78 protein-coding genes and 1 tRNA gene are annotated in these 96,991 nt (G+C 43.4%); 47 read left to right on the forward strand and 32 right to left on the reverse strand.

Going from position 1 to position 96,991, the window contains the following annotated elements; all coding sequences use genetic code 11:
* Positions 1 to 632, forward strand: a 632-nt coding sequence (locus WHS63_RS03570; protein WP_445203925.1) for a hypothetical protein, incomplete at its 5' end; no start/stop codon positions are given.
* Positions 633 to 833: 201 nt separating this feature from the next.
* Here WHS63_RS03570 and wecB read toward each other — a convergent pair.
* The 9 genes from wecB to panC form a co-directional block, all read right to left on the reverse strand.
* Positions 834 to 1,970, reverse strand: a complete 1,137-nt coding sequence (gene wecB / locus WHS63_RS03575) for a non-hydrolyzing UDP-N-acetylglucosamine 2-epimerase (RefSeq protein WP_445203926.1) — start codon at positions 1,968 to 1,970, stop codon at positions 834 to 836.
* 84 nt (positions 1,971 to 2,054) lie between these two features.
* Complete coding sequence (locus WHS63_RS03580; protein ID WP_445203927.1) at positions 2,055 to 3,203, reverse strand: polysaccharide biosynthesis C-terminal domain-containing protein; 1,149 nt, start codon at positions 3,201 to 3,203, stop codon at positions 2,055 to 2,057.
* Between the two features lie 36 nt (positions 3,204 to 3,239).
* Positions 3,240 to 3,611, reverse strand: a complete 372-nt coding sequence (locus WHS63_RS03585; RefSeq protein ID WP_445203928.1) for a GxxExxY protein — start codon at positions 3,609 to 3,611, stop codon at positions 3,240 to 3,242.
* 64 nt (positions 3,612 to 3,675) lie between these two features.
* Entirely contained in the window at positions 3,676 to 4,725 is a 1,050-nt protein-coding gene (locus WHS63_RS03590; protein ID WP_445203929.1) for a polysaccharide biosynthesis protein, read from the reverse strand.
* A gap of 269 nt (positions 4,726 to 4,994) precedes the next feature.
* The gene (lgt, locus tag WHS63_RS03595; RefSeq protein ID WP_445203930.1) at positions 4,995 to 5,825 is read right to left on the reverse strand and encodes a prolipoprotein diacylglyceryl transferase; all 831 of its coding nucleotides are present in this window, start codon (positions 5,823 to 5,825) and stop codon (positions 4,995 to 4,997) included.
* A gap of 1,288 nt (positions 5,826 to 7,113) precedes the next feature.
* Positions 7,114 to 8,382 (reverse strand): methionine adenosyltransferase, encoded by a 1,269-nt coding sequence (gene metK / locus WHS63_RS03600; RefSeq protein ID WP_445203931.1) that lies wholly within the window; start codon positions 8,380 to 8,382, stop codon positions 7,114 to 7,116.
* 180 nt (positions 8,383 to 8,562) lie between these two features.
* The gene (locus WHS63_RS03605) at positions 8,563 to 9,567 is read right to left on the reverse strand and encodes a lysylphosphatidylglycerol synthase transmembrane domain-containing protein (RefSeq protein WP_445203932.1); all 1,005 of its coding nucleotides are present in this window, start codon (positions 9,565 to 9,567) and stop codon (positions 8,563 to 8,565) included.
* Between the two features lie 17 nt (positions 9,568 to 9,584).
* The gene (panD, locus tag WHS63_RS03610; RefSeq protein ID WP_369489059.1) at positions 9,585 to 9,935 is read right to left on the reverse strand and encodes an aspartate 1-decarboxylase; all 351 of its coding nucleotides are present in this window, start codon (positions 9,933 to 9,935) and stop codon (positions 9,585 to 9,587) included.
* Between the two features lie 21 nt (positions 9,936 to 9,956).
* Entirely contained in the window at positions 9,957 to 10,802 is an 846-nt protein-coding gene (panC, locus tag WHS63_RS03615) for a pantoate--beta-alanine ligase (RefSeq protein WP_445203933.1), read from the reverse strand.
* A 296-nt stretch (positions 10,803 to 11,098) separates the two neighbouring features.
* Here panC and WHS63_RS03620 point away from each other — a divergent pair, with 296 nt between their 5' ends.
* Genes WHS63_RS03620 through glmS form a run of 3 tightly spaced genes read left to right on the forward strand, consistent with a single transcriptional unit; the run spans position 11,099 to position 15,060 of the window.
* A complete protein-coding gene (locus WHS63_RS03620) occupies positions 11,099 to 11,938 on the forward strand; it encodes a glycogen/starch synthase (protein WP_445203934.1) in 840 nt (279 codons plus the stop codon).
* Entirely contained in the window at positions 11,919 to 13,223 is a 1,305-nt protein-coding gene (locus WHS63_RS03625; protein ID WP_445203935.1) for a DUF4270 family protein, read from the forward strand. The genes WHS63_RS03620 and WHS63_RS03625 overlap by 20 nt, the downstream gene beginning before the upstream one ends.
* A gap of 1 nt (position 13,224) precedes the next feature.
* Positions 13,225 to 15,060 (forward strand): glutamine--fructose-6-phosphate transaminase (isomerizing), encoded by a 1,836-nt coding sequence (gene glmS / locus WHS63_RS03630; protein WP_445203936.1) that lies wholly within the window; start codon positions 13,225 to 13,227, stop codon positions 15,058 to 15,060.
* A gap of 52 nt (positions 15,061 to 15,112) precedes the next feature.
* Here the strand turns inward: glmS and WHS63_RS03635 are convergent, their stop codons facing one another.
* Entirely contained in the window at positions 15,113 to 15,991 is an 879-nt protein-coding gene (locus tag WHS63_RS03635) for a tetratricopeptide repeat protein (protein ID WP_445203937.1), read from the reverse strand.
* A 143-nt stretch (positions 15,992 to 16,134) separates the two neighbouring features.
* On the opposite strand from WHS63_RS03635, the gene WHS63_RS03640 reads away from it, so the two are divergent.
* Positions 16,135 to 17,721, forward strand: coding sequence for a hypothetical protein (locus WHS63_RS03640; RefSeq protein WP_445203938.1), 1,587 nt, complete (start codon positions 16,135 to 16,137; stop codon positions 17,719 to 17,721).
* Here WHS63_RS03640 and WHS63_RS03645 read toward each other — a convergent pair.
* A complete protein-coding gene (locus tag WHS63_RS03645; protein ID WP_445203939.1) occupies positions 17,718 to 19,235 on the reverse strand; it encodes a sugar transferase in 1,518 nt (505 codons plus the stop codon). The genes WHS63_RS03640 and WHS63_RS03645 overlap by 4 nt on opposite strands.
* A 146-nt stretch (positions 19,236 to 19,381) precedes the next feature.
* Here WHS63_RS03645 and WHS63_RS03650 point away from each other — a divergent pair, with 146 nt between their 5' ends.
* Positions 19,382 to 20,587 carry an L-serine ammonia-lyase gene (locus WHS63_RS03650; protein WP_445203940.1) on the forward strand — a complete coding sequence of 402 codons (1,206 nt, stop codon included), beginning with the start codon at positions 19,382 to 19,384 and terminating at the stop codon, positions 20,585 to 20,587.
* Here the strand turns inward: WHS63_RS03650 and WHS63_RS03655 are convergent.
* From WHS63_RS03655 to WHS63_RS03665, 3 genes are read right to left on the reverse strand one after another with little or no spacing between them, the layout of a single operon-like run.
* Complete coding sequence (locus tag WHS63_RS03655) at positions 20,584 to 21,552, reverse strand: ROK family protein (RefSeq protein ID WP_445198589.1); 969 nt, start codon at positions 21,550 to 21,552, stop codon at positions 20,584 to 20,586. The two genes, WHS63_RS03650 and WHS63_RS03655, sit on opposite strands and share 4 nt — an antisense overlap.
* 24 nt (positions 21,553 to 21,576) lie before the next feature.
* Complete coding sequence (locus WHS63_RS03660) at positions 21,577 to 21,810, reverse strand: DUF4834 family protein (protein WP_445203941.1); 234 nt, start codon at positions 21,808 to 21,810, stop codon at positions 21,577 to 21,579.
* 33 nt (positions 21,811 to 21,843) lie between these two features.
* Complete coding sequence (locus WHS63_RS03665; RefSeq protein ID WP_445203942.1) at positions 21,844 to 24,531, reverse strand: DUF3352 domain-containing protein; 2,688 nt, start codon at positions 24,529 to 24,531, stop codon at positions 21,844 to 21,846.
* 271 nt (positions 24,532 to 24,802) lie between these two features.
* On the opposite strand from WHS63_RS03665, the gene ileS reads away from it, so the two are divergent.
* The 5 genes from ileS to WHS63_RS03690 all read left to right on the forward strand — a co-directional run bounded on the left by ileS (position 24,803) and on the right by WHS63_RS03690 (position 30,863).
* Positions 24,803 to 28,246: an isoleucine--tRNA ligase gene (gene ileS, locus WHS63_RS03670; protein ID WP_445203943.1), complete on the forward strand. Its 3,444-nt coding sequence runs from the start codon at positions 24,803 to 24,805 to the stop codon at positions 28,244 to 28,246.
* 55 nt (positions 28,247 to 28,301) lie between these two features.
* Positions 28,302 to 28,679: a TraR/DksA family transcriptional regulator gene (locus WHS63_RS03675; protein WP_369489046.1), complete on the forward strand. Its 378-nt coding sequence runs from the start codon at positions 28,302 to 28,304 to the stop codon at positions 28,677 to 28,679.
* Positions 28,680 to 28,768: 89 nt separating this feature from the next.
* Entirely contained in the window at positions 28,769 to 29,425 is a 657-nt protein-coding gene (locus tag WHS63_RS03680) for a lipoprotein signal peptidase (protein ID WP_369489045.1), read from the forward strand.
* Between the two features lie 10 nt (positions 29,426 to 29,435).
* Positions 29,436 to 29,906 (forward strand): AIR carboxylase family protein, encoded by a 471-nt coding sequence (locus tag WHS63_RS03685; protein WP_445203944.1) that lies wholly within the window; start codon positions 29,436 to 29,438, stop codon positions 29,904 to 29,906.
* A gap of 9 nt (positions 29,907 to 29,915) precedes the next feature.
* On the forward strand, positions 29,916 to 30,863 hold the full coding sequence (locus WHS63_RS03690) for an L-threonylcarbamoyladenylate synthase (RefSeq protein WP_445203945.1): 948 nt from the start codon (positions 29,916 to 29,918) through the stop codon (positions 30,861 to 30,863).
* 214 nt (positions 30,864 to 31,077) lie between these two features.
* Here WHS63_RS03690 and WHS63_RS03695 read toward each other — a convergent pair whose 3' ends face one another.
* From WHS63_RS03695 to WHS63_RS03720, 6 genes are all read right to left on the reverse strand, one after another.
* Positions 31,078 to 32,001, reverse strand: a complete 924-nt coding sequence (locus WHS63_RS03695; protein WP_445203992.1) for an IS256 family transposase, variant Zn-binding type — start codon at positions 31,999 to 32,001, stop codon at positions 31,078 to 31,080.
* A gap of 208 nt (positions 32,002 to 32,209) precedes the next feature.
* Positions 32,210 to 32,800 (reverse strand): ComF family protein, encoded by a 591-nt coding sequence (locus tag WHS63_RS03700; RefSeq protein WP_445203946.1) that lies wholly within the window; start codon positions 32,798 to 32,800, stop codon positions 32,210 to 32,212.
* A 114-nt stretch (positions 32,801 to 32,914) separates the two neighbouring features.
* The gene (locus WHS63_RS03705) at positions 32,915 to 33,352 is read right to left on the reverse strand and encodes a DUF2147 domain-containing protein (RefSeq protein WP_445203947.1); all 438 of its coding nucleotides are present in this window, start codon (positions 33,350 to 33,352) and stop codon (positions 32,915 to 32,917) included.
* A 48-nt stretch (positions 33,353 to 33,400) separates the two neighbouring features.
* On the reverse strand, positions 33,401 to 34,153 hold the full coding sequence (locus WHS63_RS03710) for a septal ring lytic transglycosylase RlpA family protein (protein ID WP_445203948.1): 753 nt from the start codon (positions 34,151 to 34,153) through the stop codon (positions 33,401 to 33,403).
* A gap of 1 nt (position 34,154) precedes the next feature.
* Positions 34,155 to 34,817 (reverse strand): DUF2461 domain-containing protein, encoded by a 663-nt coding sequence (locus tag WHS63_RS03715; RefSeq protein WP_445203949.1) that lies wholly within the window; start codon positions 34,815 to 34,817, stop codon positions 34,155 to 34,157.
* Between the two features lie 81 nt (positions 34,818 to 34,898).
* Positions 34,899 to 34,971 (reverse strand) — tRNA-Lys (locus tag WHS63_RS03720).
* Positions 34,972 to 35,086: 115 nt separating this feature from the next.
* On the opposite strand from WHS63_RS03720, the gene rfbB reads away from it, so the two are divergent.
* The 7 genes from rfbB (at position 35,087) to WHS63_RS03755 (ending at position 42,903) form a co-directional block, all read left to right on the forward strand.
* Positions 35,087 to 36,145, forward strand: a complete 1,059-nt coding sequence (rfbB, locus tag WHS63_RS03725; RefSeq protein ID WP_445203950.1) for a dTDP-glucose 4,6-dehydratase — start codon at positions 35,087 to 35,089, stop codon at positions 36,143 to 36,145.
* A 191-nt stretch (positions 36,146 to 36,336) separates the two neighbouring features.
* Positions 36,337 to 36,783 carry a pyridoxamine 5'-phosphate oxidase family protein gene (locus WHS63_RS03730; RefSeq protein WP_369489037.1) on the forward strand — a complete coding sequence of 149 codons (447 nt, stop codon included), beginning with the start codon at positions 36,337 to 36,339 and terminating at the stop codon, positions 36,781 to 36,783.
* A 14-nt stretch (positions 36,784 to 36,797) separates the two neighbouring features.
* Positions 36,798 to 37,784 (forward strand): NAD-dependent epimerase/dehydratase family protein, encoded by a 987-nt coding sequence (locus WHS63_RS03735; RefSeq protein ID WP_445203951.1) that lies wholly within the window; start codon positions 36,798 to 36,800, stop codon positions 37,782 to 37,784.
* Positions 37,785 to 38,171: 387 nt separating this feature from the next.
* Positions 38,172 to 38,651, forward strand: a complete 480-nt coding sequence (locus WHS63_RS03740) for an adenylyltransferase/cytidyltransferase family protein (protein WP_445203952.1) — start codon at positions 38,172 to 38,174, stop codon at positions 38,649 to 38,651.
* The gene (gene radA, locus WHS63_RS03745; RefSeq protein ID WP_369489034.1) at positions 38,652 to 40,031 is read left to right on the forward strand and encodes a DNA repair protein RadA; all 1,380 of its coding nucleotides are present in this window, start codon (positions 38,652 to 38,654) and stop codon (positions 40,029 to 40,031) included. It begins immediately after the preceding gene.
* Between the two features lie 11 nt (positions 40,032 to 40,042).
* Complete coding sequence (locus WHS63_RS03750; RefSeq protein WP_445203953.1) at positions 40,043 to 41,311, forward strand: NAD(P)/FAD-dependent oxidoreductase; 1,269 nt, start codon at positions 40,043 to 40,045, stop codon at positions 41,309 to 41,311.
* The gene (locus WHS63_RS03755) at positions 41,311 to 42,903 is read left to right on the forward strand and encodes an ABC transporter ATP-binding protein (RefSeq protein WP_445203954.1); all 1,593 of its coding nucleotides are present in this window, start codon (positions 41,311 to 41,313) and stop codon (positions 42,901 to 42,903) included. Before WHS63_RS03750 ends, WHS63_RS03755 begins: the two co-directional genes overlap by 1 nt.
* Here WHS63_RS03755 and WHS63_RS03760 read toward each other — a convergent pair.
* Positions 42,900 to 45,242 carry a penicillin-binding protein 1A gene (locus WHS63_RS03760; RefSeq protein WP_445203955.1) on the reverse strand — a complete coding sequence of 781 codons (2,343 nt, stop codon included), beginning with the start codon at positions 45,240 to 45,242 and terminating at the stop codon, positions 42,900 to 42,902. The two genes, WHS63_RS03755 and WHS63_RS03760, sit on opposite strands and share 4 nt — an antisense overlap.
* A 304-nt stretch (positions 45,243 to 45,546) precedes the next feature.
* Here WHS63_RS03760 and topA point away from each other — a divergent pair, with 304 nt between their 5' ends.
* The 7 genes from topA (at position 45,547) to porN (ending at position 55,432) form a co-directional block, all read left to right on the forward strand.
* Positions 45,547 to 47,874, forward strand: a complete 2,328-nt coding sequence (gene topA, locus WHS63_RS03765) for a type I DNA topoisomerase (RefSeq protein ID WP_445203956.1) — start codon at positions 45,547 to 45,549, stop codon at positions 47,872 to 47,874.
* Positions 47,875 to 47,882: 8 nt separating this feature from the next.
* Positions 47,883 to 49,040: an arginase family protein gene (locus tag WHS63_RS03770; RefSeq protein WP_445203957.1), complete on the forward strand. Its 1,158-nt coding sequence runs from the start codon at positions 47,883 to 47,885 to the stop codon at positions 49,038 to 49,040.
* A 225-nt stretch (positions 49,041 to 49,265) separates the two neighbouring features.
* Complete coding sequence (locus tag WHS63_RS03775; protein ID WP_445203958.1) at positions 49,266 to 50,213, forward strand: PorP/SprF family type IX secretion system membrane protein; 948 nt, start codon at positions 49,266 to 49,268, stop codon at positions 50,211 to 50,213.
* Between the two features lie 57 nt (positions 50,214 to 50,270).
* Entirely contained in the window at positions 50,271 to 51,599 is a 1,329-nt protein-coding gene (gene porK, locus WHS63_RS03780; protein ID WP_445203959.1) for a type IX secretion system lipoprotein PorK/GldK, read from the forward strand.
* Between the two features lie 36 nt (positions 51,600 to 51,635).
* Entirely contained in the window at positions 51,636 to 52,877 is a 1,242-nt protein-coding gene (porL, locus tag WHS63_RS03785; RefSeq protein WP_445202633.1) for a type IX secretion system motor protein PorL/GldL, read from the forward strand.
* Positions 52,878 to 52,909: 32 nt separating this feature from the next.
* Positions 52,910 to 54,550 carry a type IX secretion system motor protein PorM/GldM gene (gene porM, locus WHS63_RS03790; RefSeq protein WP_445203960.1) on the forward strand — a complete coding sequence of 547 codons (1,641 nt, stop codon included), beginning with the start codon at positions 52,910 to 52,912 and terminating at the stop codon, positions 54,548 to 54,550.
* A gap of 9 nt (positions 54,551 to 54,559) precedes the next feature.
* A complete protein-coding gene (gene porN / locus WHS63_RS03795) occupies positions 54,560 to 55,432 on the forward strand; it encodes a type IX secretion system ring protein PorN/GldN (RefSeq protein ID WP_445203961.1) in 873 nt (290 codons plus the stop codon).
* Between the two features lie 71 nt (positions 55,433 to 55,503).
* Here the strand turns inward: porN and WHS63_RS03800 are convergent, their stop codons facing one another.
* Complete coding sequence (locus WHS63_RS03800; RefSeq protein WP_445203962.1) at positions 55,504 to 56,592, reverse strand: mannose-1-phosphate guanylyltransferase; 1,089 nt, start codon at positions 56,590 to 56,592, stop codon at positions 55,504 to 55,506.
* Positions 56,593 to 56,877: 285 nt separating this feature from the next.
* Between WHS63_RS03800 and WHS63_RS03805 the strand changes: the two genes are divergently transcribed.
* Positions 56,878 to 57,627, forward strand: a complete 750-nt coding sequence (locus WHS63_RS03805; RefSeq protein ID WP_445203963.1) for an MlaE family ABC transporter permease — start codon at positions 56,878 to 56,880, stop codon at positions 57,625 to 57,627.
* Positions 57,624 to 58,373, forward strand: a complete 750-nt coding sequence (locus WHS63_RS03810; protein ID WP_445199007.1) for an ABC transporter ATP-binding protein — start codon at positions 57,624 to 57,626, stop codon at positions 58,371 to 58,373. Before WHS63_RS03805 ends, WHS63_RS03810 begins: the two co-directional genes overlap by 4 nt.
* A 1-nt stretch (position 58,374) precedes the next feature.
* Here the strand turns inward: WHS63_RS03810 and WHS63_RS03815 are convergent, their stop codons facing one another.
* On the reverse strand, positions 58,375 to 59,073 hold the full coding sequence (locus WHS63_RS03815; RefSeq protein WP_445203964.1) for a Crp/Fnr family transcriptional regulator: 699 nt from the start codon (positions 59,071 to 59,073) through the stop codon (positions 58,375 to 58,377).
* A 128-nt stretch (positions 59,074 to 59,201) separates the two neighbouring features.
* Between WHS63_RS03815 and sqr the strand changes: the two genes are divergently transcribed.
* From sqr to WHS63_RS03835, 4 genes are read left to right on the forward strand one after another with little or no spacing between them, the layout of a single operon-like run.
* A complete protein-coding gene (sqr, locus tag WHS63_RS03820) occupies positions 59,202 to 60,431 on the forward strand; it encodes a type III sulfide quinone reductase, selenoprotein subtype (protein ID WP_445203965.1) in 1,230 nt (409 codons plus the stop codon).
* Positions 60,432 to 60,443: 12 nt separating this feature from the next.
* Positions 60,444 to 61,112, forward strand: a complete 669-nt coding sequence (locus WHS63_RS03825) for a hypothetical protein (protein WP_445203966.1) — start codon at positions 60,444 to 60,446, stop codon at positions 61,110 to 61,112.
* A 25-nt stretch (positions 61,113 to 61,137) separates the two neighbouring features.
* The gene (locus tag WHS63_RS03830; RefSeq protein ID WP_445203967.1) at positions 61,138 to 61,449 is read left to right on the forward strand and encodes a TusE/DsrC/DsvC family sulfur relay protein; all 312 of its coding nucleotides are present in this window, start codon (positions 61,138 to 61,140) and stop codon (positions 61,447 to 61,449) included.
* An 18-nt stretch (positions 61,450 to 61,467) separates the two neighbouring features.
* Complete coding sequence (locus tag WHS63_RS03835) at positions 61,468 to 61,971, forward strand: DsrE/DsrF/DrsH-like family protein (protein ID WP_445203968.1); 504 nt, start codon at positions 61,468 to 61,470, stop codon at positions 61,969 to 61,971.
* Between the two features lie 52 nt (positions 61,972 to 62,023).
* Here WHS63_RS03835 and WHS63_RS03840 read toward each other — a convergent pair whose 3' ends face one another.
* The 3 genes from WHS63_RS03840 to WHS63_RS03850 are packed head-to-tail and all read right to left on the reverse strand — an operon-like array spanning position 62,024 to position 67,789.
* Complete coding sequence (locus WHS63_RS03840) at positions 62,024 to 66,259, reverse strand: two-component regulator propeller domain-containing protein (RefSeq protein ID WP_445203969.1); 4,236 nt, start codon at positions 66,257 to 66,259, stop codon at positions 62,024 to 62,026.
* Between the two features lie 4 nt (positions 66,260 to 66,263).
* Complete coding sequence (locus tag WHS63_RS03845; RefSeq protein WP_445203970.1) at positions 66,264 to 67,424, reverse strand: M20 metallopeptidase family protein; 1,161 nt, start codon at positions 67,422 to 67,424, stop codon at positions 66,264 to 66,266.
* Positions 67,421 to 67,789 carry a sulfite exporter TauE/SafE family protein gene (locus tag WHS63_RS03850; RefSeq protein ID WP_445203971.1) on the reverse strand — a complete coding sequence of 123 codons (369 nt, stop codon included), beginning with the start codon at positions 67,787 to 67,789 and terminating at the stop codon, positions 67,421 to 67,423. Before WHS63_RS03850 ends, WHS63_RS03845 begins: the two co-directional genes overlap by 4 nt.
* A 138-nt stretch (positions 67,790 to 67,927) precedes the next feature.
* Between WHS63_RS03850 and WHS63_RS03855 the strand changes: the two genes are divergently transcribed.
* The 8 genes from WHS63_RS03855 to WHS63_RS03890 all read left to right on the forward strand — a co-directional run bounded on the left by WHS63_RS03855 (position 67,928) and on the right by WHS63_RS03890 (position 77,646).
* On the forward strand, positions 67,928 to 69,019 hold the full coding sequence (locus WHS63_RS03855) for a DUF1573 domain-containing protein (protein WP_445203972.1): 1,092 nt from the start codon (positions 67,928 to 67,930) through the stop codon (positions 69,017 to 69,019).
* A gap of 509 nt (positions 69,020 to 69,528) precedes the next feature.
* Positions 69,529 to 69,918: a hypothetical protein gene (locus tag WHS63_RS03860; protein WP_445203973.1), complete on the forward strand. Its 390-nt coding sequence runs from the start codon at positions 69,529 to 69,531 to the stop codon at positions 69,916 to 69,918.
* A 268-nt stretch (positions 69,919 to 70,186) separates the two neighbouring features.
* Positions 70,187 to 71,164, forward strand: coding sequence for a hypothetical protein (locus WHS63_RS03865; RefSeq protein ID WP_445203974.1), 978 nt, complete (start codon positions 70,187 to 70,189; stop codon positions 71,162 to 71,164).
* A gap of 106 nt (positions 71,165 to 71,270) precedes the next feature.
* On the forward strand, positions 71,271 to 72,356 hold the full coding sequence (locus WHS63_RS03870) for a T9SS type B sorting domain-containing protein (RefSeq protein ID WP_445203975.1): 1,086 nt from the start codon (positions 71,271 to 71,273) through the stop codon (positions 72,354 to 72,356).
* Between the two features lie 175 nt (positions 72,357 to 72,531).
* Positions 72,532 to 73,527 (forward strand): PorP/SprF family type IX secretion system membrane protein, encoded by a 996-nt coding sequence (locus WHS63_RS03875; RefSeq protein WP_445203976.1) that lies wholly within the window; start codon positions 72,532 to 72,534, stop codon positions 73,525 to 73,527.
* 1,016 nt (positions 73,528 to 74,543) lie between these two features.
* Complete coding sequence (locus WHS63_RS03880) at positions 74,544 to 75,692, forward strand: hypothetical protein (protein WP_445203977.1); 1,149 nt, start codon at positions 74,544 to 74,546, stop codon at positions 75,690 to 75,692.
* Positions 75,693 to 75,734: 42 nt separating this feature from the next.
* Complete coding sequence (locus WHS63_RS03885; RefSeq protein ID WP_369489000.1) at positions 75,735 to 76,154, forward strand: hypothetical protein; 420 nt, start codon at positions 75,735 to 75,737, stop codon at positions 76,152 to 76,154.
* A gap of 4 nt (positions 76,155 to 76,158) precedes the next feature.
* Positions 76,159 to 77,646, forward strand: a complete 1,488-nt coding sequence (locus WHS63_RS03890) for a methyl-accepting chemotaxis protein (RefSeq protein ID WP_445203978.1) — start codon at positions 76,159 to 76,161, stop codon at positions 77,644 to 77,646.
* A 125-nt stretch (positions 77,647 to 77,771) separates the two neighbouring features.
* On the opposite strand, the gene WHS63_RS03895 is transcribed toward WHS63_RS03890, so the two are convergent.
* Positions 77,772 to 77,984 carry a hypothetical protein gene (locus WHS63_RS03895; RefSeq protein WP_445203979.1) on the reverse strand — a complete coding sequence of 71 codons (213 nt, stop codon included), beginning with the start codon at positions 77,982 to 77,984 and terminating at the stop codon, positions 77,772 to 77,774.
* A gap of 609 nt (positions 77,985 to 78,593) precedes the next feature.
* Between WHS63_RS03895 and WHS63_RS03900 the strand changes: the two genes are divergently transcribed.
* From WHS63_RS03900 to WHS63_RS03920, 5 genes are read left to right on the forward strand one after another with little or no spacing between them, the layout of a single operon-like run.
* Positions 78,594 to 79,139 carry a TlpA family protein disulfide reductase gene (locus WHS63_RS03900; protein ID WP_445203980.1) on the forward strand — a complete coding sequence of 182 codons (546 nt, stop codon included), beginning with the start codon at positions 78,594 to 78,596 and terminating at the stop codon, positions 79,137 to 79,139.
* 18 nt (positions 79,140 to 79,157) lie between these two features.
* Positions 79,158 to 82,229 (forward strand): AsmA family protein, encoded by a 3,072-nt coding sequence (locus WHS63_RS03905; protein ID WP_445203981.1) that lies wholly within the window; start codon positions 79,158 to 79,160, stop codon positions 82,227 to 82,229.
* Positions 82,204 to 82,845 carry a DsbA family protein gene (locus WHS63_RS03910; protein WP_445203982.1) on the forward strand — a complete coding sequence of 214 codons (642 nt, stop codon included), beginning with the start codon at positions 82,204 to 82,206 and terminating at the stop codon, positions 82,843 to 82,845. The genes WHS63_RS03905 and WHS63_RS03910 overlap by 26 nt, the downstream gene beginning before the upstream one ends.
* Before the next feature lie 4 nt (positions 82,846 to 82,849).
* On the forward strand, positions 82,850 to 83,218 hold the full coding sequence (locus WHS63_RS03915; RefSeq protein ID WP_445203983.1) for a hypothetical protein: 369 nt from the start codon (positions 82,850 to 82,852) through the stop codon (positions 83,216 to 83,218).
* A gap of 46 nt (positions 83,219 to 83,264) precedes the next feature.
* A complete protein-coding gene (locus WHS63_RS03920) occupies positions 83,265 to 84,803 on the forward strand; it encodes a YifB family Mg chelatase-like AAA ATPase (protein ID WP_445203984.1) in 1,539 nt (512 codons plus the stop codon).
* Here WHS63_RS03920 and WHS63_RS03925 read toward each other — a convergent pair.
* The 3 genes from WHS63_RS03925 to leuS form a co-directional block, all read right to left on the reverse strand.
* Entirely contained in the window at positions 84,800 to 85,678 is an 879-nt protein-coding gene (locus WHS63_RS03925) for a YitT family protein (protein ID WP_445203985.1), read from the reverse strand. The genes WHS63_RS03920 and WHS63_RS03925 overlap by 4 nt on opposite strands.
* Positions 85,679 to 85,695: 17 nt before the next feature.
* The gene (locus WHS63_RS03930; protein ID WP_445200075.1) at positions 85,696 to 86,115 is read right to left on the reverse strand and encodes a four helix bundle protein; all 420 of its coding nucleotides are present in this window, start codon (positions 86,113 to 86,115) and stop codon (positions 85,696 to 85,698) included.
* A 100-nt stretch (positions 86,116 to 86,215) separates the two neighbouring features.
* Positions 86,216 to 88,999: a leucine--tRNA ligase gene (gene leuS / locus WHS63_RS03935; protein WP_445203986.1), complete on the reverse strand. Its 2,784-nt coding sequence runs from the start codon at positions 88,997 to 88,999 to the stop codon at positions 86,216 to 86,218.
* Positions 89,000 to 89,583: 584 nt separating this feature from the next.
* On the opposite strand from leuS, the gene WHS63_RS03940 reads away from it, so the two are divergent.
* Complete coding sequence (locus WHS63_RS03940; RefSeq protein WP_445203987.1) at positions 89,584 to 90,282, forward strand: hypothetical protein; 699 nt, start codon at positions 89,584 to 89,586, stop codon at positions 90,280 to 90,282.
* Between the two features lie 1,127 nt (positions 90,283 to 91,409).
* On the opposite strand, the gene WHS63_RS03945 is transcribed toward WHS63_RS03940, so the two are convergent.
* Together WHS63_RS03945 and rnr are read right to left on the reverse strand one after the other, a co-directional pair.
* Positions 91,410 to 92,636, reverse strand: coding sequence for a peroxiredoxin family protein (locus WHS63_RS03945; RefSeq protein ID WP_445203988.1), 1,227 nt, complete (start codon positions 92,634 to 92,636; stop codon positions 91,410 to 91,412).
* Between the two features lie 12 nt (positions 92,637 to 92,648).
* A complete protein-coding gene (gene rnr, locus WHS63_RS03950) occupies positions 92,649 to 94,931 on the reverse strand; it encodes a ribonuclease R (RefSeq protein ID WP_445203989.1) in 2,283 nt (760 codons plus the stop codon).
* Positions 94,932 to 95,210: 279 nt separating this feature from the next.
* Here rnr and WHS63_RS03955 point away from each other — a divergent pair, with 279 nt between their 5' ends.
* Both WHS63_RS03955 and WHS63_RS03960 read left to right on the forward strand, forming a co-directional pair.
* Entirely contained in the window at positions 95,211 to 95,777 is a 567-nt protein-coding gene (locus WHS63_RS03955) for a UbiX family flavin prenyltransferase (protein WP_445203990.1), read from the forward strand.
* 32 nt (positions 95,778 to 95,809) lie between these two features.
* Entirely contained in the window at positions 95,810 to 96,445 is a 636-nt protein-coding gene (locus tag WHS63_RS03960) for an RNA-binding domain-containing protein (RefSeq protein ID WP_445203991.1), read from the forward strand.
* Positions 96,446 to 96,991 lie beyond the last annotated feature (546 nt).

Here is a 96,991-nt window from a genome sequence, read left to right on the forward strand (position 1 = left end):
CATACTACTTCAGAATGGTTCCTGAAAGTTTTGATATTGATATTATTAACAAGATAGCCGATTTAGGCCATGAGATTGGGTATCACTACGAGACGATGGACACGGCAAGTGTAAAGTTAAAAGTTAAAAGTGAAAAGTTAAGCGAAAGAAAAAGAGAAGAATTAATAGATGTTGCATATAATGAGTTTTGTGAGAATTTGGAAGAGTTTCGGAAAATATATCCCGTTAAAACTATTTGTATGCATGGTAGTCCACGCTCGCCGTGGGATAATAAAGAAATCTGGTATAAATACGATTACCGTAAACTGGGTATTATTGGTGAACCATATTTTGACATTGATTTTAACGAGGTGTTTTACCTTACCGATACCGGCAGGCGTTGGGATGGGTTTAAATACTCGGTTCGCGATAGGGTGCCGCAGCAACAGAAATGGATTGAACAGGGCTTAGTTTATAGAACAACTAACGATATCATTAAGGCAGTTAACGAGAATCGGTTTCCCAGTAAAGCCATGATAACCATTCATCCCCAGCGCTGGACCGATAACTATATTGAATGGACTAAGGAACTAGTTACTCAAAGAGCAAAAAATATAGTTAAGTGGGGGTTAATGCGGTTAAGAGAAAGTTAATTGAACGCAGATGACGCAGATTATACAGATTTAACTGTGTAACACCGTGTGAACTCTGTGCAACACTGTGATACCGTTTTAGTTGATGGTTGATGGTTGTTAGTTGATGGTATAAGAAATTACCTAAAATCTTGAATCTGAAATCTGAAATTTTAAATTTTTAACCTTTAACCTTGCCCCCGCTCCTGCACACTAACTACATCATTCCTCTCCCCACACCACACGCTTCACATAATCGGTATAGCTTAAGATAATCCTAGCCACCTTATCGGATACGTTAGGCATGGCATAGTCGGCTACCAGGCGGAAGTTGCGCTCGGTGCCGATTTTTTGTTGCTGTACCTGAACCAGTCCCTGGATAATTCGCTCGGGGTTAAGGCTAACCATCATTACGGATGCCTCTTCCATGGCCTCGGGTCGCTCATGCGCCTCACGGATATTCAGCGCCCTAAAGTTAAGTATGCTCGATTCCTCCGAGATTGTGCCGCTATCCGATAGTACGCAGTAGGCGTTTTGCTGTAGGGCGTTGTAATCGGTAAAGCCAAGCGGCTTAAGGAAGTTAACCAGCGGGTTAACCTGTACCCCTTTGGCCTCAATCATCTTGCGGGTGCGCGGGTGTGTGCTCACAATTATTGGGTAACCATAGGTTTCGGCAATCAGGTTAAGCGAGCGGATAAGGTTGCCAAAGTTACGCTCGGAGTTTATGTTCTCCTCGCGGTGAGCCGATACCACAAAGTACTCGCCCTTTTTCAGGTTTAACCGTGAAAGAACATCGGATTGCTGTATGCGGGGCAGGTAGTGGTTAAGCACCTCGAACATGGGCGAGCCAGTTTTAATAACCCTGTCGGCTGGTAGTCCCTCGCGCAGCAGGTACTCGCGGGCAATATCGCTGTAGGTAAGGTTGATATCGGCAATGTGGTCAACAATCTTACGGTTGGTCTCCTCCGGTACGCGCTGGTCGAAGCAACGGTTCCCTGCCTCCATGTGGAAGATGGGGATGTGCCTTTTCTTGGCAGGGATGGCGCAAAGGCAGCTGTTGGTATCGCCTAGCACCAGCATTGCATCGGGTTTAAGAGTTTCAAGCAGGGGATCAATCCTGATGAGGATCTGACCAATGGTTGCGGTGGCGGTTTCGCCGGCGGCCTCCAGGTAGTGGTCGGGTGGGCGAATGCCCATGTCGTCGTAAAAGATCTGGTTCAACTCGTAGTCGTAGTTCTGTCCGGTATGGACGGTTATATGCTCAATGGCCGGGCTCTCGTCGAGCTTGGCCATTACACGCGATAGGCGGATTATCTCGGGACGCGTACCAACAACGGTAAGGACTTTAAGTTTCTTCATGATTTTAGTTACACAGGGTTACACAATGTTTTCACAGTGTTACACAGTGCATTACTCTGTGATACTCTGTGAAACGACTATTCATTATACGGTTTCAAAAAACGTATCGGTATCGTTGGGGTTGAAGTGCTCACTAATCCAGAAAATGGTGAAAACATTATCGTTCCCCACGTTCTTGATGTTGTGTGTGTACCAGATGGGCATATCCACAACCGATGGGTTGCTATCGCCATCGAGCTCAAAGGTAAGCTTTTTATCGGTACCAATGCGACGTAGCTCAATAACGGCTTTGCCCTTTATTACGGCAAACCGTTCCGCCTTTCGGGTATGGAAGTGGTTTCCGCGGGTTACACCGGGCTTGGTGGTGGAAAACGACACCTGACCCCCGCTGTTCAGCTTAATGGTCTCCACAAACGAGCCCCTATCGTCGGTTTTCAGCTCAAGCAACCGGGGGAAGAACTTTTCATGGTCAATATAGCAAACAAAGGTGTTGAACAGGTTGCGGGTAAACGTATCGGTAAGGTCTGGGAAAGTTCCCTTGTCAAAATAGCCGGATTTAAAATCGTTGAGCTTGGCTAGTATTGCTGACACCTTACTGGTTGAAGTGTGCGGTATTTGAACCGTTTCAATGATCGGTTTACTGCTATTGCTTTGTGCTGTGAGCTTTATCCTTTCAATAAAATGCTCCACCAGTTCCGACACGTAGATAAGCTTCAGCTCGCCATCAACATCAATTCGGGGTTCCTCGCCATGGGTTAGCTGGTGGCAGAATGTTGCCACCACCGAGTTGTAGTATGGCCTACCGAACGGACCGAATACGTTGGGTATGATAAAGCCGCTAAACGAGGCATTGCAACGCTTAGCCCATTCCTCAAAGAGCAAACGTCCCTCGCGTTTCGATTTACCGTAAAGGTTATCGCGCTCCTCCTGGGTTGATGAGGAGAAAATGATATGGGGTTTAGAGCCGGTAGCCTCGCAGGCTTCAATAAGCTTCCTGCATAGGGTAATATTGGTTTGGTAGATTACTTCGGGGTCGTTATGGCGGTTCATGGCTGCCAGGTGAACAATGGCATCGCAAGCCTTTACAAAGCTTTCAAGTTGGGTGGGGTTATCGAAGTAGCTGTCCTCAAAGGGGATGCGTTCAAACCTATCGGGGTAAAGCCCAAGGGTGTTGAACAGGTGGGTACCAATAAACCCCGACTGACCGGTAATGCCTACTTTGATATGTTTCACAGAGTTACACAATGTTATCACAATGTTTCACAGTGTTTACAAAACTAATCGCTTAATCCCATTTTTTAGACTTTTTGTATTAAAATTAATCAGAAGTCCAATATGTTTATTAGCAAGTTTAAGGTAAGTTAAAACCTGTGCAATATGTACATCAGTAAATGCGTCGACACTTTTAAGTTCTACCACAACCTGGTTTTCAACCAGCAAATCAAGCCGATACCCACATTCAAGTTTAATATCTTCATAAATCAAAGGAACCGGTTTTTCAGTTTCAACCTTTAATCCTTTTTTCTGTAGTTCATAAGCGAGACAAGCCTGATAGGCTGATTCCAAAAGGCCAGGTCCCAAGGCTGAATGAACTTTGTAAGCTGAATCAAGTATTTCGCGTGTTATCCAGTTGGCTTCCATTTTATACTCTGTGTTACACTGTGTAGTACTCAGTGAAACATTGTGCAGCTAAAAATATTAGAATTTACGGTTCGTAAATATGCCCGATGTCCTCGTTCAGTATATCCTTGCGTATTAGCGGTAGCTTAAGCAGTAACTCCTTCATTCCTTCCACATTCAGCCTGCGGGTGTTGTGCGAGTTGTACTCCTCAATCTGTGTGATATCGGTTTGCCCCTCGTTGAAGTAAAGGCCGTAGTTCAGGTCGCGGTTATCGGCTGGAATACGGAAGTAATTGCCCATGTCGTTGGCTTTTACCATCTCCTCGCGGGTTAGCAGCGTTTCGTAGAGCTTTTCGCCATGGCGGGTTCCAATTACCTTGATAGGGTTCCTGGCCTTGTAGAGTTCCAGCAGGGCCTTGGCCAGCGTTTCGATGGTAGCTGCAGGGGCCTTTTGCACAAAGATATCGCCGGGTTGGCCATGCTCAAAGGCGAATAGCACCAGGTCAACGGCATCGTCGAGGGTCATCATGTAGCGGGTCATGTTGGGGTCGGTAATGGTTAGGGGTTGCCCGGCCTTTATTTGCTCCACAAAGAGTGGGATCACCGACCCGCGCGAGGCCATTACGTTGCCGTAACGTGTTCCGCAAAAAACCTGTTTGCTGGGGTCGTTATTCCTGGAGCGGGCAATCATAATCTTTTCCATCAGGGCCTTGGTAATGCCCATGGCATTTATGGGGTAAACGGCCTTATCGGTGCTTAGGGTAACCACCCGTTTAACATGGTACTTTTCGGCAGCATCGAGCACGTTGTCGGTGCCAAGCGCATTGGTTTTAAGGGCTTCCACCGGAAAGAACTCGCAGGATGGAACCTGCTTAAGCGCGGCAGCATGGAACACAAAATCGACCCCAACCATGGCTGAACGAACACTTCCCTCGTTTCGAACGTCGCCGATGTAAAATTTGATGCGCTTGTCGTTGTAAAAACGGCGCATATCGTCCTGCTTTTTCTCGTCGCGCGAGAAAATACGGATTTCGGAAATATTTGTTTTAAGGAATCGCCTCAGCACCGCGTTACCAAACGATCCGCTACCACCGGTAATTAGCAACGATTTGTTATCGAAAATACTTTTGGGCATATCGGTAGGGTTTATTCATTCAAAGTTAACAATTTTAGTTGATAGTTAATGGTGAATTTAATTGAACACAGATGACGCAGATAAGCTAGTTGTTGGTTGATAGTTGATGGTTGTAAGTGAATTGGAATGGAACACAGATGGCGCAGACTGGGCGGATTTACACTGTGAAACACTGTGTAAACCCTGTAAAACACTGTGATACTTATTTGGTTGAAAGTATTACGAAAAACAAAAACGTCGGGCTTTAGCTCCGACGTTTTTTAATGTTTCTACTTATTCCCTTTTTTAGGCTTTATGTTGTCCTGTGGGATAAAAACCGAAGGTTTAAGGTATGAGTAAATCAAAAATCCAATTCCTGCTGCAATAAAGGGTAAGCTAAGCCACTGCCCCATGTTTAGCATCATGTGTTTTTCAAACTCAACCTGTGGTTCCTTTACGTACTCAATGAGGAATCGTGCGCCAAAGAGCAGGATGAGGAAGATGCCAAAAATGAAACCATTACGCAGCTTGCCATCGGCCTTTAGGTAAAGCCAGTAAAGCAGGATAAATATTGCGGTGTACGATAGCGCCTCATAAAGCTGTGTGGGGTGTTTTGGGAGTACCTCGCCATTCCGCACAAAAATAAAACCCCAGGGCAGTGTGGTTTCAACCCCGTAGATTTCAGAATTAAACAGGTTTCCCAGGCGAATAAAGGCTCCACCAATTGCTACGGTTATTACAACCCTATCAATAACGTAAATCATGGGGACCTTATGCTTGCGGGCAAAAAGGTAAAGGGCAATTAGTATCCCTATGGCCGCGCCATGGCTGGCCAGGCCTCCGTGCCAGATCTTAAGGATTTCGAGCGGGTTGCTGAGGTAAAATTCGGGCTCGTAGAAAAGGCAATGACCCAAGCGGGCTCCAATTACTGTGCCTACAATCATATACATGGTTAGCGAGTCGAGGAAACCCTCGGGCAGATGCTCACGCTTTACGAAGCGGTTAAATATGACATAGCCAATGTAAAAGGCCATGGCCCACATTAGGCCGTAGTATCGTACTGAGAACGGGCCAATACTAAATATCTCAGGATTGATATTCCAGGTTATGTATGCAAGCATAGCTTAAAATTTTTGTAAATGTAAGCCAAAAAATTGTTTTAGCCGCAACATTATGTTGAGGTAGTTGTTTGTTGATGGTGAAATTGACCTCACCCCGCCCCTCTCCTGACAGGAGAGGGGAGAAGCAATTAGGAGACCTTATTGCAAGGCTAAAGTCTCCCCTATCAGGGGAGATTTAGAGGGGTCATCTAGGTTGAATTTGGGAAACGGCCTTACCCCAGCACTTTACCCTGAGAAGGAATGTAGCGGAAAAAGCAAGCAGTGGCATAAAAGCCAGACCCGGCAATGGGTCGGGCTTTTCAGCCTTGATTTTCTTTGGTTCTTTCTTGTATCAAGACAAGAAAGAACGTGTGAATGGTTCTTTGCAATGCCTTTCTGTTGCGATGCAAAGCTTCACCTTTGCTCTTTGGAAAAAGTATTGTGTGCATCGCAATACTAGTGGGGGTAGCATTTTGGTTACAAATATTACGCCCCTACGGGGCTTGAGACGTTGTTCGTTAATCGTTGTTCGTGAATATCACGTCACATACTCTGTGTAACACAGTTTAGCATTGTGTAACTCTGTGATACTTGCTTTTGTTCGGTTCATTAGACGGGTGTCATGCTGAACTAGCCGAAGCATTGCTTTGAACCTTCATTACCTTTTAAATGAGATTCCTCGACTACGCTCGGAATTACAACATGATGGGCTCCCTCACTCACTTTGACATGCTGAGCCTTGCTGAAGCATCTCTATATTCCTTTATCTCCTTATGATTGGTTGTTAGGAAATCGTTCTTCGCAATGGTCTACTATTGTGATGCAAAGCTTCACCGTTGCTGTTTGGAATACGCACTGCGTGCATCGCAATACATAGGGGATTGGCCATGGAGTTACAAATGTTACGCCCCTACGGGGCTTGAGACGTTGTTTGTTGTTCGTTAATCGTTGTTCGTGAATATCACGTCACATACTCTGTGTAACACAGTGTAGCATTGTGTAACTCTGTGATACTTACTTTTGTTCGGTTCATGAGACGGTAGTCGTGCTAAGCGTTAGCGAAACATCTCATTAGGCCTGTAAGAGATCCTTCGCTGAGCTCAGGATGACAAGTATAGTTGACAGTTGAAAGATGTTGATAGTGAAAACACTAAACCCCAAACACTGCACACACCTTCCGCTGTACACTGCATACTGGACACTGCACACTAATAATGATATCCTTTGCTCCCAGCTATGGCGGAACAGGACGCTCAGGATGACAGGTAGCGTATGCTCTAATGAAATTAAGTACTACAGTGAACCCCCTTTACAGGTTAAACTCCTTGCGGAGAGTATCAACATAGTCGAGCTTTTCCCAGGTAAAGAATTCCACCTCGCGTTTAACCACCTTTTCGCCCTCACAGTTGCCATTCACAATAAATTCCACCTCGCGCTTGTAGTAATCGCGACCAAAATGGCCGTAGGCAGCGGTTTCCTCAAAAATGGGATTCTTAAGGCCCAAACGTTTAACAATGGCACCCGGACGCAAGTCGAAGATCTGCTTAATTTTTTCAGCAATCTGGCCATCGGTAAGCTTAACGTGCGAAGTTCCATAGGTATTAACGTAAAGCCCTACGGGCTCGGCAACGCCAATGGCGTATGCTACCTGAATGAGAACCTCATCGGCAATGCCGGCAGCAACCATGTTCTTGGCAATATGGCGGGCTGCGTATGCGCCGGAGCGGTCAACCTTGCTGGAATCCTTGCCCGAGAAAGCGCCTCCACCGTGGGCCCCTTTACCGCCATAGGTATCAACAATAATTTTACGTCCGGTTAAGCCGGTATCGCCATGCGGACCGCCTATTACGAACTTACCGGTTGGGTTAACGTGTAAAATGTAATCGTCCTTGAACAGCTTTTGAACTCTTTCAGGGAAACGGGCTTTAGCCCTTGGTATAAGGATAGTGCGAACATCCTCCTTGATCTTGTTCAGCATCCGAACATCGTCGGTATCAAACTCATCGTGCTGGGTTGATACAACAATGGTATGGATTCGGAGAGGCTGGTTATTATCGTCGTACTCAATGGTTACCTGCGACTTGGCATCGGGACGGAGGTAGGTCATTTGCTTACCCTCCCTGCGGATTTTGGCAAGCTCCATGAGCAACACATGCGAAAGCACAAGGGCAAGTGGCATATAGTCGTCGGTTTCGCGGCAGGCATAGCCAAACATCATACCCTGATCGCCTGCACCCTGCGAGTACTCATCGCCACGCTCAACGCCACGGTTAATATCGGGCGATTGTTCATGGATTGATGAGATAACGCCGCACGACTCGGCATCGAACCTCAGCTCGTGCTTGGTGTAACCAATCCGGCGGATAACCCGGCGGGCAACCTCCTGAACATCAACATATGCATGGGTTTTAACCTCGCCGCTTAACACAACCAAACCGGTAGTAACCAGTGTTTCGCATGCCACCTTTGAGTTGGGGTCGCGACGTAAAAACTCATCGAGCAGAGCATCGGAAATTTGATCGGCCAGCTTATCGGGATGCCCTTCCGATACGCTCTCCGAAGTAAATAAATATCCCATAGTAAAAAACTTTTAGGTTAAACAAATATCTATGGGGAAGGTTTGATCGATTGCTGGAATAATCGCTGTTTTAGCATTTATTTTTGTGGTTGCAATCAGCCAAATCTTTCCACATTCAGCTCACAAATGTATACTTTTAACGTGTATGTAACAACTTTCAGTGCTGTAAATTGGAATTTTCTACGCCAATGGCTTGCGCTGCTTAATGTAGAGGTAAACCATCGATACAATACCTGCAATGACCAACAAGATGGTTTGCGATTCGTGCGAGATGATTGCAAATATCAACCCGTTCTCGTAAGTGATTTCAAAAATGCCAAGGGCCGAGGCAGTGATAATGTGGTAAGCCCCAAATCCGCCCTGTACTGGAACAGTCATGCCATAGGAACCAATAACCATGATAAACAGGGCATCCCAGCCAGTAAGGTTCGATGTAATTGGGGTAGAGCAAAGTAAAGCCCAGGTCATTAGCCAGTAGCTTACCCAAATTAAAACCGAGAGCAGTGCGAATTGGATTACCCTGGGTGTTCGGTAAATACTCTTTAGTCCATCGATAACGCCTATTACAGCACTTTTGATTTTCCCGTTCAGCTTCTCGCCCAGGAAATCGCTCTTTAAAATGAAACGGATAAGGAGTAAAAATGCGATTGCCATCACCAGTAAAATAACAATCTTGTACCCCTCAATATGTATGGCCTTTTGCTCAATGGGTTGAAAAATCCTTGTGTAGATATACTGGCCAAAGGAATCGATTTTGACAAGAACCACAATAACAGTTGCAATCAGGAGCATTGCAAGGTCGGCAGCGCGCTCAACCACAACGGTTCCAACAAGCGACTCAAAACGGATTCGGGAAACCCTACTTACGCTACCACATTTAGCCACCTCGCCAAAGCGGGGGAGGGCTAAGTTAGCCAGGTAACCGAACATTACTGCTGCAAACAAGTTGCTGAATGTAGGTTTGTGGCCAAGGGACTCCATAAGGTAACCCCAGCGAATAGCCCTAAGAGCATGGGCAATAAGGGCAATTAAAAGTGAAATGGCTATCCAGAAATAGTTTACCTCCCTAAAACCCTGAGCAATATGGGTAAAATCGACACTCCTGAAAGCGTAGTAGAGCAGTACAATGGCAAGGGAAAAGAATACGGCAAAGTTAAATAGCCTTGATTTCACTATGCTTTTCAATGCAGTAAACGGGTTTGTTATACAAGCTTGTTGGTGGCGGTGTCGGGGAAAATTACGGTGGGCTTGAACTTTTTGGCCTCCTCAAAATCCATGGTAGCATAGGAAATGATAATTACCACATCGCCCACCACGCACTTGCGTGCAGCAGGTCCATTGAGGCAAACCTGACCACTACCACGCTCACCCTTTATCACGTAGGTTTCAAGGCGTTCGCCGTTGTTTATATTGACAATCTGAACCTTTTCGTTTTCAATAATGTTTGCTGCATCCATCAGGTCCTCATCAATGGTAATGCTACCAATGTAGTTAAGGTTAGCCTCGGTGATAGTAACCCTGTGGATTTTCGACTTGCAAACTTCAATCATCATCGCCTTATACTTTTTTCGGAACTATTTAAACATCATGTTATCGATAAGCCTGATATTACCAGCCCAAACCGCAATGCAACCAACAATTCCGTTGGGGTGATCCCAGCCCTGAACAGGCAGCAGGGAATCGGCATCGACCAGCTCAAAGTACTCAACCTTAAGATTTGGGTCGGAGTTGATACCCTTTACAACCCAATCAATCATATCTTTAACGGAAAACTCATTGGTTTTGTTTCGTGCTTCAGCTAATGTTTGGTAAATGAGCGGGGCACTTTTCCTATGCTCAGGGGTAAGCAGCAGGTTACGGCTGCTCATGGCCAACCCATCGGGTTCACGCACAATAGGGCAGCCAACTATTTCAATCCGGTAGCCCAGCATACGAACCATTGCCCTAATGATGGCCAGCTGCTGGTAATCCTTTTGGCCAAAGTATGCCCGGTGAGGTTCAACAATATCGAAAAGCTTGCTTACCACCTGGGCAACGCCGTTGAAGTGTCCCGGGCGGAACTTCCCCTCCATCACCTTGTCGAGCATCCCAAAATCGAACACACGGGTATCGGGTTCAGGGTAAATCTCGCTCTCGGTGGGCATGAAAACTACATTAACCCCTGCAGCCTCCAGCATGGCAATGTCCTTTTCGGGCATTCGGGGATAGTTCTTTAGGTCGTTTTTATCGTTGAATTGTGTGGGATTTACAAAAATGCTCACAACCGTGATATCGTTCTCAGCAACACTGCGCTCAACCAGCGAGACATGACCTTTATGCAATGCTCCCATGGTTGGAACAAAGCCAATGCTTTTCCCCTCGCTACTGAAGCCCTGAAGCAACGTTTTTAGATCCGATATCTTATCAACAACCACACACATAGGCAATTATAGTTTACTGAGGTATCGACTTTGAACTTGCAAAGGTTGTAAATTTTTGAATAACATGTATGTTGATTTTTACTGTTGATGCCCTAAAACATATCAAAAAGCTATATAATTAACTTTAAATGGACACCGATAACAACTTAAATTTGACATGCATACTGGTATTCAATTACATAACATATTAATCAATATCAAGAAAAAAGTTGTAACTTTGTAGCCTATTATAAAAATGCGCCTTGGTGATTGATGTTTTAGCTATTTAATCAAATTCGGCAAAAGGATAATCCAAAATGAAAGAAAAAAAGGCGAAGATACTCTTTATCTCTCAGGAGATACTTCCATACCTGCCTGAGAGTGAGGTTTCAAAAATCAGTAGGTTTTTACCTCAAGGGATTCAGGAAAAGGGTCGAGAGATAAGAACATTTATGCCAAGGTATGGATGTGTGAATGAACGCCGAAACCAGCTACACGAGGTGATACGCCTATCGGGGATGAACCTAATCATCAACGACATGGATCACCCCCTTATCATAAAAGTGGCATCCATTCAAAGTGCACGTATGCAGGTGTACTTCATTGATAACGAGGACTACTTCCAAAGGAAATCCACCTTAACCGATGAAAACGGCGAAACCTTCGACGATAACGACGAAAGGGCTATCTTTTTCAGCAAGGGAGTAATTGAAACCGTTAAAAAGCTACGCTGGTCGCCCGATTTAATCCACTGCCATGGCTGGTTCACCGCTTTTGCCCCACTGATGATCAAAAAGGCCTACGCCGACGATCCGTTGTTTGCCCACTCTAAGGTTGTTTTCTCTGTGTATAACGATGGTTTTAGCAAACCCTTGAACGAGAATGCCAGGAAAAAAGTATTGATGGAGGGTATATCTAAGAAAGATGTTGAGATTTTGCGAGAACCAACCTACGAAAACCTTCTGAAGCTTGCCGTAAACTTTTCCGATGGGGTTATTTTGGGTAGCCCTACTGTTAACGGCGAGGTGCTTGAACATATAAATACAGCTAAAAAACCTTTACTCCCCTACCAGGATAGTGAAAATTATATTGATATTTACGACGAATTTTATAACCAGATACTAAATGGCAATTCAAATGTTTCAAAAAAGAAGTAGTATTGGAATCAGGCATTTGGGTGTTTTAATTGCAGGCCTTTTTCTTTCGATATTTTCGCTCACGTCATGCTATAATGAACCCGGTTTTTTAGGCAACAATCTTTTACCCGACGAGGATATTTACAAGGTAAAGATAGATTCCTCGTTCAAGGTTAGCGCTTTTACCCTTACAAAGGATTCGCTAAACTCATTTCTGGCCTCCGAGGGAGTAATGGGGTATGTTAACAGCGAGATTTTTGGATCGACCAAGGCTAGCTTTGTTGGCCGCTACCTCCCCGGAAAATCAACCGATGGTTATGGCGGGCCTACTGCAACTGCCGATTCAATATTTTTCTATTTTACTGCCACCAGTTTTTACGGCGATTCCACCACTGAACTTAACCTGAGGATACATGAGATTACCGACACCTCGCTATTCTGGGACAAGCAGAACGCCCTCAGCCCTATTAATGTTAATACATACAACCCAACCCCTTTTGTTACCGCAACCCTCAAAGGGAAAGGAAGTTTGAAACTGCCACTCCCACTTGAGTTTGGTCAATCGTTAATGGACTCGCTGGCGTTAACCGATTCAAAAATATTTTACACCAAGTTTAAAGGGTTCTATGTAACCTTCGACGAACTACCCGGTTATGGCGGTGTAGCCTATAACGTATCAACCTCAAACATGTACCTTAGGCTATACTACCACTACGTTAAACAGATTAACGGTAAGGACTCAACCATTAAAACCAGCAAGACCTATACTTTTGGTTCAAGGTTTTACGAGTACCTGCATGATTACACAAAGGCTGATCCTGCCAAAAAAATACAACACCTTAACGATACCATTACTCAGGATACAGTTTTCTATACCCAGAGCCTTGGCGGGGTTTATGGGAAAATAACTTTCCCCGACCTGACACAATGGCGCGACTCCATGCCCATTGTAATACATCGTGCTGAGCTCATAATTGGCAAGGCCGATGCCACCACATCGCTACCCGACTCAACCATTAGTCAGCTCCTCTTTTACTACAAGGATGGTAGCGAGTGGATTGGACTGATCAAGGATCAGATAACTAGCACAAATACCCTTAGCTCAAACGGCTCGTACCGGACATTCAGGAATGGTTACAGTGTCAATATAACCTACCATTTCCAAAGAATGCTAAAGGGTGAGTATAGCGACAATAGCCTGTATGTATTCCCAAACTCGAATACTACCATTAGGCATGGGGTGCTTAAAAGCGGACAGAACAGTACCCCAATTAAACTAAAAATTACATACACCAAGCTCAAATAGTATGTGCGGAATTGTTGGATATATTGGGTATAGGCAAGCTTACCCTATTGTGATAAACGGTTTAAAACGTCTGGAGTACCGGGGATACGATTCGGCCGGTATTTGCATAGTAAATGGCGATCCGTTTCTTGCAAAACAGAAGGGAAAGGTAAGCGATCTGGAAGCCTTTGTTGGCGATAGACCGCTACCCGGCACAATCGGAATAGGCCATACCCGCTGGGCTACCCACGGCGAGCCTAACGATATAAATGCCCACCCCCATGAGTCGATGAACGGCAAGTTCATCCTTATCCATAATGGGATTATTGAAAACTACAGTCTACTCCGTAGCAAGCTGGAGAAGAGGGGTTACGTCTTTAAGTCGGAAACCGATACTGAGGTTCTGGTTAACCTAATTGAGTACATCTACCTGAAAGGAAATGTTACTCCCGAAATTGCAGTCCGCTTAGCGCTGACAAAGGTTGTAGGAGCGTACGGTATAGTTGTAATTAACCGCGATGACCCCGATACGCTGATTGCAGCCCGCAAGGGCAGCCCGCTGGTAATAGGGGTTGGCGAAGGTGAGTACTTTATTGCTTCCGATGCCACTCCAATTGTTGAGTTTACCAAAAGTGTAATATTCCTTAACGATAACGATGTTGCTGTACTCCAGCGCAACCAAATGGTTCTGAAAACCATTTACAACCAAGCGCTTGAACCCAACATCCAGCAACTCGATATTGATATTGAGGCAATAGAGAAAGGCGGTTACGAGCACTTCATGCTCAAAGAGATATATGAGCAACCGCGTAGCATCCACGACACCTATCGTGGCCGTATTTCGAGCGACCCATTTGACATTCACCTTGGCGGCCTGTATAGCGTACTACCAAACCTTACAGAAGCCAAACGTATAATCTTAATTGGCTGTGGTACCTCGTGGCACGCTGCGCTTGTGGGTGAGTACCTGATTGAGGATTTGGCCCGCATACCCGTAGAGGTTGAGTACGCCTCGGAGTTTCGCTACCGCAACCCCATTATCAATAAGGATGATGTGGTGATAGCCATTAGCCAGAGCGGCGAAACCGCCGATACCCTGGCAGCAATAAGGCTTGCCAAGGAAGCAGGAGCTCTTGTACTAGGAATTTGTAATGTGGTAGGATCGAGCATCCCCCGCGAAACTCACGCCGGAGTTTACACCCATGCAGGCCCTGAAATTGGGGTTGCATCCACCAAAGCATTTACCGCTCAGGTAACCGTTCTAATCATGATGGCCATACTGCTTGGCCGCAGGCGTGGCACGCTTACCGAGGAGCGTTACCGCGAACTTATTCGCGAGGTTACCCTTGTACCGGATAAAATTGAGAAAATACTTCAAAGCGAGGAACTTGTTAAAGTCATTTCGGAGCGTTTTAAGGATTCGCGAAACTTCCTTTACCTTGGTAGGGGCTACTATTTCCCGGTTGCGCTTGAGGGCGCACTTAAACTCAAGGAGATATCGTATATCCACGCCGAAGGTTATCCCGCTGCCGAGATGAAACATGGACCCATTGCCCTGATTGACGATACCATGCCGGTAGTGGTTATTGCAATTAAGGACAGCAGCTACGAGAAAATTGTAAGCAACGTTCAGGAGGTGAAAGCCCGCAAGGGTGTTGTAATTGCCGTTGTAACCGAAGGCGATACCACCATTAAGGAAATGGCCGACTATACCATTGAGATACCCGAAGCAGGCGAGATTGTTGGTGCATTGCTTACCGTTATCCCATTACAGTTGCTGGCTTACCACATAGCCGTTATGCGTGGATGCAACGTTGACCAGCCACGAAACTTAGCAAAATCGGTTACAGTGGAGTAACTCAAGCATATTCTATAAACAAAAAAGCGCGTTTAACGCGCTTTTTTTATCCCTACTTAGCAAGTTTATACCAGTAATCGGCCTTTTGCCTATTCTCAAAACGGGTATAGATGTTACCCAGGTAACGGGCATACCTTTTATCGGGCTTCAGCCTGTAAAGGGTTTCAAAGTAATCGCGCGAGATTTTATAGTCGGCATTCACCTTTTTTAAAGCCTCGGTAAGTTGCTTATACTGTTTGGTGGTCTTGTTTTTCTCGTAGGCGTTCATTTCGCTCACGTACAGTTCATCGGCTCGGTTAAAGTGAAACTCTCCAAGGAATTCCAGAGCTTCGGTATTATTTTTATCGTGCTTTAGTAACTCCTTTGCAAGCATTTCTGCCTTCTGGTTGTTTTTCAGCTTTCGGTTAACAATCAGGAAACCTGTTTTAAGGTTTACATCGGACTGATACTGTGGGGCTAATGCATTCCATAATGAATCGGCCAAGTTCCAGTTCTCACTCCTTACGTATGCATCAAAAAGCGTAGCTCTTGCCTGTGATAGCAACTCCGGTTGGTTAAGGTCAACGCAAAGTTTAAGGTTAACAATCTCACGCGAAAGATTATCAATTTTACGGTAAGCCTTAGCAAGGGTAAACAAGCCTTGAGCATCGGCTCCGTTTTCCTTTTTGGCTTTTTCCAGGTAATCAATTGCTTTTTCGGTTTGTCCAACCTCCCATGCGGCAATACCGGCTTTGTTCCAAACGTCACCGGTAACCCCTTTACCTGTAGCAATTAGCTGTTCATAAGAAGCCAATGCAGCCTGATAGTCGTTCATTTCAAAAGCTCGCTTGGCCTCATCGGATAGCTGCTTATTTTTATTCGAAACCGCACATGAAAGTACTAGCGTTTCTATTAGGACAAATGTTAACAGGAGTTTTAACAGTTTTATCATTATCATCTTTTTTAAACGTTGCAAATGTAACAATAAGGTAACAAATTTGTTACCCAAAACAAATCAAGTAGCTATGTTCACTCTTAAACCCAAATGAAAATATTGGGTTAATGTTGTAACTTTACTAAAAAAATAACGCCGCAATGAAGAAACTGATAATTGCAATTGCAATAACACTTGCTTCGCCCTATTTGTATGCACAGGAAACATATCACCATATCTCAAATATCGGTATATACGAGTTTATTGATGAGTTAAATACGCTTGGCATTGTAAATGCAAATACCAGCGTTAAGCCTTACAGTCGTGATTTTATCAAAACGTTACTAACACAGGCAAATGAACAGAAAGAAAGGCTGAATAACCGTCAAAGGAAGGAACTTGAATTTTACTTGGCCGATTTTGATAAGGATAATGCTGCTAAGGGGAAAAAACGATTTGATATCCTGTACCGATCCGACTCACTTTACAGTATTACAATAAATCCCTTGCTGGGTGTAATCACCATTAAAAACGATAGTGCATTTGCCTATAACCGTTGGGTTGGAGCAGAGGTGCATGGGCATGCCGGAAAATTTGGTTTTTATGCAAGTCTCCGCGATTATGCACAGAATTATAGGCTTGCGATGCCAACCTATTTGACCCGAGAGCAAGGCGGTAACTACAAGGTAGATGGAGAAGGGGGTGAATTTAGCGAAATGAGAGGCGGTATAACCTATGGATGGAAATGGGGCAGCATTGGGGTGATCAAGGATCATGTTCAGTGGGGCTCCGGTTATAACGGCACAAATATTTTGGGTGGGCGCACACCATCGTTTGCCATGCTAAAGCTTAATGTAAAACCTGCTAGGTGGATTGAGCTGAACTACATTCACGGTTGGCTTGTATCGCAGGTAATTGATTCCGCAAGAACATACATAAGTTTTGGAGAAACCCGAAAGGTTTACCACAACAAGTACATCGCCGCTAACCTTATAACCTTTAAACCCTACAGGGGGTTAAACCTTTCCGTGGGGAACTCAATCGTTTACTCCGACCTTGAGGTTCAACCCGCCTACCTTATACCATTTTTCTTTTACAAATCAATTGACCATCACCTGAATGGTATGAGCAACCAGGTTGGGCAAAACTCGCAGATGTTTTTTGATATCTCATCGTACAACGTTAAGCACCTTCATCTTTACGCCACCCTATTCCTGGATGAGCTTTCGATGAAGAATATGTTTAACCCCGATAAGCACAGCAATTTTTACAGCCTGAAAGCGGGCTTCAGGGTGTGGGATCTCCCTTTGAGCAATTTATCATTAACCTTTGAGTACACCCGTACTAATCCGCTTGCATTTAAGCATATTATTGAAACAACCACATACGAGAGTAACAGGTTTAACCTGGGCCATTACCTTACCGATAATGCCGATGAAATACATTTTGCCATAAGTTACCACCCTACCCGGGGAATACAGCTATACGGAAGTTTTACCAAAAGCCGAAAAGGCCCCGATTATACAAAGATTGCAACCGAGCGACTAGGACTGCCCTTCATGGAGCAAGTAGAGTGGGAGCAAACGTTCTGGCAAGTGGGTGCTCGATACCAGATAATTAACGATGGATATATCTTTATCGCCGGAGGGGTTAACAACATCAAGAACTACACTAGCTATAAGTACACCCCCAACTTTATGCTGGGCAAGCAGATGCAAGTTGAAGCTGGCATTTGCTGGGGCTTTTAGTTGCTCCTATACCGCTTGAAAACAATATTATAAACGGCAACAAAAAAGTACTTCAGGTCAGTAAACAGTGGATGCTTATCGTAAGCATCAAGGTATTTGATTTCCGAAGCCATTATCTCCTCCAGGGTTTTGGGATTATCAACGTAAAATGGTGGAATTAGGCCTGGTTTGTACTTAATTCTCCTTTCCTGGAGCTCCTTGGAGTATAGGTTAAAGTAATGCTGGCTTAAAGGCCTTACCCCCACTATTTTTAGTTCCCCCCGTAGGAGGTTAATAATCATAGGTAGCTCATCAATCCAAAGTTTCCGCATGAAGCGTCCAAGGGTCGAAACCCTAAAATCGTCCTTAAACTTGCCACCCTCCTGCAGGTTATGTTTGCGGTAAATGTATTCCTGAAGGTATTCCGAGTATGGGTGCATGGTTCTAAGCTTGTAAACCTTGATAAATTTGCCACCCTTCCCAATGCGGCGAAGCTTTATGAGAGGGCCATAGGTAGGTTCCATGTCAAAGTATGGCTTGCGGATTTTTTGGGAAACCACATAGTGCATTTTGTCAATTTCCTGCTCATCAATAACATCGAAACCGCATGAGTAAAGCCTTCCTAAAAGCTCGGCCCTGCTTATCACCCTATTCTCACCACGTGTAAGCAAAAAATATATCCCCTTGGTAAATGAAAACTTAGGAAAAACTCGTTTTAGGATGAAATCAAAGAGATAGTATATGTAGTTAAGTATTGGTGGGAATTTACTAAGTATTCGTTTCTTCCGCTGTTCCTGTGTTTCGGCCATGCAAACAAACACACCACCAACAGGAATTTTCTCGTTAGCGGCCTCAAAGAACTTGTTAATTCGCCTAATATCGTTAACCCGCTTAAGGTTTATAATGGTTTTAAAGGTATTGTTGGGCTGATTTAAAAGGTTGAAGCTGGTTGTTGTGGCAATAATAAGCGTTTTATCGCTAAACAGGTTGGTATGTTGCTCCAGAAAACAGTAAACATCGCGGCTAAAATCGGAGAGTATTGCCTTTTGAACTGTTTTAACACGGGTAGGATCAATGGGCTCCTCGCTGATTGTGGGTGCTGGTCGAGGCCTACGGAGCGAGCGCTCCACCTTGCCCAATACATCGTCGGGCAATACCTGGGTTTTCTTTAGAACTCCCCATAAGTTGTAAATAAACAGTTCAGCCAGAGTAGTGAATGATATTGTACTAAACACAATGAAACGCGAGTAGTAATCGTTGCGGGTCAAGAAGATTAGAATCGAAATAATTGCAAGCACTATGAGGTTAGAAGTAATAATATTCTTGGATAAGTGCTTTATTGAGTATGAGGTAAAGGAGTATTTATTGTAGATGAGCGAGGTTAATATCCAGGTTAACGTAAAAATTAAAACGCCATTCCCATAGTTACCCAAATACGTTTGGAACGAAACCCCCTTTATTACAGTAGTTAGCCAAAAGGAAACGCCAATTAGGAAGATATCCAGCAAAATCAGGATTGATACTCGCCTATTCATTTACTAAAATTGCTAATTATTGATTAAAGGTAACACATTTTTAGCAAACTACTAATTATTCTAATTAAAAAATGGGGTTGTTAATTTACTCTAAACCCTTGCAACAGATGTAAAAATGATGTTGCTTTGCCAAAAAATTAAAGTGCATGCTATCCATTAGGGAGATATACAAGGAGGGATATGGGCCATCGAGCAGTCATACCATAGGGCCTGCCCGTGCTGCAGAGATAATGAAACATCGCCATCCGGAGGCCAACTACTTTAGGGTATCGCTTTACGGCAGCTTGGCGCTAACCGGCAAAGGGCACCATACCGATAGTGCACTACGCAAGAGTTTTTTACCAAAGCAGGTAGATATAATTTGGCGACCCGAGGAAAGCCTTCCGATTCATCCTAACGGAATGATTATTGAGGCTTTTTCGGAAGAGGACGGTAAGCTTATCGACTTTTGGGAGGTTTACAGCATAGGCGGTGGCGATTTAAAAGATAAGACAGGAGTTCTAAATAATAACCCTGTTTACAGGCTGAAAACCATGACCGAGATTTTAGCCTGGTGCAAAAGCGAGGGGAAAAGCCTCTGGGAATTTGTAGAGGATAACGAGGGTAAAGAGATCTGGGATTTTTTAGCAAAAGTATGGCATACCATGCGCGAAACCGTTAAGCGTGGGATTGATAATGAGGGTGTTCTACCAGGGCCTATAAAGCTGGCACGTAGGGCTTCAGCCCAGTACACCAAAGCATTAAATGCCCATGGTACTATGAAACATATAGGGTTGCTCTTTGCTTTTGCCCTTGCAGTTGCGGAGGAGAACGCAGCCGGGGGGAAAATCATTACCGCACCAACCTGTGGTTCGTCGGGGGTACTACCCGGTGTGCTTTTTTACCTCAACAGCGAGGAGCATATTACGGAGCAGAAAATGCTTAGAGCTTTAGCCACTGCAGGGTTAATAGGGAATCTGGTAAAGCATAATGCATCGATATCGGGAGCTGAGGTGGGTTGCCAGGGGGAAATAGGCACAGCCTGCGCTATGGCTGCTGCAGCAATGACCCAAATCATGGGCGGATCGCCCACCCAAATTGAGTACGCAGCCGAGATGGCCATGGAGCATAACCTTGGACTTACCTGCGACCCGGTAATGGGATATGTTCAAATTCCTTGTATTGAGCGCAACGCTATTGCTGCCACTAAAGCATACTCATGCGCAGTTTACGCCCTTTCGTCCGATGGGGGGCATAAAGTATCGTTCGATAAGGCGGTTGAAACCATGGCCGAAACAGGCCGCGATATTCAGGTGGCCTACCGCGAAACCGGTATTGGTGGACTTGCTAAAAATTGGGAGGCTTTTGGCTAGTGTGCCGATTTATCGAGCTCTTCCCAAATAAGGGCAGCAGCTCCAAGTACAGCCGCATTCTTATCCTGTAAACCTGAAAGTAAAAGTTTTACCTTACCCTTAAAAACCGGGAACATGTAATCCTCCATGTAACGGCGAACGGGATCCATTAGCAGCTCACCGGCATTGGCTAAACCTCCAAAGAAGAAAATGGCCTCAGGGTTAAGTATGGCCACTAAATCGGCAAGGCGTGTTCCTAAAATAAGTCCAGTATACTCAAAGGCTGCCCTAGCAAGCGGATCGCCTGTTTTGGCTGCCTCAGTAATCATCTTGGCTGTAAGCTTATCGTAGGTAACGTTACGGAGCATGCTAGGCTGATTGCTATCGGCAATCATCTTGAAGGCGGTTCGGCGAAGGCCTGTTGCTGAGGCGTAGGTCTCAAGGCATCCCTTCTTTCCGCATCCACACTGCCGGCCATTTGCCTTGGCAACCACATGCCCAAACTCGCCGGCAAAACCATCGTGGCCTACAACCAGCTTGCCATCAACAACAATTCCGCTACCTAACCCTGTACCCAATGTGATAACAACAAAGTTTTTCATTCCCTTTGCTGCCCCAAAAAGCAACTCGCCCAGTGCAGCAGCATTGGCATCGTTGGTAACCACACTAGGAACTCCAGTTAATAATGTAATCTCCTTACATAAAGGGAGTATCCCTTTCCACTCCAAATTTGGAGCATCAACTATAGCACCCAGATTATATGAACCATTAGGAGAACCAACGCCAACGCCAAGCAACCTGTGTTCATGACCAAGCTCCATGAGCAGCTGCTCAATAGCCCCGGTTAAGTTTTTCACAAAAACATCAAAGGTAGCATTACAGCGTGTGGGAAGGGTACTCTCGGCAAGTATATCGCCATTACGGTTAACTATTCCTATTACTGTGTTTGTACCACCAATATCGATACCTGCTACAACCTCAGCCATACATTTGATCAAATTAAACTATAGCTAATCTAACTCTTCGTAATCCACATATTCACCCTGATTCTTATCGATAATCTTTTTTTTCCGGGTGAATGAAAAATTTCGCCCCTTGCTGTTATCGGCCGATTGTTGACCTGTTTCCTGGTTAATTTTTTTATACAATCGCCTTAACCAAAGCCTTAGGATGATGCGTCCTATCAAACCCAGTAAAAAAAGGGTCAAAAAGAAGTAAAAAATGAATTTTAAAAATGCTATCATTATTCTGTTGAAACGGTGCGCAAAGATAGCTATTTATTTAATGGCAAAGCATATAACCCCATTCTGTTTTGATAAAGTAACAAATAGCTTGTTCCCAGAATTTACCTCAACAATTGGAATACTGCCCGATATAGGGAAAAAGCTAAGAGGTTTGCCACTAAAATCGTAACCAAAAATACTTTCATCCCTGTTTGTCAAAACCAGGTTGTTGCTTGCCATGACCTGTAGGTTTCCGGTATCGAAATCGCCACTTGACGATAGTATCGCATTTTTTAGTTTGCCTTCGGTTGAATATATGCTTATCCTATTCCTATCGAGGATAAAATAATTTTTCCCTGCCATGATAAAGGTATGGTTGGGTGAGTATGGTTCAAGCACTTGACTTTCGACCCTGCCATCAAAAAATAGTTTCTTGATTATGCCCAGCGTATCGGTGGTTAGCAAATATGACCCTTTCCCCGAATTTCCTACCAGGTAAAATTCACTGTTTTTTGCTTTGGCAAAAAATGATTGTGGCTTTAACCGTTCCTCGCCACGGCGGTTCAGTAAATACGGTCGGTTTTGGTCAAAAATCAATATATAATCCTTACCCTGATTGCTAACGTATCCTATTCGGCTACTAACAACCGTTTCTGTTTTAAAGCTAAGCCAACCGTTTACGGGTTTTCCGTTAGTGTCGTAGCAGTAAATCTTTTTATCGGAGCAAGCCACAATAAACCGGTAGTTACGGTTACTGTCGTAATCAAATGCCGATAATGGGGAGGTGGCTCTAGCAGGCAAGGTCACTGGAAAACCTTCAACATCATTTCCATTGCGGTCAACCAGGTAAATCCTGTTGCCTGCTGCAAAGGCCATCTGTAACTTTTTGTTTCGATAAATATCTACTTGGTTCACACTGCCAAGAATTGGAGCCCCAATCTTTCGTTTCCAGAGTATATGCCCATCGTTACTAATAAGATAGATTGAGTTTTCAGAGTCCTGAACCAAAACCTCTGGCTGTCCGTTAAGATGGTTAACCAACAAATGTGGTTTGCCAATCGGTTCAGTGCTGAGCTTACAAACCCACTTCACATTTTTAAGCGAGCTGGGGGTTTCGGTCAAATCGGCCTGGCTGCTTTTTATGGCAAGCATAGCAAAAAGCTTTTGGCTACCACCCACCACCTGCCAAATAAAGCTATGGCTGGAGAGAGTTTTTCCTTTGTATAGCTGGGTTGGCTTACCATGTAAGCGTAATTCGCTTAAGGGGTATGAATCCATTCCCTTGCTATAAAGAATCAGATTCGATGATGTGGAAATACGTTGCTGAACGCTCCTATAGCTTTCTGTTCTGGTAAGTGTGTTATTACGCAAATACTCATTAATTATGAATTCAAGCGAACTGATGCTTGAGCCGAAAACCAAAACGTTATCGATTACCGTCACAAACCCATCGTTTACTTTCAAAAAGCTATTACCCAATAGGGTAGGGATAAACCATTTAATAGGGTTTTCAATTATTAGGAAACTATTCTGTTTATCGGGCTTAAACTCATGTTTGACAATGGTTTTAGTACCAGCAAACGATTCAAGTTGCTGAAGGGTTGCTGAACCGCTCTTGGTGTTTGCAAGAATAAACCAATCTGTGCTATCGTTTTGTAATTTGGCCGATAGTACAGCAACCTCGTTATCGAGGTTTTTCCCTAAAAACTCATCGATTGAAACCCCAGTATGGGCTAAGAAACCTGAAAGGTTTCTATTGTATGGTTCAGTTAGGCCAAGGTTATCAATATAATCGCTATAGTCGGCCATAAAGTTAGGGATGCTGGGCAGGCCATACCAGGTAAAAAATGATGTTGAGGCAGGCATGTAGCCATGCAAAGAAAAAGGAACAGGGTTTTGACGGGTAAATATTTTATAGTAATCGCCATTGGTGGCTGAACTCACAATAAGTCCATTGGCAATTACCATGGTAGGCGATACCTGAACATCGAGCCCAACCCAGCTTGCAACCCCCTTAAGAGCAAGCGAATTATTTTCAACCGATAAAGTTTTGGAGAGCTCATTGATGTTTACAAAGACATTTGCTGCAACGCCAGTTGCGGCTGTTTGGTAAAGTGACTGAAACTGCTCATCGGATTCAACGGCAGCATCTTCCTTCAGCTTTTTGACCGATTCAACAAGCAATTCCTGGCTATTGCTAACCAGTAAAAGATTGCTAAACACGGTAAAAGTTAAGCTGAAATAGTTCCCCTCAGGAACCTCAACATAAATTGCGCTGTTGCCGGCAATTTGTATCTCTTCGGCCTTAGCATACCCTAAACTTTGAAGCTTGATAAGCTCTAGAATATCGCTTTGGTTAATCTCCTTGGGAACTTTATGGGCCAGTAAAAACTCGCTGCCCCGCGGATGGTGGTTGTAAAAAGCTACTGCAGTATTAGTACCTTTTAAGGCTGTTCTAACTGTATTGTCCGATTTTGCTGCACTATCCAAATAATTAAGCATGCCTGCAAAACTTTTAACAACATCGCCCCGTTCAAGGGTTTTCCACCAACTATTTGACTTTACAGAGTTAGTAAACAATTCAAAATCATCAATATTCAAAATCAATGAGGCATTTAGAGGGATAGCATCAATTGGGTTGAATTGCCTGTAATCCTGTTTGTTTACCCAATGGTAAAACAGAAATACTAATCCAGCAATGGCAAGTGTTAGAAATACTATGGTTGCTATGATGCGCTTCATCGGTGTAACTGTTTGGCGTGCTAAAGTTACAACTAATTTAGGAAGGATAAGCTGATATTTGGTGTTTAGTGAGTGGGGAAGCGGTTGATAGTTGTTGGTTGGTAATGAAACTAGCATTCCACAAAAAATCTAACACTAAACACCAAACACGAATAATCCTCCCCTGAATAACTGAACTTAAACTTTTGATTGTCTGAAAAAAACTCTAATTTTGTGAGATTTTTTTGGAAGCGATTATCTACACAGATTTTAGTATTTAACAGCGTTTTATATGGGTAACCTAAAATTTAAAGAGTACAAGGGACTTGATTTGCCTCAAGTGAACAAGGATGTTCTTAAGACCTGGGAGCAGCAGAACACCTTTAGGAAAAGTATAGAAACTCGTAAAGGGCACCCCAAGTTTATTTTTTACGAAGGGCCACCATCAGCCAATGGAATACCCGGCATCCATCACGTAATGGCACGCACCATCAAGGATATTTTTTGTCGATATAAAACCCAAAAAGGATTTTTAGTTGAGCGTAAAGCCGGATGGGATACCCATGGTTTGCCCGTTGAACTTGGCGTTGAAAAAATGCTTGGTATAACCAAGGAGGATATTGGCACCAAAATATCAGTTGAAGAGTACAACAACACCTGTCGTAAGGAGGTAATGAAGTATACCGACCTATGGGAGGACCTTACCCAAAAAATGGGCTACTGGGTCGATATGGACGATCCCTATATCACGTACGACAACCGTTACATTGAATCGCTTTGGTATCTTTTACAAAAGCTTTTTGAGAAAGGTTTACTCTACAAGGGGAAAACCATACAACCATACTCTCCGGCTGCTGGAACCGGTTTAAGCACCCACGAGCTTAACCAGCCCGGATGCTACCGCGATGTTAAGGATACCACTGTGGTAGCACAGTTCAATGTTATCAGGAACGAGAGTAGCCAGTTCCTTTTTGACCTAACCGATACCCCAGATGTATACATACTGGCTTGGACAACCACACCCTGGACTCTACCATCAAACACCGCACTGGCGGTAAATGCCAGCATCAAGTATAGCATCGTTAGAACCTTTAACCCATACAGCGGTGAGCCATTGACAGTTTTACTGGCCAAGGACAGACAGGATTATTACTTTCCGGCAGCAAATGCCGAGCTGTCGTTCAACGATTATCAGCCAGGTGACAAAAAGGTTCCCTTTAAGGTTTTATCGGAGATTGAGGGTTCAAAGCTTGTAGGTATCCGATACCATCAACTATTCCCCTGGGTGAAACCCGAGGGCGACGCCTTCAGGGTGATTGCCGGCGATTTTGTTACTACCGAGGATGGTACCGGTGTGGTTCATATTGCACCAACCTTTGGTGCCGACGACGACCGAGTGGCAAAGGCATCGGGTATTGCTCCGCTAATACTTCGCGACAAGTACCGCAACCCTGAACCCATGGTCGATAGGCGCGGAAGATTTTACCCAATAGAGGACCTCGACCCTGACTTTGTGAAAAGCAACGTAAATGTTAACCTTTACAGGGAGTTTGCCGGTAGGTTTGTTAAAAACGAGTACGATTCTAGTTTGCCTGAGGATGCACCAACACTTGATGTTGACCTTGCAGTTGCCCTAAAAAAGGAAAATAAGGCATTCAGGATTGAAAAACACGTTCACAACTACCCGCACTGCTGGCGCACCGATAAGCCTGTACTCTACTACCCGCTCGATAGCTGGTTTATCCGTGTTACAGCCCTTAAGGATAGGATGATTGAGTTGAACAAGACCATTAACTGGAAACCGGCCAGTACAGGTACCGGGCGATTTGGCAAATGGCTCGAAAATCTGTTGGATTGGAATCTTTCCCGTTCGCGTTTCTGGGGTACACCACTGCCCATCTGGGTTTCAGAAGATCGCAGCGAGATGATTTGTATTGGTTCCGTTGCCCAGCTTAAGGATGAAATAGAAAAGGCTATTAAGGCTGGGTTCATGGATAAGAACCCGTTGGCCAACTACAAGGAGGGTGACTTTAGCAAGGAAAACTATAACAGTTTCGACCTGCATCGCCCATTTGTAGATAATATTGTGCTTGTTTCGCCAAGCGGGAAGCGTATGTTCCGTGAGCCCGACCTAATTGACGTTTGGTTCGACTCTGGAGCTATGCCATACGCTCAAATTCACTACCCCTTTGAGAACAAGGATAATCTTAATGAGTTATTCCCAGCCGATTTTATTGCTGAGGGTGTTGATCAAACCCGTGGCTGGTTCTATACACTCCATGCGCTGTCAACTCTACTTTTCGATTCTGTAGCCTATAAGAATATCGTTTCCAACGGATTGGTGCTTGACAAGAACGGTAACAAGATGAGTAAGCGCCTTGGCAATGCCGTTGACCCGTGGGAGGTAATTGAAAAGTACGGTTCTGATCCCTTACGCTGGTACATGATTACCAATGCACAACCCTGGGACAACCTTAAGTTCGATATTGATGGTGTTGACGAGGTTAAGCGTAAGTTCTTTGGAACCCTTTACAACACCTACTCGTTCTTTGCTCTTTACGCCAATGTGGATGGATTTTCATATGCTGAGGTGGAAATTCCGGTAAGTCAGCGCCCCGAAATTGACCGCTGGATACTTTCGCTGCTTAACAGCCTGGTGAAAGAGGTTGAGGAGGCATACGAGGACTATGAACCTACACGTGCTGGCCGAGCAATTCAGGATTTTGTAATTGAGCAGCTCAGCAACTGGTATGTAAGGCTTAATCGTAAACGCTTCTGGGGTGGCGAGTACGATACCGACAAGATTGCAGCTTTCCAAACCCTTTATACCTGTTTGGAAACAGTAGCCATGCTGGCTGCCCCCATTGCCCCATTCTACATGGATCAGCTGTTCACTGACCTTAACCGTGTTACACATCGCCATTCAGCCGAAAGCGTTCACCTTGCAAACTTCCCAAAATACAACGATGCATTGATTGACAAGAACCTTGAGGAGAAGATGGAAATGGCCCAGTCAATTTGCTCGCTGGTACTTGGATTGCGACGTAAGGTTAACATCAAGGTTCGTCAACCCCTGCAAAAGATCATGATTCCAATTCTTGATGAAAGGTTCAGGGAGCAACTTGCAGCAGTTGAAAACCTCATTCTTAGCGAGGTTAACGTTAAGGAGCTTGAGTACATTAGCGACTCATCGGGGATTCTGGTTAAAAAGATAAAACCGAACTTTAAGACCCTTGGCCCTCGCTACGGAAAGGCAATGAAAGCAATTTCCGAAGCCATCGCCAACATGTCGCAGGAAGATATTGCTGCTTTTGAGCGCAACGGACAGTTCACCATAAAGGCAGCCGAGGGAGATATCAATCTAACCCTTGAGGATGTTGAAATTCTCTCGGAAGATATTCCAGGATGGCTTGTTGCAAACGAAGGACGCTATACGGTTGCACTTGATATTACCATTACCGAGGAGCTTCGCATGGAGGGTATTGCCCGTGAGCTTATCAATAGGGTACAAAACATGCGTAAGGATTCAGGCTTTGAGGTAACCGATAAAATCCGCATCAAAATACAGAAACACGACAAGCTAAACAAGGCCATTGAGGTTCACAAGAGCTATATTTCAACGCAAACCCTTGCCCGTGAAATTATTTTAGTTGATGAGGAACTAAATGGAAATTCTAACGTAATAGAGTTAGACGATGAACTTTCAACTTCTATTTCTGTTGAAAAGATTGAATAGATGAGTTGGTTTTTTACTACAATTTTTTTATATCTTTAGCAAAATTTAAAAAGCCATGGGAGAGAAGACCAGATATTCGGATGAGGAGTTAGCAGAATTCAAGGAAATTATTCTGCAGAAACTCGAAAAGGCACGTAGGGATTACGAAATCCTTAAGAGTGCCATTACCATGGATGAGAGTAACGATACCGAGGATACCTCGCCAACCTTTAAGGTTTTGGAGGAGGGTGCTTCAACCCTATCGAAGGAAGAGGCTGGCCGCTTGGCTCAACGCCAGCTCAAGTTTATCCAACATCTTGAGGCTGCCCTGGTACGTATCGAGAACAAAACCTATGGTATTTGCCGCGAAACCGGCAAACTGATCTCAAAAGAACGTCTACGTGCTGTTCCACACGCAACGCTCAGCATTGAAGCCAAAAATAGTCAACGATAGTTGTAAGTGTTAATATGTATTACTCAGGAAAGCGACCATTTGGTCGCTTTTACTTTTTGTATTAGTTTTACGCCATAAACAGTTGACCTATGAATTTCAATAAGAAACATTTAGCCTTTCTAATAATCCTTCTTATCCTTGTTATTGATCAGGCCCTCAAGGTTTGGATAAAAACCAACTTTGCCATAGGCGATGAGATGAGGGTAATTGGGAACTGGTTCATTCTTCACTTTACTGAAAACCCCGGTATGGCCTTCGGGTTAAAGTTTTGGGGTATTTGGGGTAAAATTGGCTTAAGCATATTCCGTATTGCAGCAATTGTTGCCATTGCATGGTATTTAAATCATCTTATTAAGCAACAGGTAAAAACAGGGATTATAGTAGGCCTGTCGCTCATCCTTGCCGGTGCCATTGGAAATATTATCGATAGCGCATTTTACGGTTATCTGTTCGATAGCGGTACCACCTATAGCTCGGAGTTTAACCAGTGGGTATCGTACTATGGCATATCAAAGCTAAACTTTGGAGGATATGCCGGATTCCTTCAGGGATGTGTGGTTGATATGTTCTACTTCCCTATTATCGATACTGTGCTACCCTCTTGGGTTCCCATTATTGGGGGTGAGCACTTCGTTTTCTTCAGGCCTGTTTTTAACATTGCCGATTCATCCATTACCATCGGGGTGATATACCTGCTGCTGTTTCATCGGCATACTCTGTTTGGGCATCAACATAACCATAAATAATAAATAGATCATGAACCGCAAAGTTGTAATCATTATGGGCTCAAAGGCTGATCTTGATTGGGCCAACCAAATTGTTAACGTGCTAAAGGGTTTTGGAATTGAAACCGTAACACGCATTGCATCGGCCCATAAGGTGCCGCTAAAATGCTATGAGCTGATTAAACATTACGAAAAGGAAAACGTAGTGTTTATAACCATTGCTGGCATGAGCAACGCCTTAAGCGGTTTCACCGATGCTCAAACCCACTGCCCGGTAATTGCCTGCCCACCGTACAGCGATAAGTTTGGTGGAGCCGATGTGTATTCAAGCCTTCGTATGCCATCGGGTGTTGCTCCTCTTACTATTCTTAGCACTGAAAACGCAGCCATTGCTGCCGCAAAAATTATTGGGCTTTCCAATCCCGATATTCAGAAAAAGATTGCTGAATACCAGGAGAAGAAGCGTATTGAACTAGAAGAGGCCGATAAGAATATTCAGTAATTGAAGCTGATGGGAATAGTTGGGGTTGATATCGACCACGCTGCATCAATTATTGCCAACGGGGGAATTGTAGCTTTTCCTACCGAAACGGTTTATGGGTTGGGGGCTAATGCCCTTAACCCCAATGCCGTAGCAAAAGTTTTTGCACTTAAGGAGCGCCCCTCGTTCGATCCCTTAATTGTTCATATTGCTTCAGCTGAAAGCATAACCCTTTTGTCATCATGCAACGACCCCAGAGTATTTCAGCTAGCAGAACGATTCTGGCCAGGCCCACTAACCATAGTTGTTCCCAAAAGTACCGTTGTCCCCGGCATTGTAACCTCCGACCTCGATACAGTTGGCATACGCATGCCAAACCATCCCATTGCCCTGGAGCTTATTAAAAAATCGGGATGTGTAATTGCAGCCCCCAGTGCCAATAAGTTTGGAAGGGTTAGCCCCACACGCGCGGAGCACGTGCTAAAGCAGTTACCTGAGGTGGACTATATTCTTGATGGAGGGAAAACAACCGTTGGAATAGAATCGACAGTAATAACGCTCGACGAGGAAGGTTTTATAATTCTGCGTCATGGTGCAATAACCCATAGCCATTTGGCACAGGTGCTGAAACCTTCAGGTGCCCATAAACCTCTAAAAGGGCTAGCATCGCCCGGACTGCTTAAATCGCACTACAGCCCAAACAAACCACTATACATTGCTGGAGAAACCAGTAAACCCATTGACCCATCGAGGGCGGGATATATTGCCTTTGGGAAAAAACCAGAAGCTAACTACAAACGTGTAGAGTACCTATCGGAAACGGGCGATATGGTTGAAGCGGCAGCGCACCTTTTTGAAAAAATCCACGCCTTTGAGGATTCCGATGTGGAATACATAGTTGCCGATCCTGTTCCTGAGGTAGGCATCGGAATTGCCATTATGGACAGGCTCCGTAAAGCGGCTTACAGGTATAAGTAAAGTTGGGCGTAATGGACAAAATTCAGGCTATTTTTTAGGTAGTTTGTTCTAATGGACATTTTTCAGGCTTTTTATTTTAATGTTTTTTGAGATAAGCAAGTAGTATTAGTAATTTTGTATGTCAGGTAAGCAGAATCAGGCTCTGCTGGAGAGCAACCTGTCAGGAATACCCTGACCGACTGGAATGGTCATAAAGGCTGGCGATCGTCAGCCTTTATTTATTGACTATTCCAAGAGTAAATGCCTTCAAAAACTCATTTATAAACTTTTCTTTTCGTTTGCGGCTTAGCCCGTTATGGTTTCGCAGCTTGTTTTTCAGGGCGGTAAAAGTCCCTTCAAGCTGATTATTAGTGTTGGGCAACCCCAGTTCCATGCTGTCGTACCAGGTAAACAGGTATTGCTTATTTCGCTCTAAACTTTTGTAGGCGCTCCTCAGCCTTTTGTGTACATACCGACTTTTGCCGGTTTCAGGGTTAATAGCTCTTGTATTTATGTACTCTTCCCATTTTGAATGCCACTCGTCAAGTGCACCCCAAAAGCTTTCCTTATCCGTGTGGGGTAGTAGATGAACGATTTCTTTCAGCTCTCTCGATGCCTGAACCTTAGGCTTTCTAGTGATATACCGCATTACAATAGCCACTTGGTGGTACTGGCACATTTGAACGGGGTAGTCCTGCAATGCCTTGAATAAACCTTTTCTCCCATCACATACAATGCCCTTCACCTTTATACCCTGGTTTTCGAGATGCCTTATGCCCGCTACATACTCACTGATGGTCTCGTACTTTACAAACTTCCAGTACAGGTGATGACCCTCCGTATCTTTAAACACCATGACACCAAAATCACGTCCAAAGTAGGTGATATCCATTAAAACAATACTTTCCTTAGGCCTATAGAACTGTTGGGCTACAACTACTTTATCGAGCCGTCGCTGAATGGTTCTTACCGAAACACCATATTTCAATGCCAGTTGGCTGTAGGTTTGTTTGCCTTCGGTGTATTCTAGCCAAAGAACCCGGTTGTCTATCCGGTGCCCTCCTAGAAACTGGCGTTGGCAGTCGTTGCATTTATAGATTTGGATACCATTCCTCGATCCATTTTTCTTCGTCCTTTTCGAACCACAGTAAAAGCAAATTTTTTATTCATGACATTCAAATTCTCCAAAGTTCGATATTTATTGGAGTTAAACACCATGTCAGCCTGAAATATGTCCATTAAGCCTAAAGTTGTTCGTTTATAGTTGATAGTTATTGGTTGATGGTTGATGGTTGATAGTGAACCTAAGCCTTTACCCTTTATCCTATATCCTTAAACCTTGAGCCTTTATCCTTTATCATTAAATCTTAAGTATTAGTTGCATAGGCAAGAGTGCCAATGCTAACTTTAACATTTACAGAATCGATAAGGGTTTGGGTGCAGGTTTCAAGTGTGGCCCCTGTGGTAATAACATCGTCAACCAGCAGGACATGCCCTCCTGCTATTTTTTCGGGGTTGCAGATAGTAAATGCCCCGGCAATATTCTGCATGCGCTCCATGCGCGTTTTCTTGGTTTGGGTTTGGGTATAAATGTTTCTGAGCAAAACATCGGTCACCACCGGAACGCCCATGGCTTCCGATAATCCCCTTGCAATGGCCTCGGCCTGATTGTAACCGCGTTCCTTAAATCGTTTAGGGTGTAGTGGCACAGGGATTATTGCAGTAATTGGCTTATATAGCTCCGAGCTTTTCAGCTCAAGGCCAAACTGCCGACCAAGAAACACGCCAATATCCTCGCGCCCTTGGTATTTTAGCATATGCAATAGCTTACGGTAGCGGCTACCCTTGCGGAAGTAAAAGAATGAGCAAGCATGCTCCACATTCACTCTACCCCAAAAGATTTGCGATACTGGGTTATCGTCCCAGTTCCAGAATCGGGTACGGGGAATATGATACAAACAGGAGGTGCAAAGCACCTCCTCGTATAGCGAAAGACCATCGTGGCAAATGGTGCAAACGTTAGGGTAGAAAAGATTTATAAAATCGTATGCTACACGTTTTACCCCATGTGTTTAGTTGCTTCGGGTCCACTCCACCTCTTTCCCAATGAAAGAGAAACCTATATAACCCTTAACGTGGAGCAAGTTATAGTTACCATCGTCGAACCACATGTAGCACTTGTAGGTTTTTCCCTCCTTGGGGTTATAGATAGTGCCATCAACCCACTGGTTATCCTTGTAAACAAAGCCATCGAGCATTCTTAAACCCATAATTGGCCTACTTTGTAGCTTAGGTTCAGGATTCTTATCGTCAACCTTGGGTTTCCCATCCTTATTGGGTTCCTTAAGCCAGGTAATCTCGCCATAAAATTTTCCCTTGGCATCCTTCTTAATGGTTACCTTGGAATCGCCATACTGTGTAAGCCATGTACCAAGAACCTTGTCCTGGTGTTGTGCCATTGCTGGCACTATTAGCACAATAGCCAATGATAGCAAAAACAGTTTTTTCATAGTAATTTAGGTTGGTTATGAATTTCAATATTAGTAATTTTTTATCAATTATTTAGCCTCAACAATAAAACAGCCCGGATATTTGGTTTGAGCGGATTGTTTTACCTTTTCGGCATCGGAACGGGATGTAAATGGTCCTATGAGTAACTTGAAAAGGCGGTCGTTGTTTACCGGAACAACCTGAACGCAAGTTTTCTTTCCAAACTGCTCCTGAGCATCGGCTAGCAGCAAAAAGATATTGGTTTGCTCCCTGAAGCTACCCAGCTGGACATAGAATCCTTTTTTGGTTTGCTTTTGAACTTCGACCGAGAAATACTCTATCGCTTCGGTAGGTGCAGCTTGTTGGTTGGTTTTAATCTCAACGGTTTGTGAATTGGTAGTTTTCTTACCCCCATCGGTTACTGCCGTTTTCGATACCTCCTCTTGGGAATTATGCTTAATTCCCTGGTTATCTACAACCTCAATTCTAACCCGTGCTATACCCGTACCAATCATCCCTAACCTTTCCGCTACCGATTTGGAAACATCAATTATTCTATCGGGTACAAAAGGGCCCCTATCGTTTACGCGTGCTATGGCCGTTTGGTTGTTATCCAGGTTGGTTATTTTAACCAGCGAACCAAAAGGTATTGATACGTGTGCACAGGTAGCTTTCAGGTGACTGTAGCGTTCACCCGATGCGGTAACCCTTCCTTCAAAATTATCGCCGTAATACGATGCGTTGCCCTCTTGAACATATCCTACCTGAGCATTGATGCATATGGGTAGTAGGGCGATTATTGCTGTAAATAGGCTGCGCATTTTATGGTATGGCTTGATTTAGAAATTTAACCAGTGGACTAAGCGTTTCAAACACTTCAATTGCCCTAAGGTCGAAATCGGGATGAAAGAGTTCATCATCGGTAAAATCGCGTGATGGGGTTATGTGTTTCAACCTGAGAAATAGATCGAGTTCGGGATCGAACTCAAAACCTGCAGGTGTTCGCTTAGCCTGCTCAACTCCCTCCCAGGTAAAGGTTGATTTGAACTTAGGGTTGTTAACTATGGAAAGGAACTCGCTCCTATTTTCAACCATTGCCATGCGTACCGCTTTCATAACAGGCGCAGGGGCCATGTACAAACCTCCCGAAGCAAATGACCCCCCGGGCTGGATATGGATGTAATAGCCACAACCATTGCTTTTTCGGCCACCCGGAGCTATAAAGGCCCCTAAGTTCTCCTTGTAAGGATTTTTGTTAGCGGAAAAGCGAACATCGCGGTAAATACGAAAGATGCAATCGCGTGGTTCAAGTGCACCTATCGATTTATCGAAATGGCTAATACCTGCAATCAGTGTGAACACAAGCCGTTGAAAATCGGTTTGGGCCTGCTCATAATTATTGCGGTTCACCTGAAACCACTCACGGTTATTATTGTTTGAGAGGTTTACAAGAAAATTAATGGTTTCCTTTTGTAGTCCGGGCATGGGGAAAATGGTTTACTAACAAAATTAACAAAATATTTTATGACCCAAATAAAAAAGCCACCCCTGTGGAGTGGCTTGCTGTCGGCTCGGTGGGGATCGAACCCACGACCCCATGATTAAGAGTCACGTGCTCTACCAGCTGAGCTACGAGCCGTTATTTTTGTGGCTGCAAATTTAGTATCTTTTTTAACCAACACAAAATGTCATCCAAAAATTTACTTTCTTTGCAGAAAATATTTGTTAAACACTTGTAAATTCAGGACAAGGAAATGGAACGCAGAACTATTCTAATAACCGGTGGCGCAGGATTCATTGGCTCGCATGTGGTTCGCCGATTTGTAAACAGCTACCCCAACTACCTGATTATCAACTTTGATAAGTTAACCTATGCGGGTAACCTGCAAAACCTTACCGACATTGAGGGCAAGTCCAATTACAAATTTATTAAAGGCGATATAGCCAGCGAGGCCGATGTTGACAAGGTCTTTAGCGAGTATGCCATTGACGGTGTTATCCACCTGGCAGCCGAGTCGCACGTGGACAGGTCGATAACCGACCCCATGGCATTTATCCGTACAAACATACTGGGAACCACCATTCTTCTGAACGCAGCCCGAAAGTTTTGGAATGGCAACTGGGAAGGAAAGCTTTTCTACCACATTTCCACCGATGAGGTTTACGGGAGCCTTGGGGCTGAAGGGTTCTTCACTGAGGAAACCCCCTACGATCCTCGAAGTCCCTACTCCGCTTCAAAGGCATCGTCGGATCATCTGGTAAGGGCCTACAATCACACCTATGGCCTACCCGCTGTAATATCGAATTGCTCCAATAACTACGGGCCAAACCAGTTTCCTGAGAAGCTTATACCACTATCTATCCACAACATAAAAAACAGTAAACCCATCCCAATTTACGGTAAAGGGGAGAATGTTCGCGACTGGCTTTACGTGGAAGATCATGCAGCCGCTATCGATCTGATTTTCCATAAGGCAAAGCCTGGCACAACCTACAATATTGGGGGTAACAACGAGTGGAAGAATATTGACCTCATCAGACTGTTATGTCAAATAATGGACAGGAAACTCGGCAGAGCCCAGGGGGAATCGGAAAAGCTGATAACCTTTGTAAAGGACAGGGCTGGTCATGACTTACGCTACGCCATTGACTCCAGCAAAATTCAGCGCGAGCTGGGCTGGAAGCCATCGCTAACTTTTGATGTGGGCCTGGAAAAAACCGTTGAATGGTACCTGGCCAATGAGCAATGGCTTAACAATGTGGTAAGCGGCGATTACCTGAAATACTACGAGCAGCAGTACGGAGGGCGCTAGGTTAGTGAATAGTAAAAGGGACTTTGGATAATGTGATGAAGTTAAAGGAATGTAAAACGAGAGTCCTTTAAATAAACTCGAACAACAAATAACTACTCCCAAAGGGGCAGGGCAAAGTGTATTTTCACTACCAACTATCAACTACCAACTATCAACTAAATTTTTTACCTTTGCTTGATTAAAAGTTTATCATGGCCGAAAAACCCGATAGCAGGATTGTTGAGTTTATCAACGAGCATCATGTTTTAACGCTGGCTACAAGCTTCAACGAGGAACCCTGGTGCGCTAACTGTTTCTATGTTTACATGGAAGATGAAAACAGTCTTGTGTTTACTTCCGATTTCGACACCAAGCACATCCAACAGGCCAGTCATAATATCTATGTTGCGGGGACAATTGTGCTTGAAACAAGCATCATTGGCAAAATCCAGGGAGTGCAGTTTCAGGGAATAATATCACAACCGCAAGGCGAACTGCACGAGAGAGCCAAGAAGGCTTACCTTAAGCGTTTTCCAATTGCCATGCTAATGGAAACCCACCTATGGGTTGTTGACCTTACCTACTTAAAGATGACCGATAACCGGTTAGGGTTTGGTAAAAAGCTAATTTGGTCAAAGGACCTATCGTTCCAGAAATAAATTCACCCTACAGTATGATACTTGTAACTGGTGCTACAGGACTCGTAGGTGCTCATTTGCTTTATGAGCTGTGTTCACGTGGGCACAAGGTTAGAGCTACCCGAAGGGCAAACTCAAAAACGCATTTTGTAGAGTGGGTTTTTTCACTATACACCGCTAATTCTTCGGACTTACTAAATCTGATTGAATGGGTTGATGCTGAGGTGTTAGATTACCAATCGTTGGTTGAGGCTACAAAGGGCGTATCAACAGTTTTTCATACAGCCGCTACGGTCTCGTTTAGCCCATCGCAGGAGCAGAACATACTTGCCACCAATGTTCGTGGGACTGCTAATGTTGTGGATGCCTGTCTTGTGAATGGGGTTAAAACGTTGTGCCACGTTAGCTCCATTGCAGCCCTAGGCGAAAGGAACGACTTGGGAGTAATTGATGAGAGCTGCAAGTGGCAAAAAAGTAAGGGACAGAGTGCCTATGCCCGAAGTAAGTTTTTAGGTGAAAACGAGGTTTGGCGTGGTTTTGAACAGGGGTTAAGAGTGGTAATAGTTAATCCTTCAGTAATTCTCGGTCCCGGACGTTGGAATTCGGGTAGTGGACAGCTGTTCAGCATAGTATCGAAAGGGATGCCATTTTATACCGATGGCGTAACCGGTTATGTTGATGTTCGCGATGTGGCAAAAGCCATGGTCTTTCTTACTCTAAACACCGAGGTTAGCGGAGAACGATTTGTTCTTAATTCAGAAAACCTTGGCTTCAGGGAACTTTTTACCTTAATCGCTAATGTTTCCAACAATAAAAAACCTTTTATAAAGATACCTTTGACATTAATACATGTTCTTTACCCGCTGATTTTCATTCTTACAGCCGGAAGAATATCAAAAAGTAACCTCAAATCGGCATTTACAAAATCGTACTACTCATCCGATAAAATTAAAGCACTTGGTTTTACATTCACACCCATTACCCAAACGGTTCAGCTAATGGCTGAGGCGAAAAAAAGTTAAAAATGAGAATGCTGGGGTCATGAATTCACCATCAACGAACAGCTAAATCTTTCATCCTGAGCCTCATGTCTCGCCTTTGCGGGGAGCGAAGGATTTCAGTGAAGGGTAAAAGTGAAAAAGAGCAAAGAGATGCTTCGGCGAGCTCAGCAGGACAGAGAGATGTTTCAGAGTAGTCTATCCCAATACTTCAGGACGGGTCACGGGTCAACTTTTAGCCTTTATCCTTTAGCCTTTATCCTTTAACCTTTATCCTTCCTTCCCGCTTTCCGTCAAACCCTCTTTTTGTCTGCAATCAAACGCTAAACGCTAAATACCAAACTTGATTTTCACCCATTATCTCTGAAAATTTGTATTTTTACTTGCTTAAATCTTTAAACGTTTTGCTTTATGGATAAAAGAGAAATTCTTTCGAAAAAAATACTTAGTGGTGTAGAGTACGACCGAATGGTAGCATTTTGGAACTTTAAATCGCGTTCGGTAGTAGCCCTTTATGGCACCTTTGATGTTTTTCACCCTTCAGTTTTTGACCTAATCACCTTTGCCTCTGAGTTAGGTCAGGAGTTGGCAGTAGGCGTTAAGCCCGATGCCGATGTTAAGGCAGAAAAAGGCGAAAAATTTCCAATTTATAATCAGGATCAACGGGCTGCAATGGTTTCGGCGCATCAGTTAGTTTCAGCAGTGCATATTTGCAATGAAGGGGTTGAAGATTTCCTCCGCAGGACAAAACCTGCTGTGGCAGTATGCTGTGCGCATGCATCCGATACCGATAAGAAAGCCCTTGAGGTGGTTAAGGAGTGGGGAGGCCGTGTCGAGATTTTCACGGGTAGCACCACCAGTATCGACGATATCATTTCAAAGTATAAGTAGGTGGCTAAAACCAAGAGCGTTTACGTTTGCCAGAATTGCGGGGCCGAGTCGGTAAAATGGCTGGGACGTTGCCCCTCATGCAATGAGTGGAACACCTTTGTAGAGGAGCGGATAACCAAGGAATCCAAAAGCCGACCAGGACTGGTAGAGGTTTCCCGCAATGCAATACCAAAGCCCTTAAAGGAGATTGAAACTAGCAATGAGAAGCGCATCGATACCCGCATAGGCGAGCTAAATCGAATACTAGGAGGGGGAATTGTTCCTGGTTCAATTGTTTTGCTGGGAGGTGAACCGGGCATAGGAAAATCAACTTTAGCTTTGCAGCTTGCCCTGGGTATGGATCACCAAAAGGTGCTTTACGTTTCAGGCGAGGAGAGCGCCCGTCAGGTGAAAATCCGTGCCGATAGGATTAACCCTGCCAATCAGGATTGCCTAATCCTGAACGAAACGCTTTTGGAGAATATACTCACCCAGATTGAGAATGTTCAGCCCGATTTAATTGTTATTGACTCCATTCAAACCCTTTACACCGATACAATAGAGTCGTCGCCGGGAAGTGTTTCGCAGATTCGCGAAACGGCTGCCACGCTATTGCGTTACGCAAAAACATCGGGTGTTCCCGTCATACTTATTGGTCACATAACCAAGGATGGTAGCATAGCTGGCCCCAAGGTGCTGGAGCATATTGTTGATGTGGTATTACAGTTTGAGGGCGATCAGAACTACCTTTACCGAATCTTACGTTCATCAAAGAATCGGTTTGGTTCAACATCGGAGATTGGGATTTTTGAGATGCAAAACAATGGCTTGGTTGAGGTAACCAATCCATCGGAGATACTACTATCGCATCGCGATGAGCAGCTTAGCGGCATTGCAGTTGCCGCTACAATCGATGGTGCAAGACCATTTCTAATTGAGACTCAGGCGCTGGTTAGCACAGCGGTTTACGGTACACCTCAGCGATCCACCACAGGCTTTGACCAGCGAAGGCTTAACATGCTTTTGGCTGTTCTTGAGCGTCGCGCAGGTTTTAGGCTTGCCAACAAGGATGTTTTCCTGAACATTGCCGGAGGGCTTAAGGTTAGCGATCCGGCTATTGACCTTGCTGTTATTGCAGCCATACTATCGTCAACGCTCGATGTTGCAATACCTGGCACAACATGCTTTGCTGCGGAGGTTGGCCTTTCCGGCGAAATTCGCCCGGTGAACCGCCTCGACCAACGCGTAGCTGAGGCCAATAAGCTAGGGATGACTCGCATGTTTGTATCGCGCTACAATACCAAAGGGCTCGATAATGGTAATAAAAACTGTAAGATTATACCAATCGGGAGAATTGAGGAGTTAATTCGACTCTTATTTGGACGGGAATCCGTGGACTAAAAATAATTGATATGAGAATTGCGGTTATCGGTTTTGGGGCAGCAGCCATCGGGTTGCTCGAGAAGTTAAAGAATAGCAACCACGAGGTGCACGTTTTTGAGAAAAGCAACGATATCTACTCGTCCAGCATATCGGGCATACGTGCCGATGGAAAGCTATTCGTATCAACCGAGATGGGAGGTGAAATTTATATTGATCCCTTGCTGCAACGTAGGTTTGTTGAGTACTACATCAATTTTACGGATAAGCGTGAGGTTGAAACCGGCAACTCATTCGCATCGGAGGATTACTACCGTAAATTCTACGAAAAAGGATTTCTACCCATATCATCGCAATTCTTCCACATTGGAACCGATCAGCTCAAGGAGGTTCTCTTCAATATCTACGAGCAATTTTGCAAATCAGCCAATATACACTTTCATTTTAGCACTGAGGTAACTGAGGTAAAAGAGCAACCTGATGGTGTAATAGTTAACGGAACCGATCGGTTCGATATGGCGGTTATAGCGGTTGGTAGGAGTGGGCACAAGCTGATTAATAGAACCATCTCGGAATATCCACAGCTTATAAAGAATAATACTAAGGTTGATTTGGGTATTCGCTACGAGTTACCCAATCACATTGTGGATGAAATAAACCGTGAGATGTATGAATTCAAGGTGAAATATAAAAGCCGTACCGGTTACATGGTTCGTACGTTCTGCAACAACCCATCGGGGTTTGTGGTTACTGAGAACTATGGCGATTTCACCACGGTTAACGGTCATGCCAAGATGCGCGAAAAGAGCGGGAATACCAACTTTGCCATTCTGGCATCGCTTGTGCTAACCGAACCGTTCAACGATCCCATTGGCTATGGCTCTTACATTGCTAAGCTATCGAACCTTTTGGCGGGTGAGGGGAAAGTAATACTACAAACCTACAGCCACTTTAAGGAATCCAAACGCACTAAAAACCTTTACAGGGTTCATCCAACCCTTGAGCCCGAAAAATACATTTTGGGTGATATAAACCTTGCATTCCCACGTAGGATCATTGAGAGTATAATTGATTTCATTGAAAATCTTAACACGGTCATTCCCGGGGTGGCCAATAACGACAATCTGGTATATGCTCCCGAAATAAAGTTCTACTCCAATAGGCTAAATAACCAGGTTTCGGCAAGGTTGAAATTTATTGGCGATTGCTCAGGGGCAACCCGTTCCATAATCTATGCAACTGCACATGGCTACCTGATGGCCGAGGCCATTGAGTCCAACAATTTTAATGTTGATATCTGATGCTAAAGATATCTGATCTCACAGTATCGTTTTCTGGCAATCCGGTAGTTTCAGGGATAAACTTTAGCTTGATGCCCGGCGAAATACTTGGATTTGTTGGCGAATCGGGATCGGGAAAATCGGTAACATCGTTAGCCCTTATGGGGCTGCTGCCACCCAATGCAAAAGTGGAAGGTGGTTCAGCGCTTTTTAGCACTGAAAATGGACAGGTCGATCTACTAAAAGTTGATAGTAAAACGCATCGGCAAATCAGGGGACAAGGCATTGCAATGATTTTTCAGGAACCCCAAACCAGCCTTAACCCTTCCATGATATGTGGTAAGCAAATATCGGAGGCTGTTGAGCTACATACCAATCTTAGGGGTGCAAAGGCTAAAGAGCGATGCTTACAGTTGCTTGCGGAAATGCAATTAACCGATCCTGCTAAGGTTTATAGCAGCTATCCGCACCAGCTTAGCGGAGGTCAAAAGCAAAGGGTTATGATAGCCATGGCACTTGCGGGTAACCCCCGTATCCTTATTGCCGACGAGCCAACCACCGCACTCGACGTTACCGTTCAAAAGAGCATCTTACAGCTACTGAAGGATATTCGCCAAAGGCATCAAATAGGCATTATCTTCATCACTCATGATTTGTCAGTAGTTGCTGAGGTTGCCGATAGAATTATGGTTATGCAGCAAGGACAAATTGTTGAGCAGGGTACTGTAACCGAAATTTTTAACAATCCTACACATCCATACACCCGTCGGCTTATTGAGTTCCGTAAACGGATAAATCAACCTATTAATGCAACAGCTGGTGTCACAAATGAGCCTGAACCCATTTTCCGTGTAAATTCAATCAATGTAGAATACGGTAGCAATAGCTGGTTTAAAAGGGGCTTTAAGGCAATTAGCAATGTTTCATTTACTTTATTTAAAGGCGAAACATTAGGTCTGGTGGGCGAGTCGGGTTCTGGTAAAAGTACCCTTGGTCGTACTTTGCTAAAATTAATCGAAACCCAAAGCGGAACCATTGAATACAATGGGAAACCATTGAGCAGCCTAAAAGGGAGCAATCTGCTTAATTTTCGACGCGAGGTTCAGCTAATTTTTCAGGACCCATACTCATCGCTAAATCCGAGGCTAACCATAGGCCAGGCCCTAATGGAGCCTTTTATCTATCATGGTTTAGGAGGTAAAAGGGAGGCACGGAAGGCGGTTGAGGAATTACTTCAAATGGTTAGCTTGCCAGCTGACAGTATTAATCGCTACCCTCACGAGTTCTCCGGGGGACAAAGGCAAAGGATTGTTATTGCTCGTGCACTGGTTCTTAAACCAAAAATTTTGGTTTGCGATGAGATCCTTTCAGCGCTTGATGTATCAACTCAGGCCCAGATGCTTGATTTACTTCAGGAGCTAAAAAAGGGAATGGGGTTAACCTACCTTTTTATTTCCCACGACTTATCGGTAGTGCGGAGTATTTGTTCAAGGGTAATAGTTTTAAATAGAGGCAGTATCGAAGAACAAGGACCTGCCGAGGAGATATTTAGCAGGCCCCAAAGTGTATATACGCAGCTGCTTATCGATGCAATTCCAGGGAAATCGCTTTAGTAGATTTCTATTTCGTTTATTTCGTAATTAGTTTCATTTTCACAGTTAATGCTTATATTGCCCGGCAGTATTGGTCTTTGCCAATCGTCGTTGGACGATATACCTAGCGAGGGGTCAGCATAAACCTTTTGCATAAACAACCCAAATATAGGGAGAGCCATGTTAGCCCCCTGTCCTAAGGCGAGGTTCTGGAAGTGAACCGAACGGTCCTCGGCACCCGTCCAAACTCCTGCAACAAGATTTGGGGTTACGCCCATAAACCAACCGTCAGAGTGATGCTGGGTTGTTCCGGTTTTTCCACCAATCTTTCCGGGCAGCTGATACTTCAACCGCAAGCGAACCCCTGTACCCTGGTTTACTACACTTTCAAGCAGGTTTATCATGAGGTATGCTGTTTGCTCACTTATGGCTTCGTTTTTCTTGGTGTTAAAGGTTGCCAGTACATTCCCGTTTTTATCCTCAATGCGCGTTACAAATATTGGTTCCACCTGAACACCTTTATTCACATAAGTTCCATATGCACCTACCATTTCATAAAGGCTGAACTCAAATGTGCCAAGTATTATTGAGGGAACAGGTTCAATGTAGCTCTTTATACCAAGTTGATGAATCATTTCCACCACAGCGCTTGGTGCAAACTGCTTCATGATCCATGCAGAGATGTTGTTAACCGAGTTGGATAAGCCCCATTTTAGTGTGACCATTTGGCCATCGTACTTGGTGCTACCCGAGTTTTTGGGCGCCCAAATGGTATCGCCCACCACAAAGGTTTGTGTAACATTGGGTACCTTGGTGCAGGGCGAATATCCTTCCTGCATGGCTAAGGTATAAAGGAATGGTTTGATGGTTGAACCAACCTGTCGTTTCCCCTGCCGTACCATGTCATACTTAAAGTGCTTAAAATCAGGGCCACCAACGTAGGCTTTTACATGACCGTTATGCGGATCCATTGCCATAAAACTTGAACGCAGGAATCGCTTGTAGTACCTTATGGAGTCTAGGGGCGACATAACGGTATCGCGCTCGCCTTTCCATGAAAACACCCGCATGGGTATTTTCTCATTAAAGTTATCCATTATGCTATCGCGCGAAGCACCTGAGGCAACAAGACCCCTATACCTTTGCGTTTGCCGCATTGCAAGGTAAATTATATGATCGGCCTGTTCGGGAGTAATATCGTAAAAGATTTTTCCTCCGCGAGCCTTAATCTCCTTATCAAGCGCCGGTTGGAGGTCGTTTTTAAGATGCTCGGCAAGCGCCTCTTCGGCATACCTTTGCATGCGCGAGTTAACGGTGGTGTATATCTTCAGCCCATCAGTGTAAACATTGTAGGGTGTGCCATCGGGCTTGGTGTTCTTATTGCACCATCCGTAAAGGGGATTAGTTTCCCAAAGCAGGGAATCTTCCCTATAAAGCTGCTGTGACCAGTAGCGCTTGGGATTGGGCTTTGATGCAGTCATGAACAATCGCAACATCTCCCTGAAGTAGGTAGCAGTTCCCTGGTTATGGTCCTGTGCTTGATATTTAAGTACAATGGGCAGTTTTGATATGGAATCGAACTGCTCTTGATTTATGTAACCGTATTTAAGCATTTGCCCAAGCACAACATTTCTGCGTTGTTTTGCATTTTCTGGGTTGCGCACTGGGCTGTACCGGGTAGGTGCATTAACCACACCCACAAGTAGGGCAGCCTGATCAATGGTTAGTGAGTCGGGAGTTGTATCAAAAAATGTTTTAGCCGCTGCTTTAATGCCAAACGAGTTACTGCCAAACTCCACCACGTTAAGGTACATGGCAGCAATCTCCTTCTTGGTGTAGTTTCGCTCTAGTTTTACAGCAGTTATCCACTCCTTAAATTTGGTTATTACCAGTTTGGCTGTTCTTACAAATACGTTCTGTTTACTCGAAATATCACGAGGGAAAAGGTTTTTGGCAAGCTGTTGGGTAATGGTACTACCCCCTCCGGCTGAGCGTTGGGCAAAAAGAACGGTTTTGAACATTACGCGACCTAGCCCCTTAAAGTCGATACCGCTATGGTTATGGAATCGTACATCTTCAGTGGCAATCAGTGCATTAATCACATTGGGCGAAATCTCATTGTAATCAACAAAACTTCGGTATTCCTTGTAAATGTTGCCTAGTACTATGTTATCCTCGGATATTACCTCCGAGGCTACGTTGCTTTTGGGGTTTTCGAGTTCCCTAAAGGTTGGCAATGGTCCAAAGAACTCCAACCCAATCAGGATAAATATTGTAACAACAAAAAGGAAGCCGAATGCCAATGCTCCCCAAAACCAGGTTTTGAATTTTTTAATCGTTGTAGGATCGTTTAGTTTCATCCTTACAAAATATTTTGAGTTAATAATGATAATTTTTTTAGGCGATTAACCTTTAGTTCAATATAATCGGGAACTTTATGGGTTTCGGTTTGTGTCAGTCAAACATATAGCAATTCGGCGTAAAGTTAGTAAAATATGAATGCAAAATTGTACAACTTTTTTATGGAGATAATGTAAACACAATAAATTCAACTAGTAAACTAACAGTTAATGAAAAATTTAAAGTTCAATTCACTAACATAATTTTGTTCAAACCGTATCAATTTCTTTACTTTGTGCCAACCTAACGTAATATATATAAGGTATGATACCTAACCTGGTTATAGTAGAGTCGCCCGCCAAAGCTAAAACTATAGAAAAGTTTTTGGGGAAAGATTTTGTTGTAAAGTCGAGTTTTGGCCATATACGCGACCTGTCAAAGAACAAGCTTGGTGTTGATTTAAAAAAGAACTATAAGCCACAGTACATAGTTAGCGACGATAAGAAAAAGGTGGTTGATGAGCTGAAAAAGGCTGCAGAACAGGCCCAAACGGTATGGCTAGCCTCCGATGAAGACCGTGAAGGGGAAGCCATTGCCTGGCATCTGGCCGAGGTGCTTAAGCTCGATCCTAAAAAAACTAAACGCATAGTTTTTCATGAAATCACCAAGAACGCCATTCAGCAGGCCATTCAAAACCCCCGTTCCATTGACGAGAACCTTGTCAACTCCCAGCAAGCGCGTAGGGTTTTGGATAGACTGGTAGGGTTTGAGATATCGCCTATACTTTGGAAAAAGGTAAAACCTGCACTCTCGGCAGGCCGTGTACAATCGGTTGCACTTAGGCTCATTGTGGAGCGTGAGAGGGAAATCATCAATTTTAAGAGCACTTCATTCTATAAGGTTATTGCCGATTTCGATGCCCAAACTCCCTTTAAAGCAGAGCTATCGGATAAGTTAAACACCATTGATGAGGCAAGAAAATTCCTGGAGCATTGTAAGGATGCAACTTTTAAAGTACTCGATGTAGTTAAAAAACCTGCCAAGAAATCGCCGCCTCCTCCATTTACCACATCAACGCTTCAGCAGGAAGCTAGCCGTAAATACGGCTTTTCGGTTTCCCAAACCATGACCCTTGCCCAGAAACTCTATGAGGCCGGTTACATTACCTACATGCGTACCGACTCAGTAAACCTTTCCGACCTGGCCTTAGCCACCTCCCGCGAGGTAGTACTTAAGGAGTTCGGCGAAAAATACTCACATACCCGCCAGTACAAAACCAAAACCAAGGGAGCACAGGAAGCACATGAGGCAATCCGACCCACATATATCGATAAGGAAAAGGTACCTGGAACTACTGCAGAGCAAAAGCTGTACGATTTGATCAGGAAACGAACACTTGCCTCGCAAATGAGCGATGCTCAACTTGAGCGCACCACCATAACCATTGAGGTTTCCGGGTCAAAGTACCAATTTGTTGCCTCTGGCGAGGTTATCATTTTCGATGGTTTCCTTAAAGCTTACAGCGAATCATCGGACGATGATAGCGAGGAGGCAAGCAGGGATCTTTTACCTCTTGTAAAGGTTGGCCAAGCCCTACAACCTAAGCAGATTAACGCCCTGGAACGATTCACACAACGTCCTGCTAGGTATACTGAGGCTAGTTTGGTAAAGAAACTTGAAGAGCTTGGAATTGGACGGCCTTCAACCTATGCTCCTACCATTTCAACTATAATTGCCAGAGGTTACGTGATTAAGGAGGATAGGCCAGGGGTTGAACGTCCATACCAAAGCATTACCCTTAAACAGGGTAAAATTACCCAAACCCAAAAGGTTGAGGTTACTGGAGCTGAAAAGGCAAAGCTTTTTCCCAGCGATATAGGAATTGTGGTTAACGATTTTCTGGTGGAGTACTTTCCCAATATTGTTAACTATAACTTCACTGCCCAGGTTGAGGAGAAGTTCGATGAGATTGCGATGGGGAAGATGGAATGGACCAAAATGATTGATGAGTTCTATAAGCCGTTCCACGATACCGTTAAGAAAACCGAAAAGGAGTCGGATTACACCAAAGGGGAGAGGGTTTTAGGAACCGACCCGGCAACTGGAAAAACTGTTAGCGTTCGGATTGGCCGGTATGGCCCTGTTGTTCAGCTTGGCGATAACGACCCCAATAGTAAGGAAAAACCTCAGTATGCAAGCTTGCTAAAGGGGCAATTGGTTTCAACAATAACCCTTGAGGAGGCTTTGTCCTTATTTAAACTCCCGCGTACACTTGGTAGCTTTGAGGGTAAAGAGGTGGTGGTTGCAGTTGGCCGGTTTGGCCCATACGTTCGGCACGAGGGGAAATTTTACTCCCTCAAAAAGGATGATAACCCTTTAGCTATCGATTTAACTAGAGCCATTGAAATTATTGAAGAGGGTAGGTTGAAAGAAAAACAAAGGGTAATCAAGACTTTTACTGAGGACCCCGAACTTATGGTTCTTAATGGTCGTTGGGGGCCATATATCTCAAAGGCAAAAAGTAACTATAAAATTCCCAAAGGGACTAACGCATCGGAGTTAACCTACCACGACTGCCTCAAAATAATTGAAGAATCTGAAAAGAAGGAAACTACGGGCAAGAAAACTACAAAAACCACTAAAAAGAAATAGAGTACCATATGCTAGCAAATGAGCTTACAGCATACCTAGTTCCTTCCGATGTAACGGGATTTTACCCTTTTGCTGAAAAAAAGTATTGTTTTGGCAACCAGGTGATAAACCTACATGACCACCCCGATTCCCCAATCCGCCCTGGCGATATCTTTATTGTAGGTATAGAGTCGTTGGATTCACAGTCCGTATCCAACGATATTCGTCAAATGCTTTGGGGGCTTAGCTCCATTCATTACTCAAAGGGGAAAGTGTTTGATGCTGGTAATATTTCTGCAACTCTTACGTTAGCCCAGCAGTATCAAGTTGTGGAGTCAATTTCGGCAATTATTGCCGAATCAAAGGCGCATCTCATTCTTTTAGGTGGCTCACAGGAATTCCTATCAAAGGCTTATACTGGTTGGAAGCAAAGTCAGAGCTTCATCCGAATGGCCATTATTGATAGTAAAATTGATTGGGATGGAAACAACAACGATTTTCATCAGGATAACTTTGTTAACACATTGATTGATGAGCCCTACGAGAAGTTGCTCGATTTAAGTTTTATTGGCATTCAGGGATACTTTACTCCACAGCACATCCTACAAAAGGTTTTGCGCCGTAAGCATGATTATATCAGGTTAGGCAACCTGCGCGGAAATATCCGTGAGGCAGAACCCACACTGTCCGATGCAAGTCTGGTTAGCATTGATATGGCAGCCATTCGCGCTTCCGATGCCCCTGGAAAAGCATTTGATAATCCCAATGGACTCTATGCTGAGGAGATTTGTATGCTTTCCCGTTATGCCGGCATTGGACAGAGTAGTAAATTTCTTGGAATTTGCGGATTAAAAGCTAATGTCCCCGAACAAACAATTATGCTTGCCGCACAGGTACTTTGGCACTATATTGAGGGTGTTTCCCATCGCAGGGTTGAAAATCCCATTAAAAACTTACCCCATAATAAAAAGTATGTAGTAAGTACCGAGGTTCAAAATGTTGAAATGATCTTTTTTAGAAGTGAACTTTCCGAGAATTGGTGGTTTGAGTTACCTGTAAATAGTAAAAAGAAACTTTTGCGAGGAAAATTATTAGTGCGGTGCAATGCATCGGATTATTCACAGGCAAGTAATGGCGAGATCCCTCAACGTTGGTTGCGTTGGTATCAAAAAGCTCAAAAAATCTAATTTAACCAGGAACTCATTGGTTTACATTTTTCAATACTAAATCCAATATTTTGGAACGTTCAAAAAAAAATCTGCTTAAAAGGTAACCCCTACAGGCAAAAGCAGGTATAAAGCATTACTGTTACTTTTGTTAACATATTTTGTTAATAAATTTGTATGAATTTAAAATTTTTACTTACTTTACTTTTCGGTTCATATAGGCAAACTAATTTTTAAAAGCTACCAATGAGAGTATTTGGAAACCTTGTATTTGCCACTACACTAAGCGTTTTGCTGTCGTCCCATGCTTTCGGACAGCAAGACCCTCAGTTCAATCAAATACTCTTTAACCCGTTAACTATAAATCCAGGATACGCTGGAAGTCAGAACAACATGATAGGGGTTGGGGCCATCAGCCGCATCCAGTGGGCAGGTTTTGGCGATGGTGCACCCTTAAGCAATGCGTTAGGCATAAATGCTCCAATATCGCCCTTCGGATTCAAGAGCGGTGTTGGGTTAAGTATCCTGAACGATAGCTATGGATTTAATAATGACCTTGGCATTAACATTGCCTATGCTGCCCGTTTTAAATTTAAATTGATTAATGGCGATTTAGGATTTGGGGTTGGTGCTGGGTTTGTAAATAATAAGCTCGACCCAAAATGGAATTACCCCGTTGGTGGTGGCGATGAGGCAATTCCTGATCAAAAGGAAAGTTCAATCAACTTTGACCTTAGCGCAGGGTTATACTACAGTACGGAATACATGTTTTTTGGGTTCTCAGCGCTACACCTGAACGAAACCAAAACTAATAAAGCAGCATTACCTGCACGGTATACCCGTCAGTACTACTTAACTGGTGGATATATTGTTAATTTTCCAAACCCCACATGGCAGTTTGAGCCTTCAGTAATTGTTCACAGCGATTTAAAATCGAGTAAATTATCGCTTAATACAATTGTTCGGTACAATAAAAAGGTATGGGGTGGCGTTTCTTACCGTGTGGGCGAGGCGATTACTGGCTTGGTTGGTTTTGAACTTTTTAATGGTATTAAGTTTGGGTATGCTTATGAATTTAGTACCAGTAAAATTAGTAAGTACAACAACGGTTCTCACGAGTTTTACATGGGGTATAACTTCCAGCTAAATAAGGAAAAGCCACCCCAACAGTATAAAAGTTTGAGATTTTTGTAACATATTTTTACAATTGAACGAAAAAAATTACGTTATTTGCTTAATAAACGATGCCTTATGAAAAAATTTCTCTCCATAGGTATTTTGGCGTCCCTACTTTATGGTTGTGGACCTGGTAATACTGGCGAGTTAACGGGTGTTCCAGGACGTAGAAGCTTCTCCGAGCCAACACCGCTGGGAATGGTGTTCATTCCCATGGGTTCATTTACTCTGGGTAGCAATGATCAGGATGTTGCCTGGGCAATTAATGCTCCTACCAAAACGGTCTCGGTTGATGCTTTCTGGATGGATCAAACTGAAATTACTAATAACCAGTACCGGCAGTTTGTTTACTATGTTCGCGACTCCATTGCACGTCGCCTACTTGGTGAAATAAACGATGAGTTCCTAATCACAGAGGACCAGTTCGGTAACCCTCTGGATCCTCCTGTTCTCAACTGGGAAGTTCCAATTGATATGGAAGATGAGGAGCAACGCGAAGCCCTCAATGCCCTATACTATTCCAAGGAGGATGAATTCTTTGGACGGAAAGAGGTTGATACCCGTAAACTATTCTTCGAGTATTACTGGATTGATATTAAGCAAGCAGCTCAAAAACGCAACCGCTATAACTACGAAACCCTCAGTTACGACCAGGGTGAGGTTATAAACAGCCTAGGAGAGAAGGTTAAGGTTGATAACCGCCAGAGCTTTATCATGCGCGATAAGGTAAACGTTTACCCCGATACTCTTTGTTGGGTAGCCGATTTTACCTATGCGTTCAATGAACCTTACACCAATAGTTACTTCTGGCATCCTGCATTCGACAATTACCCTGTTGTTGGCGTTACATGGAAACAGGCAACAGCCTTCTGTATTTGGAGGACCCAAACACTCAATAAGTTTCTTGCCCCTGAAGGTATTACCATTCAGGATTACCGCTTGCCTACCGAAGCTGAATGGGAGTATGCTGCCCGTGGTAATTTGAACCACAGTATGTATCCTTGGGGCGGTCCCTACACCCGTAACATGGAGGGATGCTTCCTGGCCAACTTCAAACCCCTCCGTGGTAACTATGTTGACGACGGTGGTTTAATACCAATCCCCGTTGGCACTTATGAACCAAATGATTATGGACTATACGATATGGCTGGAAACGTTGCTGAGTGGACAGCCAACGCCTACGATGAAAGTGCATACTCTTTTATGCACGATATGAACCCCGATTATAAGTACAACACTAAACCATCCGATCTACCAGCGCTAAAACGTAAGGTGGTTCGTGGCGGTTCGTGGAAAGATATTAGCTTCTTCCTTCAGGTTGGTTCACGTACCTACGAGTATCAGGACTCAGCCAAGTCTTATATTGGTTTCCGTTGCGTTCGTTCGTACCTCGGAGCTAAGTAGAAGTGATGAATTTTACTAATTGAAAACATTACAGTTATGAAGATCAGCATAGAAGAAATTGTAACATCCAAGAAATGGAAAACCTTCATGAAGTATCTTTACGGATGGGGTGCTTCTGTGGTAATTCTTGGTGCACTTTTCAAAATTCTTCACCTGAAAGGTGCTGGTACCATGCTTTTCCTAGGTATGGGTACGGAATCAATAATATTCTTCTTCTCCGCTTTTGAGCCAATTCACGAAGAGGTAGACTGGACTCTAGTATATCCTGAATTAACCGGAATGTCCGATGAAGAGGAAATTTCAGGATACCGCCGCTCCAGGAACCAAGGCCTTTCTGCTGAGGATGTTCAACAAATTATTACTTCTGTGCTGGCATCCTTGCCCGCAGGGTCTGCTGGAGTTGCTGCAGCCGCTCCTGCATCCGCAGCACCAGCTTCACAACCAGCTGCTGTAGGAGTTCCCGGTGCACTAATCTTTACCGAAAAGTTCAACAAGATGCTTGAAAACGCAGAGATTAGTCCTGCTCTTTTCGATAAGGTTAGCGCTGGGCTTAACAAGCTGGGTGATGCATCGAGCAAAATTGCTGACATTACCAATTCAGCAACAGTTGTTAAGGAGTTCAACGAAAAATTGACAAAAGCATCGGAGAGTGTTGGTACTTTTACCCAAAATTACTCTCAGAGCGGACAAGCACTCAATGAGTCAATAAATGTTTTAAACCAAAACATACAGCAGGCTGCAGGTGTAATGTCCGAAAGTGGCAAAAACTTCATGGATGGTGTTAACCAATCAGTAAAGAACCTGGAGGCTGAACTTACCAATGCTGGACAAAAGGTTAGCGAACGAATAGTTGGTTCCGCCGAATCGGTTGCCGATAATCTAAAAGTCTCAGCCGATGGACTTGCAAACACCTACAAGCAAACAGCATCGCAGGTTGCTACAACCTACCAGCAGTTAGCTGAAGCAATGCAGCTTAACGGAAATGTTATTACTAACGGAAGTACAAGCTATAAGGAACAGCTTGAGCGCCTGAACAAGAATATGGCTGCACTAAATGCAGCGCATGAACTTCATCTGCAGGAAACCACCCAAAGGCTTAAGGAAGCCGAAAAGGTTTACCAGGGGGTTGATGGAATGGTAAAGAAACTTAACTTCACTATTGAAGAGACTGAGAAGTTCAGGTTGGCAGTTGAGAAGTTGAATAGCAATGTGGCTGCTCTCAATAATGTTTACGGCAACATGCTAACGGCAATCAATGCCCTATCAAACGGAAAGTAGCAGTTTTGCATATTACAGCTTAAGATAGCTTTATGGCACACGGAAAAGAGACTCCCAGGCAAAAGATGATCGGCATGATGTACCTCGTGCTGACAGCTATGCTTGCGCTTAATGTATCGTCTGAGGTTCTTGAAGCTTTTGTTTTAGTCGACAATGGCCTATCAAGAACTACAGAAAGTTACCGGCTTAAAAACAAGAAACTTTACGATGAATTTGCTGCTGCTTACAGCATAAATCCTGTAAAGGTTGGGCCCTATAAACAAAAAGCCGACGAAATTCAAAAGAAAGCCACTGAAATTCTACAGTACGTTCAGGACCTTAAAATAGAGGTGGTAAAAGCATCGGAGGGTGAGGAAACCCCAGCAATCCAGAATGGTGAAATTATTGCTGAACTCATTCAGGGTAAAAGCGACCTTGATAAAGCTGCTACCATCCTGATAGGGTTTGAGGGTAATGGCAAGGCAAAGGTCTTAAAACAAAAATTAGAAGAATTCAGGGAGTATATAGTTAGCATAATTGACAAGGATAAGGCTCCGGAACTTGTTGAATCTATCAAGAAAATTCTTAATACTGACGATCCCCCAGTAAAGGAAGATGGTACACACAACACCTGGGAGAGCGCACGATTTGAGCATATTCCTTTAATTGCTGTAATACCCCAGCTTACAAAGGTTCAGGTTGATATTCTTAACGTTGAAGCTGAAATTATTAACTATCTGATGGGTAGCATTGGTGCGGCAGAGTTTAAATTTAATAAGCTTTCAGCCACAGTAATCCCTAACTCTAACATTATTTTCCAGGGTAGCGAGTTCCGTGCAGAGATTTTCCTTGCCGCTTCCGATACCACTCAGGTACCCAAAGTTTACCTTTGTCGTTACGACTCGGTTTTCAATAGTGCAATAAATGGATATGACTACCGTCCTATTGGAAATACGGAGGAAGTACCAGTAAACAAAACCGGTAGAGCCGTGTTAACCCGTAAAGCCTCATCAACTGGTGTTGTAAACTGGCAAGGCTTAATTGAGATGAAAGCCCCCGATGGCACAATAGTACGCCGTCCATTCAAGCATTCCTATACAGTAATGCCACCCAACGTGGTTATTGCTCCAACCAAGATGAATGTGCTTTACCTGGGTGTTGAAAACCCCATAGATATTTCAGTTCCAGGATTTGCCCCCGATAAGGTGTCGGCCACTATTAGCCGTGGTAGCATCAAGCCTGTTGGAATGGGAAGTTACATAGCCCAACCAGGAGCAGGTGCACCTACTGTTGAAATTTCAGTTTTTGCTGAAACTGAAGGCAAGCGAAAAGTTACGATGGGAACAAAGACCTTTAGGGTAAAGAAAGTTCCTCCCCCAACGCCAAAGGTTCTTGGCGTAACTGGCAAGGTTGTTAACAAAAACGAACTTGAAGCCTCGCTTGGGGTTGTGGCTGAGATGCCTCAGGACTTTGACTTTGACCTGAAATTCAAAGTGGTTAGTTTCAAACTCTCTGCTACTGTGGGCGGTTTCCTTCAGGAAAAGGAGTCAACTAGTTCACGTTTTACCGATGAACAAAAGCGTATTATAGCATCTATTCGTTCTGGAAGCCAGATTGCCATAACAGATGTTAAGGCAGTTGGGCCCAGTGGCGATGTGGTTGAATTGAACGATTTGGTATTAAAGATAAGATAATATACTGCCATGAAAAGGATTATACTGTTCTCTGTCGTAATATTGTTAACATCCTTTGCATCAAATGCTCAGGACAGAAAAGAGAGTTTAGAACGCGATGGCTTTTACACCCGTGAAACAACACCCGCCCGTGTTCCTATTCCCTATCAATTTGTTAGAGAATCGGATGTTTTATGGTCAAAACGTGTTTGGAGAATTATTGACCTAAGGCAAAAGATGAACTATCCGCTTTACTACCCTACTGAACTGATGCAGGATAGGGAAAGTCTAGTTCAGCGATTAGTTAGAGCTATCAAGTATAATGAAATTAATGCTTACGACCCCATAGATGACGAGTTTACTACCCGTTTATCCTATGAGCAAGTTGTTAAACAGCTTGGCGCTGAAGATAGGGAACAAACTCAGCTCGATGAGAACGGACAGGAGGTAAAGGTAATAGTAAAAGGTCAAATTCGCTGGGGCGATGTAAAGGAGCTCTTAGTTAAGGAGGATTGGTTCTTTGACAAGCAACGCTCGGTTATGGAGGTTCGTATTATTGGAATTTGTCCCATTCTTCACCGTATGGATTACCGCAAAACAGGAAGTGATGAGGAACAAGAAGGAACCCTAAGCAGAATTCAAACGTTTTGGATTTATTTCCCTGAAGCCAGAAGTGTATTGGCTAATACCGATGCCTATAACAACTTTAACGATGCTCAGCGAATAACGTACGACGACCTTTTCTGGAAACGTAATTTTGATTCATACATTATAAGAATATCGAACGTATGGGATAACAGGGCAATTTACGAGTACACTTTCACTGGTTTGCAAACATTACTTGAGTCCGAAAGGATTAAAACTGAACTCTTCAACTTTGAGCACGATTTGTGGGAGTACTAGGGATATTATCTAAAATACTTAAGGCCGTGGGTTTTCCCTACGGCCTTTTTCGTATGCAAACAAGTATTGGTTTAAGCAAAATCCTTATTGTTCATTAAAACATCGTTCACAAAATTTCGTATCTGCTGCTCATCCTGCCTTTTGCATATAAGCAGAACGTCCTTGGTATCAACCACAATATAGTCGTCCAAACCCTGAATAACTGCAAGCTTATTTTTTGGGATATTGAAAATGGAATTGCTGGTTTGGTAAAGCATAAGCTGCTGGGCAATGGCTGCATTTCCATTTGGGTCGTGGGGTAGGTGAGTGTATAGAGAGCCCCAAGTTCCCAAATCGGACCATCCGAACTCGGAACAAAAAACGTAAACATTATCAGCTTTTTCCATAACTCCATAGTCAATGGAAATATTCCTGCACTCGGAGTATGCTGTACCAATTGTTTCGGTTTCTTTTTCGGTACCATAAATGGGTAGTAACTCCTTAAATAAGCTGTTTACCTCAGGTAGGTGGCTTTCGAGTGCCGCTGAAATGGAAGCAATGCTCCAAATAAACAAGCCTGAATTCCAGTAAAACTCACCGCTTTCCAAAAACTTTTGTGCAAGCTCCAGGTTTGGTTTCTCGGTAAATGTTTTGACCTTGAATAGCGAGGAGACTTCCTTTACAGGCTTACCTACCTGTATATATCCGTAACCAGTTTCAGGCCTACTTGGTCGTATACCCAGAGTAATCAGAGCATTGCTGTTCGAAGCAAATTCGGCGGCTTTTAAAATGGTATCCAGAAAAATATCTTCATTGAGAATTAGATGATCGCTAGGAGCTACAATGGCTATGGCGTTTGGGTTTTGTTGCTTAATCTTGTATGTGGCATATGCAATGCAGGGTGCTGTGTTTCTTCTTAGGGGTTCAAGTAAAACCTGATCCGGTGATAGATTGGGTATTTGCTCGTTAACCAATGAACTGTATGCACTACTGGTAACAATCAGTATATTTTCGCGGGGGCAAACCCGGCTCATCCTATCAAAAGTCTGCTGTAGGAGCGATTTCCCAGTGCCTAGTATATCGATAAATTGCTTTGGTTTATCAACTCGGCTAAGCGGCCAAAAGCGACTTCCAATGCCACCTGCCATGATAACACAGTATAGGTTTTTCCTTTCAATCATTGTTTTTACAAATTAAATTGCAAAAGTAGTTCATTTTTTGGCACAAAAAAACTGCCTAAAGTATGAGAGCAACCCGATGTGCTTCAGGGTAATTATCACAATCCGAAAAGTTTAACAAATATTTACTAGGTTGCTCAATTTTTCAGAGAATCATATGTTAAATGGTTCAAAGCACATTATTTTGAGTTATAGCCTGAAATATTAGTAACTAAATGCTACTTATTTATGGATATACCATTAACTTTGTTGGAGGAGTTTCAGTTTGTTTAAATAAAATTACCACCTATGAAATTGCTTTTTGCAATTGATATGTTTGGGGAGTATATACTCCTTCTGAAAAAGGTTTTTTCAAAACCCGAAAAACGTAAAGTTTATCTTCAGCAAACTATTAAGGAAATTGATAAGCTAGGGCTACAGTCAATTGGTATAGTTACAATTATTTCGGTTTTTATGGGTGCTGTAATTACCCTTCAAACCGCATACAACATGGAGAATCCTTTTATTCCTAATTACCTTATAGGACTTGGTACCCGCGATAGCATGCTGCTTGAGTTCTCATCAACAATTATTGGGTTGATACTGGCAGGAAAGGTTGGCTCTAATATTGCTTCGGAAATAGGAACAATGAAGGTTACGGAGCAGATTGATGCCCTGGAGATTATGGGTATCAACTCAGCAAGCTTTCTTATACTTCCTAAGATTATTGCCACAATTCTATTCAACCCCTTCCTTACCGTTTTAAGTATGATAGTTGGGATTGCTGGTGGATGGTTGGTAGGGGTATTTACGGGCGTTGTTTCAACCCAGGAATATATCGATGGGGTTCAGTACGCCTTTATTCCGTATTACATCACCTATTCGCTTATTAAAACAGTAGTATTTGCTTTTCTGATTACCACGATCTCTGCCTTTTATGGTTATAGGGTTCAAGGCGGCTCGCTGGAGGTAGGTAGGGCAAGTACCCAGGCCGTTGTTATGAGTAGTATTTTTATTCTTTTGTTTAACCTTATTCTAACCCAACTCTTACTCTCGTGATAACCGTTAAAAATCTAAATAAATCGTTTGATGGGCGTTTGGTTTTAGAAGGTATAAACGCCACCTTTGAGAAAGGGAAAACCAACCTGATTATTGGGCAGAGCGGATCGGGTAAAACCGTTTTGCTAAAATGTATTGTTGGGCTGCATGAGGTTGATTCCGGCGAAATCTACTATAACGACACCCGATTCGACAATCTGAATTTTAGAGACAGGAAAAAGATACGCCAAAAAATTGGTATGCTTTTTCAGGGTTCAGCCCTTTTTGATTCCGCTACTGTGGAGGAAAACGTTATGTTCCCCTTGGACATGTTCACAACCATGAGCCACGAGGAAAAACTCGATAGGGTAAACTTTTGCCTTAACCGTGTCAATATTATCAATTCAAATCACCTTTACCCTGCTGAGATTAGTGGAGGAATGAAGAAACGAGTAGCTATTGCTCGTGCCATTGCTCTTAACCCTGAATTTCTTTTTTGCGACGAGCCTAACTCGGGTTTAGATCCTAAAACAGCAGTGGTTATCGATCAGCTCATAAAGGAAATTACTGAGGAGTTTAATATTACTACCATCATAAATACCCACGATATGAACTCGGTTATGGGTATTGGCGATAAAGTAATTTTTATCCACAATGGGAAAAAGTGGTGGGAGGGTAGCAAGGAAAATATTCTTGATAGTGATAATAAGGAGCTGAACGATTTTGTCTTTTCCACAGAGCTGACCCGAAAAATCAAAGGGTTATAGCTTAACCGTGCATTTTTATCCAGCGTAACTTTTCGGGGTCAACAATTTCAATGGTGGTTCCCTCAATACGAATAATGTTATCGCGCCTAAACTCCGACAGAATCCTCACAACATTCTCAACCCGCATATCAATTAGTTCAGCAATCTCGCGTCGGGAGATGGGAAGGCTAAATTTATGCGATTTGTAAACCTCATTCCCAAAGTAGCAAATAATGAAGGCAACCCTGCCACGGAGCTGACGAAGCTCCAAATCCAATCGGGTTCCCATCATCAGATCGGCCACCTGCGATATCTTTTCCAGAAGTGTTTTTGCAAAATCGCCATTGGTGCTAATTAAGTTAATAACCAGGTTGTAGTCAACACAGCAATACTCGCAATCCTCAATGGCTATTATGTTGTACTGGTAGTTTTTTGAGGAAAAAATGCTAAGTAAGCCCACGAAGTCGTTTGGAGTGGCAATACCTATGATTTGCTCACGTCCATCGGGGTTTACACGGGTTAGCTTTGCTAGCCCTACACGCAAGAAAATGAATCCTTTTATCGGGCTATCCTGCTTGGCTATTGTTTCGCCCTTTTTGGCAAAGTGGAAGGTTTTATTTGTGGTAAGCTGATTGAGCTGTTCATCGGTCAGTTTTGAAAAAACCGAAGAACGGAAACCGCATTCAGCACATATATTGCCCGGACAAAAATTTTGGCTCATATCTACATATATTGATATATATCAGAATTGATTTTTATCAACAGCTGTAAATCTAAAACTTTTGTTACTAATTACGTACTTTGAATTGATAAAATTTTAACAATTAAGCAAAATTTAATAATTGACATATGAAGAAAATTGTGATTCTAGGAGCAGGTACAGGTGGAACCATTATGGCCAATAAGCTCCGCAAGGTTTTGGAACGCGATGAGTGGAGTATTACTGTGGTGGATAAGGACCCGAATCATTACTACCAGCCCGGTTTCCTTTTTATACCTTTTGGGATATACAGTAAGCACGACGTGGTTAAACCTAAAGCTAGCTTTATTCCTGCCGGCGTAAAGTTTATTGTAAACGATATAGACCGTGTTGAACCCGACAAGAGCACAGTTTACTTAACCAACGGGCAAATTCTGGAATACGATTTTTTAATAGTTGCCACAGGTACGCATATTAATCCCGCAGAGACACCCGGTTTGCTTGGCAGGGAATGGCGTAAGAGTATTTTCGACTTTTATACCCACGAGGGAGCAGTTGCCTTAAGCAATTTCCTAAAAACCTGGGAAGGTGGCGATATGGTAATCAATATTGCCGAATTGCCCTTTAAGTGTCCGGTGGCACCGCTTGAGTTTGCATTCCTTGCCGATGAGTTCTTTGTGAAGAAAGGAATTCGCGATAAGGTAAACATTTACTATACCACACCCCTTTCAGGTGCTTTTACCAAGCCTAAATCTTCAAAAATGCTTGGGGAACTCCTTAAGGAGAAAAACATTCAAATCATACCCGACTTTTACCTTGAAAGGGTTGATGATGAAAACAAAAAGATTATTTCATACGATGGCCGGGAGGTAAAATTTGACCTGCTAACCATAATCCCAGTTAACATGGGCGCCGATTGGGTGGCTCGCAGCGGTATGGGCGATGACATGAACTACATTGCCACCGACAAGTACACCCTACGTTCCGAGAAATGGGAGAATATTTTTGTGCTTGGCGATGCCAGCAACATCCCTACATCAAAGGCCGGATCCGTGGTTCACTTTGCTTCGGATGTGCTATTCGAGAATCTTATGGCTGCCATTGAGGGTCGTCCCCTAATTGCCAAGTTTGATGGTCACTCCAACTGCTACATCGAAACAGGATTCGGTAAGGGTTCGCTGATTGACTTTAACTATGAAACCGAGCCGCTTCCCGGAACATACCCCTTGCCCGGTATTGGCCCGTTTGGCTTACTTAAAAACACCCGGATTAATCATTACGGAAAGGTTATGTTCCGTTGGATATACTGGCATCTGCTCTTAAAAGGTAAAGAGCTACCGCTTGAATCGCAAATGACTATGGCTGGTAAGGAACTTTAAAACTGTTTAGCCATGGAGAATAATTTGCAACAACAAATTGACGACCTTAACCGCAAGATGGATCTTGTGCTGGAGTTGCTGGCCAAGCAGCAGCAGCGCAGCGAGGTGGTTGAGGATTTGGTGGAGGATCTGAACATTGTAGTAAAGGACGCTTTCCAGACCGCTGTGGATGAGCTGGCCGTTCAGAATATTAAGATTGACGGGGAAGATGTTCGGTATTTGGTTTTCAAATTGCTTCGTAATGTGAAGACCTTTGGCGAGCTCATGGATATGCTTGAGAGCTTAATGGATTTCCTCCACGATATTGGGCCTGTGGTTCACGATGCCGGTATTGCCTTTACAAAGGCGCTGGATGACCTAGACAGGAAGGGATACTTCGACTACTTTAGACAGTTAGGCCTACTCGCTGCCGAGTTCAAGGAGCATGTTACCGAGGAGGACATTATTCGCCTTCGTGAGAGCATGCCAGCAGTAGGATTGATGTTGCGTAGTTTAACTCAACCCAAGGTAATGAATGCCTTGGCTGAGGTAACCCAAACCCTTTCCAGCATGGAAATGGACGAAAAGATTGACAATAAATCGTTGATTGGCATTGCCCGTCAACTAAGCAAACCTGAAGTTCGTCGGACTCTCTCGTTTATGTTAAGGGTTATGGGCGAGCTTGGGAAAACTAAAAATTAATTAATCACCAAAAACAAATAAAGCTATGGCAGAAAAAGTTTATGCAGGCAAATCAGTTAGCGTAACTGACGATGGTTACCTGACCGATCCAAATCAATGGACAAAAGAGGTTGCTGTTGAAATAGCAAAGGAGGAAGGTATAGAACTTACCGATAAGCACTTTGCTGTAATTGAGTTCATTAGGGAGAAAACCCTCAAGGGCGAAGCTCTCACCATTCGCACGATTGGCAAATCGGGGTTGGTTGATACAAAAGGTTTTTATGAACTCTTTCCAGGTGCACCCCTGAAAAAGGCCAGCCGTATTGCAGGAATTGCAAAACCATCAAGTTGTGTATAACCCTAAAAACAGTTAAATATGGCAAATGCACAGGATCACCCCATTAAGAAGGTGATGATAATATGTGCCAAGGCAAACCTGGAGGATGTTTATGCAGCCTTGGTTATGGCAAACGGCGCAGTTATGGAGGGTATTGAGGCTAAGGTGTTTTTCACCTTTTTCGGCCTCGATGCTATCACCAAAAAGCAGATGAAGAGGTTGCACACCGCTACTGTGGGTAATCCGGGTTTACGAATGCCCGGCGGTTTACCCTTCCCAACTATACTGGGAATGCTTCCCGGAGTTGAAGCTGGCGTTTCGGCTATGATGAAGAGCCAAATGGAAAAGCTGGATATCCCTCCAGTGGATGAGTTTCTTGAGCTAATTACCGCTGGCGGTGGCGAGATATATGCCTGCAAGCTTGCTGTTGAAATGTTTGGCCTTAAGAAGGACGATTTCAGCGAGCATGTTAAGGATATAATCACCATCGGCCAATTCTACGAGTTGGCAGCTGGCGAAGGAACGCAAATAATTTTTGTGTAAGAATATCTGAATCCATCCAAAGTTAAGAGCCTCCAACAAGGGGGCTCTTTTGCTATATCCTAAAACCAATTATTGTAATATCATCGGTTTGCTGGCTATCGCCTCGCCAGTCATTAAAGCATTGTTCAATCTTTTTGTTGATTGTATCAAGGTTGCCATTGGCATTTTCCAGGAGTATGCTTTCAAACTGTTTACGACCAAATCGCTTCTTTTCGGATTTCGATAGCTGATCGAAAAGGCCATCGGTAGTAAGTACTAAAATATCGCCACTTTCTAGTTTTAATTCAACCAGTGGAATGCTCGGCGTGAACCATCGGTTTCCTACTGCTTTGCCGCCCGACTTGTAAATTTTCAGCTCAGGATTTTCGAAATTCCTCTGAATGTGATACAGGGGGTTATGAGTGCTTGCGAAGAGTGCGGTTTTATTTTTTCTATTTACATAGCATACAGCAATATCCATTTCAACGGGAGCGCTGGAAGCGTTTAGCTGTAGCTGGGCACCAATGGTCTGGTTAAAGTGAATGTGGGTTTCAATAATCAGTTCAACCGGATTATTAATTTTGTAATGGGTATAAACCTCGTTTAAAAGTGTTATATCCATCATGCTAACAAACCCACCATGTACTCCATGACCAGTACAATCGGCAACAGCTATAATGAATTCATCGGAGTTTCCTTTTAGCCAGTAAAAATCGCCGCTTACCACATCCTTAGGTTTATAAAAGAGTAGGTGTTCACCTAAAATGGTTGACAAAATCTCGGGGCTTGGCATTAAGTTAGATTGCAGTAACTTTGAAAACTCAAGGCTCTCGTTTATCTGGTATGTTTTTAGTTTTAAATTGTTGCTTTGCTGTTTAATCAGATCCGCTTGCGCTTTTAGCTCTTCGTTTTGTGCTAAAATCGCCTTTGTTTTCTCCATTACGGCTTGCTCAAGTTCGTCCTTTTTTCTTTTCACTCTTCGAACCCGGAGTATTTCATGAATGTAAACCGATAAGGCTAAGAGTAATAGAAAGATTAGGAAGAACCATGGCCTAAGGTAAAATGGCATTCCAACAACCACATTGATTGCAAAAACGTTTTTTGATTTAGTGCCGTCGGGCCGGGTATAGTAAACCTTGAAGGTGTATTTACCATAGGGGAGATTTGTGTATTCAGCCAAAGGCGAATGAGTTTTTTTGGCTCTTGTAGAATCCTCAAAGCCCTGAAGCCAGTATGTGTACTCTAATGCTCCGGGTGAAGTGTAGTCCGATGCAGTAAAATGGATTTTAAGCCATTTGTGGTTTGCTTTTACAAAAATTTTTGAATTGTTAGCAGGAAAGCGAGTTAATGTATCGTAGTCAGTTTCGCACGATAAAATTTTAATATCCTGCATGGGTATTTCGTTTCCTTGTACATAAGGATTAAAAATATACAGGCCAAAGTTACCACTCACTACTAACGAGTCGAACCCCCATTGTTCAATGTCAGTAACTAAACCCTCACTGAAATTCAGGTTTTTGCCTGTTATGTCGACCCTTTTGAGCTTCTTGCTAAAACGGGCAATGCCCTTATCGGTTCCAATCCAGTAATTCCCGAGTCTATCCTGGTAAATGGCAGTAACAACTGATGATGGAAGCCCATGTCGGGTGTCTATCATCCGAAAAGCCTTGCTTTCCGGTTGAAGAATGGCTAACCCAGCATCGGTTCCAAAGAGCATATTTCCATTGGCATCTTCAAATATACAGTGGGTCATACTCGTGGCTGGGTACGATGTTGAATCGTAGGGAAGGTATGGGAAATGATCAACGGTATGTGTTCTTCGGTCAATCCTATCGACTCCTACACCATTCCTTGTGTATCCAACCCAAATGTACCCTTTGGAGTCCTCATACATCCTGTAAACAAGGCTCGACTGAAGTGCGCTTTTTCCCGGAACATAGTAACTCTCGTATCGTTTCTGTTTAGGTAGATATTTTGATATACAAACATCCGATAAAATCCAAACATTGCCCAATGCGTCGGTAGCAATTGATTTCACTTGAACCGATGGCAAGCTATCCTTACTTTGTGGATACGCCCCAATGGTTTCAATGCTATTGGTTTTAAGCGATATTCTGAACAGCTCCTCCGAGTTGGTTGCCCAAACATTTCCGCTACTATCAATTGTGAAGTTGGTTATACTCTGTTCGCTCAGGTATCTTTTTACTAATCCTTTGCCATTAAACATCAAAAGTCCCTTGTTACTTGCTCCCAAAGCAAATCCTTTGTAGAAAGTAATCGCCTGAACATCGGCATCGAATAGTTTGGTGAGAGTTTTAGTATGTTCTGTCATTACATATACACCTTCCGATGTGCCAAGAAAAACTGTATCGTTGCCATCGGCAATCGATTTTATTACCGGAAATTGCTTGGTAGAGGTTAACTGGTCAAATCTCCCTCGCTCTTGGTTCCAACGGAATAATGCACTATCGGTTAGGGCATATAAATAATTATCGGCAAAAATATTTGTAAAAATGAAATCCGATGGAAGCGGGGGCTCAATTTTACGGGTAGGTAAGCTAAAAGGGTATATTTTATTATCGTTACCTAAAATCATTAAGTTGCTATTGAATAATAGCATTTTCTTTGCCTGAATATTGAACGTGACCTGCTTTTGCTTAGGAATACCAATATCTACATTACTAAGTTTAAAAGGAACCAGGGTGAGTGTGTCGGGGTTTAAAACATTTAATATTGTTTCATCGTCAAATAAAATCCACCCGTTGTTGAAAGCACTTATTTTATTGATATTTCCTGAAGCGTTGGCGCAGAGATGTTCACTAAAGAAATACATTCTAGATGTTACCCAATTGGTTCTTGGGTCAAATTCATTAACTCCTCCTCCCCATGGTGAAAAAAGCGCTTTGCCATCGGATGTTGTTATTACGTTGGAGTACCAGTAGTAGCCATCTGGATTGTATCGTTTAAATCGTTTCTTTTCGGGCCAAAACCGGTTTAACGCCCCACCATATCCATTCCAAAGGGTAACAAGCATTGAGTTATCGGTTGTTCTGGCAATGGATGTAACCCAGTTTGATGCAAGGCTATCGGGTTGGTTAAAATACCCGAACCGCGTAACATTTTTGGTGTTAAAATCAACGAAAACGAGTCCCTTGTTTTGGGTACCCAACCATAAACCTTTTGGGTATTCAGGCAACATACAGGTAATTTGGTTTGATGGCAGACTGTTAACGTCGGCAATTTTTCGGAGATGAGTCGATTTTCGGGCAAAGGTTGTTAGTAGCGATAAACCATTGTTGGTGCCAAACCATGTGTTCCCCTGATTATCGCGGTAAATTACCAGGATCATGTTACCTGCCAGCGATTGAGGATTACCCTCCAACCTAATGTAGCGGGTAGCCGTGTTTGTCGATGGGTTGTAAAGTACAGCCCCAAAGTGGTAGTCACCCATCCATACCTTTCCATCGCCGTTAGGGCAAATGGTGTAAACCGATGGTAGGGGAAGTGGGGTTCGCTCCATGGTTTTCTTGTGGATTCGGTACGCATTATCGGCAAAGTTTGCTACCCAGATATAATCGGAGCCATCGTCGTAAAAATTTGCAGTTCCTGCAATAGTAATTTTTTCGTTGTTTATAATGGTTTCAACACTAGGGTAAGTATTCCATTTATCGGGATTTCGGGTTAACCAGGTAAGATGAGCAGAACCACCTCCCAGCATTACACCATCGCCAAGTTCGGTTATGGCGTGGAAGTAGTATATTTCATTGTAGACATATTCGTGCTGAAAGGTTTCAACAGTTTTAGCGTCAAAGTCAATGCAGTTGAGCGTTCCATTGTGCCTATCTACCCATAACCTTCCTTTACTATCCACATAGATATCACTTACCCAGCGGTGTCCCTGCAGCGGTTTACCAAATAGGGAATCAACCCGTTCAAAGGTGTCGGATTCTGGATGGTAAACACATAGTCCGCCTTTAGTGCCAACCCAAAGGTTTTTCTGCTTATCCAGAGCAAGTGAACTTACAACGCTGTGCGGTAATTGACCTTTTGTTTTTCCTCCCCGGTAGGTTTTAAAATTGTTACCATCAAATCGCATTAGTCCATCCTGTGTGGCAAACCACATCAGCCCCATTCCGTCCTGGATAATATCAGTAAATTCGTACGAGCATATTCCATCGGACTGGTAGTAGTTGATAAAACTGGTGTAGTAGTCTGTCTCTACCTTGCTGAATTCCGATTGTGAGTAAAGCGTTTTAACTTGTAAGAGGATAAAAAACAGAGCTAACAAAAAATTCCTACCTAAAGTCATAGAACTACTTCATTAGGGTTAGTAAAATTTTTGTGAGCAAGCTATGGGCTATGCCAATGGCCCCCTCGGAGGGATTAAAGTTGGGCCTATGAAGCTGTGGATTATCAGAACCAGGAAAACCAGCACCAAGCCTAATGAATACCGATGGTGTAAGGTTGCTGAAGTATGCAAAATCGTCGGTGGTCATGCGGGGCTCAAGGTCAACCACTTTATCATTTCCAAGCAGTTCAGTAGCAGTCTGCTTAACAAGCTGTGTTAGCTCGGGGTTGTTGAATATTGATGGATATCCCTTTCGGATTTCAACCTCGCACTTTGCACCATGTGAAGCCGCTATTCCGGTTGCGGTTTGTTGTATAAGTTTATGAGCCTTCTCGCGCCATTGCTCGTCCATTGTGCGGAAAGTTCCGGAAATGCTAACATTGTCGGGTATAATATTTGTAGCGCCATTGGCCTCAATACGGCCAAACGATAGCACGGTAGGTATAAGCGTTGGAGCCTTTCGGCTAACCAGTGTTTGCAAGCCAAGGACAATTTCTGCGGCACATGTAACTGGGTCGATAAGCAGGTGGGGCAGGGCAGCATGCCCTCCCTTCCCTTTTACAGTAATGTACACCTCGTCGCCCGAGGCCATGTATTTTCCGGGGCAAACACCTATTTTCCCAACTTCAAGTTCTGGAAGTACATGAATGCCGAACATGGCATCGGGTTTAAGCTCATTGTATAGCTTAGTTTGAATTATAGCTTGCGCTCCGCCTGGCAACACCTCCTCACCCGATTCAAATATTGCAATAAAACGTCCTTTTAATTTATCCCTTTGCCTATAAAGGCTTAACGTAACACCTATGGCAATAGCCATGTGCATATCGTGGCCGCAAGCATGCATTACGTTGGGATTAACCGAAGCAAAAGCAACACCGCTGGTCTCTGCAATCGGTAGCGCATCGAGTTCTGCCCTTAGCCCGAATGTTTTCCCAGGCAACTTGCCTTCAACTATTGATGCAAAGCTGTGATGTGTACCAAAATCCTCAACCCTCACACCTTCGGTTGCAAAAATCTGTTTGATGTAGCTTGATGTTTTTACCTCCTGAAACGAGAGTTCGGGGTGTTTGTGAAGGTGGCGGCGGTATTCCACCAATATGTTTTCAGTATCGCTTTTTGAAATCATCGCCCTAAAATCATCTTAATACCAACTAAAACAATGAAAAACCCGAAAATCTTCCGGAGTGTTTCGGCCGGGATGTTAATGGATACCTTTGAGCCAAAGTAGCTGCCTATTACCACGCCTACCATCAGAATCAGTGCGAGTTTCCAATCGATAAATCCAGCACGGTAGTAGTTTACAACAGCAAAAATTCCCACGGGAAAGAGTAATACCATAAGGCTGGTGCCCTGCGCCTCGTGCTGGGTAAAGTTTAGCAAATAGATTAAAGCTGGAACAATAATTATCCCACCGCCAAGACCTAAAGCACCACCCACAAAGCCTGCGGTTAGCCCAATAAGCAAAAGCAAAACAAGGTGTGCAACACTCATTTTAAAACATTTTTAACAAATTTAGTAATGTTTTTGGAATATATGTTGATGATAAAACATTTACATTTAATGCGATTTTAGAAACCTGTTTTATAAATTTGTACGTAATAAATTGCAAACATTTCAAACATCTTGATCATGAAAAAGATATTGACAATTTCACTATTAGCTGCTTTTGCATTTTCAGTTGCAGCGCAGAATGCAGTTCCAAAAATCAACTTTAAAACAAGCACCTACGATTACGGTAAAATAAAGGAAGATGATGGTGTGGCCAACTATTCCTTTGAGTTTACCAATACAGGTAATGCCCCATTAATCATTCAGCGCGTGGCTACATCGTGTGGATGCACAACCCCTGAATGGCCTAAGGAGCCCATAGCACCCGGGAAGGGAGGCAAAATAACTGTAGGATACAATCCAGCCGGACGTCCAGGGCCATTTGCAAAAACCGTAACCATATATTCCAACGCCGAAACACCAACCGTAATTCTCCAGATTAAGGGCGAGGTTATTCCGCATGTTAAAACCATTGACGAAATCTACGTAACCCCTATTGGCGACGAGCTTAAGTTCGAAAAAATACATTTTGCCTTGGGTAGAATATTCTTAGGTAGTACCTATAACGATACCATAAAGTTCATTAATAAATCAAGTGCACCTGTAACAGTTAAGGCCAACACACAGGGAATGAACTTTATGCAGGTGAAAGTGGTACCCGAGGTGGTTAAACCAAACCAGTTTGGCGCCATTGTTCTCACCTATAACCCCGATAAGCGCGAGGAGTGGGGCTTTGTTGTTGATAGGTTTACCATTTCCATTAACGATAAAGCCATGAACACCAGCCCAATAACCATTACCGCAAGCATTGAGGAGGATTTTTCAAAGCTTACGCAGAAGGATTTGGAGAATGCGCCCAAGGCTGAGTTCAATACCCTACAGTACGATTTTGGAACGGTTAAATCGGGCGACCCCGTAAACTACGATTTTGTACTCAAGAATACCGGCAAAACCGATTTAATTATCCGCAAGATTAAGGCAAGCTGTGGCTGTACAACCGCAACCCCATCCAAGAGTGTTCTTAAGCCAGGTGAGTCCACTGAGATATCAGCTTCGTTCCGAACAGCTGGATACTCCGGCCGACAGGGTAAAACCATTACAGTTATTACCAACGATCCCCGTAACTCAACGTTAATACTCCGCCTAACAGGAAATGTCGATAAGGCACAGTAACCAAAAAGCCGGCATTTAAGCCGGCTTTTTTTTGGGGAGAAGAAGAGGTTTGTTTATAGTTTAACGTGTACAGTGTTCGTTGTGCAACGGAGTTGTGTTTAGTGTTTGGTGTTTTGTGCTTCATGAAATGCTTTTTTCTCTATCAACTATCAACCATCAACTGTCAACTCTGCTTGTCATCCTGAGCGGCCTCTCCCGCCCTAGCGGGGAGCGAAGGATCTCTACCATTAGGCAGTATTGATATGCCTCGGCAAGCTCAACATGACAACTGTCTCATGAACCGAGCAAAAGAGAGTATCACAGAGTTACACAAAGCTACACTGTGTTACACAGACTATGTGACGTGATATTCACGAACAACGAGCAACGAACAACGGGCAACGAAGACCGCCTCCAGCCCCGTAGGGGCGTAATATTTGTAACACTATGACGGCTGCCACATACATTGCGATGCACGCAATACATATTCCAAAGAGTAACTCTGATGCGTTGCATCGCAACAGAAAAACATGGCAAAGAGCGATTACTGTAAAACCAATCTAAGTAGGATTAAGGAAATGGAGGTACAAAGAGATGCTTCGACTAGGCTCAGCATGACAATAGTTTCACGAACAACGATTCACGAACAACGAAAAACGCCTCCAGCTAAGCTCAACATGACAAAAGAGGTAGTTTTTACGCCTATTCGATTTTTCTATCAACCATCAACCAACAACTGTCAACTCCTCCCATTTTCGGACAGTAAAAAAACTACACTAAAACCTATTTGCGGACAAAAATTGAAATACACATTTTGTAATAAGCACAAAAACAGATACATAAAAACAATGGCATCAATATTGTTTAATACAATAAAACGTTCTGTGGAGTTATGGAAAAACTGCTTACCAAAGCTATAATGCTGTTGGTCAAAAATTAGCAACAAACCACCAAGGTATTGGAACCTTTTGGGAGCAGAACCGTAAATAGCCACAGTGATAAAACGGAGAGTATATGCACAGGCATAACCGAAATAAGAAGAAACAGCCCCCCCGCAGCAACCAGCCCCCGTAGCTGGCCAAGCGGGCTAATGAGCTTACCACCCCCCATGGGGGTTTTACTACAGAAATTTTAAACACGAAACAAATTTTGAATTCATTTAATTATAAACCACTAAATTTTAGAACTATGAAAAGATCAACACTCATTAAGCATGTAGGAACATTAGCAATTCTAATGTTCACATTTGGAGTAATGGCACAAAATCCTCCAAGCCCTTACGTAAGATACGATAGTAATGTAACAGCTCCTGACACCACGGACTATGTAACCTTCAAAACAGGGGGAACAACCATGGGTTACTATGCGTTGCCTGACCCAGTTTATCATCCAACATATGTTAGTACTGGTACTTTAACTGGAGGGTTTGTTTGGAATTGGACTAACCCTACCCATCCCGGCACAGCAGCCACCTTTAATAAACCTGGAGCTGCTAACTATGTAGAAATTACCTACCCAGTAGCTGGTGCTTATGTAATAAATGTTGCGGAGCAGGCTCCTGCAGGTTTTGGTAGTTGTGCTGACCCTTCTCCAACTGTTATGAATGTTTCAGTAATTGCTCCTCCAACATTTACAATTTCTGCCCCAGCTCTAGGTGCAACCTGCGGTGATCAAGCAGCACAGGCTATTTCAGTTGCTATCGTTGAGAATGTACCTGCGAATTGGGCTGCTTATGCATTTCAGGTTACTGAAGAGATTGATGAAATTGACATAAATGATGCAGTAATAAATAATGGTACTGAGACCGTAATACATAACTATACTACGGCTTCTAAATTGAAAACTTTAGGGGGTACTTCGCCTAACTTCACATGGTCGTTTAATACAGCTCCTTTGACCGTAAATAATGGACATCGTACTCGTTATGTATATCGCTTTAAAAAGGCTGCTGATGCACCAGGAGCAGCTGCTCACGGTGTAATATCTGCCATTACACAAAAGTCTGATTATATTTTACCTGGTATTGCAAACTTAAACACATATCCTTTTGCTTCTGGAAATGCACAGGTGGTAATCAATAGTGGTGTAGCTGAAATTACCTATATTGTTAACCCTGTTCCAAGCACTGGTCCTATTTATCATATTCCTAACCAATACGCTTACTAACAGTAAATTCATTTTTTCCCGGCCGGGCTTGGCCTGGCCGGGTTTTTTAAAAAAAAGCACTCTGGTTACCATATAATGAGTTAGCAACAAACAGAAAGTTTTAGTTTTGAAAAGGTTTCGCTACATACTACCCCTTCTTCTTACCCTTGCGGGTATAGCAGTACAGGCTCAACAAGCCGATTTACCCATGGCCTGCGTGGGCCATACTGAGCGTTACGGTGTTAAGGGCTTTAATGGAGTATCCGATTTCCAGTGGACTATAACCGACCCCGATGGCAATATCCTGCAGCAGGGAACCGATTACAACCTCCTGGCGCGAGGCGATTCAATTGATATCCTCTGGCGCGAGGGAATGAAGGGTGGCATTTACACCCTTACGGTGGTTGAACATACCGATTATGGCTGCACCGGAAACCCCTACACCGTTAATGTGGTACTGAATACCCCTGAGATATTCATACCCATAACCAATAACATCCCCGATGAGCTTAATGTTTGTATGGGTAACATTGCGGCCCTTGATCCCGGTAGTGGATTTATCCATTACCTGTGGCAGGATGGAAATACTAACCAGGTTTACTATACCGGCGAGAGCGGAACCTACACCGTTAGGCTGGTTAATTCAAACTTCAGTTGCTCCTACGATATAACCGAGGTAACCGTTAGGCTCCTTCCGGTGGTTGATTTAGGTAACGATACTACCCTGTTTGCCAACCAAACCCTACTGCTCGATGTGTACAACCCCGATTTTACGGTTTACGACTGGAGCACCGGTGCCATTACCCCAAGTATTACGGTTGATGGCCAAAGTGGCGACCAAACCATTTGGGTAAAGGTAACCGATAACTATGGTTGTTCCAATTCCGATACCATTCAGGTTTCGGCTGCCGATTACAGCAACCTGCGCATTCCTGCAGCCTTTACGCCCAACAAGGATGGCGTAAACGATACCTGGGAGTTCCCGGCACCCTACAAGGGGCAAGACCTGCGAGGTTATATAACCAATGTTGACGTGAAGGTTTTCAACCGTTGGGGTAAAATGGTATGGAGCAGCAAGGGTGCATACAAACCCTGGGATGGAAAGGATTTGAACGGCAAGGAGTTACCCATGGATTCGTATCACTACATCATTGTATTCACCGTTGGCGAAAAGAAGTACGAGTACAAGGGTAGCGTTACGATAATTAGGTAGTTGATGGTTGATGGTTGATGGTTGATGGTTGATTGTTGATAGTTGACAGTTGATGGTAAAACAATATATTTATGACATATATTTTAACCTTAAACCTTGGACTTTGAACCTTAAACTTCAAGCGGAGTAATTTTTGAAATTTGAAATCTTGAATCTGGAATATAAACAAGTATTAATGAGAAGAAACAAACACATAGGAATAGTTGCTGTTATGGCTCTGATGGGAGTGGCAGGTGTGGTAAAAGGCCAGCAGCAACCCCTATACAGCCAGTACATGCTCGATCCCTTCCTGGTGAATCCTGCTGTGGCAGGAGCCGAGGGGGTAACCGCTGTTAACCTAACAGCACGTCAGCAATGGATTGGCTACTCCGAGGCCCCTAGTACATATGCCTTAAGCGCCCAAACCCGTATACTAAAAACCAGCTTCCGCAACAGGAGCCGCCTTATAAAGAGCCGGGTTCGCAGGCGTCGCCCTAGCGGTAGGGTTGGCCTTGGAGCATTTGTTTTCAACGATAACAATGGCCGTATACATCGTACCGGATTTCAGGCTACGTACGCCTACCATATTTACATGCGCGATTACCAGCTTAGCCTTGGGGCATCGCTTACCAGCTTTCAGTTTAAAGCTAACGTTAATGCCATTGATGGATACGATCAAACCAATGACCCCCTGTTGATGGGTAAAACTTCAAAGTTTGCTCCCGATGCCAACTTTGGGGTATTGCTTAGCACACAAAAGTACTATGTTGGTTTTTCGGCTACATCGCTTTTCCAAAGCTTCATTCAATTTGGAGGAGGTAACTCTGAGGTGGCATACCGGTTGCTTAGGCAGTATTATCTTGTGGGAGGGTACAGGTATCAACCCTACCGAAGCGATTTTGCAATTGAACCATCGTTTCTTTTAACAACCAATGAGCGTTTCCAGTTTGGTGCTGATCTAAACATCAAGGGATACTACAAGAACGATTACTGGGCAGGAGTATCAATCCGTTCCACTGGAGCTGTTATTACCATGGTTGGGGTTAAGTACCAGCAGTTCTACTTTGGCTACGCCTTTGACTATAACTTTACCGATGTATCAACCTTTTCCAAGGCAGGTTCGCATGAGCTCATGCTAGGCATGAAGCTTGGCGACAGCGCCCGCCGCTACCGCTGGTTGAATAGGTTCTAGTTAAAGTTAAAAGTTAAAAGATTAAAGTTAAAGGATGTAGGATTTGTATTGACCTCCGTTAAACGTGAACCGTGAACCGTTAAACGGGATAGAATTATAAGCATTTACCTTGTCATTCTAAGCGTAACGGAGGAGATCTTTCGCTCGTGCACTCACCTCCAGAACAGTGCTGTATTATTCGCACTTAGGAACAAATCAACCTTTACATGCGGGAGTAGCCATAGGGTTACAAATGTTTCGCCCCTACGGGGCTGGAAGCGGTCTTCGTTGCCCGTTGTTCGTTGCTCGTTGTTCGTGAAACTATTGTCATGCTGAGCTCCGTCGAAGCATCTCTTAGTACCTTCATTCCCTAACTCATTTTTGATTGCTTTTCTGGCAATCGCTCTTTGCCATACTTTCCCATTGCGATGCAATGTTTCAGGATTGTTCTTTGGAAAAAGAATAACGTGCATCGCAAAATTTGGGAGTAGCCATAGGGTTACAAATGTTTAGCCCCTACGGGGCTGGAGACGGTCTTCGTTGCTCGTTGTTCGTGAATGCTATTCTGTGAAACACCGTGCTACACTGTGTAACTCTGTGGTACTCGCTCTTGCTCGGTTCATGAGATGGTTATCATGCTGAGTTTGCCGAAGCGTATCATTGCTCTTATAGCCCTTTTACCCTTGACTGAGAAAGTCATGGCAGCAACCTGCTCAGGAGGGGAATAAGTATAAGTCCTATTGCCCTATTTTCTATTTCTTGCATCTGGATTCTTTTTTGGACAATCGGCTTTTCATAAAGATCTAAAATCTCAAGTACAAAATCGGTTATAGTTTTTATAAAAAGATGACAAAAATCATCGTTTTGTAATGTACAGTAAATCAATTTGATGGCAATTGTTATTTGATAAACATAAAATATTGATATACCATTTTAGTATCTTTTTATGTAAATTTCAAGAAATAGTAATACCCTGTAAGCAGTAACATACTATCTGTTCGAAAGTAATAATCGGTTAAACAAAAACCAAGTTGCCTATGAAAACAAAGCATTTACTACCTGTTTTAGCCTCACTCTCGTTGTTGTGCTATGGTGGGATGGCGCAGGACGAAACTGAGCAACGTATACATGTAACGGGTTATATTAACGCCGTTGCAGAGTACTCGGACTGTATAAACCTAAAAAAGGACTGGGCTGTTGGGCTTTCGGAGGTTGGTTTTTTGGCCAACTATAAACCTGTTGACAAGTTAGAGTTTAAAACTACCCTTGTTTACACCCATTTCACTTTCCATGTAAGTCAAATATTTGTTGAGGCCTATGCCCAGTATAATTTTAGCGATGCCCTAAAGTTAGGGGCAGGTCGTTTTCTTACACCGCTGAGCCCGGTTAACCTTTACTTTTATGCGCCGCTTAACCCTAGTGGAGTTGTTCCCATGTTGGTTTCGCACCACTTTTTATTTCCTCAAAGTATAAGCGGCTTACATTTACATGGAAATTTGGGTAGCGGTGGTAGCCTAAAGTTTGGCTATAATTTTACCCTAGGTACATACCCGTATATCAATCACTTTGAGTCGGGTGTATTGAGCATTCAGGCTCAGGAGGACTCATATCCATCGTTTGGATTCTACGATACTGAGAACGATAAAATTAATAAGTACATGTGTGGTACTGCAAGGGTTTATGCCACACTGAACAACGCCTTTACCCTTGGGGCTAACTACTTTAAAGCCGATGCCCAACAGGTCACCCAGAATTCATCAGGTGATTTTATTTATTATCCCTCAACCAAGTACACCTATGGCTTTGACGCGCATCTTCAGGTAAGCAACCTTAAGCTAAACGCCGAATACTGGGCTGGTAAACAGGAAACTACTCCCAAAACCGACGCTATTCTTGGCGAGCATATTGTTAACGAGTACAAAGCATATTATGGCGAACTAATATGGGATGGCGATGTTTATAAACCATTTTTACGTTACGATTTTATTGAGGATGTAAATGTTAATAAGGTAGGTTTACCTACAACAGCAGCCACGCTGGGTATTGCAATACGCCCACGATTCGAAACCTTACTAAAGTTGGAGTACAAACGAGTATTTGGCCGACAGATAACTGACATTGCCAATAGGCTTTGGAAGGATTACGATTACAACTATGCCCAAATGTCGCTTGTAGTTTCATTTTAGGAATAAGCAGCAAAATCGGAACGAATGTTAAATGACAACACCATGAAACGATTAGCAATACTTGCTGTACTGGTATGCATAGGCCTTACCTTACAGGCACAATCATTTAAGGTGATTGTAAATCAGTCAAATACTGTAAGTTCGCTTACAGCCAAGGAGATCTCGGATTACTTCCTGAAAAAGGAAACCAAGTGGACAAATGGTGATGCTGTTGTTCCTGTTGACTTATCGGCAAAATCAGGCGTAAGGGAAGATTTTTCAAATAACATCCATGGCAAATCGGTATCGGCCATAAAGAGTTACTGGCAACAGTATGTTTTTGCAGGAAAGGGCACTCCGCCCATTGAAAAAAACACCGATGCAGAAGTGGTTGATTTTGTTAAACGAAATGCAGGAGCCATTGGCTATGTATCGGCAAATGCCGATGTGTCAGGGGTTAAAGTGTTAACGGTAAACAAGTAGTGCTATGCTACAAAATCTGAAAATACGACATAAGCTGATGCTTTTCCCTGCTCTCTTTGTGCTTATATTTCTTGTGGTAATAATTTTATTTCAAATTCTTAGCGTAACCAGCAAAAGGTCGATTTCAAAAATCGAATATGGATACATGCCTTTTGTGGAGCTGACAAATGCCCTAAACTTTGAGCTTATAAACCTTCAACGCGAATTTCAGGACGCTGTAGCTGCTGCCGATAACGAGAAGTTAAATGAAACAAACACTCGTTACCAGACCATACTTAGTCAGCTTGATTCCATTAAGAAGAATCAGGTAGGTAAAGAGTTAGATGTAATTGGTATTGAAAAGCAGGTTAAGGATTACTACAGCCTTGCTTTTAAAACTTCCGATGCCATGATTAAGGGTGCTTTCTCCGAGTCGGTTACCAATGATATCAACCGGATGGTAACAAGTTTTAACACCCTTAGGGACCAACTTGAAGGGCTTGTAAAGCACAGCAAGGAGCAGGCTAACAAAGCGTTTGATTCAACAATAAGTGGGTTTAATAGTTCTTTTGCCAGTACCATTGTAATACTGGTAATCAGTTTAACCCTTTTTATTACAATATCATTTGCGATTGGGCGCTCCATGAACCTTTCCATAAAACAGATGCAGAGGGTTATTTTTAACCTTTCCGAAGGCAAACTTAATACCCATGAATTAGAGAATTTGAAGAGAGCCAACGATGAGATAGGGGAAATGCTTTTGGCCACTGAGCAAGTTATTCAAAAGCTACGCGGAGTCATAGCCGATGTTCAATCGAGCATCGAGACCATAAACGACTCTGGTGCTGTTACCAGTGAAACATCGGAACGAATGGCCGAGAGCGCCAACGAGCAAGCCTCGTCAGTGGAGGAAATTGCCTCAACCATTGAACAGATATCGGCAAATATTGCTCAGAACAGCGATAATGCAAAAAGTACGGGCACCATTTTTGAAGAGGCTAACAGAAGCATTAAGCACGTTTCTGACAAGTCGATACAGGTAGTGGAGGCAAACCGGGCAATTATGGAAAAGATAAACATAATTAATGAAATTGCCTTCCAAACCAACATATTAGCTTTAAATGCAGCAGTGGAGGCTGCCAGGGCTGGTGAGCACGGGAAAGGTTTTGCGGTTGTGGCAGGCGAAGTTCGAAAGCTGGCAGAGAAGAGTAGGGCTGCCGCTGAGGAAATTGTTAGGCTTGCAAACCAGAGCTATACCCTCTCGTCCGAAGCGGGAAAGATTATGCAGGACACTATCCCGATAGTGGACAAAACCACTACCCTAGTACAGGAAATTATTGCCGCTAGCGTTGAGCAAGCCAATGGGGCTAACCAGGTAAATAACGCCATTCAGCAGTTAAACCAGCTTACCCAGCAAAACGCCTCAGCGGCCGAGTCGATGTCACAGAATGCAGCCCAATTGGCCTATGAGGCTCAACGGTTAAGTGAGCAAATTGAGTTTTTTAAGCTGTAAGGTTATTTCAAAGCCGGTCCAGCGTGGACCGGTTTTTTATAGGATAAAAAATGACCATGTAGAGGCCGATTAGAATTTTCAGCTCTCAGATTCATTATTCAATGTGGTTAATGTTTTTGTCATGCTCAGTTAGCCGAAGCATCTCTTTGTTTCTTCAACTCTTCATTAATAGGATTCCTCATCCAAAAAGGAATGCTAAAAGCAGTGGCATAAAAGCCTGACCCGGCAATGGGTCGGGGGTGGAACGTGGCGGTGGGCTTAGTAAGCGATACCACATGAGTCACGCCGCAGGCGTGGCGAATAGTATCGCGTGGCAGTTCCACCCGCGGGGTACCCATCGGGTCGGGCTTTTCAGCCTTGATCTTCTTTGGTTCTTTCTTGTATCAAGACAAGAAAGAACGTGTGAATGGCTCTTTGTAATGATTTTTCCTTTGCGATGCAACGCTTCAGTGTTGCTCTTTGGAATGTTATTGCGTGCATCGCTATACATTTAGCATTAGCCATAGAGTTACAAATGTTTCGCCCCTACGGGGCTGGTCGCGTTGTTCGTTGGTCGTGAATCGTTGTTCGTGAATATCACGTCACATACTCTGTGATACAAGCTTTTACTCGGTTCATGAAACGATTGTCATGCTGAGCTCCGTCGAAGCATCTCAATACTGACCAAAGGTGGAGATCCTTCGCTCCCCGCTAGGGCGGGACAGGCCGCTCAGGATGACAAGTTTAGTTGTTCGTTGATAGTTGATCGTTGTTCGAAAATACTTCGACATACACTTTGTGAAACACTGTGTAACTCTGTGATAGTTTTTACTAAACACTAAACACAAAACACCAACAACTATCCAAAAACAATTCACCCATTTTTTATTTTTTCATTTCATCCAAAATCTCTTTAAAATTCCATAAATTGCATGAAATTTGAGTTGAAAAAGAATAAAATTCCAAGCATGAGAATTAACCTAATACACCTTTTGGTAATCAGCGCAATGGCTTTATGCCAAAGTGGTTATTCGCAGGAGATTACTGTTGGGCAGGTAGTCCCTGATATCACTGGGAATGGTCCCAATGGTGAGGAGTTTAAGCTTTCGTCGTTAAGGGGGAAACTGGTGCTAGTCGATTTTTGGGCATCGTGGTGCTCGCCATGTAGAAAGGAAAACCCTGTACTTGCAGAGGTTTACAATAAGTACAAGGATGCATGCTTTACCAATGGAAATGGATTTGCGATATTCAGCGTATCGCTTGACCTGAAACGCGATAACTGGGTAAACGCAATATCCGACGATAAACTAGTATGGCCTTACCATGTAAGCGACCTAAAGGGTTGGCGGAGCGTGGCGGCAAAAGCGTACAGTGTCAATGCAATTCCTATGAACTTTCTGGTGGACAGTTCGGGCGTAGTTATTGCAAAGAACCTCCGAGGTTCTGAGCTCAACAATACATTGCGTAAGTACCGGAAATGGAAGTTCTTTAGTAACTCCGATTGCAAAAACTAATAATTTCGATAACAGGGTATGAAGACAAAGCGTTTTATTGTAAGGTTGTTAAAGTATTTTGGCCTAACTATTATCTTTCTACACTTACTGGTATTCATTATTATTGGGATTGCAAAGCTGTTTGAGGGAAGCATTATCCGTCTTGCGGTTAAGGAGATTGAATCAAGTCTAAAAGCGCCTATCTCCTACGGGGAGGTTTCTTTAGTTCCTTTTCGGGATTTTCCGAATCTTACGGTTCGTATTGCTGATTTTAAGCTAGGTCAGCAGGCCGACTCGGTGCGGGTATTTGGCATAGGGAGTTTACCTGATACCCTGGTTGGGTTTAAAAACGTTTTTGTTTCCGTAAAGGCATACCCTCTACTCAAAAACAAGGTCATTATTAACGGGGTTGAGCTGAATGGATTTAGGGTAAACTACCTGGTTGATTCTACTGGGAGATCGAATTTTGATTTTTTGATACCTCCCGATACAGTTGAAACTCCTGTTGATACAGTTACCCAAACCATTCTAAACATTCTTTTAAAGAATCTTACCCTTAGCGATATTCACTTAACATATTCCGACCAAAAGCTAAAGGCAGCAGCGGATATTGTTATTCCTAAACTTCACCTTGAGGGAAGGGTTTCGGGCGATAGTATATGGGGGAAAAGTAATGGCGAAATTGTTGTAACCAATACCCGGTTTGCCGATTTACCACTGGAGAAGGTTACAAACCTCAACTTTTCCTACAGTGTTGATTACGAAAATGGAAACCTTTTACTCGACTATGCCAAGCTTGATGTAAATGGCATAGAACTTAAAGCCACTGGTAACGCAACCCTGTCGGATTCAATCTGGGTGGATTTTAGCCTTGCTTTGCCAAAACTTAACCTTGCTGAGCTATATGGCTTTGTTCCTGAGGGTATGATTAAGGAGTATGGATTATCGAAGCTTGGAGGAACCCTTAAGTTTAACACAATTGTTAGGGGGTATTTATATGATACCCTAATGCTTCCAAGCGTTTTTATTGATTTTGACTTGAGGAAAGGTGTAGTTGAAACAAAACAATACCCAAAAGTAAATAAGCTTGACTTTGTGGGAAGCGTTTCAATCCCTAACCCGAACTACCTTGCCACATCAGCAGTAAATATTAAAAAATTCAATCTTGAAACTCAGCAAAGCAGGGCTAACCTAACTCTTACGCTGAAAAATCCAAACAAACCACTTTACAACATTCAAGGCGACATGCATCTTGTCCTCGACGAGTTTGCCCCATTGCTACCCGATAGCACTCTGACAGAACTTTCCGGTTTGATTGATGCTAAATTTTTTACCAAGGGTAAAATGCCCGAATACCTTGATGTGAACAGCTCCGATTACTTTATGGACAACACAGGATTTTCCTTAACTTTTAGCAATATCAATGCCGGGGTAGACACGGTTAATGTTGTAAAGGAATTAAATGCCGAGGTAACATATAGCCCTGGCAAGGAGCTAACGGTTAACAATCTCTCATTACGTTTGCCTGCCTACAAGGTAAGTTTAAAGGATGGTTTACTTAAAGTAAAGGTCATAGGGCGTATATCGGAGCTCGATAAAATTGATGTAAGGGTCGATACGCTTCATATTGCCATGGGCAATAGTAGTTTTGGCAGTAAGATGAAGTTCAAAAACTTGAAAAGCCCCGTTTTCAGGGGCGAAGGCCGTTTGTATGTCGATTTGGATGAGGTGCAGCAATTTATTCCCGATACGCTTGTTAGCCTTGTTACCGGTAAGATAGATTTTGGATTTAGTACATCGGGAACAGTTAACCCCGATTCTATTGATAAGCAGATAATGCCAATCCTATTTGAAAACAGCATGTTTGCTGCACAAATCAAGGATTTTGGTTTCTCATTGCCCAACGATAGCCTGATTGGCGTCGATAGGTTATCGCTTACCCTTTCAATGGCAAACGATACCATTCGTTTAGCCAATGTGAAAGGGCACTACAAAAATCTAGACTTTCGCTCCGATTCAACTTCTATCTGGAATGTTTATAAAACATTCATTTTGGGGCAAAAGGATAAAAAACTCATTGTTAATACATCGCTTTGGGCTAACTATGTTGACTACGATATTTTCCTACCTTTTATGGCAGAGGACTCAACGGCAAGCCCCGATACGGCTGCCTCAACTATCCCACAATACATTATTAGGGGCATTGCCAAAGCCGATAAGGTGAAGTACGGGAAAGTACTAATTGACGACCTTTCGACAAAGTTCAGGGTTGACGATAGCCTTTATGTGCTTGACGAACTACGAATGAAGGCATTTGGGGGTAATATGGTTACCTCGTTGGTTTACGACACCCGTAAGTATCCACTGGAAATCATTGAATTCAAGAATGAATCGAATAGGGTAAATATCAAGCAACTGCTGGAACAAAACGACAATTTTGAGCAGGATTATATCACCCATAAAAATATCGATGGATTAGTTACAGGTACGGTTTTTGGGCGAATTGTAATGCAGGACACCAACCTGCTTTACGACAAGATGAACCTTTTAGGCAACTTTAAGCTTGAAAATGGTGGTATATACAACTTTGAGCCTGCCATGGAGCTGTCAAAGTTTACTAACCTTAATGAGTTAAACAATATTGTATTTAATACACTGGAAACCAGTGTGTTTATCTATAACAACCAGATTTACTTTCCAAAAACCAACATCGTAAGTACCGCCATGGATATGTCGGTTTACGGTATGCAAAGCTTTGCCGATGACTACGAGTATCATTTTGTGGTTTACCCCGGTGATGTAATGCTTGGAAAATCCAAAAAACTCTTGAAAAAGCAGGGTTTGAAGGACGAGGGATTTGAAGGGCCAAACAAGGCTAAACGTTCAGGCCTATACCTTGTTGCACTTGAAAGAGGAAAAGAATCGAAATATGGGTTTGATACTAAGGAGTTACAGGCTACCATGAAGGCCACCATTCGCGTTCAGGAACGCGGGCTTAATTTGGTTTTTCACCCCCATGTAATGAACTTTAGTACCGAATTGGACAGAAAGGAACCCAAACGTAAACCAGCTGATGAAAAAAAGGATGGGAAGGAAGTTAAGACCAATTGAGTGGATTGCAGTAGCGATTTCCATTGTACTTATCGTTTTAATTGGCATAAAAGCGTGGCAATTGGTCCAAAATAGGACTAGTAAGCTAGCCGCACCTATTTCATCCAATCCTTTAGATATCACGTTTGGAAGCGATTCGGCTCAGCTTGCCATTTATGCATACATAAGTTACCATTGCGGTTACTGCAGGCTTTTTTTTACTGAGGTTTATCCTGAGCTTGAAAGGGAATTCATTTCCACCGGAAAGGTACGCTTGGTTCTGAAAATAGTGGAGCACTCAAATAATACTGACCGGATAAACGAGGTGAAAACAGCAGTATGTATTAACCGATACGGGTATTATGGGAAGTTGCATGAGCTGCTGGTTACAAATAGTAGCGTGATATATAGTGACGAGTTCCGTGAAATGGTCAACCATTTCATTGATAGCGATCCACTGGTTGCTGAGTGCATTTTAGGGAATGAATCGATGGATTATATTTTGCAAATCAGGAACGAATTTGATAAATTTGGATTTACCGGAACACCTACATTTGTTATTGAGGGTAGAGTTTTTCGGGGTTTTATGCCCTTTGAGCAGTTTAAATCTATCATAGTTAAACACTTAAACCAATAAAGTTATGCGAAAGAAGTTACTGGTTGCCCCAATTGTTCTAGGAGCGGTACTGGCATTCCTAACCTGGGGTTGCGAAAAGGAGGATAAGGATGTTTGCCAAAAATTTGAGCCACCCCAGTGTGAAATCGCCAACGTTTGTTGCCCAACCGATGGAGGGAATTGTTACTACGAGGTAGGCGAAAGCAAATATTACTGCGATAAGACAAAAGCTACTCCAGATGACCCCGATGGATGCAATGATGCGGAAAATCAAGCCATAGGGGTTCTTTGTGCAGCCGCAAGTCCTGACCAGCTCATGAATGCAAAGGTTGAGCTAAGCAAATTAACCCGTAAGCTGATGCAAGAAGCAAGAACCTTATCGGTATGCCATTAATGAAATCACCGGAATAGGCCATACTATTCCGGTTTTTTATCGAGTTATGCTTGTAAAGACCTTTGGTAGTGCGGTTCATGGCATAAAAGCCACAACAATTACCATTGAGGTAAGTGTTGGGCAAGGGGTAAACTTTTTCCTTGTTGGGTTACCCGATAGCGCTGTTAAGGAGAGCCAACAGCGTGTTATGTCTGCACTAGAGACTAATGGCTACAAGTTTCCCAAAAAGAGAATCGTAATCAACATGGCTCCGGCCGACATCCGCAAGGAGGGCTCGGCTTACGATTTACCACTGGCTATTGGCATTATGGCTGCATCGGAACAGATTAAACCCGATTTGCTGCCGGATTACGTTATCATGGGTGAACTTTCGCTCGACGGCACCATCCAGCCCATTAAAGGGGTTTTGCCCATAGCCATTCAGGCCCGCGAGGAGGGTTTTAAAGGTTTCATTGTTCCCGCGCAGAATGCCCGTGAGGCTGCCGTGGTAAACAACCTCGATGTTTACGGGGTTGAGAGTATCAAACAGGTGGTTGACTTTTTTAATGGCAATAGCACTCTTGAGCCAACCATTGTGAACACCCGCGAGGAGTTTTTTGCCCACGCCAATAACTACGATGTTGATTTTTCCGATGTTAAGGGGCAGGAAAACGTTAAGCGGGCGCTTGAGGTGGCTGCTGCAGGAGGACACAACATCATTATGATAGGCCCGCCTGGTGCCGGAAAAACCATGCTGGCAAAGCGGATACCAACAATTATACCCCCGTTAACATTGCGCGAGGCGCTTGAGACCACCAAAATTCATTCCGTTGCAGGTAAGATTGACCGGAATACATCATTGATGACCCGTAGGCCATTCCGTAGTCCACACCATACCATCTCCGACATTGCTCTTGTTGGTGGTGGGCAGTTTCCACAGCCCGGTGAAATATCGCTCGCCCATAACGGTGTACTTTTTCTCGATGAGCTACCCGAGTTTAAAAGAACTGTTTTAGAGGTTATGCGCCAACCCCTTGAGGACAGGGTTATAACCATATCGAGGGCAAAGTTTACAGTTGAATATCCCGCCAGCTTCATGCTAGTTGCCTCCATGAATCCCTGCCCATGCGGTTACTACAATCATCCTGAAAAGGAATGCGTGTGTTCGCCCGGAGTAGTACAAAAGTACCTAAATCGCATTTCAGGACCGCTGCTCGACCGTATTGATATCCATGTTGAGGTAATCCCGGTCCCATTCGATAAGCTTGCGTCGGCACCACCAGCCGAGAGTAGCGCTCAAATCAGGGAGCGGGTGGTAAAAGCCCGACAGATTCAGGAGGAGCGTTTTGTTCCCTGGGCCGAGGTACACTGTAACGCTCAAATGACCTCCAAGCTGATACGGCAGTTCTGCGTACTTGATGAGGCCGGAACGGCCATCCTGAAAACAGCTATGGAACGGCTAAACCTTTCAGCAAGGGCTTACGACCGAATTCTAAAGGTTTCCCGAACCATTGCCGACCTTGAGCAATCCGAAAAAATATTGCCCCAGCATGTGGCTGAGGCAATTCAGTATCGTAGCTTGGATAGGGAAAACTGGGCAGGCTAGTGCCTGATGCGTTCAAACCCCCTTCCGTAAACCCCGGTAACCGTTGCAACCGAAATAAACGCTTCGGGGTCAACCTCCTTAATTATTTTATACACATCGCTAACCTCGTGCTTGCGCACAAGTGAGATTAGCACCTTTTGCGATTCTTTTGTGTACCAGCCCATTCCTTCAACCACGGTTACTCCACGGTTGATTTCAGATGTAATCCTATCGGCAATTTCCTGGTATCGCTTTGAAAAGACAAACACCTGAACTGACTGTTTGCTACCCGACAGAACAGCATCGAGCGAGTAGGCCGTGATGGCCATGGCCACATAACCATAAACAATGGTTTCGATACGCTTGGCGGGTTCAAGGTCGAGTAGAACCAAAAACGATGAGCCAATGATGAAAACATCGCAGAGCATTATTATACGGCCTGGGCTAATGTTACGGTACTTATTGATTATCATGGCAATGATATCGGTACCACCAGTACTTCCACCCTGAGTGAACACAACCCCAAGCCCAACACCTGCAAGCGCACCGCCAATGATTGTGGACATAAACTTGTCCTCAACCACTGCTACTTTTATTGTCATTTGGAGCAGCGATAGTAGAAAAGCGCCAACAGTAACGCCAAAAATGGTTTTCACCCCAAAGTTGGCTCCCAGCATTTTAATGGCCAAAAGGATGAGCCCTACATTTATTAAAAAGTAGGTGTAACCCATTGGAATGCCAGTAGCGTAGTAAACAAGCGCACCAATACCCGAAACCCCTCCGCCAGTAATTTTATGTGGAATTAAAAAGGCTGTCCACGATAGCGCATAAAGCAACAGCCCGAACACTATGATGGCATAGGATCGGACTGTTTTAAAAATATTGGCTGTAGTCATTCTCTAAAAAATTCCTACTACTCGTCTCTTAAATCATCATCTTTTTTGTAATCACCTTCCTTACGACGTTTGATGGAACGTGCGTAAGAGTTAAGCAGGTAGCTAACCTCGTTGAGGTTATTCTCTAGCTCGTCGGCTTGGAATGAATCCAAGAGGTGTAAATCGGTGGCAAGGGTAATGTAGTAACGGCACTCCTCAAGGGCCTCCTGTGCGGTGGTTAAAAAGAGTAGCTTATCCTCGCGATCCTTCTTCTTGTAGCCTCCAACAATGTTGGTTGCAATGGCAGTGGCACTTTCACAAAGCATGTCGCCCACAATGGCTTGATAATCGTCGGGGAAAATTTTTACCTGTTGGTAAATGTTAAGCACAAAAGCGTGGGCCTTTTGCCATACTACCAAGTCCTTGAACGATTTGGTTTTGTTGTCCGATTTGTCCATATCGCACTCCTTTCTGTTGAATGTTTTGTAAGTATAATAATGATTAATAAGGGTTTACTAAAGATACTACTTTTTTGAAATCTGCAAAAATATTATTTGACTAAACAACAATATTTACAATTTTGTTTGGAACCACAATTACCTTTTTGGGTTGCTTGCCATCGAGGTATTTTAGCGTGTTTTCATCGGCTAAAACAATTTTTTCCACCTCATCGGCCTTAAGGTTTAACGGTAGTTCAAGGGTAAAACGCGTTTTACCATTAAACGATATAGGACAGGTAAAGGTCGATTCCTTAATGTACTCCTCGTTGAACTTAGGCCAAGCGGCAGTATTTACCGATGTTTCATGTCCAAGCAGATGCCATAGTTCCTCGGCAATATGTGGAGCATAGGGAGCAATTAAAACGGTTAGCGGTTCAAGTATTGCGCGCTTGTTACATTTCAAATCGGAGAGCTCGTTCACGCAAATCATAAAGGCCGATACTCCGGTATTAAAGCTAAACTTCTCAATATCCTCAGTAACCTTTTTAATGGTTTTATGAAGAACCTTGAGCTCTTGTGCAGTAGGTTCGTTGGCTGATACCTCAAACTCATTGGCATTGTTATGGAATAACCTCCAGAACTTTCGGAGAAACTTATGTACGCCATCAATACCATTTGTATCCCAAGGTTTGCTTTGCTCTAGGGGGCCAAGGAACATCTCGTACATGCGGAGGGTATCGGCACCATAGCGCTCAACAATAGTATCGGGGTTAACCACATTCCACATGCTTTTGCTCATCTTCTCCACTGCCCATCCGCATACGTATTTCCCATCTTCCAGAATGAACTCAGCATTCTCGAACTCCGGACGCCACTTACGGAATGCTTCAATATCAAGTATATCGTTGCTTACAATGTTAACATCAACGTGTATTGGGGTTACATCGTACTTATCCTTCAGGTTATACGATACAAATTGGTTTGTTCCCTTAACACGGTAAACAAAGTTTGATCGGCCCTGAATCATTCCTTGGTTTATCAGCTTTTTAAAGGGCTCTTGCTTGCAAACGTAACCAAGGTCGTATAGGAATTTATTCCAGTACCTTGAGTAAATAAGATGTCCCACGGCATGCTCGGTTCCGCCAATGTAAAGGTCAACGTTTTCCCAGTACTTATTGGCTTCGGCCGAAACAAGGGCATTATCGTTATGGGGGTCCATGTAACGGAGGTAGTATGCCGAGGAGCCGGCAAAGCCGGGCATGGTGCTTAGCTCATAGGGGTATCCCTCAGGGGTATGCCAGTTCTTGGCGCGACCAAGGGGTGGTTCGCCCTTTTCGGTGGGTAGGTAGGCATCAATCTCGGGGAGTTCAAGGGGTAATTTTTCCTCGGGCAGCGGGTAGGGCATTCCGTCCTTGTAGAAAATAGGGAATGGCTCACCCCAGTAACGCTGGCGGCTGAAAATGGCATCGCGTAGGCGATAGTTTACCTTACGCCTGCCCAGCCCGCGCGATTCAATCACCTCACATATCTTTGAAATGGCATCTTTTACCTCTAAGCCATTGATAAGTGGGCTATTGATAACAACACCCTCCTTTGAATCGTACGATTCTGTCCACGATTCAGGGTTGGTGGGTTGCTCGCCTGGGCGAATAACGGTTTGGATAATAGGTAGCCCAAAGGTTTTGGCAAAGGCAAAATCGCGGCTATCGTGGGCAGGAACCGCCATAATGGCGCCGGTTCCATAGCCAGCTAAAACGTATTCACTTACCCAAATAGGTATACGCTCGTTGGTGAATGGGTTAATGGCGTAGCTACCGGTAAACTGACCGGTTACCTTGCGGGCTTCGGCCATGCGCTCACGCTCGGTTTTTCGCTTAACCTCCTGACGGTATTCGGCCATCTTCTCAGCATAGGCAGGGGTGGTAAGTTCATCAACCAGTTCGCTTTCGGGTGCCAACACCATAAAGGTTGCTCCGTAAATGGTATCGGGACGGGTGGTGAAAATTAGTATTTTACGGTCGGTGCCATCAATTCGGAACCAAACCTCGGCACCCTCGGATTTGCCAATCCAGTTGCGTTGAATATCCTTAAGCGAGTCAGTCCAGTCGAGCTGGTCGAGATCGTTGAGTAGCCGCTCGGCGTAAGCCGATATCCTGAGACACCACTGACGCATTTTGCGTTGCTCAACCGGATGGCCGCCACGAATGGAGACACCCTCCTTAACCTCGTCGTTTGCCAGTACTGTTCCCAGTGCGGGGCACCAGTTAACCATAACATCGGCAAGGTAGGCCAGGCGGTAGCCAAGTAGGATCTCTTGCTTTTCCTTTTCGCTCATAGCCTTCCACTCGGCAGCAGTAAAGGTGCGAATGTCGCTGCATGCTGCATCAACGTCAAGGTTACCGTTACGTTCAAATTCAGCAATTAGGTTCTCAATGGGCTCAGCCTTTTGGGTTTTGTTGTTGTACCAGTGCTTAAACATCTTAATGAAAGCCCACTGGGTCCACTTGTAGTACTTGGGGTCGCAGGTGCGGAATTCGCGATCCCAGTCGTAGCTAAAGCCAATCTTATCGAGCTGCTCGCGGTAGCGCTTAATATTGTTATCAGTGGTAATGGCCGGATGTTGACCGGTTTGAATGGCATACTGCTCTGCCGGTAGGCCAAAGGCATCGTAGCCCATGGGGTGAAGCACATTAAAGCCGTTAAGCCTTTTGTAGCGGGAGTAAATATCGGATGCAATGTATCCCAGCGGATGACCTACATGTAATCCGGCTCCGGAGGGGTATGGGAACATATCAAGTACGTAGTACTTGGGCCTTGAGGGGTCAACATCAACCCTATATGTCTTGTTTTTACGCCAGTAATCCTGCCATTTCTGTTCTATCTCTTTAAAATTGTAGTCCATATAAAAGCCTGATTTTGTTAAAGTTGATTTCAGCCTGCAAAGATAGAAAAAAAGAGGTTAAAGTAAGAGGGGGAAATGGGGAATAGTTAGAATTGAAAAGTGGGTGAGCCGTGAGGCGTGAACCGTGAACCGTGAGACATTAAACGTTAAACGTTAAAAAAATTGGAGGTAAGGAAGTTAGAGGAAGTTAGAAGAAGTTAGATGAATTTAAAGGAATGCGAGGCGTTAAACTTGAGCTCCTGCTCTATCGTTCGAGAGCGTATCTGGATGCGTGTGGTAAATGCCGCTCCGTCTAGTAGAATTTAGTATGATAGTAAAAATTCGTTCAAGCACATCGAAAGAAATTTTTTTTATTTCTGGCTGAGGTGCAACGTTTGATCTAGGCTTAGCCCAACCTTTTCAGCTGGAGGTTACAGCCATAGCACGCGTCAAGAAACGCGCGCGAACGAGGGATAAAACCATATATGTTGTACAACATATGATAAAATTTGTACATACGATAGCGAAATGATAACTTTGTTAATCGGAAATAAAACAATTTCATTCTTTCATTTAAAAATGTCTAACCCAATAAATTATGAATTATGAAAAGAATTTTTGTTATTTTGTCCCTATTACTAATGATTAACTCTTGTGATAAAAATGAATTAAACATTAGTAATAATGTTGAAAAGGCTAAAGTTGATTTAATTAAAAAAATTGGTTTGATAAAAAATGATGCATATTTACCCTTAAAATTTAAAAATCACAATGAAGATATTGAAAATTACTATAAGTTTATATTTAATGAGTTAGATGCTTGTTGTAAAAAAAGTAAAGACATTGAATCGTTTTATGAAATTTATAATAAAATATTATCTAAGAATAGTTATCTTCTAAAAGATTTTAAGACTAATACAACAGAATCTGAAGTAATTAGAGAGTATTTCTCCTTTATCACAGAATTATACTTTAAGGAATTAGAAGTAAGTAATTATAACTATATTAGAACAGGCATCATTTTTGAAAATGCTATTTTGCAAAATAGTTTAATTGAAGATAATAATAGGGACATTTTATGTAATTATATATATAATTTATCAGTTTTTTTAAATGAAATATCATGTTCTGGAGTTTTAACAAAAGATTCAAAAATTACAGAAAAAGCATTTTTGAAATGCGTTGATAAAGAATTAGATTCAGTATTTAATAATCCTATTAAAACTATTCAATTTTTAATTTCACCACCAATAAATTTTGCATGGCTATCTGCTGGCTGTGTATGGGAAACTTGGAATAGTTAATTAAATTTATAAAAAGAAATATTAAGTAAAAGATGTTGTTTTTCATTAAATAAAATGATTGTTTAATTTATAAATGATTTAAAATTTTTTGATTAAATGAATTAATAAGTCAATTAATACTTCCAAGAGCCAACTTTTTTAGAGATAATTTGACTTTGAATTCTTTTTACGGTAAAGTACAAATGAATGAATAAAACTTATGAGTGCCCAATAGACTCAGTTAACTAATTTAATTGTTTAGATTATGAAACCAAAACTTATTGAAATTTTGTTAGTCATTGGCTTGGTTTTAGCAGGCATTCTTAAAGGGATTACCTGTAATGATTCATTCCTACTGCTAATTATAATTTTTTCAATTCTGCTGTCAGGTTATTACCTATTCTTCTACAGTAGCACAGTTAGCGGTGAAGGTAAATTATTAAACATATCAATCCGATGGACGCTTTCATTATTCCCCGTTGCATTTGTTGTAACATTTTTTATCCCTAATACAGGTAGGATTTTGAGTTTGCTTTACTTTATCTTTTGCATAATAATTACCATTTTAAAATCCCGCAATAAAACAGCCGACAGATATGAGTTGACCAGAATGTACTTACAATTAACCATTTTAACGTGCACAGGTCTATCGTTCCCTTAACCTTGTATGGTAATTTAAACTAAATCGGGTTAATTAAACAACCCGATTTTTTTATCTTAAATACTGCATTTTCGGAAATATATGTAAATATTTGTAAATCATATATAAAAATTAAAATTTGGGTATCCCACACTTATAACTTAATTTGTCATAAAAAAACGCATCGCTTTAGGAATTCTTCAGTACAAATTATAAAGTCCGAGACAAGTACCTGATTTGGGTGCTTCCCCACGTTAGCGCGCTTCTCATGACGCGTGCGATCTTCTAATTCATAATCAACGAACAACTTCTCCTGTCATTCCGAGTTTATCGAGGAATCACAATCATTTACAAACGAACACACCCCCTGCTCCTATCCTGAGAGGAGAGAAGTAGGTTGTAAGGTCTGCTTTCACTAAAAGCAATTTAAAATGAACGTTTTCAGCCCTGTAGGGGTTAACATTAATGGCCAATAAAATAATGTGTTGTAGGATTTTATTTCAAATCCTTACTTTTCGTTCAGCAGCTTAACAATGAGTTCTTCGGTTTCGCGGGCAAATTTCTGGTAATGCTCACCGGTACCGGGGCCGGAGAAACCGGTTTCAACCCTGCGAATCTTCCCATTGCGGTCCAGTATCATGCTAGTGGGGTAGGCCATTTGCCCTTCTAGGGCGTATAGCACGGAGTCGCGCTGTTCGCGGCCTCGGGGGGCAACATACAGGAAGGTGTAATCGGCACCAATACTCTGGGCAAAGCGTTTAATCTTGGGTTGGGCAGCCTCAAAGGTTTTGTCCTCAAAGCAAAGCGAAACCACCTCAAAGCCCTTATTGCGGTACTTCTCATACATGGTTTTGTAGAAACGGCCCTCATCTAAGCAGTTAGGGCACCAGCTACCACCGGCAAGTACCGCTAACACCTTACCTTTAAAGCGTTCATCGTTAGAGGTAACCCGGTTGCCGTTTAGGTCGGTTCCGGCAAACTCAAAGGTTGAGTATCCCTTACGAACCCATACCAACGATTCGGCTTCGGGGAGTTGGGCTTTATCGTCGCGCATGGCGCGCCATGCGGATACCCAGCGGGGACTTCCCGATATCAGGCCGTTTTCCATGGTGGTAGAATCGGTAATCTCGCCTCTTACGATAATGGATTGTGCGCCATCGCACTTTGAGAAGTAGAACATATTGCCAGCCACTTTCCCTTCAAGGTATCGATAATCGCCCGTTGTGCTGAGTATGGTACCTATAACCCTTGAACCATCCTGCTTGAGCTCGGCAACCATAACCGTTGAGTCGGCAGTGCCGGGATTCTCAATAAACCACCAACGTCCGGTAACATTAAACTTGGGTTGTTCTTCAAACCATGGGAAACGGTCGGTTTCACCCTTAATGGCAAAAAATTTATACCGTCGGCCATCTTTAGTGCCCTTGGGGTAGTAGTACCCGCTTAACGAATCGTTAATGGCCATTACCAGCTCGCTGGTAAAGGTTGGGAATTTGGCCAAGAGCGAGTCGTCCATACGTTCAACCTCAGTGATGGCTATAAGTTCATCGGCATTGCGAATGATAAGCTGAATCTTGCCATTATCATTTTTAACCTCAAAGTTAAAGGGGACATCCAGCCTGCCGGGAATCGAATCCATTTGGATAACTCCAAGCCACCAGCCGGGCGTTACATCGTTGTTCCTTGAACATGCCATGGCTAAAATAGCCAGCACAATAACTACCAGTTTTTTCATCTATATAGATTTTTAGCGTTTACGACGTTTCTCTTTACTTTTAGTTTTTTGCTGTCCTTTGCGGCTCGATTTCACTTTATCATTTTTGGACTTGTTTTGCTTTTGACTTCTAAACTGGGTTGAAGGTTTACCCGACCTGCCAGTCATGCCTACGAGTTTGAAATCGAGCTGTTTTTTGGCAAGATTGGTTCGCCAAACCTCAACCTCAACCTCATCGCCAAGGGTAAACTTGCGTCCGTTGCGCTGCCCAATGAGGGCGTATTCCTCCTCATCAAAACGGTAGAAATCATCGTCTAAATCGCGAATGGAAACTAATCCCTCGCACTGGGAATCGGTTAGTTCAACGAATATTCCAAAATTGGTTACGCCCGATATCACACCTTTGTAGGTTTCGCCTAACTTATCCTGCATGAACTCCACCTGTTTGTATTTGATGGAAGCCCTTTCGGCCTCGGTGGCTTTAATTTCCATGTTGGTGGAGTGCTTGCAAAGCAATTCAATTTGCTCCTTATCCTTTGGCTTACCATTGCTAAGGTAGTGTGCCAGAAGACGGTGCACCATCATATCGGGGTAACGGCGAATGGGCGAGGTGAAGTGGGTGTAGTATCGGAAAGCTAAGCCGTAATGGCCAATGTTATCGGTGGAGTAGCGTGCTTTAGCCATTGAACGCAAGGCGAGGGTTTCGATAAGGTTCTGCTCGGGTCGCCCTTTTACCCTTTCCATTAGCTGGTTTAGCGATTTGCTAACCTGTTTGTCGGTAGTGCCCGAGATACTGTATCCAAATCGGGTGATAAAGGATCGGAATGCGTTAAGTTTTTCCTCGTTGGGTTTATCGTGAATGCGGTAAACAAAGGGCAGTTCCTTATGGCCATCCCTGCGCATGCCAATAAACTCGGCAACCCTTCGGTTTGCCAGAAGCATAAACTCTTCAATCAGTTGGTTCGACTCCTTGTTCTCCTTGAAGTAAACACCAAGGGGTTTGCCCTTAGGATCGAGGTCGAACTTCACCTCAACGCGCTCAAAGGCAATGGCTCCCTTTTTGAAACGTTCGGCACGGAGTTTTTGGGCGAGCTTATGCAGCAGCAGGATTTGATCCTTCATATCGCCTTGGCCGGTTTCAATAACCTGTTGGGCTTCCTCATAGGTGAACCGACGCTTGGAAAGAATAACCGTTCGGCCAAACCACTGGTTGAGCACCTCAGCGTTTTCGTTTAGCTCAAATACTGCCGAAAAGCAAAGCTTTTCCTCGTTTGGGCGTAATGAGCAGATATAGTTCGATAGCCTTTCGGGTAGCATGGGCACACAGCGATCGACCAGGTAAACCGATGTGCCGCGCTCAATGGCCTCGTTATCGATTGGGGTATTAGGTTTAACGTAGTGGGTAACATCGGCAATGTGAACCCCAACCTCAATGTTGCCGTTAGGAAGGGTTTGAACCGAAAGGGCATCGTCAAAGTCCTTGGCATCAAACGGGTCGATGGTAAAGGTTGGTGCCTTTCGGAAATCGCGCCGCTCACGGTAATCGGCTTCGGTTATCCTATCGCTAATCTTTTCGGCCAGCTGGTCAAGTTCCTCGGGGAAGCGGTATGGTAGTTCGTACTCAGCCAGAATGGCATGCATTTCAACCTCGTGAACACCCGGGTCGCCAAGTATCTCAACAATTTTACCGTTGGGATTTTTTTCCCGTGCAGGCCAATCGGTAATCTGAACTATTACCTTCTGTCCGTTACGGACATCCTTCAACTCAACCTTTGGGATAAAGATATCGTAGGGCATTAGCTTGTTATCGGGGACAACAAAGGCATTCTTACCCACAAAGTTGATTGTACCCACAAAATTGCGCTTAGCGCGCTCAATTACGCGAACCACTTCGCCCTCAAGCAAGCCCCTACGTCGTTGGCGGAATATCGATATTTGAACCTTATCGCCATGCAGTGCGTGATTCAGCCTAAAGTCGGGAACAAATATCTCACGGTTGTCATCGGTTATAACATCAGCTGACCCGTCGGGGTTCATCTCCAGTACGCCAACAGCCAAAGCGTTCTGCATGACAGCCCGGAACTTGCCACGCTGAAGTTCCTCAGCAAACCCATCGAGCGCAAGTTCATAGAGAATTTCATTGACCATTCGGCGGGTATAATCATCGCTAACCCCAATTTTATTCGATACCTGCTTGTAGTTATAGATGTTGGTAGGATTGGCCAGCAGCAAATCGGTAACCAGCTTCTTTAACTCCTTTTTGGCTATACGATTTGGTTTGGAACCGGCATCGGTTTTATTCTTCTTTTTTGTCATTGTTTATTGCCTAAATTACTTTCAAAGATAGTGGAAATTTAAACCCAATTTAACCGGTAGGAAAACGTTTAGTCCTAATTGCTTGTTTTTTTAATTTAACCTAGGTTTGATCTTAAAGTAAAATGACAAAGTAATTTTTACCAATTTGAAAAGTCAGAAAAGGAAACCCTGATTTTACGATAATGGCTACTTTTAAAAAGGGTGAATGCATTTGAATTATGTCAACTTCCAACCTTTTTTCGTTACCTTTGTTCTATCCTAGACTAATTATTCAAATAGATGCAAAAGGTGATTGTAGCTGTTACCGGTGCCAGTGGTGCTGTATATGCGGCGAGGGTTATTGAAAAGCTAATTGAATTATCGGCTAGGGTCGATGAGGTAGCGGTAGTTTTTTCCGAAAACGGGAAAAGGGTTTGGGAATATGAGCTAAATCGCGAAATCACTTTCGGATTTCCTGTAAAGCTATACGATAATAACGATATGTTTGCCCCCATGGCATCGGGTTCAGCCGGCTACAATGCTATGGTTGTAGTGCCTTGTACTATGGGAACATTAGGACGAATAGCCTCAGGCACAAGTAACGATTTAATAGTTCGAGCAGCCGATGTGATGCTTAAGGAACGACGAAAGCTAGTACTGGTGCCGCGCGAACTTCCTTACAACCTTATACACCTGCAAAACATGGTTACCGTTACCCAGGCCGGGGCTATAGTTTTGCCTGCAAGCCCATCGTTTTACAGTAGGCCTTCAACCATGGATGAACTGATTGACACCGTTTCCGACAGAATTGTTGAGATGCTTGGCTTTAGTATAGACCATTACAGGTGGGGTCACCAAAAGAGTTAATTTTACCATCTTAACCTATAAAACCTAAAGTTGTGAGCCGTTATATTGCAGGTTTGATATCGCAGGGCGAGGGGCTTACACTCGATTTTAAACACTCTATAACCGATTCGCGCAAAATTGCACGGTCGTTGGTAGCTTTTGCTAATACTGCGGGTGGCACATTGCTTATTGGCGTTAAGGATAATGGCAACATAACCGGTGTGAATACCGATGAGGAGTACTACATGGTTGAGGCGGCCTCGCAGCTGTACTGTAAACCCGAGGTGCCTTTTGAAGTAGTTAAGTGGGAAATAAACGGCAAAACCGTTTTGGAGGTAAAGGTAAAACCCTCAAGACGCAAGCCCCATAAAGCACCTGATAAAACGGGAGTTTATAAAGCGTATATACGTGTAAACGACGAGAACGTGGTGGCTTCGCCTGTTCAAATTAAGATCTGGAAGGCAGAAAAGTACCGTAAACCCATTAACATACTATTCGGAGAGCCCGAAAACGCATTAATAGATTACCTAAAATCGCACCAAACAATCACCATTGACCATTTCAGCAGGTTGGGCTTTATCTCAGTATCCGAAGCGGAAAAAATACTTATTAACCTAACCGCAATGGGTTTAATTGAATACAGCAACTTGAACAACGAGGATCACTTTTCGCTTAGGAGCCCTGAGTAGTTGGCTGCTGATTGGCAATATCATTTGTATACCAGTAAATTTCAGGGTTAGGCAGTATTGCCATGCTGAGATGTATTGAAAAATCTTTCTGTCATAGTGAGCCCAGTTGAAGCATCGCTTTGAAACTAAAACTCTTTATTAATGAGATTCCACGACAAGTTTGGAATGACAATACCCCCTTGTAGCCTTACTCCCTTTGTCATGCTGAGCTAGTCGAAGCATCTATTTGAACCTACAACTCTTTAAACCCTTTTGATTGATTTTCCAGCAGTTGCTCTTTGCAGCGCTTATCTGTTGCGATGCAACGTTTCGGTGTTGCTCTTTGGCAAATGCATAGCGAACATCGCTATACTTGTGGGAGTAGGCGTGGAGTTACAAAGGTTTAGCCCCTATAGGGCTGGTCCCGCTATACTTGAAGGAGATTCCTCGACAAGCTCGAAATGACAATACCCCTTGCATCTTTACGCCCTTTGTCATGCTGAGCCCAGTCGAAGCATCTCTTAGTACCTTCAACTCTTCTTTAATGCGATTCCTCAACCAACAAGG

The organism is Tenuifilum sp., from assembly GCF_037481895.1.
GTDB classification, from domain to species: Bacteria; Bacteroidota; Bacteroidia; order Bacteroidales; family Tenuifilaceae; genus Tenuifilum; species Tenuifilum osseticum.

Coding starts and splice junctions, on each gene's coding strand:
- wecB (WP_445203926.1), bottom strand. CDS start 1,970: ATGAAGAAACTTAAAGTCCTTACCGTTGTTGGTACGCGTCCCGAGATA.
- WHS63_RS03585 (WP_445203928.1), bottom strand. CDS start 3,611: ATGGAAGCCAACTGGATAACACGCGAAATACTTGATTCAGCTTACAAA.
- WHS63_RS03590 (WP_445203929.1), bottom strand. CDS start 4,725: ATGCCCAAAAGTATTTTCGATAACAAATCGTTGCTAATTACCGGTGGT.
- lgt (WP_445203930.1), bottom strand. CDS start 5,825: ATGCTTGCATACATAACCTGGAATATCAATCCTGAGATATTTAGTATT.
- metK (WP_445203931.1), bottom strand. CDS start 8,382: ATGGGATATTTATTTACTTCGGAGAGCGTATCGGAAGGGCATCCCGAT.
- panD (WP_369489059.1), bottom strand. CDS start 9,935: ATGATGATTGAAGTTTGCAAGTCGAAAATCCACAGGGTTACTATCACC.
- panC (WP_445203933.1), bottom strand. CDS start 10,802: ATGTGTGTGGTTGTTGATAAGATATCGGATCTAAAAACGTTGCTTCAG.
- WHS63_RS03620 (WP_445203934.1), top strand. CDS start 11,099: ATGAAAGAAAAAAAGGCGAAGATACTCTTTATCTCTCAGGAGATACTT.
- WHS63_RS03625 (WP_445203935.1), top strand. CDS start 11,919: ATGTTTCAAAAAAGAAGTAGTATTGGAATCAGGCATTTGGGTGTTTTA.
- glmS (WP_445203936.1), top strand. CDS start 13,225: ATGTGCGGAATTGTTGGATATATTGGGTATAGGCAAGCTTACCCTATT.
- WHS63_RS03635 (WP_445203937.1), bottom strand. CDS start 15,991: ATGATAAAACTGTTAAAACTCCTGTTAACATTTGTCCTAATAGAAACG.
- WHS63_RS03640 (WP_445203938.1), top strand. CDS start 16,135: ATGAAGAAACTGATAATTGCAATTGCAATAACACTTGCTTCGCCCTAT.
- WHS63_RS03645 (WP_445203939.1), bottom strand. CDS start 19,235: ATGAATAGGCGAGTATCAATCCTGATTTTGCTGGATATCTTCCTAATT.
- WHS63_RS03650 (WP_445203940.1), top strand. CDS start 19,382: ATGCTATCCATTAGGGAGATATACAAGGAGGGATATGGGCCATCGAGC.
- WHS63_RS03655 (WP_445198589.1), bottom strand. CDS start 21,552: ATGGCTGAGGTTGTAGCAGGTATCGATATTGGTGGTACAAACACAGTA.
- WHS63_RS03660 (WP_445203941.1), bottom strand. CDS start 21,810: ATGATAGCATTTTTAAAATTCATTTTTTACTTCTTTTTGACCCTTTTT.
- WHS63_RS03665 (WP_445203942.1), bottom strand. CDS start 24,531: ATGAAGCGCATCATAGCAACCATAGTATTTCTAACACTTGCCATTGCT.
- ileS (WP_445203943.1), top strand. CDS start 24,803: ATGGGTAACCTAAAATTTAAAGAGTACAAGGGACTTGATTTGCCTCAA.
- WHS63_RS03675 (WP_369489046.1), top strand. CDS start 28,302: ATGGGAGAGAAGACCAGATATTCGGATGAGGAGTTAGCAGAATTCAAG.
- WHS63_RS03680 (WP_369489045.1), top strand. CDS start 28,769: ATGAATTTCAATAAGAAACATTTAGCCTTTCTAATAATCCTTCTTATC.
- WHS63_RS03685 (WP_445203944.1), top strand. CDS start 29,436: ATGAACCGCAAAGTTGTAATCATTATGGGCTCAAAGGCTGATCTTGAT.
- WHS63_RS03690 (WP_445203945.1), top strand. CDS start 29,916: ATGGGAATAGTTGGGGTTGATATCGACCACGCTGCATCAATTATTGCC.
- WHS63_RS03705 (WP_445203947.1), bottom strand. CDS start 33,352: ATGAAAAAACTGTTTTTGCTATCATTGGCTATTGTGCTAATAGTGCCA.
- WHS63_RS03710 (WP_445203948.1), bottom strand. CDS start 34,153: ATGCGCAGCCTATTTACAGCAATAATCGCCCTACTACCCATATGCATC.
- WHS63_RS03715 (WP_445203949.1), bottom strand. CDS start 34,817: ATGCCCGGACTACAAAAGGAAACCATTAATTTTCTTGTAAACCTCTCA.
- rfbB (WP_445203950.1), top strand. CDS start 35,087: ATGGAACGCAGAACTATTCTAATAACCGGTGGCGCAGGATTCATTGGC.
- WHS63_RS03730 (WP_369489037.1), top strand. CDS start 36,337: ATGGCCGAAAAACCCGATAGCAGGATTGTTGAGTTTATCAACGAGCAT.
- WHS63_RS03735 (WP_445203951.1), top strand. CDS start 36,798: ATGATACTTGTAACTGGTGCTACAGGACTCGTAGGTGCTCATTTGCTT.
- WHS63_RS03740 (WP_445203952.1), top strand. CDS start 38,172: ATGGATAAAAGAGAAATTCTTTCGAAAAAAATACTTAGTGGTGTAGAG.
- WHS63_RS03750 (WP_445203953.1), top strand. CDS start 40,043: ATGAGAATTGCGGTTATCGGTTTTGGGGCAGCAGCCATCGGGTTGCTC.
- WHS63_RS03755 (WP_445203954.1), top strand. CDS start 41,311: ATGCTAAAGATATCTGATCTCACAGTATCGTTTTCTGGCAATCCGGTA.
- WHS63_RS03760 (WP_445203955.1), bottom strand. CDS start 45,242: ATGAAACTAAACGATCCTACAACGATTAAAAAATTCAAAACCTGGTTT.
- topA (WP_445203956.1), top strand. CDS start 45,547: ATGATACCTAACCTGGTTATAGTAGAGTCGCCCGCCAAAGCTAAAACT.
- WHS63_RS03770 (WP_445203957.1), top strand. CDS start 47,883: ATGCTAGCAAATGAGCTTACAGCATACCTAGTTCCTTCCGATGTAACG.
- WHS63_RS03775 (WP_445203958.1), top strand. CDS start 49,266: ATGAGAGTATTTGGAAACCTTGTATTTGCCACTACACTAAGCGTTTTG.
- porK (WP_445203959.1), top strand. CDS start 50,271: ATGAAAAAATTTCTCTCCATAGGTATTTTGGCGTCCCTACTTTATGGT.
- porL (WP_445202633.1), top strand. CDS start 51,636: ATGAAGATCAGCATAGAAGAAATTGTAACATCCAAGAAATGGAAAACC.
- porM (WP_445203960.1), top strand. CDS start 52,910: ATGGCACACGGAAAAGAGACTCCCAGGCAAAAGATGATCGGCATGATG.
- porN (WP_445203961.1), top strand. CDS start 54,560: ATGAAAAGGATTATACTGTTCTCTGTCGTAATATTGTTAACATCCTTT.
- WHS63_RS03800 (WP_445203962.1), bottom strand. CDS start 56,592: ATGATTGAAAGGAAAAACCTATACTGTGTTATCATGGCAGGTGGCATT.
- WHS63_RS03805 (WP_445203963.1), top strand. CDS start 56,878: ATGAAATTGCTTTTTGCAATTGATATGTTTGGGGAGTATATACTCCTT.
- WHS63_RS03815 (WP_445203964.1), bottom strand. CDS start 59,073: ATGAGCCAAAATTTTTGTCCGGGCAATATATGTGCTGAATGCGGTTTC.
- sqr (WP_445203965.1), top strand. CDS start 59,202: ATGAAGAAAATTGTGATTCTAGGAGCAGGTACAGGTGGAACCATTATG.
- WHS63_RS03825 (WP_445203966.1), top strand. CDS start 60,444: ATGGAGAATAATTTGCAACAACAAATTGACGACCTTAACCGCAAGATG.
- WHS63_RS03830 (WP_445203967.1), top strand. CDS start 61,138: ATGGCAGAAAAAGTTTATGCAGGCAAATCAGTTAGCGTAACTGACGAT.
- WHS63_RS03835 (WP_445203968.1), top strand. CDS start 61,468: ATGGCAAATGCACAGGATCACCCCATTAAGAAGGTGATGATAATATGT.
- WHS63_RS03840 (WP_445203969.1), bottom strand. CDS start 66,259: ATGACTTTAGGTAGGAATTTTTTGTTAGCTCTGTTTTTTATCCTCTTA.
- WHS63_RS03845 (WP_445203970.1), bottom strand. CDS start 67,424: ATGATTTCAAAAAGCGATACTGAAAACATATTGGTGGAATACCGCCGC.
- WHS63_RS03850 (WP_445203971.1), bottom strand. CDS start 67,789: ATGAGTGTTGCACACCTTGTTTTGCTTTTGCTTATTGGGCTAACCGCA.
- WHS63_RS03855 (WP_445203972.1), top strand. CDS start 67,928: ATGAAAAAGATATTGACAATTTCACTATTAGCTGCTTTTGCATTTTCA.
- WHS63_RS03860 (WP_445203973.1), top strand. CDS start 69,529: ATGGCAAAGAGCGATTACTGTAAAACCAATCTAAGTAGGATTAAGGAA.
- WHS63_RS03865 (WP_445203974.1), top strand. CDS start 70,187: ATGAAAAGATCAACACTCATTAAGCATGTAGGAACATTAGCAATTCTA.
- WHS63_RS03875 (WP_445203976.1), top strand. CDS start 72,532: ATGAGAAGAAACAAACACATAGGAATAGTTGCTGTTATGGCTCTGATG.
- WHS63_RS03880 (WP_445203977.1), top strand. CDS start 74,544: ATGAAAACAAAGCATTTACTACCTGTTTTAGCCTCACTCTCGTTGTTG.
- WHS63_RS03885 (WP_369489000.1), top strand. CDS start 75,735: ATGAAACGATTAGCAATACTTGCTGTACTGGTATGCATAGGCCTTACC.
- WHS63_RS03890 (WP_445203978.1), top strand. CDS start 76,159: ATGCTACAAAATCTGAAAATACGACATAAGCTGATGCTTTTCCCTGCT.
- WHS63_RS03895 (WP_445203979.1), bottom strand. CDS start 77,984: ATGGGTACCCCGCGGGTGGAACTGCCACGCGATACTATTCGCCACGCC.
- WHS63_RS03900 (WP_445203980.1), top strand. CDS start 78,594: ATGAGAATTAACCTAATACACCTTTTGGTAATCAGCGCAATGGCTTTA.
- WHS63_RS03905 (WP_445203981.1), top strand. CDS start 79,158: ATGAAGACAAAGCGTTTTATTGTAAGGTTGTTAAAGTATTTTGGCCTA.
- WHS63_RS03910 (WP_445203982.1), top strand. CDS start 82,204: ATGGGAAGGAAGTTAAGACCAATTGAGTGGATTGCAGTAGCGATTTCC.
- WHS63_RS03915 (WP_445203983.1), top strand. CDS start 82,850: ATGCGAAAGAAGTTACTGGTTGCCCCAATTGTTCTAGGAGCGGTACTG.
- WHS63_RS03920 (WP_445203984.1), top strand. CDS start 83,265: ATGCTTGTAAAGACCTTTGGTAGTGCGGTTCATGGCATAAAAGCCACA.
- WHS63_RS03925 (WP_445203985.1), bottom strand. CDS start 85,678: ATGACTACAGCCAATATTTTTAAAACAGTCCGATCCTATGCCATCATA.
- WHS63_RS03930 (WP_445200075.1), bottom strand. CDS start 86,115: ATGGACAAATCGGACAACAAAACCAAATCGTTCAAGGACTTGGTAGTA.
- leuS (WP_445203986.1), bottom strand. CDS start 88,999: ATGGACTACAATTTTAAAGAGATAGAACAGAAATGGCAGGATTACTGG.
- WHS63_RS03940 (WP_445203987.1), top strand. CDS start 89,584: ATGAAAAGAATTTTTGTTATTTTGTCCCTATTACTAATGATTAACTCT.
- WHS63_RS03945 (WP_445203988.1), bottom strand. CDS start 92,636: ATGAAAAAACTGGTAGTTATTGTGCTGGCTATTTTAGCCATGGCATGT.
- rnr (WP_445203989.1), bottom strand. CDS start 94,931: ATGACAAAAAAGAAGAATAAAACCGATGCCGGTTCCAAACCAAATCGT.
- WHS63_RS03955 (WP_445203990.1), top strand. CDS start 95,211: ATGCAAAAGGTGATTGTAGCTGTTACCGGTGCCAGTGGTGCTGTATAT.